General features: G+C 72.0%; 95 protein-coding genes, 1 tRNA gene, 3 rRNA genes, 1 pseudogene and 1 riboswitch (2 of these 101 cut by a window edge). Of the genes and pseudogenes, 42 read left to right on the top strand and 58 right to left on the bottom strand.

All coding sequences use genetic code 11. The features are described 5' to 3' along the window. On the bottom strand, window positions 1–434 hold the start of the coding sequence (locus tag HS048_RS02285) for a hypothetical protein (RefSeq protein ID WP_196465993.1). Its footprint begins 469 nt before the window's first position; 434 of the gene's 903 nt are visible here — the first part of the coding sequence; its start codon is at window positions 432–434; its stop codon lies off the left edge, out of view. Window positions 435–557: 123 nt separating this feature from the next. Between HS048_RS02285 and HS048_RS02280 the strand changes: the two genes are divergently transcribed. Continuing rightward, a tRNA-Phe gene (locus tag HS048_RS02280) sits at window positions 558–623 on the top strand. A gap of 274 nt (window positions 624–897) precedes the next feature. Here HS048_RS02280 and HS048_RS02275 read toward each other — a convergent pair. The 6 genes from HS048_RS02275 to HS048_RS02250 form a co-directional block, all read right to left on the bottom strand. Then, complete coding sequence (locus HS048_RS02275; RefSeq protein WP_196465992.1) at window positions 898–2,937, bottom strand: cellulose binding domain-containing protein; 2,040 nt, start codon at window positions 2,935–2,937, stop codon at window positions 898–900. Between the two features lie 217 nt (window positions 2,938–3,154). Beyond that, entirely contained in the window at window positions 3,155–4,843 is a 1,689-nt protein-coding gene (locus HS048_RS02270) for a cell wall metabolism sensor histidine kinase WalK (protein WP_196465991.1), read from the bottom strand. A 52-nt stretch (window positions 4,844–4,895) separates the two neighbouring features. Beyond that, entirely contained in the window at window positions 4,896–5,606 is a 711-nt protein-coding gene (locus HS048_RS02265) for a response regulator transcription factor (protein ID WP_068902776.1), read from the bottom strand. Window positions 5,607–5,726: 120 nt separating this feature from the next. Beyond that, window positions 5,727–6,575, bottom strand: coding sequence for a hypothetical protein (locus tag HS048_RS02260; RefSeq protein WP_196465990.1), 849 nt, complete (start codon window positions 6,573–6,575; stop codon window positions 5,727–5,729). Further along, complete coding sequence (locus HS048_RS02255) at window positions 6,572–7,507, bottom strand: ATP-binding cassette domain-containing protein (protein ID WP_196465989.1); 936 nt, start codon at window positions 7,505–7,507, stop codon at window positions 6,572–6,574. The genes HS048_RS02260 and HS048_RS02255 overlap by 4 nt, the downstream gene beginning before the upstream one ends. A 192-nt stretch (window positions 7,508–7,699) precedes the next feature. Continuing rightward, a complete protein-coding gene (locus HS048_RS02250) occupies window positions 7,700–8,347 on the bottom strand; it encodes an O-methyltransferase (protein WP_068902781.1) in 648 nt (215 codons plus the stop codon). Between the two features lie 352 nt (window positions 8,348–8,699). Between HS048_RS02250 and HS048_RS02245 the strand changes: the two genes are divergently transcribed. Next, complete coding sequence (locus tag HS048_RS02245) at window positions 8,700–10,355, top strand: methyl-accepting chemotaxis protein (RefSeq protein ID WP_196465988.1); 1,656 nt, start codon at window positions 8,700–8,702, stop codon at window positions 10,353–10,355. A 210-nt stretch (window positions 10,356–10,565) separates the two neighbouring features. Here the strand turns inward: HS048_RS02245 and HS048_RS02240 are convergent, their stop codons facing one another. Both HS048_RS02240 and HS048_RS39070 read right to left on the bottom strand, forming a co-directional pair. Beyond that, window positions 10,566–10,733 carry a hypothetical protein gene (locus tag HS048_RS02240; RefSeq protein ID WP_196468074.1) on the bottom strand — a complete coding sequence of 56 codons (168 nt, stop codon included), beginning with the start codon at window positions 10,731–10,733 and terminating at the stop codon, window positions 10,566–10,568. 140 nt (window positions 10,734–10,873) lie between these two features. Continuing rightward, window positions 10,874–11,269 (bottom strand): annotated as a pseudogene (locus HS048_RS39070) (hypothetical protein); the annotation flags it as partial. Between HS048_RS39070 and HS048_RS02230 the strand changes: the two are divergent. Further along, window positions 11,270–11,773 (top strand): isochorismatase family protein, encoded by a 504-nt coding sequence (locus HS048_RS02230; protein ID WP_153054588.1) that lies wholly within the window; start codon window positions 11,270–11,272, stop codon window positions 11,771–11,773. Here the strand turns inward: HS048_RS02230 and HS048_RS02225 are convergent. From HS048_RS02225 to HS048_RS02215, 3 genes are all read right to left on the bottom strand, one after another. Then, entirely contained in the window at window positions 11,751–12,467 is a 717-nt protein-coding gene (locus HS048_RS02225; RefSeq protein ID WP_068902785.1) for a phosphatase PAP2 family protein, read from the bottom strand. The genes HS048_RS02230 and HS048_RS02225 overlap by 23 nt on opposite strands. A gap of 51 nt (window positions 12,468–12,518) precedes the next feature. Next, on the bottom strand, window positions 12,519–13,283 hold the full coding sequence (locus tag HS048_RS02220; protein ID WP_230880695.1) for a phosphatase PAP2 family protein: 765 nt from the start codon (window positions 13,281–13,283) through the stop codon (window positions 12,519–12,521). 210 nt (window positions 13,284–13,493) lie between these two features. After that, window positions 13,494–13,880: a hypothetical protein gene (locus tag HS048_RS02215; protein WP_191897097.1), complete on the bottom strand. Its 387-nt coding sequence runs from the start codon at window positions 13,878–13,880 to the stop codon at window positions 13,494–13,496. A 187-nt stretch (window positions 13,881–14,067) separates the two neighbouring features. On the opposite strand from HS048_RS02215, the gene HS048_RS02210 reads away from it, so the two are divergent. From HS048_RS02210 to HS048_RS02200, 3 genes are read left to right on the top strand one after another with little or no spacing between them, the layout of a single operon-like run. After that, window positions 14,068–14,793: a GAF and ANTAR domain-containing protein gene (locus HS048_RS02210; RefSeq protein WP_196465987.1), complete on the top strand. Its 726-nt coding sequence runs from the start codon at window positions 14,068–14,070 to the stop codon at window positions 14,791–14,793. An 11-nt stretch (window positions 14,794–14,804) separates the two neighbouring features. After that, the gene (locus HS048_RS02205; protein WP_068902793.1) at window positions 14,805–15,872 is read left to right on the top strand and encodes a quinone-dependent dihydroorotate dehydrogenase; all 1,068 of its coding nucleotides are present in this window, start codon (window positions 14,805–14,807) and stop codon (window positions 15,870–15,872) included. 57 nt (window positions 15,873–15,929) lie between these two features. Next, window positions 15,930–16,133: a heavy-metal-associated domain-containing protein gene (locus HS048_RS02200; protein ID WP_191897100.1), complete on the top strand. Its 204-nt coding sequence runs from the start codon at window positions 15,930–15,932 to the stop codon at window positions 16,131–16,133. Between the two features lie 228 nt (window positions 16,134–16,361). Here HS048_RS02200 and HS048_RS02195 read toward each other — a convergent pair whose 3' ends face one another. From HS048_RS02195 to HS048_RS02180, 4 genes are all read right to left on the bottom strand, one after another. Then, on the bottom strand, window positions 16,362–18,080 hold the full coding sequence (locus HS048_RS02195; protein ID WP_196465986.1) for a beta-N-acetylhexosaminidase: 1,719 nt from the start codon (window positions 18,078–18,080) through the stop codon (window positions 16,362–16,364). Window positions 18,081–18,351: 271 nt separating this feature from the next. Then, window positions 18,352–19,290, bottom strand: a complete 939-nt coding sequence (locus tag HS048_RS02190; RefSeq protein WP_068902797.1) for an N-acetylmuramoyl-L-alanine amidase — start codon at window positions 19,288–19,290, stop codon at window positions 18,352–18,354. Window positions 19,291–19,515: 225 nt separating this feature from the next. Then, on the bottom strand, window positions 19,516–19,776 hold the full coding sequence (locus HS048_RS02185; RefSeq protein WP_068902799.1) for a hypothetical protein: 261 nt from the start codon (window positions 19,774–19,776) through the stop codon (window positions 19,516–19,518). 121 nt (window positions 19,777–19,897) lie between these two features. Further along, window positions 19,898–20,983, bottom strand: coding sequence for a LacI family DNA-binding transcriptional regulator (locus HS048_RS02180; RefSeq protein ID WP_068902801.1), 1,086 nt, complete (start codon window positions 20,981–20,983; stop codon window positions 19,898–19,900). A 157-nt stretch (window positions 20,984–21,140) separates the two neighbouring features. Between HS048_RS02180 and HS048_RS02175 the strand changes: the two genes are divergently transcribed. Then, entirely contained in the window at window positions 21,141–21,824 is a 684-nt protein-coding gene (locus HS048_RS02175) for a TetR/AcrR family transcriptional regulator (RefSeq protein WP_231647596.1), read from the top strand. Between the two features lie 296 nt (window positions 21,825–22,120). Here the strand turns inward: HS048_RS02175 and bldC are convergent, their stop codons facing one another. Then, the gene (bldC, locus tag HS048_RS02170; RefSeq protein WP_013133571.1) at window positions 22,121–22,324 is read right to left on the bottom strand and encodes a developmental transcriptional regulator BldC; all 204 of its coding nucleotides are present in this window, start codon (window positions 22,322–22,324) and stop codon (window positions 22,121–22,123) included. A gap of 320 nt (window positions 22,325–22,644) precedes the next feature. Continuing rightward, window positions 22,645–23,502 (bottom strand): hypothetical protein, encoded by an 858-nt coding sequence (locus tag HS048_RS02165; protein WP_068902803.1) that lies wholly within the window; start codon window positions 23,500–23,502, stop codon window positions 22,645–22,647. Between the two features lie 213 nt (window positions 23,503–23,715). Here HS048_RS02165 and HS048_RS02160 point away from each other — a divergent pair, with 213 nt between their 5' ends. Next, a complete protein-coding gene (locus HS048_RS02160) occupies window positions 23,716–24,831 on the top strand; it encodes a Glu/Leu/Phe/Val dehydrogenase (RefSeq protein WP_307832343.1) in 1,116 nt (371 codons plus the stop codon). A gap of 149 nt (window positions 24,832–24,980) precedes the next feature. After that, a complete protein-coding gene (locus HS048_RS02155) occupies window positions 24,981–25,214 on the top strand; it encodes a DUF3073 domain-containing protein (protein WP_068902805.1) in 234 nt (77 codons plus the stop codon). A gap of 260 nt (window positions 25,215–25,474) precedes the next feature. Here the strand turns inward: HS048_RS02155 and purM are convergent, their stop codons facing one another. Genes purM through purF form a run of 3 tightly spaced genes read right to left on the bottom strand, consistent with a single transcriptional unit; the run spans window position 25,475 to window position 28,067 of the window. Next, entirely contained in the window at window positions 25,475–26,500 is a 1,026-nt protein-coding gene (gene purM / locus HS048_RS02150) for a phosphoribosylformylglycinamidine cyclo-ligase (RefSeq protein ID WP_068902807.1), read from the bottom strand. Next, the gene (locus HS048_RS02145; protein WP_196465985.1) at window positions 26,497–26,634 is read right to left on the bottom strand and encodes a hypothetical protein; all 138 of its coding nucleotides are present in this window, start codon (window positions 26,632–26,634) and stop codon (window positions 26,497–26,499) included. Before HS048_RS02145 ends, purM begins: the two co-directional genes overlap by 4 nt. After that, window positions 26,631–28,067: an amidophosphoribosyltransferase gene (gene purF / locus HS048_RS02140; protein WP_068902809.1), complete on the bottom strand. Its 1,437-nt coding sequence runs from the start codon at window positions 28,065–28,067 to the stop codon at window positions 26,631–26,633. The genes HS048_RS02145 and purF overlap by 4 nt, the downstream gene beginning before the upstream one ends. A gap of 803 nt (window positions 28,068–28,870) precedes the next feature. On the opposite strand from purF, the gene HS048_RS02135 reads away from it, so the two are divergent. Continuing rightward, window positions 28,871–29,221: a hypothetical protein gene (locus HS048_RS02135; RefSeq protein WP_196465984.1), complete on the top strand. Its 351-nt coding sequence runs from the start codon at window positions 28,871–28,873 to the stop codon at window positions 29,219–29,221. A gap of 10 nt (window positions 29,222–29,231) precedes the next feature. Here the strand turns inward: HS048_RS02135 and HS048_RS02130 are convergent, their stop codons facing one another. Beyond that, window positions 29,232–29,678, bottom strand: a complete 447-nt coding sequence (locus tag HS048_RS02130; RefSeq protein WP_196465983.1) for a sterol carrier family protein — start codon at window positions 29,676–29,678, stop codon at window positions 29,232–29,234. 284 nt (window positions 29,679–29,962) lie between these two features. On the opposite strand from HS048_RS02130, the gene HS048_RS02125 reads away from it, so the two are divergent. After that, window positions 29,963–32,056, top strand: coding sequence for a PhoX family phosphatase (locus HS048_RS02125; protein ID WP_307832342.1), 2,094 nt, complete (start codon window positions 29,963–29,965; stop codon window positions 32,054–32,056). A 145-nt stretch (window positions 32,057–32,201) separates the two neighbouring features. Here the strand turns inward: HS048_RS02125 and HS048_RS02120 are convergent, their stop codons facing one another. From HS048_RS02120 to HS048_RS38660, 4 genes are all read right to left on the bottom strand, one after another. Then, window positions 32,202–33,068, bottom strand: coding sequence for an AraC family transcriptional regulator (locus HS048_RS02120; RefSeq protein ID WP_068902818.1), 867 nt, complete (start codon window positions 33,066–33,068; stop codon window positions 32,202–32,204). Window positions 33,069–33,214: 146 nt separating this feature from the next. Further along, complete coding sequence (locus tag HS048_RS02115) at window positions 33,215–34,699, bottom strand: MFS transporter (protein ID WP_196465981.1); 1,485 nt, start codon at window positions 34,697–34,699, stop codon at window positions 33,215–33,217. Window positions 34,700–34,754: 55 nt separating this feature from the next. Continuing rightward, window positions 34,755–35,444 (bottom strand): Crp/Fnr family transcriptional regulator, encoded by a 690-nt coding sequence (locus tag HS048_RS02110; protein ID WP_084008942.1) that lies wholly within the window; start codon window positions 35,442–35,444, stop codon window positions 34,755–34,757. Between the two features lie 151 nt (window positions 35,445–35,595). Continuing rightward, window positions 35,596–37,683, bottom strand: coding sequence for an adenylate/guanylate cyclase domain-containing protein (locus HS048_RS38660; RefSeq protein ID WP_307832341.1), 2,088 nt, complete (start codon window positions 37,681–37,683; stop codon window positions 35,596–35,598). A 385-nt stretch (window positions 37,684–38,068) separates the two neighbouring features. Between HS048_RS38660 and HS048_RS02100 the strand changes: the two genes are divergently transcribed. Beyond that, the gene (locus tag HS048_RS02100; RefSeq protein ID WP_196465980.1) at window positions 38,069–38,647 is read left to right on the top strand and encodes a Uma2 family endonuclease; all 579 of its coding nucleotides are present in this window, start codon (window positions 38,069–38,071) and stop codon (window positions 38,645–38,647) included. Between the two features lie 52 nt (window positions 38,648–38,699). On the opposite strand, the gene purL is transcribed toward HS048_RS02100, so the two are convergent. The 4 genes from purL to purS form a co-directional block, all read right to left on the bottom strand. Next, window positions 38,700–40,967, bottom strand: coding sequence for a phosphoribosylformylglycinamidine synthase subunit PurL (gene purL, locus HS048_RS02095; protein ID WP_196465979.1), 2,268 nt, complete (start codon window positions 40,965–40,967; stop codon window positions 38,700–38,702). Further along, on the bottom strand, window positions 40,964–41,647 hold the full coding sequence (gene purQ / locus HS048_RS02090; RefSeq protein ID WP_068902827.1) for a phosphoribosylformylglycinamidine synthase subunit PurQ: 684 nt from the start codon (window positions 41,645–41,647) through the stop codon (window positions 40,964–40,966). The genes purL and purQ overlap by 4 nt, the downstream gene beginning before the upstream one ends. A 214-nt stretch (window positions 41,648–41,861) precedes the next feature. After that, window positions 41,862–42,251 carry an ATP-binding protein gene (locus HS048_RS02085; RefSeq protein ID WP_230880694.1) on the bottom strand — a complete coding sequence of 130 codons (390 nt, stop codon included), beginning with the start codon at window positions 42,249–42,251 and terminating at the stop codon, window positions 41,862–41,864. Between the two features lie 218 nt (window positions 42,252–42,469). Further along, window positions 42,470–42,715 carry a phosphoribosylformylglycinamidine synthase subunit PurS gene (purS, locus tag HS048_RS02080; RefSeq protein ID WP_068902831.1) on the bottom strand — a complete coding sequence of 82 codons (246 nt, stop codon included), beginning with the start codon at window positions 42,713–42,715 and terminating at the stop codon, window positions 42,470–42,472. Window positions 42,716–43,054: 339 nt separating this feature from the next. Here purS and pdhA point away from each other — a divergent pair, with 339 nt between their 5' ends. The 4 genes from pdhA to HS048_RS02060 all read left to right on the top strand — a co-directional run bounded on the left by pdhA (window position 43,055) and on the right by HS048_RS02060 (window position 47,128). Beyond that, window positions 43,055–44,173, top strand: coding sequence for a pyruvate dehydrogenase (acetyl-transferring) E1 component subunit alpha (gene pdhA / locus HS048_RS02075; RefSeq protein WP_191897113.1), 1,119 nt, complete (start codon window positions 43,055–43,057; stop codon window positions 44,171–44,173). Further along, complete coding sequence (locus HS048_RS02070; RefSeq protein WP_068902835.1) at window positions 44,170–45,150, top strand: alpha-ketoacid dehydrogenase subunit beta; 981 nt, start codon at window positions 44,170–44,172, stop codon at window positions 45,148–45,150. The genes pdhA and HS048_RS02070 overlap by 4 nt, the downstream gene beginning before the upstream one ends. Before the next feature lie 11 nt (window positions 45,151–45,161). After that, window positions 45,162–46,628, top strand: a complete 1,467-nt coding sequence (locus tag HS048_RS38440) for a dihydrolipoamide acetyltransferase family protein (protein WP_196465978.1) — start codon at window positions 45,162–45,164, stop codon at window positions 46,626–46,628. 194 nt (window positions 46,629–46,822) lie between these two features. Continuing rightward, window positions 46,823–47,128 (top strand): Dabb family protein, encoded by a 306-nt coding sequence (locus tag HS048_RS02060; RefSeq protein WP_068902840.1) that lies wholly within the window; start codon window positions 46,823–46,825, stop codon window positions 47,126–47,128. Between the two features lie 98 nt (window positions 47,129–47,226). Here the strand turns inward: HS048_RS02060 and HS048_RS02055 are convergent, their stop codons facing one another. After that, the gene (locus HS048_RS02055; protein WP_230880693.1) at window positions 47,227–48,195 is read right to left on the bottom strand and encodes a YafY family protein; all 969 of its coding nucleotides are present in this window, start codon (window positions 48,193–48,195) and stop codon (window positions 47,227–47,229) included. A gap of 93 nt (window positions 48,196–48,288) precedes the next feature. Here HS048_RS02055 and HS048_RS02050 point away from each other — a divergent pair, with 93 nt between their 5' ends. Further along, complete coding sequence (locus HS048_RS02050; protein ID WP_196465977.1) at window positions 48,289–49,596, top strand: FAD-binding oxidoreductase; 1,308 nt, start codon at window positions 48,289–48,291, stop codon at window positions 49,594–49,596. On the opposite strand, the gene HS048_RS02045 is transcribed toward HS048_RS02050, so the two are convergent. The 5 genes from HS048_RS02045 to HS048_RS02025 form a co-directional block, all read right to left on the bottom strand. After that, on the bottom strand, window positions 49,568–50,818 hold the full coding sequence (locus tag HS048_RS02045) for an adenylosuccinate synthetase (protein WP_196465976.1): 1,251 nt from the start codon (window positions 50,816–50,818) through the stop codon (window positions 49,568–49,570). The two genes, HS048_RS02050 and HS048_RS02045, sit on opposite strands and share 29 nt — an antisense overlap. Beyond that, the gene (locus HS048_RS02040) at window positions 50,815–51,855 is read right to left on the bottom strand and encodes a hypothetical protein (RefSeq protein ID WP_196465975.1); all 1,041 of its coding nucleotides are present in this window, start codon (window positions 51,853–51,855) and stop codon (window positions 50,815–50,817) included. Before HS048_RS02040 ends, HS048_RS02045 begins: the two co-directional genes overlap by 4 nt. Before the next feature lie 45 nt (window positions 51,856–51,900). After that, entirely contained in the window at window positions 51,901–52,971 is a 1,071-nt protein-coding gene (locus HS048_RS02035) for a molecular chaperone DnaJ (RefSeq protein WP_196465974.1), read from the bottom strand. Continuing rightward, on the bottom strand, window positions 52,968–53,705 hold the full coding sequence (locus tag HS048_RS02030) for an NUDIX hydrolase (protein ID WP_068902850.1): 738 nt from the start codon (window positions 53,703–53,705) through the stop codon (window positions 52,968–52,970). Before HS048_RS02030 ends, HS048_RS02035 begins: the two co-directional genes overlap by 4 nt. 255 nt (window positions 53,706–53,960) lie before the next feature. After that, entirely contained in the window at window positions 53,961–55,784 is a 1,824-nt protein-coding gene (locus HS048_RS02025; protein WP_196465973.1) for an acyl-CoA dehydrogenase, read from the bottom strand. A 180-nt stretch (window positions 55,785–55,964) separates the two neighbouring features. On the opposite strand from HS048_RS02025, the gene HS048_RS02020 reads away from it, so the two are divergent. The 3 genes from HS048_RS02020 (at window position 55,965) to HS048_RS02010 (ending at window position 58,835) form a co-directional block, all read left to right on the top strand. Further along, window positions 55,965–57,347 (top strand): Nramp family divalent metal transporter, encoded by a 1,383-nt coding sequence (locus HS048_RS02020; RefSeq protein ID WP_196465972.1) that lies wholly within the window; start codon window positions 55,965–55,967, stop codon window positions 57,345–57,347. Between the two features lie 131 nt (window positions 57,348–57,478). Continuing rightward, window positions 57,479–58,396, top strand: coding sequence for a class I SAM-dependent methyltransferase (locus tag HS048_RS02015; RefSeq protein WP_230880692.1), 918 nt, complete (start codon window positions 57,479–57,481; stop codon window positions 58,394–58,396). A gap of 70 nt (window positions 58,397–58,466) precedes the next feature. Then, complete coding sequence (locus HS048_RS02010; RefSeq protein WP_068902857.1) at window positions 58,467–58,835, top strand: VOC family protein; 369 nt, start codon at window positions 58,467–58,469, stop codon at window positions 58,833–58,835. Window positions 58,836–58,877: 42 nt separating this feature from the next. Here HS048_RS02010 and HS048_RS02005 read toward each other — a convergent pair whose 3' ends face one another. Further along, window positions 58,878–59,345, bottom strand: coding sequence for a hypothetical protein (locus HS048_RS02005; protein ID WP_068902860.1), 468 nt, complete (start codon window positions 59,343–59,345; stop codon window positions 58,878–58,880). Between the two features lie 273 nt (window positions 59,346–59,618). On the opposite strand from HS048_RS02005, the gene HS048_RS02000 reads away from it, so the two are divergent. Continuing rightward, window positions 59,619–59,843, top strand: a complete 225-nt coding sequence (locus tag HS048_RS02000; RefSeq protein ID WP_068902862.1) for a hypothetical protein — start codon at window positions 59,619–59,621, stop codon at window positions 59,841–59,843. Window positions 59,844–59,929: 86 nt separating this feature from the next. On the opposite strand, the gene HS048_RS01995 is transcribed toward HS048_RS02000, so the two are convergent. Both HS048_RS01995 and HS048_RS01990 read right to left on the bottom strand, forming a co-directional pair. Then, entirely contained in the window at window positions 59,930–61,933 is a 2,004-nt protein-coding gene (locus HS048_RS01995) for a molybdopterin-dependent oxidoreductase (protein WP_196465971.1), read from the bottom strand. A gap of 82 nt (window positions 61,934–62,015) precedes the next feature. Further along, window positions 62,016–63,599, bottom strand: coding sequence for a M28 family metallopeptidase (locus HS048_RS01990; protein ID WP_196465970.1), 1,584 nt, complete (start codon window positions 63,597–63,599; stop codon window positions 62,016–62,018). 373 nt (window positions 63,600–63,972) lie between these two features. Here HS048_RS01990 and HS048_RS01985 point away from each other — a divergent pair, with 373 nt between their 5' ends. Then, entirely contained in the window at window positions 63,973–66,393 is a 2,421-nt protein-coding gene (locus HS048_RS01985) for a lysylphosphatidylglycerol synthase transmembrane domain-containing protein (protein WP_231647598.1), read from the top strand. A gap of 124 nt (window positions 66,394–66,517) precedes the next feature. Here the strand turns inward: HS048_RS01985 and mgrA are convergent, their stop codons facing one another. Together mgrA and HS048_RS01975 are read right to left on the bottom strand one after the other, a co-directional pair. Beyond that, window positions 66,518–67,543: an L-glyceraldehyde 3-phosphate reductase gene (mgrA, locus tag HS048_RS01980; RefSeq protein WP_068902869.1), complete on the bottom strand. Its 1,026-nt coding sequence runs from the start codon at window positions 67,541–67,543 to the stop codon at window positions 66,518–66,520. Beyond that, on the bottom strand, window positions 67,540–69,600 hold the full coding sequence (locus HS048_RS01975) for a S9 family peptidase (protein WP_307832340.1): 2,061 nt from the start codon (window positions 69,598–69,600) through the stop codon (window positions 67,540–67,542). The genes mgrA and HS048_RS01975 overlap by 4 nt, the downstream gene beginning before the upstream one ends. Window positions 69,601–70,222: 622 nt before the next feature. Between HS048_RS01975 and HS048_RS01970 the strand changes: the two genes are divergently transcribed. From HS048_RS01970 to rrf, 3 genes are all read left to right on the top strand, one after another. Continuing rightward, window positions 70,223–71,746 (top strand): 16S ribosomal RNA (locus HS048_RS01970). 441 nt (window positions 71,747–72,187) lie between these two features. Next, window positions 72,188–75,311, top strand: a 23S ribosomal RNA gene (locus HS048_RS01965). Between the two features lie 131 nt (window positions 75,312–75,442). Further along, window positions 75,443–75,559, top strand: a 5S ribosomal RNA gene (gene rrf / locus HS048_RS01960). Together the 16S, 23S and 5S rRNA genes form the textbook arrangement of a ribosomal RNA operon. A 149-nt stretch (window positions 75,560–75,708) precedes the next feature. Here rrf and HS048_RS01955 read toward each other — a convergent pair. Beyond that, window positions 75,709–76,497 (bottom strand): PhzF family phenazine biosynthesis protein, encoded by a 789-nt coding sequence (locus HS048_RS01955; protein WP_196465969.1) that lies wholly within the window; start codon window positions 76,495–76,497, stop codon window positions 75,709–75,711. A gap of 210 nt (window positions 76,498–76,707) precedes the next feature. Between HS048_RS01955 and HS048_RS01950 the strand changes: the two genes are divergently transcribed. After that, a complete protein-coding gene (locus tag HS048_RS01950; protein WP_231647566.1) occupies window positions 76,708–77,088 on the top strand; it encodes a cell division protein SepF in 381 nt (126 codons plus the stop codon). A gap of 105 nt (window positions 77,089–77,193) precedes the next feature. Here HS048_RS01950 and HS048_RS01945 read toward each other — a convergent pair whose 3' ends face one another. The 3 genes from HS048_RS01945 to plsX all read right to left on the bottom strand — a co-directional run bounded on the left by HS048_RS01945 (window position 77,194) and on the right by plsX (window position 81,523). After that, entirely contained in the window at window positions 77,194–78,522 is a 1,329-nt protein-coding gene (locus HS048_RS01945) for a hypothetical protein (protein WP_230880691.1), read from the bottom strand. 146 nt (window positions 78,523–78,668) lie between these two features. Then, window positions 78,669–80,405 carry an arginine--tRNA ligase gene (gene argS / locus HS048_RS01940; RefSeq protein WP_196465968.1) on the bottom strand — a complete coding sequence of 579 codons (1,737 nt, stop codon included), beginning with the start codon at window positions 80,403–80,405 and terminating at the stop codon, window positions 78,669–78,671. A 131-nt stretch (window positions 80,406–80,536) separates the two neighbouring features. Next, the gene (gene plsX / locus HS048_RS01935) at window positions 80,537–81,523 is read right to left on the bottom strand and encodes a phosphate acyltransferase PlsX (RefSeq protein ID WP_230880953.1); all 987 of its coding nucleotides are present in this window, start codon (window positions 81,521–81,523) and stop codon (window positions 80,537–80,539) included. A gap of 457 nt (window positions 81,524–81,980) precedes the next feature. On the opposite strand from plsX, the gene HS048_RS01930 reads away from it, so the two are divergent. Together HS048_RS01930 and HS048_RS01925 are read left to right on the top strand one after the other, a co-directional pair. Then, complete coding sequence (locus HS048_RS01930; RefSeq protein ID WP_068902005.1) at window positions 81,981–83,303, top strand: KamA family radical SAM protein; 1,323 nt, start codon at window positions 81,981–81,983, stop codon at window positions 83,301–83,303. A 441-nt stretch (window positions 83,304–83,744) separates the two neighbouring features. Continuing rightward, entirely contained in the window at window positions 83,745–84,524 is a 780-nt protein-coding gene (locus HS048_RS01925) for a hypothetical protein (RefSeq protein WP_068902007.1), read from the top strand. Window positions 84,525–84,629: 105 nt separating this feature from the next. Here the strand turns inward: HS048_RS01925 and HS048_RS01920 are convergent, their stop codons facing one another. The 4 genes from HS048_RS01920 to HS048_RS01905 all read right to left on the bottom strand — a co-directional run bounded on the left by HS048_RS01920 (window position 84,630) and on the right by HS048_RS01905 (window position 87,493). Then, window positions 84,630–84,791 (bottom strand): hypothetical protein, encoded by a 162-nt coding sequence (locus HS048_RS01920; RefSeq protein ID WP_229798724.1) that lies wholly within the window; start codon window positions 84,789–84,791, stop codon window positions 84,630–84,632. Window positions 84,792–85,141: 350 nt separating this feature from the next. Next, complete coding sequence (locus HS048_RS01915) at window positions 85,142–85,666, bottom strand: YbhB/YbcL family Raf kinase inhibitor-like protein (protein ID WP_196465966.1); 525 nt, start codon at window positions 85,664–85,666, stop codon at window positions 85,142–85,144. A gap of 53 nt (window positions 85,667–85,719) precedes the next feature. Next, window positions 85,720–86,568, bottom strand: coding sequence for an ABC transporter ATP-binding protein (locus HS048_RS01910; RefSeq protein WP_231647567.1), 849 nt, complete (start codon window positions 86,566–86,568; stop codon window positions 85,720–85,722). Further along, window positions 86,561–87,493, bottom strand: a complete 933-nt coding sequence (locus tag HS048_RS01905; RefSeq protein WP_068902011.1) for an ABC transporter permease — start codon at window positions 87,491–87,493, stop codon at window positions 86,561–86,563. Before HS048_RS01905 ends, HS048_RS01910 begins: the two co-directional genes overlap by 8 nt. 496 nt (window positions 87,494–87,989) lie before the next feature. On the opposite strand from HS048_RS01905, the gene HS048_RS01900 reads away from it, so the two are divergent. The 5 genes from HS048_RS01900 to HS048_RS01880 all read left to right on the top strand — a co-directional run bounded on the left by HS048_RS01900 (window position 87,990) and on the right by HS048_RS01880 (window position 93,872). Next, window positions 87,990–89,615, top strand: a complete 1,626-nt coding sequence (locus HS048_RS01900) for an ABC transporter substrate-binding protein (RefSeq protein WP_191895578.1) — start codon at window positions 87,990–87,992, stop codon at window positions 89,613–89,615. Between the two features lie 313 nt (window positions 89,616–89,928). Then, window positions 89,929–90,870, top strand: coding sequence for an ABC transporter permease (locus HS048_RS01895; RefSeq protein ID WP_196465965.1), 942 nt, complete (start codon window positions 89,929–89,931; stop codon window positions 90,868–90,870). Beyond that, window positions 90,863–91,807, top strand: a complete 945-nt coding sequence (locus tag HS048_RS01890; protein ID WP_196465964.1) for an ABC transporter permease — start codon at window positions 90,863–90,865, stop codon at window positions 91,805–91,807. The genes HS048_RS01895 and HS048_RS01890 overlap by 8 nt, the downstream gene beginning before the upstream one ends. A 39-nt stretch (window positions 91,808–91,846) precedes the next feature. Continuing rightward, entirely contained in the window at window positions 91,847–92,872 is a 1,026-nt protein-coding gene (locus HS048_RS01885; protein ID WP_068902018.1) for an ABC transporter ATP-binding protein, read from the top strand. Beyond that, window positions 92,856–93,872 (top strand): ABC transporter ATP-binding protein, encoded by a 1,017-nt coding sequence (locus HS048_RS01880; protein WP_068902020.1) that lies wholly within the window; start codon window positions 92,856–92,858, stop codon window positions 93,870–93,872. Before HS048_RS01885 ends, HS048_RS01880 begins: the two co-directional genes overlap by 17 nt. A 133-nt stretch (window positions 93,873–94,005) precedes the next feature. Here HS048_RS01880 and HS048_RS01875 read toward each other — a convergent pair whose 3' ends face one another. The 3 genes from HS048_RS01875 to HS048_RS01865 form a co-directional block, all read right to left on the bottom strand. Further along, window positions 94,006–94,302: a hypothetical protein gene (locus HS048_RS01875; protein ID WP_068902022.1), complete on the bottom strand. Its 297-nt coding sequence runs from the start codon at window positions 94,300–94,302 to the stop codon at window positions 94,006–94,008. Between the two features lie 231 nt (window positions 94,303–94,533). Continuing rightward, window positions 94,534–95,667 carry a S8 family serine peptidase gene (locus HS048_RS01870; protein ID WP_307832339.1) on the bottom strand — a complete coding sequence of 378 codons (1,134 nt, stop codon included), beginning with the start codon at window positions 95,665–95,667 and terminating at the stop codon, window positions 94,534–94,536. A gap of 310 nt (window positions 95,668–95,977) precedes the next feature. Then, complete coding sequence (locus tag HS048_RS01865) at window positions 95,978–96,784, bottom strand: S-adenosyl-l-methionine hydroxide adenosyltransferase family protein (protein ID WP_068902026.1); 807 nt, start codon at window positions 96,782–96,784, stop codon at window positions 95,978–95,980. A 117-nt stretch (window positions 96,785–96,901) separates the two neighbouring features. Between HS048_RS01865 and HS048_RS01860 the strand changes: the two genes are divergently transcribed. From HS048_RS01860 to HS048_RS01845, 4 genes are all read left to right on the top strand, one after another. Then, window positions 96,902–97,216 carry a DUF3263 domain-containing protein gene (locus tag HS048_RS01860; RefSeq protein ID WP_068902028.1) on the top strand — a complete coding sequence of 105 codons (315 nt, stop codon included), beginning with the start codon at window positions 96,902–96,904 and terminating at the stop codon, window positions 97,214–97,216. A gap of 171 nt (window positions 97,217–97,387) precedes the next feature. Beyond that, on the top strand, window positions 97,388–98,158 hold the full coding sequence (gene otsB / locus HS048_RS01855) for a trehalose-phosphatase (protein WP_068902030.1): 771 nt from the start codon (window positions 97,388–97,390) through the stop codon (window positions 98,156–98,158). Window positions 98,159–98,298: 140 nt separating this feature from the next. Further along, window positions 98,299–98,928 (top strand): hypothetical protein, encoded by a 630-nt coding sequence (locus HS048_RS01850; RefSeq protein ID WP_196465963.1) that lies wholly within the window; start codon window positions 98,299–98,301, stop codon window positions 98,926–98,928. Between the two features lie 115 nt (window positions 98,929–99,043). Beyond that, complete coding sequence (locus HS048_RS01845) at window positions 99,044–99,664, top strand: hypothetical protein (RefSeq protein WP_196465962.1); 621 nt, start codon at window positions 99,044–99,046, stop codon at window positions 99,662–99,664. 151 nt (window positions 99,665–99,815) lie between these two features. On the opposite strand, the gene HS048_RS01840 is transcribed toward HS048_RS01845, so the two are convergent. Continuing rightward, window positions 99,816–101,069, bottom strand: a complete 1,254-nt coding sequence (locus HS048_RS01840) for a sugar MFS transporter (protein ID WP_196465961.1) — start codon at window positions 101,067–101,069, stop codon at window positions 99,816–99,818. Between the two features lie 42 nt (window positions 101,070–101,111). Continuing rightward, window positions 101,112–102,557 (bottom strand): trehalose-6-phosphate synthase, encoded by a 1,446-nt coding sequence (locus HS048_RS01835; RefSeq protein ID WP_196465960.1) that lies wholly within the window; start codon window positions 102,555–102,557, stop codon window positions 101,112–101,114. Window positions 102,558–102,712: 155 nt separating this feature from the next. Here HS048_RS01835 and HS048_RS01830 point away from each other — a divergent pair, with 155 nt between their 5' ends. The 5 genes from HS048_RS01830 (at window position 102,713) to groL (ending at window position 107,654) form a co-directional block, all read left to right on the top strand. Continuing rightward, on the top strand, window positions 102,713–103,270 hold the full coding sequence (locus tag HS048_RS01830; protein ID WP_068902039.1) for an RNA polymerase sigma factor: 558 nt from the start codon (window positions 102,713–102,715) through the stop codon (window positions 103,268–103,270). Window positions 103,271–103,405: 135 nt separating this feature from the next. Beyond that, window positions 103,406–103,546, top strand: a riboswitch (SAM riboswitch). Window positions 103,547–103,560: 14 nt separating this feature from the next. Further along, window positions 103,561–104,826 carry a threonine synthase gene (gene thrC / locus HS048_RS01825; protein ID WP_068902041.1) on the top strand — a complete coding sequence of 422 codons (1,266 nt, stop codon included), beginning with the start codon at window positions 103,561–103,563 and terminating at the stop codon, window positions 104,824–104,826. 23 nt (window positions 104,827–104,849) lie between these two features. Further along, window positions 104,850–105,125, top strand: a complete 276-nt coding sequence (locus tag HS048_RS01820) for a MoaD/ThiS family protein (RefSeq protein WP_068902043.1) — start codon at window positions 104,850–104,852, stop codon at window positions 105,123–105,125. Window positions 105,126–105,463: 338 nt separating this feature from the next. Next, on the top strand, window positions 105,464–105,664 hold the full coding sequence (locus HS048_RS01815) for a cold-shock protein (protein ID WP_068902046.1): 201 nt from the start codon (window positions 105,464–105,466) through the stop codon (window positions 105,662–105,664). 361 nt (window positions 105,665–106,025) lie between these two features. After that, window positions 106,026–107,654, top strand: coding sequence for a chaperonin GroEL (groL, locus tag HS048_RS01810; protein WP_068902048.1), 1,629 nt, complete (start codon window positions 106,026–106,028; stop codon window positions 107,652–107,654). Between the two features lie 109 nt (window positions 107,655–107,763). Here the strand turns inward: groL and HS048_RS01805 are convergent, their stop codons facing one another. The 4 genes from HS048_RS01805 to HS048_RS01790 form a co-directional block, all read right to left on the bottom strand. Beyond that, window positions 107,764–109,902 (bottom strand): AAA family ATPase, encoded by a 2,139-nt coding sequence (locus HS048_RS01805; protein ID WP_196465959.1) that lies wholly within the window; start codon window positions 109,900–109,902, stop codon window positions 107,764–107,766. Between the two features lie 456 nt (window positions 109,903–110,358). Then, the gene (locus tag HS048_RS01800) at window positions 110,359–112,014 is read right to left on the bottom strand and encodes a DNA repair helicase XPB (RefSeq protein ID WP_196465958.1); all 1,656 of its coding nucleotides are present in this window, start codon (window positions 112,012–112,014) and stop codon (window positions 110,359–110,361) included. A gap of 75 nt (window positions 112,015–112,089) precedes the next feature. Then, a complete protein-coding gene (locus HS048_RS01795) occupies window positions 112,090–112,755 on the bottom strand; it encodes an MgtC/SapB family protein (RefSeq protein ID WP_196465957.1) in 666 nt (221 codons plus the stop codon). 159 nt (window positions 112,756–112,914) lie between these two features. Beyond that, window positions 112,915–114,950, bottom strand: the 3' portion of a protein-coding gene (locus HS048_RS01790; RefSeq protein WP_196465956.1) for a helicase-associated domain-containing protein. 406 nt of this gene lie beyond the right edge of the window; the window shows 2,036 of its 2,442 coding nt (coding positions 407–2,442); its start codon lies off the right edge, out of view; the stop codon is at window positions 112,915–112,917.

The raw sequence follows: 114,950 nt of genomic DNA, 5'->3' as shown, positions 1-114,950 counted from the left end.
GCGCGTGCCACCAGGAGTAGCGCGGCGACGGCCAGGCAGTAGCAGACGGCCGAGGGCCAGGGGCTTTGAACGGGAAGGGCACGGCCAGGGAGAGGGGAGGGGGTACCGAGGGGGAAGGCGGTGGCGACCAGCCGGAGGGCCAGGACGGCGCACACCGCCGTGATCCCCAGGCTCGTGGCCCGATGAGGAAGGCGCAGCAGGAGGCCGGCCAGGACCACCGGGAGCAGGAGCTGGGTCCAGAACACCAGCCACCACCATGTGCCGGCGGCCATGTGGAGGAGGTCGGGGTCAATCTTGTAGCAGACTCCCACGCCCAGCTCCGCCAGGCTGATCTCCGTGCTCCTCAGGATGACCGGCCCGGAGGCTACCAGGACCGCCCCGAACCGGAGCGCTCCGGCCGGGAGCGGCGTCTTGGTCCGCGGCGCCTGAGTCATGAAGTCCTTTATCCCGTCTTCCGCTCGAAGATCGATACGGGTGACAGTAGCGCTGACAGCAACGTCCCCGTACGCGGGCTCACCTCGGCCACCATCCATCACCCTCTGACCACGGCGTCCAGTGTCCGACGAGGGCGATCGCTCCGCCTGAAAAGCGGAAGGTCGGCGGTTCGACCCCGCCCCTGACCACATCAGCTGAGCAACACGGAAGCCCCGAACGATCACGTTCGGGGCTTTTTCGTGTCGGTGGCGACGTCTCCGCCCGCCTCCGTCCGTGCGGGGAGAGCCGGGTCCGTCGCGCAACGAACGCGGTGGCGCATTCACCGCCGGTGAGCGCGGCGGCGCATCCACGGAACGGCGGACACCGCCTGGTGCGGGATGCGGCTCCGGCGATCGCCGGTGACCGGACCGCCGCGATCGCGGCTCGGGGGCCGTCCGTACGGAGGACGGCCCCCGGCCGCCGCTACCGGGTCGTGCAGACGGTTCCGTTGAGGGTGAAGACGGTGGGCAGCACGTTCGGGCCGGAGTAGTCGCCGACGAAGCCGATCGTGGCCGACGCCCCGGTGGGCAGCGAGCCGTTGCCGGAGTCGTTGACGACCCTGACGTCCCGCCCGCTCTGCGTCCAGACGGCGCTCCAGCCGCTGCCCAGGCTCTGCCACGCCCTGGGCCAGCTGAAGTCCAGGGTCCAGCCGCTGATCGGCGCACCGTGGTTGGTGATCTCGATGGCGCCGACGTATCCGCTGGCCCAGTCGGACTGCTTGGTCAGCCGTACGGAGCACGAGGCGGAGGCGGGCGTGCCGGTCGTGAACGTCAGCGGGGCGGAGGGCGACGAGGCGCCCCCGCCGCCGTCGCGTGCGATCACGTTGACCGTGTGGCGGGTGCCCGGCTTCAGGTTGCCGACGGTGAGCGAGGTTCCGGTGGTCTCGCCGATCTGCTCGCTGACGGCTCCATTCTGGAGGTGGACCTCGTACTTCACGATCGGACGCGCACCGGCGGAGGCGGCCGGCCAGGAGATCGTGGCGGCCCTGTCCGTCACGCCCGAGGCCGCCGGCTGTCCCGGCGCGCCCGGCAGGCCGGTCTGGGCGGCGGCGGGCCGCAGGATGACCGTGGTCAGCGAGAGCGGGGGCAGCGTCCGGCCGGTCGCGCCACCCGTGGCCGACTCCGTGATGGCGGTGGCACCGTTGGTGTGGGTCAGCACGGTGGGGGCCCCGGACGCCGGGCTGAAGCCGGCGTAGTCGATCGTGACGGGGTAGGACGTGTCGGACGAGGTGTTGATCAGCAGGACGGCCAGACCGCCGTCGGCGCGCCGTACGGCGTGCGCGGCGACCTTCTCCTGGTCGGTCGCGGCCCGGATGAACCGGTCCCCGGGACGGGCGAACCTGCTCACCATCTGCAGCGCGTAGTACGGCGCGAAGGGCGTGTTGACCTCCGGTTCGCAGACGCCGCCGTCGGAGGTGCAGGTCCCGCTCGACAGCAGGCCGAAGTCGCCGTAGTCGGTGTGCCCCTCGACCTGCGTGACGTTGCCGATGCCGTTGCGGACGTTCCACCAGTCGACCGTGAACACCCCGTTGGCCAGCAGCGTCGCGTAGGCGTCGGCGGCGGCCAGCGCACCGGGCTGGGTGTTCGTGCCGTTGCTGCTCGACCCGGTGTTGAACTCGGTCATCGCGATGCCGATCCGCTCGGAGCCGGGTCCCGCGTGCTTCGCGATCTGCTGCCGGGTGAGGTGGATCATGTCGGGGACGTGCGCGGTCCTGTCGAGGGCGCCGGGATACCAGTGCAGGATCACGAAGTCGATCTTTGATCCGGCGGTCGCCAGGACGACCTCGTTCCAGGTCCCGGCGTCGCCCTCGGCGACCAGCCCGTCGGGCCAGTTGGCCGGGGTGGTCAGCACCGCGCCGATCTTGATCGTCGGGTCGACGGCCTTCATCGCGTCGGAGTAGGCGACGACGTGGCGGGCGTACTCGGCCGGGCTCTTGTCGGCGTGCTCGTCGGCCTCCCAGGCGGTGCCGTAGCGGCCGTTGCCGTAGTTCTCGTTGCCGATCTCCCAGTACTTGACGCCGTAGCCCTTGGTGACGTTGGCGTGCCGCACCCAGGCCGCGGCCTCCTCCGCAGTCCCGGTGCCGTAGTTGGCGGTCACCATCGGCTGCGCCCCGGTGCGCCGCACGCCGCGCATGAAGGTGTCGAAGTCGGTGTCGGGCGCCACGTAGCCGCCGGGAGCGGTGTGGTCGGCCCAGTGGTAGATGTCGGAGTACGAGCCGCCGGGATAGCGCAGCAGTTTCATGCCCGCGGCCTTGAGCAGGTCGGCGGTCTCGTCGGTGCCCAGTCGGCTGTCCCAGATCGCGTGGTTGGTGCCGATGCCGGTCTCGGGGACCGGGGCCAGCGCGGCGCGGGCGTTGACGGTCACCGCGACCGGGTCGCCCTCGTCGGCGTGGGCCGGGGGGACGGTCAGGGCGGCCAGCGTCAGCAGGACGGCGGACGCGGTCCGTAACAGGGTTCTCGGCATCGGCGCACCTCATAGTGGACGGTGGTGTTCACTCGACGCCCCCCCTGACCGGAGGCAACATGATCATGGATGGTCGCCTCATATCCGTCAACCGGTGCTGAAACTTTCACGAGGGCGGGCCGGCACGGTGCCGTCCGGCGCCCTCACCGCCGTCTCCGGCCAGGGCACGGCTCACCGGAGACCGGGTCGGGGAGCGGCCGGACCGGTTCGCGGCGTGTCAGCCGGTTTGCGGCGGTTCCGCCGGTCCCGGGCCCGCGAGGGGGAGGAGCACCCGGAAGGCGGCGCCCCGGCCGGGGGCCGTACGGACCTCCACCCGGCCGCCGTGGGCGGTGACGATGGAGCGGACGATGGCCAGGCCCAGGCCCGCTCCGCCGCCCGCGGCGCGGCTGCGCGAGCCGTCCGCGCGGTGGAAGCGGTCGAACACGCGGGTCACCTGCTCGGCGGTCATCCCGGGGCCGGTGTCCTCGATCACGAGCACGGCCTCGTCTCCGGCCGTGCCGACCCCGATCCGCACCGGGGTGCCCGGCGGAGTGTGGGCGACCGCGTTGCCGACGAGGTTGCTCGTCACCTGCCGCAGTCTGGCCTCGTCGCCGTGGACCGGGGCCTCCGCCGGAGGGCCGTCGTCCGGGCCGGTCAACGTGACCGGGCGGGCAGGGTCCAGCGCGTGCAGGTCGTGGCGGGCGTCGGCGGCGAGCGTGCGCAGGTCCATGGGCGCCAGGTCCATCGGCAGGGCGCTCTCGCCCTCGTCCAGGCGGGCCAGCAGCAGCAGGTCCTCGATCAGCCGGGCCAGCCGGGACGCCTCGCTCTCGATCCGGCTCATCGCCCGGTCGGTGTCGGACAGGCCGCCCATCCGGTGCAGCTCGGAGAAGCCCTTGATGCCGAAGAGCGGTGTGCGCAGCTCGTGGCTGGCGTCCGCGACGAAGCGCCGCATCCGCGCCTCCGACGCCTCCCGCTCGGCGAAGGCCGTCTCGAGCTGGCCGAGCATGCCGTTGAGCGCGGCCGACAGGCGGCCGATCTCGGTGCCCGGCGCGGCCGTGCCGGGCACCCGCCGGGACAGGTCGCCTCCGGCGATGGCCGCCGCGGTCTCCTCGATCTCGCGCAGCGGCCGCAGTCCTCCGCGCACGGCGAACCAGCCGGCGACGGTCAGCAGGGTCAGCAGGACGACCGCGGTGACCAGGCAGACCAGGCCCAACCGGGTGATCGTGGACCGTACGCCGTTCAGCGACGCGGCCACGACGACGGCGCCGCTCTCCGAGGGAGGCGGCCGTTCCGGGGACGGGCGTTCCGGGGACGGCCGTTCTGCGGACGGCCGTTCTGCGGACGGCTGTTCTGGGGACGGGCGTTCCGGGGACGGGCGTTCTAGGGACGGCTGTTCCAGAGACGGCCGCACCCCGGTCCACGGCACCGCGATCACCCGCCAGTCCGCGCCGCCCGCCTGTCCCGGTGCGTCGAAGGGCCGTCCGGCGCGCCGGGCGACGGCTCCGGCGTCGAGCGGCGGGAGCCGGGGACCCCCGTCCGGGCCCCGGGCCGACAGGTTCTCCCGGTGCAGGACGGTCCCGTCCGGCGCGAGGTAGGCGACGTGCACCCGCTCGATCAGGCCCACACCGGGAAGCGGCCGCAGGTCTCCGCCGCCCTCCCCGGGCAGGGGCCGCCGGACCAGGGCGGCCGGGAGGCGCGCCAACAGCGCCGAGAGCGGCCTGAGCTGCTCGTCCACGCGGCCGACCAGATGGGCGCGGAGGGTGGCGACCGCGACCGTGCCGCTGACCAGCAGGCCCGCCGCCAGCAGGACCGAGGTGATCAGCAGGAGGCGGCCGCGGAGCGAGAGGCACCCGAGGCGCCGCCCCGCCCTCCGGGGGTTCGCCGATGCGCTCGTCCCGGTCTGGTCCGGGGCTGTGGAGCCGCTCATGCCGGTTCCGCCCCGCCGGGGACCGCGCGGACGCCCGCGTCCGTGGAGGCGCTCACGTCCTGGGCCTGCGCAGGACGTATCCGACGCCGTGCACGGTGTGGATGAGCTTGGGCTCGGTGGTGTCGGCCTTGCGCCGCACGTAGCTCACGTAGGTGTCGACGATGCTGGAGTCCCCGGCGAAGTCGTACTGCCAGACGTGTTCCAGGATCTGGGCCTTGGTGACCACCCTCCCGGTGTTCAGGACCAGATAGTGCAGCAGCCGGAACTCCGTGGGCGACAGCCGTACCGGACGGCCGGCCTTGAGGACCTGGTGGCCGTCGGGGTCGACCTCCAGGTCGCCCGCTCTCAGCGTCCGGTCGTCGGGCGCGAGCCCGGTACGGCGGAGCACGGCCTGGATCCGGGCGAGCAGCTCCTCCAGGTCGAACGGCTTGGTCACGTAGTCGTCGCCGCCCAGCCGCAGCCCGTTGACCTTGTCCGCCGCGGCGTCGCGGGCGGTGAGGAACAGTACGGGGATCCGGCCCGGGTGACCGGCGCCCAGCGGTCTGGGGAGCTCCCGGAGGCGGCGGACGACCTCGAAGCCGTCCATGTCCGGCAGCATCACGTCCAGCAGCACCAGGTCGGGGGGTTCGTGCCGGGCGGCGTCCAGCGCCTCGGATCCGGTGGCGGCGGAGCCGACCGTGTATCCGGCGAAGCGCAGGGTGGCCGAGAGCAGCTCCCGCACCACGGGCTCGTCGTCGACCACCAGCAGCCGGTTCCGGTCCATCGATCTCCCTCCAACGGCGGTGTCCTCCTCCGGAGGCGTTCCGCCCGGGGCGGGCGCGTTCCCCTCCGAGGATAGGGAGCGGCGCGGTCCCGGGACCCGGCGTGGGCTCCGGCGCGGGCGTCAGACGTCCCGCGACCGGAAGAGGGCCAGCGCGGCCAGCAGCAGGGCGAGCACGGTGACGGCGAGCACGGCGAACCCGGCCTGGGGCGGGAGCCCGTCGGCGCTCGGGCCGGCCCCGAAGAGCCGGGCGCCCGCGGAGGTCGGCCAGTAGGTCAGGACCGCGCGGGCCAGCCACTCGGGGAACAGGGACGCCATCGCGGGCAGGATGAGCAGGAACGTGCCGAGGGTGACGGCTCCCGCCGTCCTGCGGAGCAGGAACCCCATGGCGACGCCGTACAGGCCGACCAGGGTCATGTACAGCCCGGCGCCGGCGATCGCGCCCGGCACGCCCGGGTCCGTCAGGGCGAGGCCGGGGGCGCCCTGGGCGGCGAGCGTCGCCTGGCTGGTCAGGAAGGACGCGAGCGCGAGCAGCGGTCCGCAGGGCAGCATGACCAGGGCGACGAGGGCCGCCTTGCCCGCCAGGAGGCGTCCCCGCCGGGGCACGGCGGTCACGCTGGTCCGCATCGTCCCCGAGGAGTACTCGGAGGTGACGGTGAGCACCCCCACGGCGCTGACCAGCAGCTGCACGAGCATGAGGGCGCGGAACGCGGTCTGGCGGGGGTCGAAGGAGGCCTGCTCGTCGAGCGGGGCGCCCAGATACTCCCTGCCGTTCGCGGTGCCGAACAGCAGGCCGTAGCAGACGACGGCCAGGAAGGCGCCGGCCAGCGTGCCCACGGTGGCGCGGACGGTGCGGAACTTGGTCCACTCCGAGCGCAGCACTGCGGCGGGGCCCGGCGTCGTCCCCCGAGGTGGCCCTGCGGGGCCGAGGGCCGTCCCCGGGTGCGGGGCGGCGGGACCGGGCGTCGTCATCGCTCCCCCTCCGGGCCGGGCCGTACGCCGCCGAACTCCACGCTGTCGCGGGTGAGCTCCATGTACGCCTCCTCCAGGGAGGTCCGGTGCGGGGTCAGCTCGTGCAGCACCACCCCGTGCGCCATCGCGACCTTCCCGATCACCGCGCTCTCCATCCCCGTCACCACCAGGGCGTCCGCCTGTCCCGCGCCGCCGGGCCGTACGGTCCCCCCGGCGTCGCGCAGCCGGTGGGCGAGCTCCTCCGCTTCCGGGGTGCGCACCAGGACGGTCTCCCGCGAGTTCGCGCGGACGAACGCGTCCAGCCCGGCGTCGGCGAGCAGCCGGCCCCGGCCGATGACGACGAGGTGGTCGGCGGTCAGCGCCGTCTCGCTCATCAGGTGGCTGGAGACCAGCACCGTCCGGCCCTCCGCGGCGAGGCCGCGCATGAGGGTGCGGATCCACACGACGCCCTCCGGGTCGAGCCCGTTGACCGGCTCGTCGAAGACCAGCACCGCCGGGTCGCCGAGCAGGGCCGCGGCGATGCCGAGCCGCTGGCTCATGCCCAGGGACAGCCCGCCCGCCCGTCGGCCGGCGATCCCGGAGAGGCCGACGATCCCGAGCACCTCGTCGACCCGGCTCCGCGCGATGCCGTTGCTCTGCGCCAGGGACAGCAGGTGGGCGAGCACGCTCCGGTTCGGGTGCGCGGCGCGGGCGTCCAGCAGCGCGCCGACCTCCCGCATCGGGAAGGGAAGGTCGGCGTACCGGCGTCCGCGGATCGTCGCCGTGCCGCTCGTCGGCGCGTCCAGGCCCAGGATCATCCGCATCGTGGTGGTCTTGCCTGCGCCGTTCGGGCCGAGGAAACCGGTGACCGCGCCCGGTCTGACGTCGAAGCTCAGGTCGTCCACCGCCGTGGTCCGGCCGTGGCGTTTGGTCAACCGCCGTAACTCGATCATGCGACGAATCCTGGGCCGGGCGGCCGGGCGGTTCCGGAGAGGTTCTGTGAGCCCTCTGTGAGATCCCGGGCCGCATCGGGCGCCGCGGCGGCGCGCGGGCCGCAGTGCAGGCCGGATCGCGGGCCCGGCGGCGCCGATCTCACAGGATGTTCACGGCGTCCGCGCCGGCCGGGACCGTCCGCGTCGGCCGGGTCAGCGCCTGCGGGCGAGGGTGACGCCGTCGCGCACGGGCAGCATCACCGAGTCGACGCGGTCGTCCGCGACGACGGTCTCGTTCATCCGGCGCATGGCCACGTCGGCCTCGTCCTCGCAGGCCGGGTCGAGCACGCGGCCCGCCCGCAGCACGTTGTCCAGGACGATCAGCCCGCCCGGACGGAGCCGGGGGACCAGCTCCTCGTAGTAGAGGGGATAGCCGACCTTGTCGGCGTCGACGAACGCGAAGTCGATGTACGGCTCGGCGGGCAGCGCGCGGAGCGTCTCGATCGCGGGGGCGATCCGCAGGTCGATCCGGTCGGTGAGGCCGGCCCGCTCCCAGTAGCGCCGGGCGATCGAGGTCCACTCGTCGCTGACGTCGCACGCGAGCAGGCGGCCGTCCGCGGGCAGGCCCCGGGCGATGCAGACCGACGAGTAGCCGGTGAACACCCCCACCTCGACGGCCTGCCGCGCGCCCGTGAGCCGGACCAGCATGGTGAGGAGCTCGCCCTCGTCGTGGGAGATCTGCATGTTCGCGCTGTCGGGGAACGCCTCCCGGGTCTCGGCCGCCAGCTCGCGGAGCAGGTCGTCGGCGGGGGTGCAGTGGGAGAGCAGGTAGTCGCTCACCCCGGGGTCGATGATGTCCATGTCCTGTCCGCTCCTCGGTGTCGTGCGCCGTACGGGGGGCACCGCCCGGTCGGCGGCGGCCGCCCGGATGATGATCGCCGGTCGATGGGCCCCGGCAAGCGTTCCCTTCCACCGAGGGCTTTGGCAAGTGGGTACGCGTCGCACGGAAACCGGTACGGGGTGAGGGACGGAACATCCCGGTACGGGGTGGGAGACGGAACATCCCGGTCCGTTGTGAGGCACGGCACTCCGGCCGGGTCTCATGCTCCCGGCTCCGGTGCCGATCTTTTGACCTGCGCGACCCCCCGAACCACCGGAGAAGCAGCCGACACCGCGGCCGGGGTCCTCCTCTGACCGATCGGGAGATCTCCCCATGCCATCCACGACGGAACAGCGGGCCGTACCCGCTGAGAGCCCGTCCTCCGGGCGCCGCTCCCTGAGGGGCCGGCTCGCCGACCTCAGCGTCCGGAAGAAGATCCTGACCAGCCTGCTCCTGGTGGCCGGGGTCAGCCTGGCCACCTCCACGGTCGCCCTGACGGGCATGGCCGCGATGAGCGACAGGGTGGACCACCTCTACAGCAACAACGTCGTGCCGCTCACGGGGCTGTCGCTGGTCCACCACTCGGAGGTCAAGTCGCGGCTGGACGTCCTGCGGATCGCCATGGCGCCGGACGACGCCGCGACGCGGGACTACCAGGAGTCCCTGCGCGAGAGCGACGAGCAGATCGCCCAGGGCCTGGAGAGGTTCAAGGAGTACGTCCCGGAGGGCGGCGAGGAGCCCCTCGCCGTCTTCGAGGACAACTGGGCGCGCTGGATCGAGGTCCGCGACGGGCAGGTCCTTCCGCTGGCCCTCAAGCATGACGTGCACGCCGTCGACCGGATGATGGAGTCCACCGGCCAGCCGCTCATCTCCGCGGCGGTCGAGGGGCTGGAGGAGCTGGAGCGGATCGAGGCGGAGGCCGCCAAGGCGGACCACGCCGCGACCCTCGACGCCTACGAGAGCAGCCGGACCCTGCTGATCGTCTTCCTGGTGGCCGGCTCGCTGGCCGCGTTCGGCCTGGCGCTGCTCGTGGCGGGGTCGATCGTGCGGCCGCTGGCCCGGGTGTCGGCCGTGCTGTCGGCGCTCGGCCGGGGCGACCTGACGGCGAAGGCCGAGGTCCACAGCCGTGACGAGGTCGGGCGGATGGCCGCCGCCCTGGGCGAGGCCATGAGCGGCGTCCGCGCCTCGGTCGAGGCGATGACGCGCAGCGCGGACGAGCTGGCCGCCACGGCGGACGAGCTGTCGGACGTCAGCGGCCGGATCGCGGCGAGCGCGGAGCAGACCAGCGCGCAGGCCAGCGCCGTCTCCGCCACCGCCGAGCGGGTCTCCCAGAATGTGCAGAGCGTCGCCGGGGGCACCGAGCAGATGGGCGCCGGGATCCGGGAGATCGCGAGCAGCGCCGCGGAGGCGGCCCGGGTCGCGACGACCGCGGCGCGGGAGGCGGACGAGGCCAACGCGACCATCGAGCGGCTCGGCGAGGCGAGCAACGAGATCGGCAACGTGGTCAAGATGATCACGACCATCGCCGAGCAGACCAACCTGCTGGCGCTCAACGCCACGATCGAGGCGGCGCGCGCGGGCGAGTCCGGCAAGGGCTTCGCGGTGGTCGCCGGGGAGGTCAAGGACCTGGCTCAGCAGACCGGTCAGGCCACCGACGACATCGGCACCCGGGTGCAGGCCATCCAGACGGGCACCTCGGTCGCGGTCGGCGCGATCAGCGCGGTGGGCTCGGTCATCGAGCAGGTGAACGACTACCAGGCCAGCATCGCCGACGCGGTCGAGGAGCAGTCGGCCACCACGACGGAGATCAGCCGCAACATCGCCGAGGCGGCCGGCGGCAGCACCGAGATCGCGCTGAGCATCGCCGACATCGCCGCGGCCGCCCAGGCCACCAGCGACGGCATCGGCCAGGCCCAGCGGGCCGCCACCGACCTGTCCCGGATGTCGGGCGAACTGCGCGAGCTGGTGGCCCGCTTCCGGCTGCGCTGACCCGCGCCCCCGGGGCACCGGCGTTCCGGGGATCGCCCCGATACCGGCACCCCGGGCCGCCCCGATACCGGCACCCCGGGCCGCCCCGATACCGGCACCCCGGGCCGCCCCGGTGCCGGCGTCCCGGGGCGTCCTGATGACGGCACCCCGGGGCGTGCGGGCATCCGGAGAGGGTTCCGGCATCCGCGGGCGGAGCCGGAGCCAGAACGGCTAGCGCGCGGCCCCCCGGAAGCACTCCGCGAGCCGGCGCAGTCCCGGCTCGATCCGCTCCGGCGGGATCGCCCCGTACCCGATGACGAGGCCCGGCCGGCCGGGAGGCTCCGCGTGGTAGCCGGACAGCGGCTCCACCGCGATCCCCGCCTCCCGGGCGCGCGACACGACGCGGTCCGGGTCGGCCGCCGCGCCGGGGAGGAACCGGGCGCACAGGTGCAGGCCCGCGGCGGAGTCGACCGGCCGGCGAGGAACCCCTCGGCGGAGAGGCGTTCGTAGGCGAGGGCGACCGTGTTGCGCGAGACGCCCAGCCGACCGGCCAGCTCGCGGGTGGACGGCAGGCGCCCGCCCGCCCGCAGGCGGCCGTCGAGGACGGCGTCGCGGATCTGCCGGTAGATCCGCGCGGTGAGGTCGCCGCGTCCGCCCAGGCTCACGTGGAAGTCCACCTTGGCCCGATCATCCGGTGACGAATCGGAACTTATGACCGGCTGATTCTCCTCCCAGAATGGCCCGCGCGGAGAACGCGGACCGAGGAGGAAGACGTGACGACCGTTGACATGTGGTTCGGCCCGAGATGCCCGTGGGCGTGGATCGCCTCGCGCCGGCTGCTGGAGGTGGAGCAGGTGCGCGACGGCCGGAGCCGGTCGGATGCGGGAGATGCGGAAACGCTTCCCTCCGCCGGTGTTTCGAACTAGAGTTCTCATGTGAATCAGGTGCTTCTCGTGATCGACGCCCAGCGCAACATGCTCCGGCCTCCCGCGCCGGTGCCCGACGCGGAGGCGGTCGCGGACGCGATCGCCGTGCTGCTGGAGCGCGCCCGCGCCGCCGGTGCCCCCGTGGTCTTCGTGCGCAACAACGGCTCCGAGGGCGATCCCGACCTCCCGGGGACGCCGGGCTGGGAGCTGGTCCACGAGGTGCTGCCCGGAGAGCAGGTGATCGACAAGCACGTCCCGGACGCGTTCGACGGGACCGACCTCGCCTGGGTGCTCCCGCCGGTGGCCTCGGTCGTGGTGGCCGGGATGCAGAGCGAGTGGTGCGTCCGGGAGACCTCCCTGGCGGCGCTGGCGCGCGGGCACGCCGTCACCCTCGTCCACGGGGCCCACGCGACCTACGACGGCGACGAGCCCGCCGCGGCCGTCTCCCGGAGGGTGGAGGAGGAGCTGACCGCGGCGGGAGCCAAGGTGGCTACGCCGTACGAGCTGTTCTGAGTCCTTCGGGGCCCTTCCCGTCCCGCTCCCGCCGCCGCGGACGCAGGAGCAGCGCGTTGGCGGCCACCGCGACGCAGACCAGGCCGAGCAGGAAGCCCCAGCTCACATCGCTCAGGTGGTGCATGCCGCGATACATCCGGGAGTAGGCGATCCCGAGCGGGACGCCCAGGCCGACCAGCCACCACAGCACGTTCAAGATCTTGTGGCGGTGGGTGTGCAGGGTGAGCACCAGTGCGACGCCGCAGTAGAAGGCGACCGCAGCGCTGGTGTGCCCCGAGGGGAAGCTCGAGGTGGGCGGCGCCGGGTCCAGATGCTGGACCGCGGGCCGCTTGCGCTCCGCCAGGACGGTGGAGAGCAGGAAGATCAGTGACTGCGACCAGACGGCCGTCACCAGGAAGAGCGACTCGTTCCAGCGCTTGAAGACCAACCGGAACACGATCAGGAGCACGGCGGTGGCGCCGACGATCACCGGGGTGTCCGACAGGCCGGAGAGCACGTCGGTGACGTCGCTCCAGAAGGTCGTCCGCTCCCGGGCCAGTTCCTCGTTGACCCCGCGGTCGTTCGCGCCGATGGTCGTCGGCTCCAGCACCTTGGTGATCAGCAGCCCGACGCCGATCGTCAGAACGGCCATGACGGACAACGGGAGCAGGATGAGCCGCAGGGCGTCCCGGAGATCGATCGGCAGTTTCGACATGAGGCGCGAGCTACCCCAAAAACGGCCACAGGAACACCCAAGCGGGGGTGTTCACGCCGTGCGGCCGGGGCTCCCCCCGCCGTCCTCCTCCATCTCCGGCTCCACGCCCTCCTCGTACGGCACGGCGGGCCTGCGGCCCTCGTCGCGCCGCCAGGCCTCGTACCCCGCGGCCGTCGCCGCCACGGTCGCGAGCCCCAGGGTGACGCCCGCCACCACGTCGCTGACCCAGTGCACGCCGAGCGCCACCCGGCTGTAGGCGACGAACGCGGTGACGACCGCGGCGCAGCCCCAGGCGGCCAGATGGGCGGCCCGGCTCCGCAGGAAGGGGAGCAGGAGGAGCACGGCCATGCTCGCCCCCGTGGCCGCGGCCATCGCGTGGCCGGAGGGGAAGGAGGCGCCGGGCGCCCAGGAGATCGGGTCGGGCATCACCGGCCGGGCCCGGTCCACGAGCTCCTTGACCGCCAGGTTCAGCAGGCCGCTGACGGTGATCGTGACGATCGTCCAGACGGCCAGGCGCCGCCGTCCCCGGTGCCAGAGCCAGATCGCGGCCAGCACCATCAGGACGCGCCACGTCACCGGGCCGAAGACCTCGGTCGCCACGTTGAGGAAGTCCCCGTAGCCGGGCTGGGAGAGCGTGTGTTCGTGTGCCCGCTCGGCCATCCGCTGGTCGAAGTCGTTCAGCGGTGAGAACGACGAGACCACCAGCGCCAGCAGCAGCACGAACGGCGCCGAGAACAGCGCCACGGCCGCCACCGCGAAGGTGAGCCGCATGCCCAGACGGCGATCCGAGTCCTGGCGTTCGAGGAAACCGACCATCGTCAATGGCTACCCGGTCAGACGCGTCCATGCGCGGAACGGGAACGCAATCCCGGTCGGGGCGGCGTGTCGCGCCTTCCGGCAGGTGGCTCAGGCGCGCCGTACCGGGCGGTGAACGGCCCCGGTGCGCCGTACCGGGTGGTGAACGGTCCCGGCGTGCCGTACCGGGTGGTGAACGGTCCCGGCGTGCCGTACCGCCCGGCGGGTGGCTCAGGCGGCGGCGTGCCGGGCCTCGCGGCGGGCGGTCCAGCGCAGCACGTCGCAGTGGCGTCGCTCGGCCTCGGCGAGGGCGGGTTCTCCGGCGTAGGCGTCGAGCACGCGCCGCAGGTACGGCAGCTGCTCCGCCACGTCGGCCCACGCCTGCCCGGGGTCGCCCGCGCCGAGTTCGATCAGCGCGTCCAGGTGCACGGCGTAGGCCGCCCACCACTGGCGGCTCAGTTCGGCCAGGAACCCGTCCAGCCCGCCGAACTCGCGCTCGATCTCGGCCTCCCACCACGGCGGGACGGTGGTGTGCCCGGTCTCCGCCAGGTCGCGCAGCACGACGTGTGCCAGGGTGCGGCGGCGGCGGACGGCGGTGGGACGTGAAGGAATGCTCATGCGCACAGCCTGCCGATCTTCGCTTGACGAATGCTTGACGTCGCGTTGACGCCGATCGCCGGACTTCCCGGGACCGTTCCCGCAGGCGGCCGCGGGGCCGCGGATCCTCGCTCATGAATCCTCCGTTTCTGGGCAGCCGGGGTCCCGAGTCAGGTGACGGGACGTCGTGGCGAAAGGCATTGCGCACATGTCATATCTGGACCCGGAAGCGTTGGTCGCGAGTCTGCGGCGGATCCGGACGGAGGCCCCCGAGACGGGGATCGTCCAGCAGCTCGAGCGGGCCGTCGAGGTCGTGGACGCGCTGCTCGGTTACTCGGGCGCGGGCCTGATGTTCGCCGAGGAGGGCAAGGAACTGCGCTACCTGGTCGCCACCGACGACCCCGGGCGCAGCCTGGAGGGAGCCCAGCTCCACCTCGGCCAGGGCCCGTGCGTGTCCGCCTACGAGCAGGACGCGGCGGTCACCTGCGCCGACGTGCGCGCGGACCCGCGCTGGCCGGAGCTGGCCGCACGGCTCCACCCCGGTGTGCGGGCGGTCGCCGGCGTGCCCGTACGGCTCGGCGGCCGGCCGGTGGGCACGCTGAACGTCTACCAGTCCACCCCCTACGCGTGGACCGAGGCCGACGTCCAGACCCTGCACGCCTACGCCGACGTGATCGAGCAGCTGCTCATCGCCGCGACGGCGGCCGAGGAGAAGACCGTCCTGGCCGGACAGCTCCAGCACGCCCTCGACTACCGGATCCTCATCGAGCGCGCGATCGGCTACCTGATGGGCAAGCACGACCTCACCGCCGCCCAGGCGTTCACCGGGCTGCGCAAGCGGGCCAGGGACAGCCGTCGGAAGGTCGCCGATCTGGCGGCCGAGGTGCTCGGCGAGGGGGCGGTCGGCGCGGGCGGCGCCCGGCCGGGGGACTAACCTGACCGGTGATGTATCGATTCCTTTTCACCCAGCTGCTCAGCCGTATCGACCCGGAGGATGCGCACCATCTGACGGTCGGCGCGCTCCGCCTCCTCTCCACGGCGCCGGTGGTGAAGAAGGCGGTCCACCGCCGCCTCGCCCCGCGCGACCCGGCGCTCCGGGTGCAGGCGTTCGGCGTGCACTTCCCCGGACCCTTCGGCCTGGCGGCCGGTTTCGACAAGGACGCCGGGTGCGTGGAGGCCATGTCCGCGCTCGGCTTCGGCCACGTCGAGGTGGGCACGATCACCGCGCACGCCCAGCCGGGCAACGCCAGGCCCCGGCTGTTCCGGTTGCCCCGGGAGCGGGCGGTCATCAACCGGATGGGCTTCAACAACGCGGGCGCGGGCGCCGCGGCCAGGGCGCTGGGCCGGACGCGCGGCGTCCCGGCGGTCGTCGGGGTCAACATCGGCAAGACCAAGGTCGTGCCCGAGGCGGAGGCCGCGGCCGACTACGTGGCGAGCGCGAAGGAGCTGGCCCCGCTCGCCGACTACCTGGTCGTCAACGTCAGCTCGCCCAACACCCCCGGCCTGCGGAACCTCCAGGCCGTCGAGCTGCTGCGCCCGCTGCTGTCGGCGGTCAAGGAGGTCGCGGACGGCACCCCGAAGCGCACCCCGCTGCTCGTCAAGATCGCTCCCGACCTGGCCGACGAGGACGTGGACGCGGTCGCCGACCTGGCCCTGGAGCTGGGACTCGACGGCATCATCGCGACCAACACCACGATCGGGCGCGAGGGCGTCTCCAGCACCGAGGCCGGCGGCCTGTCCGGCCGCCCGCTGAAGGCCCGGTCGCTGGCGGTGCTGCGCAGGCTGCGCGCGCGCGTCGGAGACCGGCTCACGCTCGTCTCGGTCGGCGGGGTCGAGGACGTCGACGACGTCTGGGAGCGCCTGCTCGCCGGGGCGACCCTGGTCCAGGGCTACACCGGCCTGATCTACCACGGGCCGCTGTGGGCGTACCGCATCCACCGGGGGCTCGCCCGCCGCATGCGCCGGCACGGCGTCTCCGATCTGCGTGAGATCGTCGGCCGCACCGCGGGCTGATTAGTACCCTGGGGGGGTACTATCGAGATCACTGAGATCATCGAGATCGGAGGCATCATGAGCGTCGCCACCTACACCGTCACCGGTATGACCTGCGGGCACTGCGTGAGCTCGGTCAAGGAGGAGGTCGGCGAGGTCCCCGGCGTCACCGCGGTCGAGGTCGACCTGGAGTCCGGCCGGGTGGACGTCACCGCCGACCCCCTCGACGACGGGGCCGTCCGCGCCGCGATCAAGGAGGCCGGCTACGAGGTGGCCGGCTGACGGCCGCCCGGCCCGCGTCCGGGCCCGGTGCCCGTACGGCCCGCGCCCCGGCATCGGCATCGGCTGTGCCCGGTGCCCGCTCGGCTCGCGCCCCGGCGTCGGTATCGCCCGCGTCCGGGCCCGGTGCCCGTACGGCCCGCTCCGGCCCGGCGTCCGCACCGCCGGCGCCGGGAGCGCGCCGCCCGCCCTCCCCGCCCGCCCGTGGCACCGGGCGGGCGGAGAAGGCGATCAGAAGCTCGTGCTGGGGCGGGTGGAGTCGGCGCTGCGGGTCAGCTCCTCCACGTGCTTCATGACGTCCTCGACCCTGACGACGCCCGGCCGGTGGCGGCGCCACCCGGTCCCGCCGCGCTGCCAGGGGCGCGGACCGGAGAGCGGCCTGTACTCCACGCCCAGCGCGTCCAGCCGCCCGAGGTGCCGCTCCAGCCGGGCGTCGAACGAGGGGTCGGCCGATCCCGACCAGGCGACCTCCGCCAGCGCGCACCCCCGGGGCCACGCCCGGTAGTCGACGGCCCGCCCGTCGGGCAGGCGCTCGCTCCACAGCTGGAACTGCGCCCCCAGCACCCGCCCGGCCTCCTCGGGCTCCCACGACTCCGGCGCCGGGGCGAACCCCGCCACGTCCGCCACCGTGATCGCGTCCCCGATGGCGACGGGCTCGTCCTCCGACGACGCCTCCGCGTAGTCGAAGTAGAGCGGGAAGATCGGCGCCTGCACCACGTCGTGCCCGGCTGCGGCGGCGCTGCGGGCCACCCCCGGACCGCGCCAGGGCATCACGACCGTGTCCGGCCGGAGCGCGCCGCTGACGAACGCCTCGTCCCAGACCACCGCCCGGCTGCCCCGCTCCGCCAGCACGTCCGCGAGCCGCCGCAGGAACCACGCGTGCAGCTCACCCGGGCCGGAGAGCCCCAGCTCCGCCTGGAACGCGGTGATCTCCGCCGACGCCGCCCAGTCGTCGAGCACGCACTCGTCCCCGCCGATGTGCACGTACGGCGTCTCGCCCAGCGCGCCGAGCAGCTCGTCGAGGACGACGGTCAGGAAGTCGATCGTCGGCGGCAGCGGGGAGAGGATGGCGGGGGAGATGCCCCACCGCTCCAGCACCCCGAACGGCTCCGGCGTCCGCCCGTCCGTGGCGCGCGCGTCGAGCTCGGGATGGGCGGCGAGGATCGCCGAGGCGTGTCCCGGCACGTCGATCTCCGGGACGACCGTCACGGCCCGGTCCCGCGCGTAGGCGGCGATCTCGGCCAGGTCCTCCAGCGTGTAGTACCCGCCGTGCGGGACGTCGTCGAAGGTCTCCTCCTCGCGGTAGTAGCTGGTCACCGTCCGGGGCCGGTGCGAGGCCACCTCGTGCAGCCGCGGGTACGCCCGGCTCTCGACCCGCCAGCCCTGGTCGTCCACCAGGTGCAGGTGGAGCCGGTTCAGCTTGTGCGCCGCCATGAGGTCGATCATCCGCAGCACCTCCCGCTTCGGCAGGAAGTGCCGGGCCACGTCCAGGTGCGCGCCGCGCCAGGAGAACCTCGGCGCGTCCGCGATCCGCACCGCCGGGACGCTCCCGCCGGCCCGGCCGGTGCGGAACGCCGTGTCGGGCAGGAGCTGACGCAGGGTCTGCGCGGCGTAGAACGCCCCCGCCTCCCCGGCCGCCGCGATCCGCACGCCCCGGGACGACACCTCCAGCCGGTAGGCCTCGGGCCCCAGCGCGGCGTCCCGCTCGACCGCGACCGCCGCGTCGGGCACCGCGCCCGTCTCCCCGGCCGCCGGGCCGTCCGCCTCCGGCGGCGCTCCCCGTCCCGCCGGCCCCGTGCCGTCCCCGGCGGGGCGCAGGTCCAGGGCCGGGAGGGCCCGCCGTACGGCGTCCACCAGGTCGGCGGGGCCGCAGATCGGGTCACCGGGGGACAGGTCGAAGGAGTCGGGGCCGTACTCGGCGGAAACGGGACGGGGAAGCAGGTCGGTCATGGCCCAGATCATGCCGAACCCGCGAGGAAATAGGAAGGAAACTTTCCGGATGTTCTGCAGGGCGGACCGGGCCCGGGGAACCCGAGGAGGGCGGACCGCGCAGGAAAGTCCCAAGAGCGGACCGCGCAGGAAAGTCCCGAGAGCGGACCGCGCCCGGGGAAACGACCCCGGCGTGGGCCGGAGCCCGGGCAAGACGGGCACGCAGGGGGACCGGCGCCCGCACGGGCGGGTCCCTCTGCCCGGGCCCGCCCGTGCGGGCGCCGGTCGGCGCCTACGTGAGGTAGTCCTGCAGCCCGTTGGCGAGGGAGAGCGCGATCCTCTCCCGGAACTGCGCGTTCCTGAACTTCCGCGCCTCACCGGCGTTGCGCATGTTCCCGCACTCGATGAAGATCTTCGGGACCTTGGAGAGGTTCAGCCCGCCGAGGTCGTTGCGGAAGCTCAGTGCGTCGCGTCCGATGTAGGTGGAGTAGGGCAGGCCGGTGCCGCTCCTGAAGGCGTTCCGCACGGCGAGGCCCAGCTTCCTGGAGTCGTCCACGACCGGGTCCACCGGACCGTTGATCCGTTTCGGCATGATCACGTGGAAGCCGCGGTCGGAGGCGCCGGCCCCGTCGGCGTGCACCGAGATGGCCGCGTCCGCCCGGGCCCGGTTGCCGATGGCCGCCCGCTCGGTGATGCACGGGCCGACGCCCGTGTTGTTCTGGCGGGTCAGCTTCACCGTCGCGCCCCTGGACTCCAGGAGCGCCTTCAGCTGACGGGACACGTCCCAGGTGAAGGCCGCCTCGGCGTAGCCGTCGTTGGTCGCGGTCCCGGTGGTGTCGCAGGCCTTCTTGTGGGTCAGGACGTCGACCTGCCGGTTGATCGCCGACGGGTTGCGGTAGTTGTGCCCGTTGTGGCCGGGGTCGATGACCACGACCTTGCCGCGCAGCGGCTTGACCGCGGCGCTCCCGCCCGGTGCGGGGACCGTCGAATCGGAGGTCGCGGTGGTCTCGCCGGAGGGAGAAGCGGTGCCCTCCTCGGCGGGGGGCGCGGTGGAGGGGGCCGGCGCGTCGGAGTCCGGTGAGCCGGCGGGTGCCGAGGCACCGGGCTCCGCCGGGCTCGTGGCGGGTCCGGGGGCCGCCGGGCCCGCCGTGCCGTCGTCCGGGGCGCCGCCGCAGGCGGCGACGCCCAGACCGCACAGGACGAGGGCCGCCGCGAGTGCTCTGCTGGTCACGTTCTTCCCTTCGCGCGGAACCGTCGGCACCCCAACCTACGCGGCCCGGCACCGTGATCGGTGCCCGTCGGTGCCCGTCGAGGCCGTCGGACGGTCACGGACCTGACGGCCGCGGCCGTCAGGCACGGTCATCGGCCGGCCGTCGGAGCGGTTCCGGGCGCGATCACCGGGCGGTCGCCGACCCGGTCGACGAGCGCGATCCCCGGCCGCGATCCCCGGCCGCGATCACCAGGCGTGCTCGCCGGTCTCCTGCCGTTGCAGGAGTGCGGCGAGTTCCTGCGCCTCCTCGGCGTCCACGCCCAGCACCACGCGCGGCCGCCCCCAGGGATGGTCGATCGAATGGGCGACGTAGCTGGCCACGGAACCCGCCGTGGCGGCGGCCTCGGCCTCGGCGCCGCGACCCCGGGCGCTCCGCCACTGTGCCCACGCCCGCTCCAGTTCGGAGGCGGCGCGCTGGGCGCATGACACCAGTTCTGGATCACGCATAGTTACCCCCTTGTCACGCCAGAGTCAACACCAGGGACTCGTGGCGGCTCCGAGGGTTTGCCCAGCCTTGGTGCCCGCCTGGAGACGGGGTGACCCTCCCGGAACCCCTCCAGGCGGGCGCCTACGCCCCGGCGGGGCCCGTGCTGCGCCGTACGACGAGTTCGGGGGTGACCTGCCGCAGGCGGGACGCCTTCCGCGGGTCGCCGATGCGGTCGCTGAGCAGCGCCGCGGCCGAGCGGCCCATGGCCCGGCGGGGCTGGTCGACGGTGGTGAGGGAGATCGCGGGCACGCCCGCCAGATGGGTGTTGTCGTATCCGACGACGGACAGGTCCTCGGGGACCCGCAGCCCGAGTTCGGCCGCGGCGGCGAGCACGCCCATGGCCACCATGTCGTTGGCGGCGAAGACCGCGGTGGGCCGGGGGTCGCGGGTCAGCAGGCTCCGCGCCGCCCGGGCGCCGCCCTCCTCGGTGGGGTCGCCCTGCTCGACCATGATGTACGGCGCCAGCGCGTGCCGGCGCATCGCCACCAGGTAGCCCTCGCACCGGAACCGGCCGGAGGAGGACCGGGTCCCCTCGATGTGGGCGATCCGGCGGTGGCCCAGCTCCACGAGGTGGTCGATGGCCAGGCGCGCGCCCAGCCGGTCGTCGTCCACGACGACGTCCACACCGCCGAGGTCGATGTCGCGCTCGCCCACCACGACCATGGGCGTGTAGCCGGTGGCCTCGATGAGCGTCTCGCTGGTCGGCGGGATGCCGAGCAGGACGAGCCCGTCCACCCGCAGTTCCAGGAAGGCCTCGACGGCCTCGTCCTCGAAGGCCGGGTCCCACTGGCTGTTGCCGATGAGCAGCCGCAGCCCGTCGCCGTGCAGGCTCTCCTGCAGGCCGTCCAGGAACTCGGCGTAGAAGGGGTTGTGCAGGTCGGCGACGAGGGCTCCGACCAGGTGGGTGCGGCCCTCGACCAGGCTCCGCGCGACCGCGTTGGGACGGTAGCCGAGGTCCCTTGCGGCCTGCAGCACGGCCTGCCTGCGGTGCTCGCTGACGTGCGGTGATCCGCGCAGCACGAGTGAGACCAGCGATTTGGAGACACCGGCTCGTTCGGCGACGTTGCGGATGGTGGGACGTGGTCGCGGCCCGCCGCCGTCCGGGGGGACGGCTGCGGCGAACTCGCGGGTTCGGGTGGCGGCGGTGTTGACCGGCGGTCCTGACATGGCTCTCCCCCGGAATGGTGGGTGGGCACCTGCGGAGGGTGTCCTGACGCCCTCTCACTCAAAACGATCGAGTTCCGGATGGGGTACGGCTTTCGCGGGACGGAACTCGGATCTTGACCCGGCCGCCGTCCGCTCCCACTCCGATAGTGTGCGCACTGTGGGTTCGAGATCCGGGGCCGCGAGGCAGGAGAAGTCCGGCGACGCGCGACCGGCGCGGCGCAGGCTCAGCGTGGACCGGCGCCGCGAGGAGCTCATGGCCGCGGCGCTGGAGCTGTTCAGCAGGCACGACGCCGAGGACGTCTCCATCGACGACGTGGCCTCCGCGGCCGGGGCGTCGCGCGCCCTGGTCTACCACTACTTCGGTGGCAAGCAGGAGCTCTACGTCGCCGCGCTGAAGAGCGCCGCAGCGCAGCTGGAGGCGCGGCTGCGCCCTCACGGGAACGGCCGTCCGATGGACGAGCTGGCCCTGGGGCTGGAGCGTTACTTCGACTTCGTCGAGGAGCATGCGGCGGGTTTCGCCGCCCTCCTCAAGGGCGGCCCGGCCAACCGCAGCGGCGAGATCGGCGAGATCGTCGACAGTGTCCGGCACCGCCTGCTCCGCCTGATCATGCGGCAGATGAGGGTCGAGGAGCCGGGCCCGGCCCTCCGCATCACGCTGCGTTCGTGGATCGCCTCGGTCGAGACGGCGGGCCTCGACTGGCTGGAGCACCGGGACGTCGAGCGGCCCACGCTGGAGCGCATGCTGGTCGACCACATGGTGGCGCTGCTCGGGGTCGCCGCCGACCACGACCCGCAGGTCGCGGAGCTCCTCGAGGAGCTGGTCCGGGACCAGCTGCTCTGACGGGAGCCGGAAGGCCGGAGAGAGCGGGGGCGGAGTGCCGCCGACCGCGGAAGGACGTCCGACGGAGCTTCACCGGGGAAGCGGGCCGCCGGTGGACGGATCGCGCGAGATCCCGGCACGTCCCCGCTGACGGAGCGTCACCGGTTACGGACGGTCACTGATTACGGACAGTCACCGGCCGGGGAGGCGGCGCCGGGCGGGCGGCGCCGCTCTCCACAGAGCCTGTGCGGTCCACGCGCCCACACTCCCGGTGAGCGCGCGATGTTGTCCCCCCGGATCCGAGTACGGCCCCCGCCCTACTCGGAGCGCTGCTGCGGAATCCCCGCGAGCAGCGCGCGAACCTCGGTCTCCCGGTAGCGGCGGTGCCCGCCCAGCGTGCGGATGGACGTCAACTTGCCCGCCTTCGCCCACCGTGTGACGGTCTTGGGGTCGACGCGGAACATGGTTGCGACCTCCGCCGGGGTGAGCAGCGGCTCGGCCTCAGGTGTACGAGCTGACATTTGTGCGGCCTCTCCTCCGTGTGGACCGACGACAGCGATCCTGCGACTTGACGCTTGTCACGGATGTCCCCCTATGGTCCCTTGCGTGCGGCAGTTCGGACCATATGCGGCATCACCCGATGTGACCATACAGCCACACAGAGCGATTGGCGAGTCTTTGGGGCGACTCATCTCTCTTGTGTATGCGGTGTTGTCACGCTCGGTGATTCTAGCGACACGTTTCGTGGTATCGCAGTGAAAACGGCAAATTACTCAGTTCGCAGATGCGTCCCCGGACGTTGACAGCCTCACTTATGCAGGTCAGAGGGGTGATATGCGACTCAGTTTGCTGATTCGAGAAGTTGTATTGACCTCCAGCGGGCGATCACCCTCTGGTACATGGCGAAGGCCAGCTCTTCCTGTCCGGTGTCCAGACCCGTCAGCGCGGCGGCGAGCTCGGCCACCGACTGGTCGGCCCGGAGCTTCTCGTCGTCCATCAGGTGGACGATGCCGCCGTAGTCCAGCTCCACCAGCGAGTGCGGGTGGAACTCCTCCAGCCAGCGGGCCACGTCCTCGACCTCCTCGGTGATGCCGACGTCGCCCACCTGGCGGCGGAGGATCTGCAGCGCGCGGGCGACGCGGCGGCGGGCGTGCGCCATGGAGGTGACGTAGATCAGGTTGCGGGTGGTGGTCGTCCCCCCGGTTCCCGCCTCGCCGTCGAGGGCCAGCCAGCGCTCGCCCCCGTCGAAGGGCAGGAACCAGGACGTCGGGATGTGCCAGGTCGAGGTGCGGATGTGGGTGCGCAGCGCGGCCGTCCCGCCGCGGCGCTTGAACCGGTCGAAGTCGTCGGCGGTCTGCTCGGCGATCGACAGCGGCACGAACCGCTCCGCCACCGCGACGGGGGTCGTCCCCCGGAAGCGCGAGAAGGCCAGCCACGAGCGCAGCCTGCTCTGCCACGGGCAGACGTACAGCACGTCGTCCACGCGCCTCAGATAGGCGTTGGGGCTCTCGTGGACCGGGGCCGGGGCCGGTGGGACCCCCAGGAGGCGGGCGACCGCCTCACCGTGTTCGGCGTGGAGCGCGCTCGCCCGGCGGGGCCGGTCGGGCGTCTCGGCGTAGGCCTGCCATGAGGCGCGCTCGGTGGGGCTGAACGCGGTCAGAGGTTCATAGACGCGGAGGTACGCGGCATAGGGCAGCACGCTCGCATCGTGCCATGAAGAGCCCGCCCTTGTCCGGTACCGGACCGTGCCGGACCCCCTGTCCGCCCGTTTCCGGCCCGGCGCGGGCGCGGCACGCCGTCCCGGCAGGTGAGAGGGGAGGGTTCCCGGTCGTCACGCTCGGCGGGTTGTGGTTACGCTGAGTCTGATCTCCGCCGCGACGGAGCGGCGGACCGGACGACGGGAGTCACCACCGTGACGGACGTCTTCGGGCTCTCCCACAAGGACAGCAGCCCGGTGAGCACCCCGATGAGCGGCCAGGCCGGACACGAGCAGGTGGTCTTCTGCTCCGACGAGCGCAGCGGCCTCCGCGCGATCATCGCGATCCACAACACCGCCCTGGGTCCGGCCCTCGGCGGGACCCGGTTCTACCCCTACGAGAGCGAGCAGGCCGCGCTGGCGGACGTGCTCAACCTCTCGCGGGCGATGGCCTACAAGAACGCCCTGGCGGGTCTCGACCTCGGCGGCGGCAAGGCCGTCATCATCGGCGACCCGGAGGCGGACAAGAACGAGGCGATGCTCCGGGCCTACGGCCGGTTCGTCCAGTCCCTGGGCGGGCGCTACCTCACCGCGTGCGACGTCGGCACCTACAGCGAGGACATGGACCTCATCGCGCGCGAGACCTCCTACGTCACCGGCCGCACCCTCGCCCAGGGCGGCGCCGGCGACTCGTCCATCCTCACCGCCTTCGGCGTCTTCCAGGGCATGCGGGCCGCCTCCGAGCACGTCTTCGGCACCTCGTCGCTGCGCGGCAGGCGGGTCGGGGTCGAGGGCGTCGGCAAGGTGGGCCACCGGCTGGTCGACCACCTCGTCGAGGACGGCGCGGAGGTGGTGGTCTGCGACGTGAGCGAGCGGGCGGTCGAGCTCGTCCGGCGCAGGCACCCCCAGGTGGAGGTCGTCGCCGACCAGTCCGCCCTGACCGCGGCCGACATCGACGTCTACGCACCGTGCGCCCTCGGCGGGGCGCTGGACGACGGTACGGTCGCCCGGCTGCGGGCCTCGATCGTCTGCGGCGGCGCGAACAACCAGCTCGCCCACCCAGGGGTGGAGAAGCAGCTCGCCGACCGCGGCATCCTCTACGCGCCCGACTACGTCGTCAACTCCGGCGGGGTCATCCAGGTCGCCGACGAGATCCAGGGGTTCGACATGGACCGGGCGAGGGCAAAGGCCGAGAAGATCTACGCTACGACTCTCAAGATTTTCACCACGGCGGCGGAGGACGGCGTCCCGCCGGCTGTCGCAGCAGATAGGCTAGCCGAGCGCAGAATGTCGGAAGTCGGGCGGATTAGGGGCATTTGGCTAGGTCGCTAGCCCCTCATGCCCCCGCGGCGTACCGAGGCGGGCGCAAAACAGGTACGGTTGTAGTCGAACGAGAACTGACGCCTCAGTCAGGTGGCGTCAGTGCGTGGTGCGTTAGCGACGAGGGGTCGGGCACGACCCCACACGAGGGGGTCGAGCCAATGGGGCGCGGCCGAGCAAAGGCCAAGCAGGTCAAGGTTGCTCGCCAGCTGAAGTACAACAGCGGTGGCACTGATCTTGAGCGTCTTCGCAACGAGCTCGGAGTCAGAGACGACTCCGTCCACAAGGACGACGCTGACGACTCCTACGATGATCTCGCGGATCGGTATGCCGATTACGCCGATGACTTCGACCCCGGAGACGACCGGGACAACGGGACGTCCGGCCGCCGCTAGGCGGTCCGCACACTGAGCGGGTGGGAACGCCCGGCGGTCACCGCCGGGCGTTCTTTCCGCATCCGCCCTCGTTCCCACGTCCTCGCCAGGCGCTCCGGCACCCGGAGCGCCTCCGGGCATGCCCGGGAACGGCCGGCGTCCGCAGCGCCTCCGGCGCGGCCCGCAGGCGCAGCCGGAACCGCTTCCGAGGAGGCCCTGCTTCCGGTCCGGCCCGGCCGGTGCGTCCCGGTCCCACCGGAGTGGGACGCACCGGGAACGGCCTAGCGGTAGCGGGCCCGGCCGGTGCCGGGGACGATCTCGCCGAGGACCCACGCGGGGAGGTCCCGCTCCTTCAGCAGCGCCAGGGCCGGGTCGACCGCCTCGGCGGGGACGACCGCGGCCATGCCCACGCCCAGGTTGAAGGTGCGGTCCATGTCGGCCTGCGCGACCTTGCCGTGTCCCGCGAGCACGTCGAAGACCGCGGGCGGGGTCCACGACGACCGGTCCAGCAGGGCGTCCAGCTCCGGCGGGAGCGAACGGGACAGGTTGCCCTCCAGGCCGCCGCCGGTGATGTGGGCGTAGGCGTGCACCTCGACCGAGCGGGCGAGCGCCAGGCAGTCCAGGGAGTAGATCCGGGTCGGCTCCAGCAGCTCCTCGCCCAGCGTCCGGCCGAACTCCGGGACCTCCTGCTCCAGCGAGAGCCCGGCGAGCCTGATGATGTGCCGGACCAGCGAGTAGCCGTTGGAGTGCACGCCGGACGAGGCCAGCGCCAGCACCACGTCGCCCTCGCGGACCCGGTCCCGGCCCAGCATCTCGTCGGCCTCCACCACACCGGTGGCCGCGCCCGCCAGGTCGTACTCGTCGGCGCCCATGGCCCCCGGATGCTCGGCGGTCTCGCCGCCGACGAGCGCGGCGCCCGCCAGGCGGCAGCCCTCGGCGACCCCGCCCACGATCTCGGCGATCCGCTCCGGGACCACCTTGCCGCAGGCGATGTAGTCGGTCATGAAGAGCGGCTCGGCGCCGCAGACCACCAGGTCGTCGACGACCATGCCGACCAGGTCGATGCCGATCGTGTCGTGCCTGCCCAGCTGCTGGGCCAGCATGACCTTGGTCCCGACCCCGTCGGTCGAGGTCGTCAGCAGCGGGCGGCGGTAGCCCAGCAGGGCCGAGGCGTCGAAGAGGCCGGCGAACCCGCTGGCGTCGTCGACGACCTCGGGCCGGCGCGACCGCGCGACCTTCGCCTTCATCAGCTCGACCGCGCGCTCGCCCGCGTCGATGTCCACCCCGGCCGCGGCGTAACTGGTCACGCGTTCTCCTCCGTCGGTCGTACGGCCTCGGCGCCGCGGGCGGTGCCCCGGGCGCACGCGATCCCCCAGGCCGGCCGCGTGCGCGACGCGGCGGTGCCCCGGGTGTCCCCGGTGTTCCGGGTGCGCGCGCTCACGCCTTGGCCTCCAGGACGTACTTGCCCACGTTGTCGCGGTCGACGGCGATGGGGTACTCCCCGGTGAAGCAGGCCCGGCAGAGCCGCTCGGAAGGGATCGTGGTGGCCTCGGTCAGGCCCTCCAGCGAGATGTAGCCGAGGGAGTCGGCGCCGAGGGAGTCGCGGATCTCCTCCACGCTGAGCGAGCCGGCGATCAGCTCGGCCCTCGTGGCGAAGTCGATGCCGTAGAAGCACGGCCAGGCGACCGGGGGGGAGGAGATCCGGACGTGGACCTCGCGCGCGCCCGCCTCACGCAGCATCTTGACGATCGCCCGCTGGGTGTTGCCCCGCACGATCGAGTCGTCCACGACGACCAGGCGCTTGCCGGCGACGACCTCCTTCAGCGGGTTCAGCTTGAGCCGGATGCCCAGCTGGCGGATCGTCTGGGACGGCTGGATGAAGGTCCGGCCGACGTAGGAGTTCTTCACCAGGCCCTGGCCGTACGGGATCCCGCTCTCCTCGGCGTAACCGACGGCGGCCGGGGTCCCGGACTCGGGGGTGGGGATGACCAGGTCGGCCTCGACCGGGTGCTCGCGGGCGAGCACGCGGCCGACCTCGACGCGGGTCGTCTGCACGCCGCGCCCGGCGATGGTGGTGTCGGGACGGGCCAGGTAGACGTACTCGAACAGGCAGCCCTTGGGCTCGGCCAGCGCGAACCTGCGGGACCGCACGCCGCGCTCGTCGATGGTCAGGAGCTCGCCCGGCTCGATCTCCCGGACGAAGGTGGCGCCCACGATGTCGAGGGCGGCGGTCTCGGAGGCGACCGCCCAGCCGCGCTCCAGGCGGCCGAGGACCAGCGGGCGGATGCCCTGCGGGTCGCGGGCGGCGTAGAGCGTCTTCTCGTCCATGAAGACGAGGGAGTAGGCGCCCTTCACCTGGGGGAGCAGCTCGGCCGCCGCGTCCTCGACGGGCTGGCTGCGGTCCTGGGCCAGCAGCGCGGCCAGCACCTCGGTGTCGGTGGTCGCCCTGGTGGTGCCCGGAGCCAGGCGCTCGGCCAGCTCCCGGGTGTTGATCAGGTTGCCGTTGTGCGCGAGCGCGAGCCCGCCGCCGTCGGTGGAGCTCAGCGTCGGCTGGGCGTTCTCCCAGACGCTCGACCCGGTGGTCGAGTAGCGGCAGTGGCCGATGGCCAGGTGGCCGCGGAGGGTGCCCAGCACCGACTCGTCGAAGACCTGGGCCACCAGGCCCATGTCCTTGTAGACGAGGATGCGGCTGCCTTCGCTGACCGCGATGCCGGCGGATTCCTGTCCGCGGTGTTGCAACGCGTACAGCCCGTAGTAGGTGAGTTTGGAGACTTCCTCCCCGGGGGCCCATACGCCGAAGACACCGCAGGCGTCTTTCGGGGGTCGGTCATGGGGGTCAAGGTCATGGCTCAGATGGCCGTCGCCCTTCAGCACGTGCTTCAGTCTAGGTCGGCCTTCCGTCTGCTCGTACCCCGGGGCCGCCTCTCCGGCTTGCGACACCCTGACCGAACGATCGTCCGCGGTTTGCCGCGCCGGTCCGCGCCGTTGGCGGAGGCCGGGGGAAAGTGGGGTCTCCGGCATCTCTACGCGTCGGGAGAGCGGACGTGACGACACCTGTGGACCCAGACCAGCCCGAACCGCGGCGTGAGCCGGGGGAGCCGAGGCCGGCGCATCCGGACGTGCCGGAGGCGCCGAGGCCGGGAGAGCCGAGGCCGCCGGAGGAGCCGAGGCCGGCGCATCCGGACGTGCCGGAGGCGCCGGAGGTGCCGGAGCCGCTCAGGGCCGAGCCGGGACCTCCCGGAAGCCCCTCGCCCTCCATCGGGGCGGGCGCCTCGGGACCGTCGCGCTACGAGCCGCCGACTCCTCCTCCGGGCCTGTCACCCGTCCCGTCCCAGGCCACCGAGCCGGTGGGCGAGGACTTCCCGCCGGACCGGCCGTCCGCGCCGGCGCCCGGCGACCCGTACGGCGGCCCGCGCGCTGAAAGGCCCGATCCGCACGGGGACCCGCACGCCGAAGGGCCCGGGGGTCCGTACGGCGGGCCACCGGCCGGGGGGCCCGGCGGTCCGTACGGCGGCCCGCCGGGGGCGCCCACCGGAGCGCACCCGTACGCCCCCTCCGCTCCGCCGTCAGGCGGATCTCCATATCAGGCGCCGCCCGCGGGCGGGCCGTACTCCTCCGCCCCGCCGGGCTCGCCGCAGGCACCCTGGCCGGGCGGTCCCACATATCCGGGAGGCCCGGTGCAGTACCCGGCGCCTCCCCCCGGCGGCCGTCCCGCGGCCGGGCGCGGCGGGGGCATCGGCACCGCCGCGCTCGTGCTCGGAATCGTCAGCCTCTTCCTGCTGTTCGCCTGCGGACTGGGAACGCTGACGGCGGTCGCCGGCCTGATCGTCGGTTTCGTCGCGGTCTCCAAGGACTCCAACCGGGGACGGGCCTGGGTGGGCATCGGCTTGAGCGTCCTCACGCTGATCGTCGCCGCGGCGCTCGTCGCCTGGTTCTTCAGCCGGGCGGGCGTCTGCATGGACCTGCCCCCGGATCTCCAGGAACGTTGCCTGGAGGAGCGGTTCGGCGTGCGGATCGACGTCCCCTGAGCGGGCGCGCTCAGGGGACCGGCAGGTGGTCCGAGAGGTCGGCGCGGGCCCCGCTCGCCGAGACACGGCCCGCCGCCATCGCGTCGGCCCACGTCAACCGGCCGGTGGCCAGCTCCAGCCAGGTCCGGGCGTCCGTCTCCACCACGTTCGGCGGGGTGCCCCGCGTGTGCCGGGGGCCCTCCACGCATTGCACGGCCGCGTGCGGCGGGACCCGCACCTCGACGGTCCGCCCCGGCGCCGCCGCGGCCAGCCGGTCCAGCAGGTGCCGTACGGCCAGCCGCGCGGCCTCCCGCTCCGGCCGGATCTCCCGTTCGTAGGCGCGCATGACCGCGGCCGCGCACGCGCCCAGCAGGGCGCCGAGACCCTCCGGCCCGTCGTAGGGGGGCTCGTCCAGGGCGGTCAGCTGGGCGTCCAGGGCGGTGCGGACCCTCTCGGGGTCGGGCTTGTGAGGCGGCACGCCTCCATCATGCCCGCCCGCCCCGGCGGCCGGTCCGTCCGGACGGCGGGATCACCCGCTCCGGGGGCCGGCTCCTCCGGACGGCGGGACCGCCCGCTCCGGAGGGCCGGTCCGTCCGGACGGCTGGGTCACCTGCCCCGGGGGCCGGTTCCTTCGGACGGCGAGCCGATCGGACATCGATGACGAACGGTTCATCACCCGGGCAAACCTCGTTCACCTCGGGTTCGGCCGGCGCCCGTAGCGTGCCCGCTCGGAAACGCCTGTGCACAACCTTGGAGGCCCCTGTGGCGAACCCGTCGCCGCGCCGAACGCTCCCGCTGCTCAACAGCCCGCACAAGAGCGGGCGATCCGCACTGACCTGCGAATTCCGCTGCGGCAACGCCTGCGCGCACGATGTCCCGAACACCGGCGACAACACGTACTTCGGCGACGTGGTCACCTCGGTCCTGTCCCGCCGCGGAATGCTCCGGGCGGGAGCGCTCGGCGCCGTCGCGGTCGGGGCGGGCGCGATCGGCGTGGCGGGATCCGCACCCGCCGCCGCCGACCCCGGGGCGGAGGCCCAGGGCCTCGGCCGCGGGCACGGCCACGGGAACGGCGGCCGGGGAGGCCTCCGCTTCGCGGCCGTCGCGCCGAACCGGGAGGACCGCCTCACGGTGCCCGAGGGCTACGAGTCGGCCCCCGTCGTGCGCTGGGGCGACCCGGTCCTGCCCGGCGCCCCGGAGTTCGACTACGAGAACCAGACCGCCGAGGCGCAGGCCCAGCAGTTCGGCTACAACTGCGACTTCGTGACGTTCTTCCCGATGGGCGGCCACCGCGGCCTGCTCTGGGTGAACCACGAGTACTCCGACGAGGCGCTCATGTTCCGCGGCTACACCGGCGGGGCGTCCGCGACCGAGGAGCAGATCAGGATCGGCCTGGCCGCGCACGGCGGCTCGGTGGTCGAGATCGAGCGGGTCGGGAACAGCGGTCAGTGGAGGCTGGTCACCCGGGGCCGCCGCCGCTACAACCGCCGCATCACCGCGCAGACCCCCATGCGCTTCACCGGTCCGGCGGCGGGCAGCGACCTGCTGAAGACCGCCGCCGACCCGAAGGGCACCACCGTCCTCGGCATGCTGAACAACTGCGCGGGCGGCACCACCCCGTGGGGCACCGTGCTGACCGCCGAGGAGAACTTCAACCAGTACTTCGCGATGGGCGGCGGCGCCCCCGAGGAGCAGAAGGCCGGGCTCAAGCGGTACGGCATCGACACCGCCTCGACCAAGCCGAGCGGCCGCGGCTGGGAGCGCGTGGAGGAGCGCTTCGACCTGTCCAGGCACCCGCACGAGGCCAACCGCTTCGGCTGGATCGTGGAGATCGACCCGTTCGACCCCGACTCCACCCCGGTCAAGCGCACCGCCCTGGGCCGCTTCGCCCACGAGGGCGCCACCACCACCCTCGCCGGGGACGGCAGGGTCGTGGCCTACATGGGCGACGACTCCCGCTTCGAGTACGTCTACAAGTTCGTCTCGAAGAAGCGCTACATCCCCGGCTTCGACCGGCACAACCGCACCCTGCTCGACGAGGGCACGCTGTACGTCGCCAGGTTCACCGGCGACAGCCCCGCCGCCGAGATCGACGGCTCCGGGAAGCTCCCCGCCGACGGGCGGTTCGACGGCTCGGGCGAGTGGATCCCGCTGGTCACCGGGAACGTCTCGCACGTGCCGGGCATGACCGCCGCGGAGGTCCTGGTCTTCACCCGCCTGGCCGCCGACAAGGCCGGCGCGACCAAGATGGACCGCCCCGAGGACATCGAGCGCAACCCCGTCACCGGCGGCGTCTACCTGGCGCTGACCAACAACTCCAACCGGACCCCGGCCCAGGTGGACGAGGCCAACCCGCGCCCCGCCAACAAGCACGGCCACGTCCTGGAGATCACCGAGCGCCGCGACGACGCCGCGGCCACGGCCTTCGCCTGGTCGCTCCCGCTGGTCTGCGGCGACCCGGCCGACCCCTCGACGTACTTCGCCGGGTTCGACAAGGGCAGGGTCTCGCCGATCTCCTGCCCGGACAACGTCGCCTTCGACCGCGACGGCAACCTGTGGATCTCCACGGACGGCAACGCCCTCGGCTCCAACGACGGCCTGTTCGTCATGCCGGTCACCGGCTCCGAGCGCGGCCACCTGCGCCAGTTCCTCACCGTGCCGATCGGCGCGGAGACCTGCGGCCCGTTCATCACCGCGGACCAGCGCAGCGTCTTCGTCGCGGTGCAGCACCCGGGCGAGGTCGACGGCGCCTCGCCCGAGACCCCCGCCAGCCACTGGCCCGACGGCGGGGAGAGCCAGCCCCGCCCGTCGGTCGCGGTGGCCTGGCACACCCGGGGCCGGAAGATCGGTTCCTGACTCCGCACGCGCCCGCCGTACCCGGCCCGGGGACCGGGTACGGCGGGCGCGCATGCGGTCGCCGCACGGGGAGGCGACGGGTCGCGCGCCGGGTCCGGGGCGTCCGGCGGCCGCGCTCCGCGACGGGCGGCGCAGGGCCGCCCGGTCAGCCGGTGGTCCGCTCCACGGGGATCCAGAGCGCGGCCTCCGCCTCCCGGCCGTCCGGCGAGAACACCGTGCGGGTGATCTGCGGGCCCGGCCGGCTCACGTACGGGTTGGAGGGGAACCACTGGGTGTAGACGTCCCGCCACAGGTACTGCACGGTCTGCGGGGACGGGCCCGAGGCCTCGAAGACCGCCCAGGTGCCCGCCGGGACCTCCAGGACGTCCATGCCCTCGGGCGCCTCGCCGCCCGTCGCCGCGGCGCAGTAGTAGTCGAGCTCGCTGCCCTCCTCCCGCGGCTCGGCGATGTCGTGGGCCACGTTGACGAGGCCCTCCGGCTCCTGGTCCGACAGGGCCGCGATGCGGGCCAGGGCCTCCTTCCCGAGGCCCCGGGTGAACTCGACGATCGCCGGATTCATCCCCTCGTGGACGAGGGGGACGCGGGTCCTCCTGCCCACGAGCCGGAACCCGTCCTTCTCCACGATCCGGTACCGCATGCCGCTGCTCCCTTCGACGACGAGGCGGAAGGACATCCGGGGCTGGGAGTACAGGACGGCGCCGGTCCGCCTGGCCTCGCCGGGGCCGACGCCGTGCAGGGCGCGGAACGCGCGGGCGAACGCCTCACCCGAGCCGTAGCCGTAGCGCACCGCGACGTCGAGCAGCGTCTCCTTCCCGGCGAGCACCTCGGCGCCCGCGACGGTGAGCCGCCTGCGGCGGACGTACTCCGAGAGCGGCAGGCCCGCCAGCGCGGAGAACAGCCGCCGGAAGTGGTATTCCGACGTGGCGGCGATCCGCGCCAGCTCGGCCGCCTCGATCTCGGAGTCGAGGTGCCGCTCGATGTACTCCATGGCCTGGTTGAGCCGCTCCAGCACTCCCGGCCCTCCTTCCCTCACGAGGTTCACGCTAGGTGTGGGCGGCCGGGCCGGACCCGACATCCGCGGGCCCGATCCGGTCGGGTACGGCGCCCGCACGGACGGCGCGGCGGGCCGCCCCCGCGGCGGGCGCCCCGCCGGGGCGCTCACCGGGCGGGGGACGCCTTCCGGGGGTTCCCGGCCAGGGCGGCCAGCAGGGCGCCGGTCAGGGCGACGGCGAACAGCACGCCGTACGTCCTCTGGAAGCCGTCCATGAGCTGCTCCACGGCGACCGGGGAGACGCGGGAGAGCGTGCCCGCGTAGACCTGGTCGCGCAGCCGCGGGCTGACCGAGCCGGTGAGCACGCTCAGCGTGACGGCGACGCTGAGCACGATCCCCACGTTCATGATCATGAGACGGAAGCCGTTCACCACGCCGAGGCTCCCGGGCGGCAGGGCCTTCATGACCTGGGTGGTGTTCCCGGTGAGGAACGTCCCGCTGCCGCAGCCGCACAGGAACAACCCCGCGCCGACGACCCAGTACGGCGTGGCGGGCGCGGTGTTGAGCAGCAGGATCCCGAGCCCGGAGGCGCTGAACAGGGAGCCGCCGACCGAGAGCGCGTAGGGGGAGACCCGGCGGCCGAGGGCGCCCGCGAGCGGGGAGGCGAGGGCCATGCCGATCGGGACCGGGAGCACGCCCAGGGCGGCGGTGACGGCGTCGACGCCCCTGGCCGCCTGGAAGTAGAGGGCGACCAGCAGGATCAGCGCCGAGCGGGCCAGCGCGTTGCAGAACGAGGCGAGGTTGGCGAAGGCCAGCACGCGCTCGCCGAACAGGCGCACGTCGAGCACGGGGTGGGAGGCGCGGCGCTCCACGGCGACGAGGACCGGGACCAGGAGTGCCGCGACCACCGCGCCGGTGATCACGACCGGGCTGCCGGGGCCGCGCGAGCCCGCCTCGGAGAGCGCGACGAGCGCGGCGGACAGCAGTGCGAAGACCACCAGGTTGCCCGCCGCGTCCACCGGCTCGCGGGGACCCTGCGGATCGCGGTCGGCCTTGCGCAGGGTGAACGCGCCCCAGCCGAAGGCGATCAGCCCGGCCGGCACGTTCACCCAGAAGATCCACTGCCAGCCGGCCGTCTCGGCGATCAGCCCTCCCAGGGTGGGGCCGGCGAGCTGGGCCACCGAGAGCGTGCCGATGTAGACGCCCATGCCCTGGCTGAGCCGGTCGGGCGGGAAGGCGTCGGTGATGATCACGGTCCCGTTGGCCAGGATCATCGCCGCGCCGACCGCCTGGAGCACCCGCATCGCGATCAGGAACCAGACGCCGGGGGAGAGTCCCGCGAGCAGCGAGGCGGCGGTGAAGAGGGCGAATCCGGCGAGGTAGACCTCCCGGCGGCCGAGGAGGTCGGCGACCCTGCCGAAGAACACCAGGGTCGCCGTGTTGACGAGCATGAACGAGAGCAGGATCCAGCCGGAGGCGAAGGCGTCGGCCCGGAAGTGCCGGACCACCGCCGGGAGGGCGACGTTCAGGGTGCTTCCGGAGACGCCGATCAGCACCAGCCCGAGACTCGTGACCGAGCAGACGCGCCAGGCGTAGCGGAGCCTGGCGGAGTATTCGGGCGAGCCGGGGAGGTCCTGGGGGATCGCGACCATGCCGACCAGTCTGACGCACACTGTACGTCCGTTTTGTCCTGGGTCGGGTGGCCGGTCACCTCGCGCGCCTGCGCAGCCCCTCCATGTCGTGGATGATCACGCGGCGGCGGCCGGTCTCGATCAGCCCCCGGTCCCGGAGCGAGCGCAGGGCCTTGCTGACCGCCTCGCGGGAGGAACCCGTCCAGCCGGCCAGCTCGTCCTGGGAGAGCGGCAGCGCCACCCGGACCGCGCCGCCCGCCTGCTCGCCGTACCGCTCGGCCAGTTCCAGGAGCCGGGTGGCGACCCGGCCGGCGGTGTCGAACGCGCCGTACTCGATCCGCTTGCGGTCGGCGTCGCGGACCCGGCCGGTCACCGTCTGCAGGAGCAGTACGGCGACCCGGCCGTGCTCGCGCAGGAACGCCGGGAAGTCGCGGACCGCGATGCCCTCGACCGGCTCCAGCGCGGTGACCGTGGCCGACCTCGGCAGGCCGTCGATGGCCGAGAACTCGCCGAGCAGCGCGCCGGGCCCGCGCACGGCGAGGACGACCTCGGTGCCGGAGGACGTGTGCGAGGAGATCTTCACCCGGCCGGACGTCAGCACGAGCACCCAGTCGGACGCGTCGCCCTCGGCCATCAGCGTCGCGCCCCGGTCCCACCTCCGGGGCCGCCCGGCCGTGCGCAGCCCGGCGGCCTCCTCGGGGGTGAGCAGGGAGAGGAACTCGCCCGGTTCGGACACGGACACGGACGGCGAGGGGGACGGGCTCACGGGTGCCTCCTGGAGGGGATGCTGGTCGACACGGGGTGGCGGGCCGGTACGGCGGCGTGCGGCGCCGGTCGTTCCGGCGGGGTGTGGTCCGGCGGGGTGCGGTCCGGTGCGGCGGCCCCGCGGTGAGGCCCGGGCTCCCGCTCCGGCCGGATCAGGTCAGCCCGGACAGGACGTAGGCGTGCACGGGGTGCTCCTTGCCCTTGAGGCTCAGCCCGCCCAGCGGCTGGACCTTCGCCCCGGGGCCGATCCGGTCGAGGGTGCTCTGGCCGATCACGACGGTACCGGGTTCGGCCACGCCCTCCAGCCGGGCGGCCACGTTCACGCAGTCGCCCATCGCGTTGAACCCGCGCAGCTGGGGGCTGCCGATGTTGCCGACCAGCGCGGGCCCGGTGTTGATCCCGATCCTGAACCTGGGGTAGCCGGGCGTGCCGGCGGCGATCTCCTCGGCGGCCTCCTGCATGGCCAGCGCCGCCCGGGCCGCGGCCTCGGCGTGGTCGGGCTGCCGGGCCGGGGCGTTGAACAGCGCCAGCATCGCGTCGCCGACGAACTGCACGATCGTGCCGCCGTTGGCGAGCACGATCGGCACGGCCGCGCCGTGGTAGCGGTTCAGCATGTCGACGATCTCCCCGGGCGCGACCCGCTCGGAGAAGCTCGTGAAGCCCTTCAGGTCGGCGAAGAGCGCGGTCAGCTCGACCAGCTCGCCGCCCAGCTCGGCCCGGCGCGGATCGGCCAGCAGCGCCTGCGCCACGTCCGGGGACATGTAGTTGCGGAAGAGCCCCTCCAGCTCCTGGTAGAGCCGGGCGTTCTCCAGGGAGATCGAGAGCTGCGCGGCCAGGGTCGCCGCGAGCGCCTCGTCCTGCGAGGTCAGGCCCACCGGGACCTCCAGCGCCCCGGCGAGGCGGCCCTTGACGGTCAGCGGGTGCAGGACCGCGCCGCCGCGCCGGATCGGCCCGCCGCCGGGGAAGTCCCGCGCGGTGTACGCGGCGGAGCCGACCACGACCCGACCGTCCGCGACCAGGCTGATGCGCACGTCGCCGTAGGCCTGCCGTACCCGCTCCATCGCGTGGGAGAGCAGCTCCCCCTCGGGCAGGCCCACCCGGGCCCGGTTGCCCAGGTCCACCAGGGCGGCCAGCCGCTCGGACAGCTCGCGCTCGGTGGCCAGCGCCTCGCCCGCCCGGTCGAGCACGGCGGCCTGCGCCTCGGTGAGCCCGAACTTGCCCGCGAGCCTGGTCGCGACCGGGACCCCGGCGCCGGTCCCGTCGCCCGCCCCGCCGCCCGGCCTGCCGTCCTCCCGGCGGCGCAGATGGGTGACGAGCTCCTCCAGCGCCTGGGCGTACTCGCCGCGCATCCTGCGGACGGTCGCGCTCAGCGCCACCGAGTCGAACACCCCGGCGCCGGAGCCCTCCCGGCGGAACTGCAGGTGGGCGCTGTAGGCGACGAAGGCGAAGGCCAGGGTGAGCAGCACGTGCCAGAGCCACCAGGACAGGTGCCAGTTGTGGTGGGACATCCCCGCGACCACCGCCTCGGCGAGCAGGGCGTAGGCGGTGACCAGGCTGATCAGCATCGCCGCCGGGCGCCTGCGGTGCAGCCGGAACACCATCACCGCGGCGGCGCCGTACAGGGCGACGGCGAGCAGCTCGGCTCCGCCGAGGTCGGCGCCGTGCGCGGACGGCCTGGCGCTCAGCGGGGTGAGGCCCGGCACCAGGCAGGCCGCCCCCCAGCCGGTGACCAGCGCGGCGAGCGCGCCGCGCAGCAGGTTGCGCGACCGGAGCACGGCCCCGGCCGCCCGCTCGCCCAGCGGCAGCGCCGAGGCGAACGCGAAGGCCGCGGCGACCAGGAGGCCGACCGGGTGGGACAGGTCGAACCCGCGGCTCGGCCCGCCGAGGACGATCTTGGGGGTGGTCAGGCCGTGCACGAAGAAGAAGCCGGCGCTGCCCAGGAAGACCAGCGAGACCAGGAGCAGCCGGGCGTCCGCGCGCCGGGAGGCGGACCGGCTGACCAGCGCGCCCAGGACCAGGCTGATCACGGCCACGACGTTGATCAGCCAGAAGTGGGCGGGGTTGTCCTGCCACCGGGCGTTGAGATGGGGCTGGGCGAGCAGCAGCCAGAGCCCGAGCATCGGCAGGGCCAGGTGCATCACCCAGACCACCGTGCGGACCGGCTGGGTCGCCGGAGGGAGGTACGGCTCGGGCCCGGCGCTGCCGGCCTCCGGCGCGGCCGTCGAGTCGTTCGTCGGCACAGTGGCCTCCGTATTCGTCGGGGGTCCCGTGACCCCCTGTGGCGTCCGCCCCGCCCCGTGGGCGGGTTCCCCCGAACGCCCCGATTATCCAGGCACACCGCCGGTGCCGCCAACGCCTTTCCGCGCCGGGGACCACCGCGCGGAAACCCTGCGCGGGGACTCTGCGGGACCCCTGCGGAAACCTCACGGGGATCCTTGCGGAAACCCCGCCGGACCCCCGCCGGTAAGCGTCCGTACCGGATGCGACCGGCGGCCCGCGACCCGGCGGCGGATGAATGTAATCGTTCGCCGGGAATGAGAAGGTGGGCGGGAGAGGAATCCGTGGAAAGACCTGAGACGGACGGAGGTGAACCCTAAAGTGACAACGGATTCGGAGGGGGATGAGATGACCGCTGAAGTGCTGCCTTCCTGGTTCTACCCGCCGGCCGACGGCTGGGTCGCGGAAGATCTCGACCGGCTCCCCCCCGAAGCGCCGCGCCGCCTCGAACTCGTCGATGGAGCCCTCATCGTGATGTCCCCGCAGACCAAGTTCCACATGAGGGTCATCGACAGGTTGGGCAGGCACCTGGAGGAACTGCTTCCCCCGGGATGCGACGTCGTCCGGGAGATGACGGTGACGCTGGGCAGGCGACAGCGTCCCGAGCCGGATCTCATGGTGGTGCGGGAGCAGCCCGACGCCGGGATGCGCCGGACGACCTACCGGCCGGACGAGGTGGTGCTCGCGGTCGAGGTGGTGTCGCCCGACTCCGAGGAACGGGACCGCCGGGTGAAGCCCGAGCGCTATGCCGAAGCGGGGATCCGTCACTACTGGCGGGTGGAGAACGAGGACGGTCGTCCCGTGTTCCACATCTACGAGCTCGATGACACGACCAGGACCTATGTGCCGGTGTCGATCGAGCGGGAACACCTCCGGCTGACCGCGCCGTTCTCGATCGACATCCCGCTCAAGAAGATCATTTCCTGATGTGCGGAAGGGGTACGGCCCGCGTGAGCCGTACCCCTCCGTCGTGCGTGGATCAGCCGAAGATGGCGGGGAGCGTGCCCGTGTGGGTCTCCCTGAGCTCGGCGACCGGGATGTCCAGGACGCCCTCGACGACCAGCGAGGCGCCGCCGGTGGTGCCCAGGCCGTAGCAGGGCACCTCGTGGGCGGCGCACAGCTCGGCGAAGGCCTCGAAGGACTCCGGCCGGACGGTCACCAGCGCGCGGGAGGCCGACTCGCTGAACAGGTCGACGAACGCGTCGTCGCCCGTGAGCGAGACCGTGCAGCCGATGCCCTGGGCGAGGCACGCCTCGGCCAGGGCGATGGCCAGGCCGCCGTCGGACAGGTCGTGGGAGCCGGTGGGCAGGCCCTGCGCGGCGGCCTCGGTGAGCACCCGGCCGAGGGCGCGCTCGGCCTCCAGGTCCACCTCGGGCGGGAGGCCGCCCAGGTGGCCGTGGACGACGTGCGCCCACTCCGAACCGCCGAACTCCGCGCTGGTCTCGCCGAGCAGGACGACCTTCTCGCCGGTGCCGGTGAAGCCGCTGCGCACCCGCTTGGCCACGTCCTCGATCACGCCCAGCACGCCCACGACCGGGGTCGGGTGGATCGGGGTGGAGCCCGTCTGGTTGTAGAACGAGACGTTGCCGCCGGTCACCGGGACGCCCAGGGTCTTGCAGGCGTCGGCCAGGCCGCGCACGGCCTCGGAGAACTGCCACATGACCTCGGGGTCCTCGGGGGAGCCGAAGTTGAGGCAGTTGGTGACCGCGAGCGGGACGGCGCCGGTCACCGCGACGTTCCGGTAGGCCTCCGCCAGGGCGAGCTGCGCCCCGGCGTAGGGGTCCAGCCGGGCGTAGCGGCCGTTGCCGTCGGTGGCCAGCGCGATGCCGCGGGTGGTCTCCTCGGCGCCGGGCATGGCCTCGCTGATCCGCAGCACCCCGGCGTCGGCGGGCTGGGCCAGCACGGTGTTGCCCCGGACGTACCGGTCGTACTGGGAGGTCACCCACTCCTTGGAGGCCAGGTTCGGTGAGCCGAGCAGCTGCAGCAGCGCGGCGCGCAGGTCCTCGGGGCGCGGCAGGTCCGCGGGCGAGGAGGCGTTGAGCCCGGCCTGCCCGGCCGGCTCGTGGAAGGGCCGCTCGTAGACGGGGCCCTCGTCGGCCGCGGTGCCCGGCGGGATGTCCACGATGGTCTCGCCGTGCCAGGTCATGACCAGGCGGCCGGAGTCGGTGACCTCGCCGATCACGGTCGCGGGGATGTCCCACTTGGCGCAGATCGCCATGAAGGCGTCGATGTCGTCGGGGGCGACGACCGCCATCATGCGCTCCTGAGACTCGCTCATCAGGATCTCCTCGGGCCGCAGCGACGGGTCGCGCAGCGGGACGAGGTCCAGCCTGACGTCCATGCCGCCGGTGCCCTTGGCCGCGAGCTCGGTGGTGGCGCAGGAGACGCCGGCCGCGCCGAGGTCCTGGATGCCGACGACCACGTCGGCCTGGTAGAGCTCCAGGCAGCACTCGATCAGCAGCTTCTCCATGAACGGGTCGCCGACCTGCACGCTGGGGCGCTTGGCCTGGGACTCGTCCTCGAAGGTGGCGCTCGCCAGCACCGACGCGCCGCCGATGCCGTCGGGGCCGGTCAGCGCGCCGAAGAGCACGACCTTGTTGCCCGCGCCCGGCGCGATGGCCAGCTTGATCTGGTCCTTGCGGAGCAGGCCCACGCACAGGGCGTTGACCAGCGGGTTGCCGATGTAGCAGGGGTCGAAGACGACCTCGCCGCCGATGTTGGGCAGGCCCAGGCAGTTGCCGTAGTGGCTGATGCCCTCCACCACGCCGGGCAGCACCCGGCGGGTGTCGGCCTGGTCGGCGCCGCCGAAGCGCAGGGCGTCCATGACCGCGATCGGCCGCGCGCCCATCGACATGATGTCGCGGACGATGCCGCCGACGCCGGTGGCCGCGCCCTGGTGCGGCTCGACGTAGGACGGGTGGTTGTGCGACTCGATCTTGAAAGTGGCCGCCCAGCCGTCGCCGATGTCCACGACGCCGGCGTTCTCGCCCATGCCGACCAGGAGCGCGTCGGAGTGCGGGGCCTTGGTGCCGAACTGCCGCAGGTGCACCTTGGAGGACTTGTAGGAGCAGTGCTCGCTCCACATGACGCTGTAGATGGCCAGCTCGGAGCTGGTCGGCCGGCGGCCGAGGATCTCCTTGACCCGGTCGTACTCGTCGAGCTTCATGCCCAGCTCGGCGTACGGCTGGCGCTCGTCGGGGGTGTCCGCGGCGCGCTTGACGGTGTCGAGGTTCACGTCCGGATTCACGCGTTCACCAGCTTCTTGAGGATCGAGGTGAAGAAGGCGCGGCCGTCCGTGCTCGGGGCGCCGGTCAGGTCCTCGACGGCGTGCTCGGGGTGCGGCATCAGGCCGACGATGTTGCCGGCCTCGTTGCGGATGCCGGCGATGTCGTTCAGGGAGCCGTTGGGGTTGCCCCCGGTGTAGCGGAAGACGACCTGGCCGCCCGCCTCGATCGCCGCGAGGGTCGCCGGGTCGGCGACGTAGCGGCCCTCGCCGTGCTTGACCGGCAGCACGATCTCCTGGCCCTCGGTGAAGTCCGAGGTCCAGGGGGTGGCGGTGTTCTCCACCCGGATGCCCTGGTCGCGGCAGACATAGTGAAGCCCGGCGTTGCGCATCAGCGCGCCGGGCAGCAGGTGGGCCTCGCAGAGGATCTGGAAGCCGTTGCAGGTCCCCAGGACGGGGAGCCCGGCCCTGGCGGCGGGGATCAGCTCCTCCATCAGCGGCGCGAACCTGGAGATCGCCCCGCACCGGAGGTAGTCCCCGTAGGAGAACCCGCCGGGCAGGAAGACCGCGTCCACCCCCTTGAGATCGGGGTCGGCGTGCCACAGCGGGACGGCTTCGCCCCCCGCATGGCGCACGGCACGGGCCGCGTCCTGATCGTCAAGAGTCCCGGGAAAAGTGACGACGCCCACGCGGGCAGCACTCATGACAGCGTTCCCCTCCACAAACGAGCACCGCGCCGACGTCTCACACATCGGACGGCGGTCTGCGGCGGTGCGCCCAGGCTATCCGCTCTCCGGGGAGAGCTCACAACGAGGTGTACGGCCCGCGCCCCGGATCCGGCGGTGACCTGCCCGCGGCCGGGAATCCCGATCACGGGGCCCGCGGCGCCGCGGGGCGGGCCGGGCGCGGCCGGAGGGGTCAGACGGCGGCCAGCTCGCGGGGGCGCGCGGGGGCGGGGCCGTCGTGGCGGCGGAGCCGCTTGCGCAGGTGCACGGTGGTGCCGCGGCCGGGGGCGATGTCGAAGGAGATCTCGTCCACCACGGACTGCATGATCAGGATGCCGCGGCCGTTCTCGATGTCGTTCGGCGGGTAGTGGTCCGGCACCCGGACGAGACCGCGGCCCCGGTCGGTGATGCGCACGTCGCAGCGGTCGGGGCCGATGGCGGCCTCGACCTCGTAGCGGTTGTCCGGGCCGCCGTGGCGCACGGCGTTGGTGCACGCCTCGGTGACCGCGAGCAGGATGTCGGAGACGCAGCTCCTCGTCACACCGCGGAAGGCCAGGGAGTCGCCGAGAATCCTGCGGACCATCGGAATGCCGACGGCCTCTCTTGGCAGAGCCAATGAGAACTCGAAATCCACCGGATCCCTCCCGGGCCAGACGTCACCCAGTGAAGGTTTCCCTGGGGAATCCGGGCTAACCGCAAAATAACTGTGATGTTATCCACTGTTAGTCAGGACGTGGTGTGGGATGCCCCCAGGGATGGATTTAACCGGCACAGAGGGATTTTGCTGATATATCCGGCCGACTACTCTTCGACGGTGACCCTGTAGTCCTCGATCACGGTGTTGGCCAGCAGGGTCTCGGCCATCTTGCGGACGTCCGAAAGGGCGGCCTCGTCGGCCGGGCCGTCGAGCTCCACCTCGAACCGCTTGCCCTGCCGTACCGCGGAGACGCCGGAGAAGCCGAGCCGCGGGAGCGCCCGGGCGATGGCCTGCCCCTGGGCGTCGAGAATCTCGGGCTTCAGCATGACGTCGACGATGACGCGCGCCACGGTGTTCCTCCAGGGTGCAGCGGGGTCGGTTGGGCGCCTCAAGCGTAACGGTCCCCGCGGGCGGCCCGTCGCCGGGTCCGCCCCGGTCCGGGGAGGGCCGGGCGGGCGCGCGTCCCGTACCGGCGCGAAGGGCATCCGCTCCGCACGGGTGTAAAGGAGGCCGGAGGGGAACGGGGACCGTATGGAGGCCGGAGCAGGGCTTGCGCGCAGGTATGTGACGTCTGCCACGATGTCCACAAGCGCAGACGAACCACCATCGACCGGATCCGATGCGTCGCTAACCGGCCGGACACGAGCGGCGACCCCGCTCGGACGGCCCCGAGCACACAGGAGCGGCACGTGACAGCCGACGCCTCTCGCGGTGCCCAGGCACCCCCCGAGCTCGTCCAGTTGCTGACCCCGGAGGGGGAGCGGGTCGAGCACCCCGACTACGACATCGACCTGACACCCGAGGAGATCCGCGGCCTCTACCGCGACCTGGTCATGGTGCGCCGGATCGACCTGGAGGCCGTCGCCCTGCAACGCCAGGGCGAACTGGGCCTGTGGGCCTCGCTGCTCGGCCAGGAGGCCGCGCAGATCGGCTCCGGCCGGGCCCTGACCGACGCGGACATGGCGTTCCCGACCTACCGGGAGCACGGCGTGGCCTGGTGCCGCGGGGTGGACCCGGTCAACCTCCTCGGCCTGTTCCGGGGGGTCAACCACGGCGGCTGGGACCCCGCCGAGCACAACTTCCACCTCTACACGATCGTGATCGGCAGCCAGACCCTGCACGCGGTCGGCTACGCCATGGGCATCCAGCGCGACGGGGCCGTGGGCGAGGACGGCGCGGCCTCGATCGTCTACTTCGGCGACGGCGCCACCTCCCAGGGCGACGTGAACGAGTCGTTCATCTGGGCGTCGGTGTTCAACGCCCCGGTGGTGTTCTTCTGCCAGAACAACCAGTGGGCCATCTCCGAGCCGCTGGAGAAGCAGTCGCGCATCCCGCTCTACCGCCGGGCCAGCGGGTTCGGCTTCCCCGGCGTCCGGGTGGACGGCAACGACGTGTTCGCCTGCCTGGCGGTCACCCGCAAGGCGCTGGCCGACGCCCGCTCCGGGCAGGGCCCGGTGCTGATCGAGGCCTACACCTACCGGATGGGCGCGCACACCACCTCCGACGACCCGACCCGCTACCGGCTGGCCGACGAGCTGGAGGCCTGGAAGCTCAAGGACCCGATCGAGCGGGTCAAGGCCTACCTGGTCCGCAACCGGCTCGCCGACCAGGCGTTCTTCGACGGGGTCGACGCCGAGGCCGACGAGCTCGGCAAGGACGTGCGCAGGCGCTGCCTGCAGCTGCCGGATCCGGGGCCGATGGAGATGTTCGAGCACGTCTACGCCGAGCCGCACCGGCTGATCGAGGCCGAGCGGGCCGAGTTCGCCGCCTACCTCGCCGGATTCGAGAACGAGGGGGTCGAGGGATGACGACGCTCACCATGGCCAAGGCCCTGAACGAGGGCATGCGCAAGGCGATGGAGGACGACCCCAAGGTCCTCGTCATGGGCGAGGACGTGGGCAAGCTCGGCGGCGTGTTCCGCGTCACCGACGGCCTGCAGAAGGACTTCGGCGAGCAGCGGGTCATCGACACCCCGCTGGCCGAGTCCGGCATCATCGGCACGGCCATCGGCCTCGCGCTCCGCGGCTACCGGCCGGTCTGCGAGATCCAGTTCGACGGGTTCGTCTTCCCCGCCGCCGACCAGATCATCACCCAGCTCGCCAAGATGCCGATGCGCTCCCTGGGCAAGCTCAGGCTCCCCGTCGTGGTCCGCATCCCCTGCGGCGGCGGCATCGGCGCGGTGGAGCACCACAGCGAGTCCCCCGAGACGTACTTCACGCACACCGCCGGCCTGCGCGTGGTGACCTGCTCCAACCCGGCGGACGCCTACGCGATGATCCAGCAGGCGATCCGGTGCGACGACCCGGTCGTCTTCTTCGAGCCCAAGCGCCGCTACTGGGACAAGGCCGAGGTCGACACCTCCGGCGCGGCGGACTGGCTCCCGCTCGACCGGGCCCGCGTCGTACGGCCCGGCGCGGACGTCACGCTGCTGGCCTACGGGCCGATGGTGAAGACCTGCCTGGAGGTGGCCGCGGCCGCCCAGGAGGACGGCCGCTCGCTGGAGGTCGTGGACCTGCGCTCGCTCAACCCGCTGGACCTGCCCGCGGTCGTGGAGTCGGTACGGCGCACCGGGCGGTGCGTCGTGGTGCACGAGGCGCCCGTCTTCAACGGCTACGGCGCCGAGCTGGCCGCCCGGATCACCGAGGAGTGCTTCTACCACCTGGAGGCGCCGGTGCTGCGGGTGGGCGGGCCGTCCACGCCGTACCCGCCCTCCCGGCTGGAGGACCACTACCTGCCGGACCTGGACCGGGTGCTGGACGCCGTCGACCGCGCGTTCGCGTTCTGAGGAGGGGGACGGTGAAGGAGTTCAAGCTCCCCGACGTGGGCGAGGGCCTGACCGAGGCGGAGATCGTCCGCTGGCACGTGAAGGCCGGCGACCCGGTCAAGGTGAACCAGACCATCGTGGAGATCGAGACCGCCAAGGCGGTCGTCGAGCTGCCCTGCCCGTTCGAGGGCGTGGTCGCCGCCCTGCTGGCGGAGGAGGGCGAGACCGTCGACGTGGGCAGGCCCATCATCGCGGTCGACGACGGCTCCCCGGCCCCGGTCCCGCCGCCTCCGGCGGACGCCCCCGCGGGCCGGGCGGCGCTGGCCGACGACATGGTCCCGGCCGTCCCGGCCGTCCCGGCCGCTCCGGCGGTCCCCGCGGAGGCGGGCCGGAACGGGACCGCCGCGGGGGGAGGGGAGAAGCGCCAGCCCGTCCTGGTCGGCTACGGCGTCAAGCCGGGAGCGGCCAAGCGCCGCCCCCGCAAGCAGCCGCCCGCCGCGCCGGGCGCGGAGCGGAGCGCCGTGCCGGACCGGCCGGCCGCCGGACCGGCTCCGCAGGCCGCCGCGCCGGGCGCGGAGTCGGGCGGCGTGCCGGGCCCGGCGTCCGCCGCGACCGGTCCGGGGGCCGCGGCGGGACGCGTGGCGGTGCTGGCCAAGCCCCCGGTGCGCAAGCTCGCCAAGGACCTCGGGATCGACCTGGCCGCGCTCACCGGGACCGGGCCGCAGGGCTCGATCACCCGGGAGGACGTGCACGCGGCGGCGGCCGCGCCCGTACGGCCTGCGGCGCGGGCCGGGGCGGCGGACGAGGAGCGGATCCCGGTCAAGGGCGTGCGGAAGGCGACCGCCCAGGCCATGGTGGCCTCGGCGTTCACCGCCCCGCACGTCACCGAGTTCCTCCAGGTGGACATGACCGGGACCATGGAGGCGGTCGGGCGGCTGCGCGCCCTCGACGACTTCGCCGGGGTCAGGGTCTCGCCGCTGCTCCTGGTCGCCAAGGCGCTGCTCGTCGCGGTCCGCCGCCACCCGATGATCAACTCGGCGTGGGACGAGGCGGCGCAGGAGATCGTGGTCAAGCACCGCGTGAACCTGGGCATCGCCGCCGCGACCCCCCGCGGCCTGCTCGTGCCCAACGTCAAGGACGCCCAGTCCCTGTCGCTGCCGGAACTGGCGGCGGCCCTGGCGGAGCTGGCCGAGACCGCGCGGGCCGGCCGCACCCGACCGGAGGACATGGCGGGCGGCACGATCACGATCACCAACGTGGGCGTGTTCGGGGTGGACGCCGGGACGCCGATCCTCAACCCGGGTGAGTCCGCGATCCTGGCCCTCGGCCAGGTCAGGGACATGCCGTGGGTGGTGGACGGGCAGATCGCGGTGCGCAAGGTGTGCACGCTCGCGCTCTCCTTCGACCACCGGGTGGTGGACGGCGAGCTCGGCTCGCTGTTCCTGCGCGACATCGGGGCCATGCTGGAGGACCCGCTGCGCATGCTCGCCTGGGGCTGAGGCCGCACGGCCGGGGCCGGAGCCGGACGGTGAAGGACCGGGACCAGAAGGACCGGGACCCGGAGGAGCGGGACCGGACGCCGGAGGTCCCGGTCCGGAGCCGGACGGCCGGAGATCGGCGGGCCCCGCCGTGCATCGGCGGGGCCCGCCGTACGCTGGCGGGCATCCGAACCGCGAGGGAGACAGGACCGACCATGTTCCGCCACATCGTGCTGCTCGCCTGGACCGAGGACGCCACCGACGAGCAGAAGGCCGCCGTCGCGGCCGGACTGGGCAGGCTGCCGGAGCTGATCCCGCAGCTGCGCTCCTACGTGATCGGTCCCGACGCGGGGGTGAGCGCCGGCAACCACGACTTCGCGGTGGTCGCGGACTTCGACGGCGTCGAGGACTACGTCGTCTACCGGGACCACCCGGAGCACCAGGCCGTGATCGCCGAGTGCATCAAGCCGATCCTGGCCTCCCGCGCCGCCGTGCAGTATCACGTCCCGGCCGCGTCGTAACCCGCCCGGCCGGGAGGGCCGCCCGGCGCCCACCCGTCCGGCGGCCCGCCGTGGCCGGTGTGCCTTCGCCCCGGCCCCGCGTGGCCGCCGTCCGGCGCTCACCCGTCCCCGGCCGCCCGCAGCAACCGTCCCGCCACCGCGCGGAGCCGGTCGAGCAGCTCGGGTGGCCCGTCGAGGGTGAAGTCGGCACCGAGCGCGGCCAGCTCCGCCGCGATCGCGTCCAGCGAGTCGGAGCCGAGGCGGACCGTGCACGTGTGCTCGTCCACGGGCTCGATCCGGCCCGGCATGGTGTTGGGCAGCCGCGCGCGGACCGCCTCGGCGGGCTCCCGCACGGTGGCCACCGCGTTGTGCCGGTACGGCGCCGCCGCCACCGAGCGGGAGACGTGGGCGGCGGCGTCGGAGGCGGGGAGCTCGCGCGGGGTGAACCGCCAGCCGGTGGGCCGGGGATCGGTGATCCGGTCCACCCGGAAGATCCGCCAGTCCTCCCGGCCGGGGTCGTAGGCCAGCAGGTACCACAGGCCGTGTGTGCTGACCAGGTCGTACGGTTCGACCCTGCGCGAGGTCACGGTCCCGGAGCGGCTGCAGTGCCCGAACGCGAGCATCTCCCGGTCGCGGCAGGCGGTGGCGAGGACGGCCAGGACCTCAGGATCGACCCGCGGCAGGCCGCCCCGCGCCACGGGGGTGACCGCCCCGGCCACCGCGTCGAAGCGCCGCCGCAGCCGGGCCGGCAGGACCCGCTCCAGCTTGGCCAGGGCCCGGACCGACGACTCCGCGATCCCGGCCACGGTGCCGTCCGCCGCGGTGAGCAGCCCGACCGCGATCGCCACCGCCTCGTCGTCGTCCAGCAGCAGCGGGGGCAGGTCCCGGCCCGAGACCAGCCGGTAGCCGCCCGCGGTGCCCGTGGTCCCCTCCACCGGGTAACCCAGCCCCCGCAGCCGGTCGACGTCGCGCCGGACGGTCCGGGCGCTGACACCGAGCCGGTCCGCCAGCTCCGGGCCCGGCCACTCGCGGCGGCTCTGCAGCAGTGAGAGCAGCCGGAGCAGCCGGCCGGGCATGTCCTTGCTCATATCCGGATTCTCGCCCGCTTGAGGACATCCTGTGTCCGCAAGCCTTCCTATGGTCGGGTCCGCACTCCGGCGCAGGACGGAAGGAAGAGGATCATGATCGACGTGGACGGCGCGGTGTTCCGCCCAGGCGAGCCCGGCTACGACACCGGGCGGGACGGGTTCCAACTGGCCGGCCGGCACCGGCCCGAGGTGGTCGTGGCGGCCGCGGGGGCGGCCGACGTGCGGGCCGCCGTGGAGTACGCCGCCACCCGGGACATGCCGGTGGCGGTCCAGGCCACCGGGCACGGCCTCGCGGTGACGGCCGAGCACGGCGTGCTGGTGAGCACGCGCGCGATGACCGGAGTGCGGGTGGACGTCGCGGCCCGCACCGCGTGGGTGGAGGCGGGCACGCGCTGGCGGCAGGTGATCGAGGAGGCCGCCCGCCACGGGCTCGCGCCGCTGTCCGGCAGCTCGCCGCACGTGGGCGTGGTCGGCTACACCCTGGGCGGCGGCCTGGGCCTGCTGGCCCGCAGGTACGGCTACGCCGCCGACCACGTGCGGGCCGTCGAGATCGTCACGGCCGACGCCCGTCCGCGCCGCCTCGTCCCCGGCGACGAGCTCTTCGGCGCGCTGCTCGGCGGCGGCGGCAACTTCGGCGTGGTGACGGGCATGGAGATCGGGCTCGTGCCCGTCACCCGCCTCTACGGCGGCGGCCTGTACTTCCCCGCCTCCGCCGAGATCGTGGCGGCCTGGCGGGACTGGACCGCGACCGTGCCCGACGGGCTGACCTCGGCCGTCGGCCTGATCCCGGTCCCGGACGTCCCCGAGGCCCCCGGGCCGCTGCGCGGGCGGCACGTCGCCCACGTCAGGATCGCCCACCTCGGGGAGGCGGCGGAGGGGGACCGGATCGTCGCGCCGCTGCGCGCGGCCGGGCCGGTCCTCGCCGACACCCTGCGCGAGCTGCCGTTCACCGAGTCGGCCTCGATCAGCAACGACCCGGAGGCCGCGCACGCCTACGCCGGCACCGGGGTGCTGCTCGACGGCCTGGACCCGGCCGCCGCGTTCGGCCTGGCCGACCCGGGGGCCGAGGTGCCGTGCATCGTGCAGGTCCGCCACCTCGGCGGCGCGCTGGCCGGTCCCTCACCGGCGCTGGTCGGCCACCGGGACGCGCGGTACGTCCTGCACGTCGTCACCCCTCTCGACGGCCGCGATCCCGGCGCCGTCCGGGCCGCCCACCGGAGCCTGGCCGGGACGCTGAAGGGCGCGGGCACCTTCCTGAACTTCCAGTACGGCCCGGCCACCGCCGAGCAGGTGCGCGCCGCCTACGACCCCGGCGCCTACCGTGAGCTCGTCCGGCTCAAGACGGCCTACGATCCGGCCAACCTGTTCCGGTTCAACCACAACGTCCCGCCGGCCGGCTGAGGCCCGCAGGGCGCGGGGCCCGGCCCCCGGCGGACGCGATCAGCGCCTTGTCCGCGGAGGTCGGGCCGGAGGAGCCGAGCCACACGGGCACGCCCAGCGCTCCGGCGACCGCCTCCGGCCAGTCGTCGACCCCGTCGGCGTAGTGCGGCCGGACCCGCCCCAGCCGGGCGGTGAGCCGGGCCTGGCCCTCCAGGTCGCCCCTGCGGCCCACCGGCAGCTCGCCGATGTCGTAGGAGTCGCACATCCGCGAGACCGGCGCGTCCAGGTGGGTGAGGGCCAGGGCGTCCGCCCCGCCCGCCGCCGACAGCGCGTAGCGGTGCGCGACGGCGTCGAAGTGCCCGGTCCGGAACGGGCCCTGCCACCGGCCGTCCCGGTTGTGCGGCTCGGGCAGGCGCAACCGGGGGTCCTCGGTGACCAGCGGCCCCGGACCGTGCCGGGTCGTGTAGGTGCGCAGCACGCCGAGCCGTACGGCGGCGGCCCCGTCGAGCAGCGCCAGCGCGTTGCCGAAGGTCGTCGTGCTCCAGGTCGTGTGGGGGTGGAAGCCGTGCCACTCGTCGAGCAGCACCCCCTGGGCGCCCTCGAAGACGACGGGCCGCCTGCGCAGCAGGGCGGTGACGTAGGAGGGGTCGACCAGGGCCACCTGCTCGGCGAACGCCCGGTAGGCCGCCACGCAGTCGGCGACCGGCGGCCCGTCCGCGCCGAGCCGCTCGCGCAGCGCCTCCAGTTTGCGGGTCAGCGCCCACGGCCGCTCGCAGTCGCCGACCCTGGGGGCCATGAAGGGGTGCTCCAGCGCGTAGGCCATCGCCTCCCCGACGCCCATCCCGCAGGATCCGTGCCGCTTCCCGCCGCGGGCGAGCTCCCGGGCCCGCCCGGCCGCCACGTGGTACGGCGTGGCGAGCAGGGCCTCCCGGTCGACGGTGAGCATGCCGTACGGGTCCGGGACGCCGATCCGGCGCAGGTGGTCGGCCTCGGCGGTGAGCGCGAAGGGGTCCACCACGGTGTACCGCGACAGGTGGGTCGGCACGCCGCGCAGGGTCCCCGACCCGAACTGGGAGAACGTGTGGTGCCGTCCGTCGGGCAGCACGACGTTGTGCCCGGCCTGGGCGCCCCCGTTGAACCTGACCACCGCCGAGACCCCGCCGCGGGAGCAGAGCCAGTCGACCACGGTGCCCTTGCCGGCGTCGCCGTACCCGAGGTCGACGACGATCACGTGGTCCCTCACAGCCGGGTCACCCCGCTGTCGCCGGGGGCGGAGGGGCCGCCCGAGCCGAGCGCGCCGCGCGGGCCGGAGGGATCACCGGGGCCGAGCGCGCCGTGCGGGTCGAGGGACGCGCCGAGGGCGGGGGAGTCCACCACCGTCGCGCCCCGCTCCAGACCGGCCAGCGCCCGGGAGACCGAGGCCCCCGCGGTGGAACCGAACTCGGCCAGGTCCGCCAGGCCCTCGTCGAGGCCGACGGCGTCTTCGCCCAGCCCGACGGTGAGCGCGATGGTCTCGCAGACCGCGTCCAGGTCGTCCAGTTCCAGCACGTTCTGCCCGAGCAGCCCGCGCCAGGCGGCCAGCACGTGGCCGTTGCGGGAGTGGCTCGCCCCGGCGGGGAGGATGAAGTAGACGTCGTACATCCGGGTCAGCTCGGCGACGACGTCCTCGGTGGGGATGTCCCGCTCCAGCCGGTCGCCGATCACCCCGGCGACCTCGCGCCGCTTCACCGCCGGGTACGGCAGCTCGTCGCCGATGATGAACAGATAGCCCCGGCGGCCCCGCTTCTCGTAGCAGTCGATCGAGGTGTGCCGGGCCATGAAGTACATCGCGAGCTCGTAGGACTCGGTCATCTGGCCGCCGCCCCCGCCTTCCAGCAGGACCTTGCCGAGGTGCTCGTCCATCCGGTTGTCGGACTCGAACTGGGCGACCTGCAGCGGCGCCCGGTCGCAGGTGGCGTCGCCGATCGCGCCGAACAGGATCTGCGGGTCGGTGGCGTAGCCCTTGCGCAGCAGCAGGCCGAGCAGGTCGGGCAGCCTGGTCTGCAGGGTGCGCGGCACGCCGCCCATCGAGCCGGTCACGTCGAAGAGCACGGCCACGGCCACGGAGGCGGGGTGCTCGGCGGAGTCGCGGCTCTCCCGGGCCGCCACGCCGTGCGGGTTCAGGTCGTCGTGCACGGTGCGCGCGCCGGAGTCGCTGTAGGCGAAGGCGCTGGCGCCCCTGGCCGCCCGGAGGCGGGAGGCGGCGGAGTAGACGTCGGTGGACCAGATTCCGCTTCCCATGGGGTTTCTCTTCCTTGAGGGGTCGCTGCGGGTCTTGAGGGGTCGCTACAGGTGGAGGGGCCGGTACCGCCGCGGCCCGTACAGGTCGTCGAGGAGCTCGTCGAGCTCGGCGAGGAGCCGCCAGGCGTCGCGCGGCGGGGCGAGCAGGCTGCCCCGGAGGAAGGCGCGCATCGGCCCGGGGACGCGCCCGGCCGGCCGGCGGGAGCCGTCGGGACCGGGACGCCCGAGGCGGTCGGGTCCGGCCGGATCGGGATCGGGGCCGTCGGAGCGGTCGGGGCGCACGCCCATCAGGGCGGCGACGCAGCGGGTGGCCAGGCGGATGTCCAGGGCCTCGGTGGCCGGCCCCCGGGCGAGGACGTCCGTCGGGTAGTCCGCGCGGTGCCGGGTGACCAGGGCGGTCAGCCGGCCGCCGACCGGCACCGACTGGCTCCAGTCGACGAGGACCAGGCCGTGCTCGACGGGGTGGACCAGGACGTGCTGCCCGAAGACGGCCCCGTGCACGATCCCGGCCCGGTGCGCGGTGCCGATCGCGACCAGCAGCCGCCGCCAGATCCAGGCCGCGTCCCGGGGGTCCAGCACCGGCCGCCGCCGCCGGACCTCCTCCAGGGTCAGGAACCCGTCCGGCACCCGGCTGATCACGTTGACGTGCCGCTCGACCCCGTCCGCGCGGTGCCGGAAGGAGTCCACCAGGCGCGGCACGTACGGCAGGAGCAGCGGGTCGGCCTCGCGCTCGAGCGTCCGGAGCGCCTCGGCCTCGCGCCGCATGAGGTCGTTGTCGGCCGGGCCGAGGGGGAGCTTGAGCAGCATGTCGCGCTCGCACGCGCGGAGCACCGCCGTGGCGCCCCGGTGGAGCGTCCCGCCGACCCGGTAGGTCCCGCCCGCGGTGGTGATCACCGTCTCCGGCCCGGCGTGGTCGCCGGGAGGTCCCCCGCGCAGCGCGGCCCAGAACGCGGACAGCCGGGCGAAGGCCTCCGGGGCGCCGGGAGCGGTGGTCAGGTCGGGGTGGAGGCACCGGGCGAGCCGCCGGTAGGTCCGCCGCGGCGCGTCCCCGCCGAACAGGTCCTGCGGTGTCGCGGCGGCGTTGACCAGGGCGATCGCCTCGGCGGTGGTGGTCACCGGACCTCCTCCTCCCGCTCGGGCCGGAGCAGGGCCGGGTGGAGGAGCCGGGCGTCGCCCGCGCGGTAGAGCCGGGCCCTGGGACCGCCCCGGGGGCCGCCGCTCTCGGTGGTCTCGCCGGTGCTCTCCACGAACCCGGGGACCGACAGGACCTTGCGGTGGAAGTTGCCGGCGTGCAGCGGCACCCCCCAGACCGCCTCGTAGACCCCGCGCAGCTCGGAGATGGTGAACGTCTCGCCGACGAAGGCGGTGGCCAGCGGGGTGTACTCCAGCTTGGCCCGTGCCCGGTCGAGGGCGTGATCCAGGATGCGCGCGTGGTCGAAGGCCAGCTCGGGCAGGTGGTCGACGCCGTACCAGGCGGCGTCGGCGGCGTCCGACCCGGCCTGGGGATCGGGCAGGTCGGGCGCGAAGGCCAGGTAGGAGACCGAGACGATCCGCATCCGGGGGTCGCGGTCCGGCGCCCCGTAGCTGGCGAGCTGCTCGATGTGGACGCGGTCGGCCATCCCGGTCTCCTCGGCCAGCTCTCTGGCGGCGGCCCGGTCCAGGTCCTCGCCCGGCCGGATGAAGCCGCCGGGCAGCGCCCAGCGCCCCGCGAACGGCGGCTCGCCCCGCTCGACCAGGAGCACGTGCAGCACCCCGCCGAGGATGGTGAGCGCCACCACGTCGACGGTCACGGCGACCGGCGGGAACTCCCGCGGGTCGTAGGCCGCCAGGTACTCGCTTTCACCACTCATCACACGTCCTTCTCACTATGAGATGGTCTCAGTATGAGAAGAACGATGGGCCGTGTCAATCCCTCCCCCGTACGGCGGGGCCCGGCGGCGGCCGACCGATCCCGGGCTCTCCTGCGGGCCTGTACGGCGCCCGGGGAACGGAGAAGGGGCGGTCCCGTGTCACGGGACCGCCCCTCATCGCCGACCTGCCGCGGGAGCAGGGGGTTCTCGTCCTCCGGGAGCGGCCGTCTCAGGGCCGTCCCGCGGAGTGGGCGCTCAGAACGCGTCCTCCGGGAGCTCCATCAGGTCCTGGCCGGTGGCGGCGAGGATGCGGCGCTCGGCGGAGATGCGGGGCAGCACGGTCTGGGCGAAGAAGGTGGCCGCGGCCACCTTGCCGGTGTAGAAGGACCGGTCCTCCTCGGAGGAGCCCAGCGCGGCCAGCGCGACCTCGGCCTGGCGCAGGAGCAGCCAGCCGATCACCAGGTCGCCCAGGGCGAGCAGGAACCGGGTGGTGTTGAGGCCGACCTTGTAGACCTCCTTCGGGTCCTCCATCGAGCCGATCGCCCAGCCGGCCATCGTGTCGGCCATGGCCTTGACCTCGTCGGCGGCCTCGTCGAGCAGGGCGCGCTCCACCTTCAGCCGGCCGTTGCCCGCCTCGGAGGCGGCGAAGGCCTTGACGTCGGCGTGGAGCGAGCCGAGCGCGGCGCCCTGGTTGCGCAGGACCTTGCGGAAGAACAGGTCCAGGCCCTGGATCGCGGTGGTGCCCTCGTAGAGGGAGTCGATCTTGGCGTCCCGGATGTACTGCTCGATCGGGTACTCCTGCAGGTAGCCGGAGCCGCCCAGGGTCTGCAGCGAGCGGGAGAGCATCTCGTAGGAGCGCTCGGAGCCGACGCCCTTGACCAGCGGGAGCAGCAGGTCGTTCATCGCCTCGGCGTGCTCGTCCCGGCGCCCCTCGAACTCGGCGATCTGCACCGCGTCCTGGTAGGTGGCGGTCAGCAGGACCAGCGCCCGCATGCCCTCGGCGTACGACTTCTGGAGCATGAGCTCGCGGCGCACGTCCGGGTGGTGCGTGACGGTCACGCGCGGGGCCGTCTTGTCGGCCATCTGGGTCAGGTCGGCGCCCTGCACGCGGGCCTTGGCGTACTCCAGCGCGTTGAGGTAGCCGGTGGACAGGGTGGCGATCGCCTTGGTGCCCACCATCATGCGGGCCTGCTCGATCACCATGAACATCTGCTTGATGCCCTCGTGCACGTCGCCGACGAGCGTGCCGACGGCCGGGTGCTTGTCGCCGAAGGTGAGCTCGCAGGTCGTGGAGACCTTCAGGCCCATCTTCTTCTCGACGTTGGTGACGTAGACGCCGTTGCGCTCGCCGAGCTCGCCGGTCTCCAGGTCCACGTGGTACTTCGGTACCAGGAACATCGACAGGCCCTTGGTGCCGGGGCCGTGGCCCTCGGGGCGGGCCAGCACGAGGTGGAAGATGTTGTCGGCCATGTCGTGCTCGGCGCTGGTGATGAAGCGCTTGACGCCCTCGATGTGCCAGGTGCCGTCGGGCTGCTGCACCGCCTTGGCCCGGCCGGCGCCCACGTCGGAGCCCGCGTCGGGCTCGGTGAGCACCATGGTGGCGCCCCACTGGCGCTCGATGGCCAGCTCGGCGAAGCGCTTCTGCTCGTCGTTGCCGATGGTGTGCAGGATGTGGGCGAAGCCGGGGCCGCTGGAGTACATCCACAGCGCCGGGTTGGAGCCGAGGATGAGCTCGGCCAGGGCCCACGCCACGCTGCGCGGCACACCGGGGCCGCCCATCTCGGCGGGCAGGTCGAGGTTGGTCCAGCCGGCGTCGCGCAGCGCGAAGAAGGACTTCTTGATGCCCTCGGGCATCTTCACCGTGCCGGTCGCCGCGTCGAACACCGGAGGCGTGCGGTCGCCCTCCTCGAAGGAGTCGGCGAGCACGCCGGTGGCCATCCGGTTGAGCTCCTCCAGCATGCTGCGGACGACGTCCTCGTCCAGGTCGGCGAAGCGACCTGTGCCCAGGATCTCCCGGCGTCCGAACATCTCGAAGAGATTGAACTCCAGGTCACGGATGTTGCTCTTGTAGTGGCCCATGGGGTCTGCTCCTTGAAGCCGGGGGTCCGGGATCGCATGTGCTCGGGACAGGTGTGTACTCGCTCGGGACAGGCATGTACTCGCCAGTAACCTTACCGACAATGCTACCCGCCGGTAACCGCTAAAAAACAGGCCCGACAGGGACGTTTGTCACATGGTCATGGGGAACAGGTGACCTTCATGGCGCTACCCCCGCTCCGCACGGCCGTCCTCCCGGATCCCCAGCCGCTGCGGAAGGTGCTCGGACCGGGAGTCATCGCGGCCGGCGTCGGCCTCGCCTCCGGCGAGTTCGTCATCTGGCCCTACATCTCCGCCAACGTCGGCCTGGTCTTCCTGTGGGCCGCCGTGGTCGGCGTGATCGCCCAGTACTTCCTGAACATGGAGATCGAGCGCTACACGCTCGCCACCGGCGAGACCGCGCTGACCGGGTTCAGCCGCCTGTGGCGGCACTGGGGCCTGGTCTTCGCGCTCATGGCGGTCCTGGCCAACATCTGGCCCGGCTGGGCCACGAGTTCGGCCACGGTGCTCACCTACGCCGCCGGCGGGGGAGACGTCACCGTCATCGCCGTGGTCGAGCTGCTGGTCATCGGCGTGGCGCTCACCTTCTCGCCGGTCATCTACCGGACCGTGGAGGCCACCCAGTTCGTCAAGGTCGGCGCGGTGGTCGTCTTCCTGGTCGTCGCGCTCTTCCTGGCCGTCACCGGCGACGCCTACCGCGGGCTGGGCGAGGCGGTCACCCACATCGGCCAGGTGCCGGCGGGACTCGGCGCGGCGCTCGTCCTGGGCGCGATGGCCTTCGCCGGGGCGGGCGGCGGGCAGAACCTGGTGCAGAGCAACTGGATCAGGGACAAGAACATGGGCATGGGCGCCCGGATCCCCCGCCTGGTCTCCCCGGTGACCGGCGAGGACCAGGCCGCCCCCGCCACCGGCTACACCTTCGAGCCCGACGAGGCGAACCTGGCCCGCTGGCGCGCCTGGTGGCGGGTGGCCAACATCGAGCAGCTGGTCTCGTTCGTGGCGATCACGGTCTTCACGATCTTCCTGATGTCGATGCTGGCCTACTCCACGGTCTTCGGCGCGGAGACCGCCAGCGACGTGACCTTCCTGCGCACCGAGGGGGAGGCGCTCAACCGGCGGCTGTCGTGGTTCGGCACCTTCTTCTGGGCGATCGGCGCGTTCTCGCTGTTCGCGGCGAGCATGGGCATCTGCGACTACGTCGCCCGGATGGTCGCCGACAACCTCAAGACGGTCTACCTGCCGGGCAGCGCCCGGTGGACCGAGAGCCGCGTCTACAGCCTCGTCGTCTGGTTCATCGTCCTGTTCGGCATCGCGATGCTCACGATCGGCTTCGACCAGCCGATCACGCTGCTGGTGATCTCCGCCAGCGTCGGCGGGATCATGATGTTCCTCTACTCCGCGCTGCTCGCCCGGCTGAACCGCAAGATGCTCCCCGAGGCCGTCCGGATCCGCGGCTACCGGTTGGTCGTCGTGCTGGTGGCCTTCGCGTTCTTCGGCTACTTCTCCGTGCTCACGCTGATCGACCAGTTCGGCAGGCTCTTCTAGAGCCGGGCGGGGCCGCCCGGCCGACGTGCCGGAGACCTCCATCCGGCCGGGCATCCGGCCAGGCACCCGCTCCGGCACCCGCTCCGGCAGGGCCTTCTGGAGCCGGGCGGGCCCGGCGTAGGCTCGGCGGCATGGAGCAGCGGGAGACGCCGGACGAGCTGGACGAACGCTGGCGGGCGGACCTGTCGGAGTGGGGCATCCCCCATGCCATCGCGGCCGGGGCCCGCAGCGACCCGTGGGGGCACTCGCCCGCCCGGTTCGGCGAGCGCACCGACCGCGCGCTGGCCGACCCGGAGGGCCCGACCCTGGCCCGCGTCGCAGAGGCGCTTCCACCGGGCGGGAGCGTGCTGGACGTGGGCGCGGGCACCGGGGCGGCCTCCCTGCCGCTGGCCCGCCTGGACGACGCCGGTCCGGGGACGGGCCCGCCGCTGACGCGGCCGTCCCCTGCCGGTACGGCGGGCGGCGCGGTGCGGCGCGACCGCGCGCAGGAGTCGGGGACCCGCCTCGGGGAGCTCATCGCGGTCGACACCTCCGCGGCGATGCTCGCCGAGCTGGCGGCGCGGGCGGGGAGCCTGGGCGTGCCCGTGCGGCCCGTCACGGGACGCTGGCCGGACGTCGCCGGGGAGACCCCGGCGGCCGACGTCGCGGTGGCCGCCCACGTCGTCTACAACGTACCCGATCTGGCCGTCTTCCTGACCGCGCTGACCGGTCACGCCCGCCGCCGGGTCGTCCTGGAGCTCACCCACCGGCACCCGATGAGCTGGCTGAGCCCCCTCTGGGCGCGCTTCCACGGTCTCATCCGGCCCGAGCGGCCCGTCGCGGACGACGTGGCCGCCCTCGCCCGGCGACTGGGGTACGACGTGCGGCAGGAGGAGCGCCCGGCCCCGCTGCCCCGGTTCGCGAGCCTGGAGGCGATGGCCGAGAGCGCCTGCCGCCGGCTCTGCCTCGATCCCGGGCGGGCGGAGGAGGTCGTCGCGGCGGCGGTCGAGCTGGACATGTGGCCGATGCTCAGGGACCGGTGGGTCACGCTCTGGTGGGACGTGGCGTAACCGCTGTAAAGCATTGGATGGTTACGTAACCGCCTTGACGGTTTAGCCGGTGTCACGGTTGGCTGGACGCATGATTGACATCGACTACGTCACCTTCGACTGCGCCCGGCCGTACGAACTGGCGGCCTTCTGGCGCGACGCCACGGGCTTCGAGATCTCCCCGGAGACCGGGGCGGACGACGACGAGGTCCTCCTGCTCGGCAAGGTCAACCTGCTGTTCATCCGGGTCCCCGAGGGCAAGGCCGTCAAGAACCGCGTCCACCTGGACGTCTCCGGTTCCGAGGGCTCCACCCGCGACCAGGAGGTCGAGCGGCTGCTCGCCCTCGGAGCCACGGTCCAGGCCGACCGGCGCGCCCCCGACGGCTCCGGTTGGGTGACCATGCTCGACCCCGAGGGCAACGAGTTCTGCGTCTGCAGGAGCGAGGCCGAGCGGGAGTAACCGCGGCAGCGGGCCCGCTCGCCGCCGCCCGGCCGGGCCCGCTCAGTGGCCGCGGGGCAGGGAGGCCTGCTTCCGCCCCCCGAGGACCAGCGCCAGCACGGCGGTGACCAGGTAGACCGCGACGCCGCCCTGGAGCGCGTCCAGAGCCGCGCTGAACGGCCCCTCGCGGTCGATGATGAGCTGGACCGGGTACATCAGCGCGGCGGAGCCGAGCGCGGGATAGAGCGAGAAGCGCCAGGGGTGGTTGCGCGCCCACTGGCGGGCCGACCGGGTCACCCGGTCGGCGACGTCCGGCCTGGTGACCGAGCCGACCGCCGCGATCATCGAGAACAGGCTGATGCCGAGGCACAGGGCCCAGGTCAGGCTGGCGTCGCCCGGCAGGATGACCCCCAGGCCGAAGCTGGTGGCCGCCGCCGCGCCGCCGGTCACCGCCGCGGCCTTCCAGGGGGCGCCGCGCAGGGCCGCGCCGGACAGGGACATCTCGTCACGTCGAGTCAGTTCCTCTTTCATGCCTCCAGGCTGCCCTTTCCGTCCCCTTGTCCACATCGGGGGACGACCCTGATTCCTCCCTTACCCGCGGGCGCGTCCCGGCTCGGGATTCCCACCGATCCGGCCCGTGCCGGGGGTGATGTCTGCTTTTTCGAAAGAATGTGCGAGTCGCCCGTGCGGAGGGCCCACCGCCGAGGTAGCGTCGGGACCGTCGCACGTCGGGCTCCCCCTTCGGCATTCGCCTGCCTTCACCAGGCTTCACCGGGCTTCACCAGGCTTCACAAAGGGGGATCGATGCTCGCCCTCGCTCGCTGGCAGCGTGTCGCGGTGATCGCGCTGCTCATCCTGCCGATCCTCGTGATCGTCCTGCTCTCCGTGCCGGTCTGGATGTCCTGGCCCTGGCTCCGCGCCGAGCGCCGGGCGGACGTGCTCGCCCTGGTGGAGAAGCTGACCGCCTGCCTCAGGGCGTTCGTACGGGCCGACCGAACCTCTCCCGGCGAGCCCGGGCGCCGCCGGTAGGCCGTCATCGTGCCGACGGCCCACCGCACAGGCGACCGCACTCCCGGCGTGGGCCCGCCGGCCTGGGCGCGGGCAGGCCGGCGGGCTCACGCCGGGGCGACCTCCACCAGGTTGTCGTGGTAGGTCGCGCCCCGGCCCAGGTCGGCGTCGTGCTCGCCCACCACGGCGTTGACCGTCGAGCCGCCCGGGCTGAGCTTGCGCCAGTGCCCCTTGGTGGACGCCACCACGCCGGGCCGTACCGTCTCGGTGACCTCCACCTCGGCCTCGAACGCGCCGTCGTCGTTGAAGACGCGGGCCCGCTGACCGGAGGCCAGGCCCCGCGCCGCCGCGTCGGCCGGGTTCACCAGGACCCGGGGGCCCTTCGAACGCCGCCGCAGCTCGGGGTTGTTGCCGAAGGTCGTGTTCAGGAAGGTGTGGGACGCCGGGGTGACCAGGACCAGCGGATGCCTCTCCCGCGGGGCCGTGGCCGTGCGCGGGGGCACGTAGGCGGGCCCGGAGGGGAAGCGCAGCCGCCCCGAGGGCGTCGGGAACCCGTCGGCGAAGGGCAGGAACGGCCGCGGCACGCTCAGCCGGACCCAGCCCTCCTTCCGGAGCCGGTCCACCGTGATCCCGTCCAGGGACGGATGACCGGAGGAGAGCAGCTGCTCGGCCAGCTCCAGGTCGGAGTCGAACAGCGACGGCTCGGTCAGGCCCATGTGCCGGGCCAGGCGGCGGAACGTCTCGGTGGTGGACAGGCACTCGCCCGGCGGGGGGACGGCCGGTTCGTTCCACAGCAGGTACATGTGGCCGTAGCCGGCGTGCAGGTCCAGGTGCTCGGTCTGCATCGTCGCCGGGAGCACGAGGTCGGCGTAGTCGACGGTGTCGGTCGCGAACTGCTCCATCACGACCGTGAACAGGTCCTCGCGCAGCAGCCGCTCGCGGATGCGGTTCTGGTCGGGGGAGGAGCCCACCGGGTTGGCGCCGTAGACCCACAGGCACTTCACCGACTCGTCCAGCTCGCTCGCGAGCCGGGTCATGGTGAGCGTGCGGACCGGCCGGGCCAGCAGGTCGTCGCGGTGGTCGATGTCCAGGTGGATGTGGCCGCTGGTGGAGTAGGCGATCCCGCCGCCGGGCCGGCGCCAGTCGCCGGTCACCGCGGGGATCGCGGCGAGCGCCCGCAGCGCCGCCCCGCCGCCCGCGTGCCGCTGGATCCCCATCGTGGCGCGGATGCCGGTGGGGCGGGTGCGGGCCAGGCGCAGGCCCAGGGCGCGGACGTCCTCCTCGGGCAGTCCGGTGATCTCCGCCACCCGCTCCGGGGGATGGCGGAGGATCTCCTCGCGGAACGCCTCCCAGCCCTCGGTGTGCCGCTCCAGGTAGTCGCGGTCCTCCGCGCCCTCGGCCAGCACGACGTGGAGCAGGCCGAGCGCCAGGGCCGCGTCGGTGCCCGGCCGGATGGGCAGGTGCTCGTCGGCCTGCTCGGCGGTGCGGGTCCGGATCGGGTCGACCGCCACCACGTGGGCCCCGGCCGCCCGGGCGTCCTGGACGAACTTCCACAGATGGTGCCCGCTGGTGAGCGTGTTCGTGCCCCAGAGCAGGATCAGCCTCGACGACGCGAAGTCCTCGGGGTCCATGCCGCCGGGAGTGCCGTTGATCTCCGTCAGGCCCGCGTTGCCCGCCGCCGAGCAGATGTTCAGATGGTGCCTGGACGCGCCCAGCACGTTCCAGAACCGGCGGCCCGCCACGCCCTCGCAGCCCTGGAGATAGCCGAGGCTCCCGGTGCCGTTGTAGGGCCAGATCGCCTCGCCGCCGTGCTCGTCGACGATCGCGCGCAGCCGTACGGAGATCTCCTCCAGGGCCTCGTCCCAGGTGATCCGCTCGAACTCGCCCGAACCCTTGGGCCCGACGCGCCGCATCGGGTGCAGGAGGCGGTCGGCCGCCCGGGTCTGCTCCAGATAGCGGTTGACCTTCACGCACAGCGCGCCGCGCGTGTAGGGGTGGTCGGGGTTGCCGCGCATCTTGACGGCCTCGCCGCCGGAGACGGTCACCACCCACGAGCACGTGTCCGGGCAGTCCAGCGGACACGCCCCCAGGATCTGCAGTTCACCCGACATGAGCCCGACTGTAGCCGCGCGGCCGCGGAGAAGGGAAAGGGGTACGGCCGCCCCGGCCGTACCCCCGTCCTCCGGCCGCCCGCTACGAGGGCACGCCGGCGTGGTCGTGGTCGTGGGCGTGGCCGAGACCGCCCCCGCCGGAGGCCGCCCGGCCGGAGCCGCCGGCGGCCGCCCGCCCGGACCGGGTGGAACCGCCGGGCAGGACCGGGCTGTAGGCGTAGGTGAACGCCGCGGTGGCGATCGCGCCGCTGTTCACCCGCAGGGCCTTGTCGCTGATGTTGGCGATGGTGTCGCAGGCCTCGTGGTAGCACTTGTCGTAGGCCACCCCGGCCCGGCCGCCGAACTTCGCGGCCTCCGCCGCGGTCTTGACGCCCTCCGCGCCGGTGAACAGCCCGCCCGCCGGGATGCCCGCCGCGATGAAGGGGCCGTAGTCCGAGCGGCCGGTGAAGTCGGTCCCGGTGTACGGCTGGCGGGCGGTCCTGAAGTACGACTCGAAGAGCTTCTCGATCTTGTCCGAGCCCGCGGGGCCGGCCGGGGACCCGGTGCGGTCCGAATCGTCGCCGTCGTAGATGCCGAAGACGTGGTTCGGGGACGCGATCATGTCGAAGTTCAGGTAGAGCCTGATCCCGGCCTTCTCCGCGGCGGACAGTCCCGCCACGTAGTGCTTGGAGCCGAGCAGGCCCAGCTCCTCGGCGCCCCAGAAGGCGAAGCGCAGCCTGTTCCTCGTCTGCAGGCCCCCGGCCTGGATCGCGGTCTCCAGCACGCCCGCGCTGCCCGAGCCGTTGTCGTTGATGCCGGGGCCCTCCGGGACGCTGTCCAGGTGCGCGCCGAGCATGGCGACCCTGTCCGGGTCGCCCCAGCGGCTCTCGGCCAGCACGTTGTGCGTCCTGCGCTTCGGGTCGCCCTCGGTGTGCGTGGTGAGGGTCACCACCGTCCCGGGGGCGGACAGCTCCTTGCCCACCGCGAACGTGGTCCCGACGACCGGGAGGTTCACGGTCGTCCCGCCCAGGGTGCCGCCGACCACTCCCCGGCGGTCGGCCCTGCCCTCGCCGGCCTGCCCCTCGTTGAAGATGATCACAGCGCGGGCCCCGGCGGCCTGCGCGTTCTCCGCCTTGACCTGGAAGGTGCAGGTGCCGCGCTGCAGGAGCGCGATGTTGCCCGGGGTGAAACCGGTGAAGTCGGCCGCCTCACAGCCGGAGGTGGAGCGGTCGGGGGTCGCGGGCGGCGGCAGTTTCACGTCCACGGCCTGGACCGCGGCGGTGGCGCTGCCCGACCCGGAGTACGTCATGACCCGGAAGTGGGTCGTGCGGGTGTAGGCCTTGGCCGAGGGGGCGACCCGGCGCATCGTGGTCTCGGTGATCTCGCGGAAGAAGGGGAACTCGAACTCCTGCAGGGTGACGCGGTAACCGGCCTCGCGCAGCCGGTCGGCCACGTAGCCGGCCGACGCGTCGTAGCCGGGGGTGCCCGCCGCGCGGGTGCCGCCGTGCACGGCGGCGATCTCCTGGAACGCCTGCAGGTGCCGTTTGACGGCGGGGGCCTTGACCGCCTGGCTGAGCGTCCGGGGATCCGGGGCGGCGCCGGCCGGGGCGGCGGAGACGACGGGCAGGACCACGGCCGAAACCGCGGTGGCGGCGGCCAGCAGGCCCCTGTGCGCGCGCGTGCGCATGCGGAACTCCTCCTCTGAACCAGTGGAGCGGGAAATCCCCGCAATCGCGATCAGGCAGAACATGTCCGGACAAATGGAACCTGATAAGCATTTCTCGACATTTGTTACCGAGTAGAGTCAGATGGAGGGCGACCCCGCAGGTGGCGGGGTGGATGACAGGGCATGACCCGAGCTTTTCAGGTCGCTCCCGCCCCGGACCGGCGATCGCGCGAACCGGAGGGTCAATTCTCCGTCTCGGACGGGCGGCCGATCCCCGCGGGAACCGTTCTGGACGGAAGTGTGGGGCGGTGAGGTGGGCACGGCCGCGCCTGTGGAGACTGGAAGGAAAGATCGGTGACGCAGATCCAGTACGAAACAGGCAGAATCGCAGGCGGTGAGAAATATCAAGGAACGCGGGGAGAGGACTTCCGCCGCCGGCGCGCCGCCGGGCGGTGACTCCGCCGTGCTCGTCGTCGAGCCGCTGCTGCCCCAGCGCATCCGCCGCCCCTCCGACGCGCTGCGCTTCCTGGCCACCCTGCTGGCGCTGGCGGCCGTGATCCTCCTCGCGCTGGTCGCCAAGAAGACGCTCAACGGCCTGGAGGCCGACGTCACCGAGGGCACCAGGCGCGTGCCGTTCCTGCTGAGCGGCCTGGTCGGCGTGCTGGGCGGCGGCGCCATGCTCGCCATCCCGGCCGCCTACGCGATCGAGCGGGTGATCCACCGCGACGGCCTGCGCGTCGCCGAGGGCCTGTTCGCGGCGATCGCCGGCATGGTCCTCTCGTTCGTCCTCGGCGAGTGGATCATCGCCGCCGGCGCCGAGGACCTGCGCCTGCTGCTCACCGGCGGCCGCGCCGGGGTCGAGCCGCTCAACACCCTGCTGACCTCGGTCATCGCCTACACCACCGCGGTGCGCATCTCCAACCGCCCCACCTGGCGCGCCGCGCTGTGGACGGCGGTCGTGGTGAACGCGATCGCGCTGTTCGCCGGACTGGCCGCCACCGTGCTCGGCATCGTCGTCTCCATCCTGGTCGGCCTCGCCGTCGGCTACGCCACGCTGTACGGCGTGGGCAGCCCCAACACCCGCCCGCCCGGCAGCGCGATCGTCGCCGCCGTCCGCAAGCTCGGCTTCCACCCGGTCAAGGCCCGCAGGCTCGACGACGACCACCAGAGCAGCCGCCGGTACGCCGTCGGGCTGCGGGACGGCAGCCGCCTCGACGTCACTGTCCTCGACCGCGACCGCCAGGTCGCCGGTCTGCTCTACCGCCTCTGGCGGCGCATCCGCCTCAGCTCCGAGACCCGCCGCAAGGCCATCCGCTCGCTCCGCGCCGAACTGGAGCGCGAGGCCCTGATGGCGTACGCCGCGCACGCCGCCGGGGCCAGCACCCCCCGGCTCGTCGGCACCAGCGAGATCGGCTCGGAGGCCGCGCTGCTCGTCTACGAGCACACCCCGACCCGCGCGCTGGAGGACATCCCCGACGAGGAGATCGACGACGACCTGCTCGCCCAGATCTGGGAGCAGGTCCTCCTCCTGCAGGTCCAGCGGCTCGCCCACCGGCGGCTGACCGGTGACAGCATCCACGTCGACGACGAGGGCCGGGTCGTCCTGATGGACGCCCGCAGCGGCGAGATCGCCGCCGGAGACCTGCTGCTCAGCCTGGACATCGCCCAGCTGCTCACCTACCTCAGCCTCCGGGTCGGAGCCGAGCGCGCGGTCCGCGCCGCCGCGACCGTGGCGGGGCCGCACACGCTGGCCGCGGCGCTCCCGCTGCTCCAGCGGATCGCACTCACCCGCGAGACCAGGGTGGCGCTGAGCAAGGACAAGGAGCTGCTGCCCGCGATCCGGGAACGGATCGTCGAGCTGGAGCCCAGGGCCGAGGCCGAGACGATCCGCCTGGAGCGGTTCCGCCCGAAGACCCTCTTCACGATCGTCGCCAGCGCCCTCGCCGCGTACCTCGTCGTCTCCTATCTGGCCGAGACCAACCTGAACATGCTCACCTCCGCCAAGTGGGGGTGGACCGGGGTGGCCTTCGCCGCCGCGATGCTGAGTTACGTCGCCGCCGCCCTGATGCTGAGGGGCTTCGTGCCCGAGAGGCTCCCGCTCGGCCGGACCGTGCTGGTGCAGTTCGCCGGGTCGTTCGTGAAGCTGGTCGCCCCGGCCGCGGTGAGCGGCGTCGCCGTCAACACCCGCTACCTGCAGCGGCGGGGCATCCCGCCGGGCCAGGCGGTGGCCAGCGTCGGCGCGTCCCAGCTCGTCGGCCTCGCCTTCCACATCGCGCTGCTGCTGCTGTTCGCCTACATCACCGGCTCGGCCACGGCCGCGTCCTTCACCCCGTCGCGGACCCTGGTCTTCGTGCTGCTGGCCGTGGCCGTGCTGGTGCTCTTCCTGATGGGCGTGCCGCGCCTGCGCCGCATGGTGACCTCGCGGGTCCGCTCGCTGTTCTCCGGGGTCATCCCGCGCCTGCTGGACGTGCTCCAGTCCCCCCGGAAGATCGCCGAGGGCTTCGCCGGCACCCTGCTGCTGACGGTCTTCTTCGTCGTCTGCCTGGACGCCTGCGTGCGCGCCTTCGGCGAACCCCTGAACTTCGCCGCGGTCGCGGTGGTCTTCCTGGCCGGCAACGCCATCGGCTCGGCCGCCCCCACCCCCGGCGGCCTCGGCGCGGTGGAGGCCGCCCTCGCGACCGGCCTCACCATCGCCGGTCTCGAGCGAGAGGTCGCCATCTCCGCCGTGCTGCTGTTCCGGCTGCTCACCTTCTGGTTCCCGGTCCTGCCCGGCTGGGCCTCGTTCGCCTACCTGCAGCGGAACGAGGCCCTGTAGCCGGGCCGGCTCCGGTGTCCCGCACGTCCGGCCCCGGCCACGGCCGGTCCTGCCTGCATCCGTCCTGGCTAGGACCGGTCCTGTCCACGACCGGTCCCGGCCACGGCCGGACGTCCCCGTACGGCTATCCGGCCCCGAGGTCGACGCCGGCCGCGGCCGCGTCCTCGTCGATGGCCGCCAGCTCCTCCGGGGTGAAGGAGAGGTTCCGCACCGCCCCGAGGCTGTCCTCCAGCTGCCGCACGCTGCTCGCACCGATCAGCACCGAGGTCACCCGCCGGTCCCGCAGTGCCCAGGCCAGCGCCATCTGCGCGAGCGACTGGCCGCGCGCCGAGGCGATCTCGTTGAGCCTGCGCACGTGCCGCATGGTCTGCTCGGTGAGCATCTCCGGTTTGAGGAAGTGCCCCAGCGAGGCCCGCGACCCCTCCGGGATGCCGCCGAGGTAGCGGTCGGTCAGCATGCCCTGCGCCAGCGGCGAGAACGCGATGCAGCCCGCCCCCTCCGCCTCCAGCACGTCCAGCAGGCCGCCCTCGATCCACCGGTTGAGCATCGAGTACGACGGCTGGTGGATCAGCAGCGGCGTGCCCATCTCGCGCAGGATCCGCGCCGCCTCGGCGGTCTGCTCCGGCGAGTACGACGAGATCCCGGCGTACAGCGCCCGCCCGGACCGGACCGCGTGGTCCAGCGCGCCCATCGTCTCCTCCAGCGGCGTGTCCGGGTCGGGCCGGTGGCTGTAGAAGATGTCGACGTACTCCAGGCCCATCCGCTTGAGCGACTGGTCCAGGCTGGCCAGCAGGTACTTGCGCGACCCCCACTCGCCGTACGGCCCCGGCCACATGTCGTAGCCCGCCTTGGTGGAGACGACCAGCTCGTCGCGGTAGCGGGCGAAGTCCTCCCGCAGGTGCCGCCCGAAGTTCGCCTCCGCCGAGCCGTACGGCGGGCCGTAGTTGTTGGCCAGGTCGAAGTGGGTCACCCCGAGGTCGAAGGCCCGGCGCAGGATGGCCCGCTGCACCTCGAACGGCTTGTCGTCGCCGAAGTTGTGCCAGAGCCCCAGCGAGACCGCGGGCAGTCTGAGCCCGCTCCTGCCGACCCGGTTGTACGGCTGCCGCCCGTCGTAGCGGTCGTCGGCAGCCCGGTAGTCATCGGAGGTCACTGCGCCGCCTTCGCGGTGTCGAGGATCCAGGAGAGGGTGAAGGCCTCCTCGCGCCAGGAGTCGTACCTGCCGCTCCGGCCGCCGTGCCCGGCGCCCATCTCCGTCTTGAGCAGGAACGGCCCGCCGCGCGCGGTGTCGCGGAGCCTCGCGATCCACTTGGCGGGCTCGTGGTAGAGCACCCGGGTGTCGTTGAGGCTGGTGATCGCCAGGATCGGCGGGTAGACCCGCCCGTCCACGTTCTCGTACGGCGTGTACGACTTCATGTAGGCGTACACGTCCGGGTCGTGCAGCGGGTCGCCCCACTCGTCCCACTCGATGACGGTGAGCGGGAGCGACGGGTCGAGGATCGTGTTCAGCGCGTCCACGAACGGCACCTCGGCGACCACGCCGGCGAAGGCCTCGGGCGCGAGGTTGGCGACCGCGCCCATCAGCAGCCCGCCCGCCGACCCGCCGCGCGCGACGACGCCGGAGGACCAGTCGGCGGCCTTGAGGTGCTCGGCGCAGGCGACGAAGTCGGTGAAGGTGTTCTTCTTCTGCTGGAACTTCCCGTCCTCGTACCACCGGCGGCCCATCTCGCCGCCGCCCCTGATGTGCGCGATGGCGAAGACGAAGCCCCGGTCCAGCAGGCTGAGCCTGGCCACCGAGAACGACGGGTCGACCGAGATCTCGTAGCTGCCGTAGCCGTACAGGACCGTGGGCGCCGGCCGCTCGGTGCCCTTCCGCACCGCGATGGAGATCGGCACGCGGGTGCCGTCCGGGGCGGTCGCCCACTCGCGGAACTGCTCGTAGTCGGCCGGGTCGTAACCGCCGAGCACGGGCTTGCGCTTCAGCAGGATCAGCTCCCGCGACGCCAGGTCGTAGTCGTAGACCGACGGGGGCGTGATCATGCTGGTGTAGCCGATGCGGAGCCGCCCGGTGACGAACTCGGGGTTCCCGGAGGGCGCCACGTCGTAGATCGGCTCCGGCAGGCCGATCTCGTACGGCTCGCCGTCCGCGGGCAGGATGCGGATGCCGGTGAGGCCGTCGCGGCGGAAGTGCACGACGGTGTGACCGGAGAAGGCGTCGACGTCCAGCAGTCGGGTGTCCTCGCGGTGCGCGATCAGCGGCGTCCAGGTGCCGGGGTCGTCGAGCGGGGCCGTGGCCAGCTCGAAGTTCTCGGCGTTCTTGTTGTGCAGGACCAGGAAGCGGTCGCCGGCGTGGTCGAGGCCGTACTCGACGCCGGTCTCGCGGGGCCGCACGACGCGGAACTCACCGGTCGGGCGGTCCGCCTCCAGGATCCGGATCTCGCTGGTGATCTTGCTTCCGGCGGAGAGGATCAGGTAGCGCTCACTGCGGGTGAGGCCGACGCCGATCCAGAACCGCTCGTCCTCCTCCTCGTGGACGAGCACGTCGTCGGCGGCCGGGGTGCCGACGGTGTGCCGGTAGACCCGGTAGGGGCGCCAGGCCTCGTCGACCGTCGTGTAGAAGAACGTGGTCCCGTCGGCGGACCAGGCGCCGCCGTAGAAGATGCCGGGGATCTCGTCGGTGAGGGTCTGGCCGGTGACGAGGTTCTTCATCTTGAGGGTGAAGCGCTCGTCGCCGGTGAAGTTCACCGAGTAGGCCAGCAGGGTGCCGTCCGGGCTCACCGCGCTGGTGCCGAGGGCGAAGAAGTCGCTCTCGCCGGCCAGCTCGTTGCCGTCGAGCATGACCTGCTCGCCGGGGAGCGGCTCACCGGCCTTGAGCTCCGGAGGGGTCTCCCCCGCGGCGGCGACCCGGCACTGGATGCCGTACTGCTTGCCCTCCTCGGTTCGGGAGTAGTACCACCAGTCGCCCTTGCGGGTGGGGACGGACAGGTCCGTCTCCAGGGTCCGGCCCTTGATCTCCTGGAAGATCGTCTCCTGGAGGGGTTTCAGGTGGGCGGTCATCTGCTGGGTGTAGGCGTTCTCGGCTTCGAGATAGGCGATCGTCTCGGGATCGTCCTTGACCGTCAGCCATGCGTAGTGGTCGATCACGGTGTCCCCGTGGTGCACGCGCTCGCTGGGGACCTTCTTCGCCGTAGGCGGCATCTCGCTGCTCACCCCGTCGAGTCTATGGTTCCGGCGGCTTCGGACCCGATCAGGGAATCAGCGCGTCCTCCGGTGCGTTGTCATGCTCCGGCCGGGCTCGAATGCGTTCATCCGGCGCGTCCCGGACCCGGCCCGCCCGGTTCGCGGTTCCGTCTCGAGCGGTCCCCGGGGACTGCTAATCTTTTGACGTCGCCGAGATCCGGCGCAAACCACTCCACTCACTCCGGTGACTTCGACGTGGTTTGCCGTGTTCTGTCGACAATCCCCTGAAACCAACGGCTTCAGAGATCGGTTCGCAGAACCGCTCAAGGGCTGGTAAGTTCGAGGGGTTGCCTCGGAAACGGGGCGGTCTGAATTCCAGAAAGATCGGCCAGACCGGGTCAAATTGACACGGAAAAGCGGATCTGAAAGAATAAAGACACAACGGAACGAACGAAACGCCCCGCGAGAGTGGCCTCACGGTCCGCTCGGACGGAGAACGCGTCCGTTTCTTGAGAACTCAACAGTGTGCTAAAAGCCAGTGCATGATGCACAACCCCGTCCCACCCGAACCCTGAGGGTCGGGAGGACGGATTCCTTTGGTTGGATCATCCATCATGGATGCTTTCAGCCGGGATGGGAACTGTTCAGACATTGTTTGGAGAGTTTGATCCTGGCTCAGGACGAACGCTGGCGGCGTGCTTAACACATGCAAGTCGAGCGGAAAGGCCCTTCGGGGTACTCGAGCGGCGAACGGGTGAGTAACACGTGAGTAACCTGCCCCTGACTCTGGGATAAGCCCGGGAAACTGGGTCTAATACCGGATACGACCCGCGGCCGCATGGCCTGCGGGTGGAAAGTTTTTTCGGTCGGGGATGGACTCGCGGCCTATCAGCTTGTTGGTGAGGTAGTGGCTCACCAAGGCGACGACGGGTAGCCGGCCTGAGAGGGCGACCGGCCACACTGGGACTGAGACACGGCCCAGACTCCTACGGGAGGCAGCAGTGGGGAATATTGCGCAATGGGCGAAAGCCTGACGCAGCGACGCCGCGTGGGGGATGACGGCCTTCGGGTTGTAAACCTCTTTCAGCAGGGACGAAGTTGACGTGTACCTGCAGAAGAAGCGCCGGCTAACTACGTGCCAGCAGCCGCGGTAATACGTAGGGCGCAAGCGTTGTCCGGAATTATTGGGCGTAAAGAGCTCGTAGGTGGCTTGTCGCGTCGGATGTGAAAGCTTGGGGCTTAACTCCAGGTCTGCATTCGATACGGGCTGGCTAGAGGTAGGTAGGGGCAAGCGGAATTCCTGGTGTAGCGGTGAAATGCGCAGATATCAGGAGGAACACCGGTGGCGAAGGCGGCTTGCTGGGCCTTACCTGACGCTGAGGAGCGAAAGCGTGGGGAGCGAACAGGATTAGATACCCTGGTAGTCCACGCTGTAAACGTTGGGCGCTAGGTGTGGGGGCCTTCCACGGTTTCCGCGCCGTAGCTAACGCATTAAGCGCCCCGCCTGGGGAGTACGGCCGCAAGGCTAAAACTCAAAGGAATTGACGGGGGCCCGCACAAGCGGCGGAGCATGTTGCTTAATTCGACGCAACGCGAAGAACCTTACCAAGGCTTGACATCGCCCGGAAAGCTCTAGAGATAGGGCCCTCTTCGGACCGGGTGACAGGTGGTGCATGGCTGTCGTCAGCTCGTGTCGTGAGATGTTGGGTTAAGTCCCGCAACGAGCGCAACCCTTGTTCCATGTTGCCAGCACGCTCCTTCGGGGGTGGTGGGGACTCATGGGAGACTGCCGGGGTCAACTCGGAGGAAGGTGGGGATGACGTCAAGTCATCATGCCCCTTATGTCTTGGGCTGCAAACATGCTACAATGGCCGGTACAGAGGGTTGCGATACCGTGAGGTGGAGCGAATCCCTAAAAGCCGGTCTCAGTTCGGATTGGGGTCTGCAACTCGACCCCATGAAGTCGGAGTCGCTAGTAATCGCAGATCAGCAACGCTGCGGTGAATACGTTCCCGGGCCTTGTACACACCGCCCGTCACGTCACGAAAGTCGGCAACACCCGAAGCCCGTGGCCCAACCCACTTGTGGGGGGGAGCGGTCGAAGGTGGGGCTGGCGATTGGGACGAAGTCGTAACAAGGTAGCCGTACCGGAAGGTGCGGCTGGATCACCTCCTTTCTAAGGAGCACCGGTCCGCAGGCCACCTGGTGGCCGGCGGGTCCATGCCGGGTCCGCGGGCGAGTGTCCCGCGCTCGGCGCGCTCATTAGTGGAGCACTGGTTATTCGGTTCGGCGTGGTCGCCGGCCGGCTAGTACCGCCTGATCGCCTCTTCTTCGGGAGAGGAGTCGGGAGTGGGAACGGCGGTCTGGGGGGTCATGCGGTTCCGGGCACACTGTTGGGTCCTGAGGAAACGGACCTTGCGGAGCGCGGCTCCCGCCGGGTGGCGGGCAGGTCGCGTTCCGGCTCGCCCCGAGTCGTCGGGGCGGGGGTTCGTGATGATCCTCGGACGGGGCCGATCTTCTGTCATACCGCTTGCCTGTGAGGGCGGGGTCTGGTGGCGGGTGGGGTCGGTGGCTGTTTGTTGTTTGAGATTTGCATAGTGGACGCGAGCATCTTTGTGGCCAAGTTTTTTAGGGCACACGGTGGATGCCTTGGCATCAGGAGCCGATGAAGGACGTGGGAGGCTGCGTTAAGCCTCGGGGAGTCGCCAACCAGACGTTGATCCGGGGATGTCCGAATGGGGAAACCTAGCACCCGTCATGGGGTGTTGCCTCCGCCTGAATGTATAGGGCGGTTGGTGGTAACGCGGGGAAGTGAAACATCTCAGTACCCGTAGGAAGAGAAAACAACATGTGATTCCGTGAGTAGTGGTGAGCGAAAGCGGATGAGGCTAAACCGTATGCGTGTGATAGCCGGCAGGCGTTGCGTGTGCGGGGTCGTGGGACCTTCTGACGGTTTCTGCCGAGACCGTAAGCAGTGAGAAATCCAGTGGGTAGTCGAAGTCTCTGGGAAGGGACGCCGTAGACCGTGAGAGCCGGGTAGGCGAAACCTGTTGGACTGCTGGAGGGGATCCCAAGTAGCACGGGGCCCGAGAAATCCTGTGTGAATCTGCCAGGACCACCTGGTAAGCCTAAATACTCCCTGATGACCGATAGTGCACTAGTACCGTGAGGGAAAGGTGAAAAGCACCCCGGTGAGGGGTCGTGAAATAGTACCTGAAACCGTGTGCCTACAAGCCGTAGGAGCGTGCACAGCTTGCTGTGCGTGATGTGACTGCGTGCCTTTTGAAGAATGAGCCTGCGAGTTATGGTGTGTGGCGAGGTTAACCCGTGTGGGGGAGCCGTAGGCAAACCGAGTCGGAATAGGTCGATGGAGTCTCATGCGGTCGACCCGACGCGGAGTGATCTAGGCATGGGCAGGTTGAAGCGTGGGTAAGACTGCGTGGAGGACCGAACCCACCAGGGTTGAAAACCTGGGGGATGACCTGTGTTTAGGGGTGAAAGGCCAATCAAACTCCGTGATAGCTGGTTCTCCCCGAAATGCATTTAGGTGCAGCGTCGCGTGTTTCTTGCCGGAGGTAGAGCACTGGATGGCCGATGGGCCCGACAAGGTTACTGACGTCAGCCAAACTCCGAATGCCGGTAAGTGAGAGCGTGGCAGTGAGACTGCGGGGGATAAGCTCCGTAGTCGAGAGGGAAACAGCCCAGACCACCGACTAAGGCCCCTAAGCGTGTGCTAAGTGGGAAAGGATGTGGAGTCGCAGTGACAACCAGGAGGTTGGCTTAGAAGCAGCCACCCTTGAAAGAGTGCGTAATAGCTCACTGGTCAAGTGATTCCGCGCCGACAATGTAGCGGGGCTCAAGTGCACCGCCGAAGTCGTGGCATTCACACATTGAGCCTGGCAGCGTGAGCTGTCTGGGTGTGTGGATGGGTAGGGGAGCGTCGTGCGGCCGGCGAAGCAGCCGAGTGATCGAGTTGTGGAGGCCGTGCGAGTGAGAATGCAGGCATGAGTAGCGAATCAGAAGTGAGAAACTTCTGCGCCGGATGACCAAGGGTTCCTGGGCCAGGCTAATCCGCCCAGGGTAAGTCGGGACCTAAGGCGAGGCCGACAGGCGTAGTCGATGGACAACGGGTTGATATTCCCGTACCCGTGGTGATGCGCCCATATCGAATCCAGTGATACTAAGGGTCCTTAACTCGATCGTCCCTTCGGGGATGGTGTCAGAGTGAACGCCTGGCCTGATCTGGTAGTAGGTAAGCGATGGGGTGACGCAGGAAGGTAGCCCATCCCAGGCGATGGTAGTCCTGGGGTAAGCAGGTAGGGAGAGAGGTAGGCAAATCCGCCTCTCATGTATCCTGAGATGTGATGCCGAGCCGATTGTGGCGAAGTGGGTGATCCTATGCTGCCGAGAAAAGCCTCTAGCGAGCATCAGTGCGGCCCGTACCCGAAACCGACTCAGGTGGTCAGGTAGAGAATACCAAGGCGATCGGGTGAACTGTGGTTAAGGAACTCGGCAAATTGCCCCCGTAACTTCGGGAGAAGGGGGGCCTTCGCTGGTGACGGGACTTGCTCCCCGAGCTGGTGGGGGCCGCAGTGGCCAGGGGGAAGCGACTGTTTACTAAAAACACAGGTCCGTGCGAAGTCGTAAGACGATGTATACGGACTGACGCCTGCCCGGTGCTGGAACGTTAAGGGGACCGGTTAGCGGGCGCAAGCCTGCGACGCTGAGAACTTAAGCGCCAGTAAACGGCGGTGGTAACTATAACCATCCTAAGGTAGCGAAATTCCTTGTCGGGTAAGTTCCGACCTGCACGAATGGCGTAACGACTTCCCCGCTGTCTCAACCGCAGACCCGGCGAAATTGCACTACGAGTAAAGATGCTCGTTACGCGCAGCAGGACGGAAAGACCCCGGGACCTTCACTACAGCTTGACATTGGCGTTTGGAGCGTCTTGTGTAGGATAGGTGGGAGACTATGAGGCTCGGACGCTAGTTCGGGTGGAGTCATTGGTGAAATACCACTCTGGTCGTTTTGAACGTCTAACTTCGGTCCGTGATCCGGATCAGGGACAGTGTCTGGTGGGTAGTTTAACTGGGGCGGTTGCCTCCTAAAGGGTAACGGAGGCGCCCAAAGGTTCCCTCAGCCTGGTTGGCAATCAGGTGTCGAGTGTAAGTGCACAAGGGAGCTTGACTGTGAGACCGACGGGTCGAGCAGGAGCGAAAGCTGGGACTAGTGATCCGGCGGTGGCATGTGGAAGCGCCGTCGCTCAACGGCTAAAAGGTACCCCGGGGATAACAGGCTGATCTTCCCCAAGAGTCCATATCGACGGGATGGTTTGGCACCTCGATGTCGGCTCGTCGCATCCTGGGGCTGGAGTAGGTCCCAAGGGTTGGGCTGTTCGCCCATTAAAGCGGTACGCGAGCTGGGTTTAGAACGTCGCGAGACAGTTCGGTCCCTATCCGCTGCGCGCGCAGGAGACTTGAAAGGGGCTGTCCCTAGTACGAGAGGACCGGGACGGACGAACCTCTGGTGTGCCAGTTGTTCCGCCAGGAGCACGGCTGGTTGGCTACGTTCGGAAGGGATAACCGCTGAAAGCATCTAAGCGGGAAGCTCGCCTTGAGATGAGGTCTCCCACCCGTGAGGGGTAAGGCTCCCGGTAGACGACCGGGTTGATAGGCCGGAGGTGGAAGCGCAGTAATGTGTGGAGCTGACCGGTACTAATAGGCCGAGGACTTGACCTCAAAGTTTATGCTTGGTTTCTGCAGCGCTCTGTATCCTCGCCGGGTCCGGAGCAGCGCGAAACCGGGGTTCTTGCTCGCGTCCACTAGGCAATTCTGAGACAACAGGCATCTGCTTGTGTGTTTCATGGGGTTACGGCGGTTATGGCGAAGGGGAAACACCCGGTTACATTCCGAACCCGGAAGTTAAGCTCTTCAGCGCCGATGGTACTGCACTCGGGAGGGTGTGGGAGAGTAGGTCGCCGCCGGACATTTGTTGAGTGAGGGCCGCCCTTCGGGGCGGCCCTTTCTTGTTTTCGCGGGGGTGTTTCCGGGGTGTGGTCCCGGGAGCCGGGGGTGGTCCCGGGACGGGGTGGGCCGTCCTTCGAGGGCGGCCCCCTTCTTCCGGTCCCGGGTGTCCTCAGGCGTGGAGTTCGCCGGAGAGCACGGTCACCGCTCGTCCTGTCAGCTCGACCCGATCGCCGCGCACGACCGTACGGATCTCGCCGCCCCGTTCGGAGAGCTGCCGGCCGACGAGAGCCTCCCTGCCGATTCTGGCCGACCAGTAGGGGGCGAGGGCACAGTGCGCCGATCCGGTGACCGGATCCTCGGGGACGCCGACCCTGGGGGCGAAGAAGCGGGACACGTAGTCCGCGCCCTCCTCCGCGGATTCGGCGGTGATGATGACGCCACGGGCGTCCACGGACGCGAGGGCGGCGAAGTCCGGCGAGGCGGAGCGAACGGCCGCCTCGCCCTCGACCTCGACGAGGTAGTCCCACTCGTTCCTGCCGATCCGGACCGGCGTGACGCCGAGCGCCTCGACGAGGCCCTCCGGAGGAGCGGCCTCCACGATGGCCTTCGCAGGGAAGTCCATCGTGAGCAGACCGTCCTCGTCGCGGGTCACGGAGAGGATGCCGCTCTTCGTGGAGAACTCGAGGGTCTCCGAGGCGGCTCCGGTGGAGTAGAGCACGTGCGCGGCGGCGAGCGTGGCATGCCCGCAGAGGGCGACCTCGGCCGCCGGGGTGAACCAGCGCAGGGAGTAGGGGCCGCCGTTCGCCCCGGCCAGCACGAAGGCCGTCTCGGAGTGCCTCATCTCGGCGGCGACGGACTGCATCCACGCATCGGGCGCCGGGTCGTCGAGCAGGCAGACGCCTGCCGGGTTGCCACGGAAAATCCGGTCGCTAAAAGAGTCGACAGTGTAGATGCGCATGACGAGATACTAGGGGGGTCATCGACGGGGGATTGAAGGCAGGCCTGGGGGGCAGGCAGGCCTTGACGTTGACCGTACGAATTGGAATTACACGCTGGGCGTGTCGCGTGGCGAACTTCTGGGCGTCGGCTAGCGTCAAAGGTGTAGGGACACACGCCGGACGAGGCGGAGTCCTGCGGAAAGGACGTGCCAATGGGGGCAGTGCGCAAGGTGGCGACATACCTTGGCCTGGGCGGGGCAGAGCATTATGACGACTCCTACGACTACGAGTACGAGGAAGAGATCGAGGCCGAGGACGAGAACTGGCGGCCGGCTTCCGAGCGTGCGGCCAAGCGCTGGCGTGCGGTGAGCGAGCCTTCGAGGATCGTGATGCTGACGCCGCGCAAGTACAACGATGCCCCCATCATCGGACGGCACTTCCGTGAGCGGCAGGCCGTGATCATGGATGTCAACGAGATGACCGCTGCGGAGGCGACGCGGATGGTCGACTTCGCGGCGGGACTGGCCTACGGCTGCGAGGGCCGCATCGAGCGGATCGCGGAGAAGGTCTTCCTGCTGGCCCCGGCCGACATGGAGATCACCAGCGGCTGATCGCCGACGTGAGACCGTCGCCGTCCCCTCGGGACGGCGGACCCCCCGTTCCGCCCCCGCCGCGGTCTCACGTCACCGCGGTCTCCTGCCCGGACGGGTCCCGGGTCAGCCTGCCCGGGGACCGCGCCGCAGCAGGCGGGTCAACTCGGTCAGATCCGAGGAGGCGGTCTGCGCGCGCTTCTCCGCCTCGCGGGCATACTCGTGCAGGGCCCACACGGCTCCGTCGGCGAGTTCGCGTAACTCGGCGAGTTGGGCCGCGACGTAGTCGGCGTCCTCCTGCTCGCGTGCACGCCGCTGCCAGAGCAGGTAGGCGCCTCCCGCCGACAGCAGGAGCGCGAGCGCCGCGGCCGGGAGAGGCGCCGGGACGAGGAAGGCCGCGGCCACGAGCACCGCGCCGAGGGCGAACAGGGCGTAGGCGGGCCAGGGGAGTCCTCGGGCCGGGACGCTCTCGGCCACCAGGTGTTCTTCGGCGGCGGCGAGCGAGGCGGGGTCGGGGCCCTCCGGACGGAGGGCCACGTCGTGCCCGAGCAGGGAGACGGTGACCGCGGAGGGAGGGGCGGCCTGGGTGGCCTGGACGAGTTCTTCGGCGGCGCTCCGCACGGCCGGTGCGGCCACGTGCAGGGCGATGGCCGCGAGCCGGGGGTCGGATCCGGGGCGCAGGTCCGCCAGGAGATAGTCGGTCAGGGACAGCGCCCGGCCGCCGGTCTCGTCGGAGACGATCAGTCGGCGCAGCACCGCCGCCGGTTCGTCCTCGGCGCCCGCCGCTCCGGGTCGGTGGGGCGTACCACCGGTGCCTTCACCCCGCTCCTCGCGGACCGAGGTGATCTCGACGCAGCGGCTGCGGAGCCGGGCCAGCTGGATGGAGGCGTGCACGGGCCGGGCCAGTTCGGGAAGCTGTGCGATCTCCGGGAAGTCGGCCAGCGACGGGGGGACCACGATCGAGGGTTCGTCGGGGGCCAGGGCGCGGAGCCAGCGGGCGGGATCGGAGTCGGCGGAGAGGGAGAACGCGTCGAGCTTTCGCAGCACGAAGATCTTTCCCGCCGGGCCGTACGCGCCGCGGGCGGCGGTGAGCCAGAGGGCCCGCTGGCCCGAGGTGACGGGCCGGTCCATGGAGAGGTCGCCGAAGGCGGTGCCGAACCAGGAGGCGTGGATGCGGTCTCCCTGGCCGGCGGCGGCGAGGGCGAGGCAGAGGAAGAGCGCGGTCCTGCGCTCGTCGCACTGGGCGGCGCGGCCGAGGGGGCCCAGCGCGTCTTCGCCCCGGGAGAGGGCCGCCAGGGCTTCGACGGCCGGGGGCAGCCAGTGGCCGGGCGCGTCCGTCAGCTCCCGCGGCGGTGGTGCCGGGAGTGCGTCGGTGGAGAGACTCGCCAGGAGTGCGTCGGCATAGCGGTGCAACTCCGCCCCGGCGTGGGGGGTCGCGGTCAGGTCCGTGCTCAAGGGCGGGGAACTCTTTCGAAGTCGTGACCGTTGACCGCGCCAGCGTAGTCCGCTGCGGAGATCACCGTTGGGAGGCGCGCCGTACCGGTCTTTGCCGGACGATCACCTGGATTTGACGAATCCGGGTGATCGTCCGGCGGACGGGGTCACATGCGCTCGGGCACCGGCACACCGAGGAGGTCCAGACCGGTCTCCAGCACGCGGAGGGTGAGGGCGCACAGCGCGAGGCGCGAGGCGCGGGTGGCCTCGTCGACGCCCTCCTTCAGGACCGGGCAGTTCTCGTAGAACGCGGTGAACGCGCTGGCGGTCTCGAAGAGGAAGGTGGCGACCTTGTGCGGGGCGGAGCCCTCCGCCATCTCCTCGACGGCCGCGCCGAACCCCAGCAGTCGCAGGGCCAGGGCGCGCTCGGCCGGGTGGCCGAGGACGATCGGACCGGTGGCCTCCGCCGGGGCGACGCCGCCCCTGCGGAAGATGGAGCGGATGCGGGCCGTGGCGTACTGCAGGTAGGGGCCGGTGTTACCGGTGAGGGCGAGCATGCGGTCGAAGTCGAAGACGTACTCGCTGTCGTGGCTGACCGACAGGTCGGCGTACTTGACCGCGCCCATGCCGACCGCGTGGGCGATCTCGGCGCGGGCGGCGTCGTCGTATTCGCGGTCCGCGATGACGGCGGCGGCGCGGACGTCGGCCTCGTCGAGCAGCTCCAGCAGCTTGATCGACTTTCCGCTCCGGGTCTTGAACATCTTGCCGTCGCTGCCGAGCACGCTGCCGATCTGGACGTGCTCGGCGCGGACGTGGTCGGGCAGCCAGCCCGCGATCCGGGCCGAGTCGAACAGCATCGACATGTGCAGGGCCTGCGTCGCGCCGATCACGTAGAGGATGCGGTCGGCCTTGAGGTCCTGGACGCGGTAGCGGATCGTGGCCATGTCGGTGGTGGCGTAGCCGTACCCGCCGTCGCTCTTGCGGATCATGAACGGCAGCGGCTGACCCTCCCGGCCGGTGTAGCCCGGCGGGAAGACGCAGAGCGCGCCGTCGCTGACCACGGCGATGCCGCGGTCCTGCAGCTCGTCGCAGACCTGGGAGAGCATGGCGTTGTACATGCTCTCTCCGGCGATGTCCTCGTCGGTCAGGGTGACGCCGAGCCGGTGGTAGACCTTGTTGAAGTAGCGGACCGTGGCGTCCATGAACAGGTGCCACAGGCGCATGGTCTCCGGCTCCTCGGCCTGGAGGGTCACCACCCGGGCGCGGGCGCGCTTGTTGAACTCCGGATCGGAGTCGAACTTCACGCGGGCGGCCTGGTAGTACTCGTTGCCCTCGCCGGCTTCGAGCTGGGCGACGGCGGCCTCCTCGCCGATGTCCAGGAGGTGCTCGATGAGCATGCCGAACGGGGTGCCCCAGTCGCCCAGGTGGTTCTGCCGGACGACCTTGTTGCCGAGGTGCTCGTGCACGCGGACCAGGGCGTCGCCGACGATGGTCGTGCGCAGGTGGCCGACGTGCATCTCCTTGGCCGCGTTGGGCGCGGAGTAGTCGATCACGACGGTCTGCGGCGCGGACGCCGCGGCGACGCCGGTGCGCGGGTCGGCGAGGATCTCGGCGGCCTGGCCGGCGATCCAGGAGTCGTCGAGCGTGATGTTGAGGAAGCCGGGGCCGCTGACCTCGACGGTGCCGGGGAACGCGCTCTCCGCGGTGAGCCGATCGGCGATCTCCTGGGCGACCTCCCGCGGGGCACGTCGCAGGCGCTTGCTCAGGCTCATCGCGACGTTCGCCTGGTAGTCGGCGAACTGCGAGGGGCGGATCAGCGGGTCTGCGTCGGAGTACTCGGCACCGAAGGCGGCGGCCAGCGCCTGCTGGACGCGCTCGGTGAGGACGAGCTGCGGGTCGGTCATGTGCCAAGGATATCGGTAGTGCCGCCGTGACTCCGGGACATTACGCGCATACTTGATCATGGACCGTCATGGCCGCCCGTCTTCCCGCGGTTCCGGAGCCGGAGGGGAGTCGTCCGGTGCGGCCCGCGCGGTCACCAGAGGCGGTGCGGCCGGTGTGCGTGGCCGATGCGTTCGCCGATGCGGGCCACCACGCCGCGGTGGGCCAGCGCGGCGGCCAGCTCGCAGGCGGCGCTCACGCCCGGCGCCTGCGAGGCCCCGTGCGCGATGACCACGGTGCCGTTCAGCCCGAGCAGTACGGCGCCGCCGTACGCCTCGGGGTCCAGCCGGCGGCGGAGCTCCATGATGCGCCTGCGCTGCAGCAGCCCGCCCAGCCGGGCGGTGCGGCTCTCCTGGATCGTCTCGCGCAGCTCGGCGAAGGCGTAGCGCACGCTGCCCTCCATGGTCTTGAGCGCCACGTTGCCGGTGAAGCCGTCGGCGACGATGACGTCCACGGCCCCGGTGAGCAGGTCGTGCCCCTCGACGTTGCCGGTGAAGTCCAGGCCGGGGGCGGCCGAGAGCAGTTCGTGCGCCCGTTTGACGAGCTTGTTGCCCTTGCCGGGTTCGCTGCCGATGGTCAGCAGGCCGATGCGGGGCCCGGTGATGCCGAGCGCGGTCTCGGCGTAGGCGGCGCCGAGGTGCGCGAACTGGACCAGCATCTCGGGCTTGACCTCGGCGTTCGCTCCGGCGTCCAGGAGGATGGAGGGGCGCGGGCGGGTGGGCAGGGCCACCGCGATCGCGGGGCGGAGCACACCGGGCTGTCCCTTGAGCCGGAGCTTGCCGGTGGCCACCACCCCGGCGGTGGAGCCCGCCGAGACGACGGCGCACGCGTCGCCGCGCCGTACGAGGTGGCAGGCGACGGCGATGCTGGAGCGGGGGCGGCGCAGGCTGGCGAGGGCCCCCTCGTCCATCGCCAGTGCCTCCTCGGCGCGGACGATCGGGATCTCGGCGGTCGCGCCGTGCCGGGCCAGCGCCTCGTGGATCGGGCGGGGTGCGCCGACGAGGACGACGGGGACCCCGTGTTCCCGGACGGCCTGCACGGCTCCGGCGACGATCTCGCCGGGGGCGTGGTCGCCGCCCATCGCGTCCAGCGCGACGGGAGCGCCGGAGACGTCGGCGGTGTCAGGCAAGCGGTCACCTCGTACGGGATGGGCCCCGCGTCGTAGGCGCCGTGATGCCGGGCGGCGGTCACCTCGTGCGGGGCGGGATCCCCGCATCGTAGGCGTCGCCGCCGGGTGTCACACAGGCGGGGGCGATCAGGGAGCGCTCGGGATGTTCCAGTCGGTTCTCTCCCGGGAGCCGACGACCTTGCCGGAGGTCACCCGGCCGGTGACCCGGATGACCGGGCCGCGGAAGCGGGAGCGGTCATGGCCCGAGTCTAGACGAGATCAAGATATATCGCGATGGATGTGCCTGTGAGTTCGGTATCGGATGGAACCGATTCCGGGTGTGGAGGCGTCCGGTGTGTAAGCGTTCTCGACGCGCGAGTGTCCGAAGAGGTTTACGTGAGGAAGATTAAAAAACGAGAGGAAACACTTAGTGATCTTGAAAGAGACGTCCACCCGGGGGTTCCGCGCCTACACGGCGAAACACCTCGACGACCTGCTGCGGCGGGCCGGCCTCGACGAGGATGAGCGGCTCCGGATCCGGGCGGTGGCGACCGTGCTGCCCTTCCGCACCAACGCCTACGTGGTGGAGGAGCTGATCGACTGGTCGGCCGTGCCCGAGGACCCGATCTACCGGCTGGTCTTCCCCCAGCCCGACATGCTGCCCGCCGCGGACGTCGCCCGGCTGGCGGGCCTGCTGCGCGACGGCGCCCCGAACGCGCGGCTCCAGGCGGCCGCGAACGAGGTGCGGGCGCGGCTCAACCCGCATCCGGCCGGGCAGCTCGACCTCAACGTCCCGCGTGTCGGGGCCGAGCCGGTCCCCGGGATGCAGCACAAGTATCCGGAGACGGTGCTGTTCTTCCCCAAGCAGGGCCAGACCTGCCACGCCTACTGCACCTACTGCTTCCGGTGGGCGCAGTTCATCGGGGAGCCCGACCTGAAGTTCGCCTCCGACGACGTGACCGCGCTGGTGGCCTATCTGCGGGCCCACCCCGAGGTGACCAGCGTGCTGCTGACCGGCGGCGACCCCATGATCATGGGAGAGGCGGTGCTCCGCCGCTACGTGGAGCCGCTGCTGGAGGTCGAGCAGCTGGAGTCCGTCCGGATCGGCACCAAGTCCCTGGCCTACTGGCCGCAGCGGTTCGTCTCGGACCCGGACGCCGACGACACGCTCAAGCTGCTCGCCTCCGTGGTGGACGCGGGCAAGAACCTCGCCTTCATGGCCCACTTCTCCCATCCCCGGGAGATGGACTCCCCGCTGGTGGAGGCGGCGGTGGCGGGGATCCTCGGCACGGGGGCGGTGATCCGCACCCAGGCGCCGCTGATCCGCACCGTCAACGACGACCCTGCCGTCTGGTCGTCGATGTGGCGTCGGCAGCACGTGATGGGCATGGTGCCGTACTACATGTTCGTCGAGCGGGACACCGGGCCGCAGGACTACTTCGCGGTGCCGCTCGCGCGGGCCCACGAGATCTTCCGGGACGCGTACGCGGAGGTCTCGGGGCTGTGCCGTACCGTGCGGGGGCCGTCGATGTCGGCCACGCCCGGCAAGGTCTGCGTCGACGGCGTCGCGGAGGTCGCCGGGCGGAAGGTCTTCGTGCTCCACCTCATCCAGGCGCGCGACCCCGGGCTGGTGGGCAGGCCGTTCTTCGCCGAGTACGACCCCGAGGCGGTGTGGCTCACCGACCTCCGGCCGGCCTTCGCCGACCGCTTCCCCTTCGAACCGGCCGAGGCCGGGACGCGGCTGTCCGCCTGATCGCGTCCGGTCAAGCCGTTCCCCGGTGACGGGAAAGCCCGGGCCCGCGGTTCGCCGGAGCCCTTTTCCCGTCTCTTTCCCCGCGGTTCGCCCGGCGATCGGGAAGACGCTTCCCGGCTTCCGGGATTTTTCCGGCGTACGGGAACCAAGGCGTTCTCATTCATGGGGACATTTCCGTTTTCGTGGCCTCGCGGGACGGGCTCCCGGACCCTCACGTGCAGGTGGGGAGCCCTCCCGGTCCTTGCTTCAACAGGTGCTCTGGTCATCGTAAACAGGCCGGAACACCCGACGCGGCGGTGATAGAAATTCGCAGGACAGCTTCCGGTCGGTGCACCCCCTGTAATCCTCTCAAACCGCGCCACCGGCGAAAACGGAGTCTTGGGGCCCGCGTTCTCTGAAATGTCAGGGAAAACGGGCTGATCACGAGCTGGGAAGGCAATCATGAAGCGAGTCATCAAGACGGCCGTGGCCGTTGCGGCACTGGGGCTGGCGGCGGCGATCTGCACGCCCGCCCAGGCGCAGTCGATCCCCTCCCTCGGCGGTCAGGACGCGACCGAGACCGTCTCCATGGCGATCCGGGGGCTCGCCGGCGGGCTCACCGGCGGTCGGCTGGACGGCCTGGCGGGGGGTCAGGGACTGGACGGCCTGGCGGGCGGGCAGGGACTGGAGGGCCTGACGGGTGGGCAGGGCGCCCCGCCGGTCACCGACGGAGTGTTCGGGAAGGCCTCGGCCGCCGTCGAGCGGCTGCTGGGCGTCCCCGCCGAGCAGCTGACCCAGGGGGGCGCCCCGCTGCGGGGCATCACCGGTGAGGCGGGACCGCTGGCCGGGACCACCGACAGCGCCGGGCACCTCGTCGGCGCCACGAACGGGCTGACCCATTCCGGGGCGCGCTCGGTGGAGAACGTCCAGGGGACCGTGGAGGGCGCCGAGGGCCTCACCCACCAGCGGCCCCGGGTCGAGGGCCTGGTGGACGGCCTGAACCAGGCGGTCCCGCAGGGAGCCGAGCGGGCGGGCACCGTCGCCCCGCTCGTCGGCGGCCTGGCCCCGGCCGAGGCCGGCCCGCTCGTGGGCGCGGTCGAGCCGGTCACCCGCTCGGCCTCCATCGACGAGCTCTCGCCGCTGCTGGGCAACCGCAGCGCGCAGAGCGGCGAGGCGGCCGCCGGAACGCTCGACTCGGTGACCGGCGTGGTCCGGGGCGTCACGGAGGACCTCACCCGGTAGCCGCTTTTCCGGGTGCTCCGTACGGAGGTCCGGGCACACGCGCGAGGAGACCGGCCGGTGCGCACCGGCCGGTCTCCTCGCGTGCGGGGCCGGGGCGGGAACCGCTCAGTCGCCGGGGGTCCGGACGGACGTGCGGCGGGCGATCTGGGCCTGGAGCCTGGCCATCTGCCAGTGCAGCTCGATGAGCTGCTGGGTGAGCTGGAGATGGGGGATCTCGGACGGATCTTCTGCGGCCAGGTGGTCGATCGCGGTCGACAGCTCTCGCATCGCGTGCCCCCACTCCATCATCTTCCAGCGGCTTCTCGATTTTTCGCCCGGCAGGAGAACCGCTCACCTGTCACGGCTCTGCTCTCCGAAGCGGTCAGGGCTCGGCCGTCGCCCACCTCGGTGGAGGGAAGCGGGAAGCCGCTCCCTTGGGGGAATGGAGGAGTCACGACGGCTTCCTAGGTAGAATCCGTTGCTCGAACCGGCGTTCGAATCATAACCGAACATCGGTCCCGGTGTCAGTCGATCGCCTCACGACTCGCCGTGCGGCGGCGCCGGACGGGTCCGTCTGCGGCCTCGTCGTACCGGCGCCGCCGGGGTCGGCGGTCGCGCTCGGCCCACCTCGTGGACGCTCAGCCCACCTCGTAGACGGGCGCGAGGTGGCCGCGGGCCAGGGTGGCGGCGGTGATGTTGAAACCGATCACGGCCGGCGGGGCGTCGGCGTCCACGCCGAGCTTCTCCACGCCCAGGGCGTGGACGGCGAACAGGTAGCGGTGCGGGTGGCCGGGCGGCGGGGCGGCGCCGCCGTACTCCTTGGTGCTGTAGTCGTTGCGGCCGTGCAGGCCGAAGCGGGTGTCGGCGTTGCCCGCGCCCCGGGGCAGCTCGGTGACGTCGGCGGGGATGTCGTACAGGAGCCAGTGCCAGAACCCGCTGCCGGTGGGGGCGTCGGGGTCGAAGCAGGTGACCGCGTAGCTCCGGGTGCCCTCCGGGGCGCCCGACCAGCGCAGGTGCGGTGAGACGTTGCCGCCGGACATGCCCCAGCCGTCGAAGACGTGGGCCTCCGGAAGGGGCTCGCCGTCGCGGACGTCGTCGCTTTCGACGGTCAGGGCGGGGACGGGCGGCAGGAAGTCGTACGGGATGGGTGGCCGTGAGGACACCGTTCACCTCCGGTGGGAGCGTCGTTTCGGACGCTCCTCATCCTGCCCGGTCGTCAGCCCTTGTTGTAGGCGGCGAGCACCGTCTTCGGGTCTCCGTCCATCTTGATCTTGCCCTTGTGCAGCCAGATGACCCGGTTGCAGGTCTCCTCGATCACGTCGAGGTTGTGTGCGACCAGGAAGACCGTGCCGGCCTCCTCGCGCATCTTCTTGATGCGCTCCTGGCTCTTGCGCTTGAAGTCGCGGTCGCCGGTGGCCAGGGCCTCGTCGATGAGCAGCACGTCGTGGGCCTTGGCGGAGGCGATGGCGAAGCGGAGCCGGGCGCCCATGCCGGAGGAGTAGGTCGACATGGGGAACTGTACGAACTCCCCGATGCCGGAGAAGTCGACGATGTCGTCGTACTTCTCCTTGACCTGCTGGGGGTTGAGCCCCATCGCGTAGCAGCCGAGCACGATGTTGCGCTCGCCGGTGAGCTCGCGCATCAGGGCGGCGTTGACGCCGAGCAGGGAGGGCTGGCCGTCGGTGTAGACCGCGCCGGAGTGCGGGGGGAGCAGGCCGGCGATGGCGCGCAGCAGGGTGGACTTGCCGGAGCCGTTGCGGCCGACGATGCCGATGGCGTCGCCGTGGTAGGCGACGAAGGAGACGCCGCGGACGGCGTGCACCTCCTTCGTCTGGGGGCGGCCCTGGCGCTTGAGGAGGCGCATCAGGGCGTTGGCCGCGTTGCCCTTCTCCGCGTCGGTGGCGGCGCCGTACACCCGGTAGATGATGTGCAGGTCGTCGACGACGACCGTGGGGGTGCGGGCCGGCTGCGGGGGCTCGGGGTCGGGATGCACCCGGACGTCCGTGCTGGGGGCGCCGGGTTCCTCGGCCTTCACTCGGGACAGCTCCTCGGTCGACTCAGCCACGGCCGTACTTCTCCTCGGCTCGCCAGAAGTACCAGAAGCCACCGATCAGGGCGAACAGTGCCCAGAATACGCAGACGATCCAGATGTGCGACGGCCCCTGGTAGGAGCGCATGAGCAGGTCGCGCATGAGTTCGATGTAGGCGGCGGCGGGATTGAGGTACATGGCGTCGGCGATCCACTGCGGCAGCCCGGCGCTGAGCACGCGCTGCTCGATGGCGAAGAACACCCCGGAGGTGTAGAGCCAGGTGCGCATGATGAAGGGCAGGAGCTGGTTCAGGTCGCGGGCCGTGGCGCCCACCCGGGCCAGGACCAGGCTGGCGCCGACGTTGAACATCGTCTGCAGCAGCAGGGCGACCGGGACGAGCAGCCAGAGCCACGTGGGGGCCTCACCGGTGAGGGGCACCAGCACGACCAGCACGCCCATGGAGATCAGCAGCTGCTGGAACTCCTGGATCGTGTAGGCGAACGGGAGCGCCGCGCGGGGGAAGTGCAGGGCGCGGATCAGCGAGAGGTTGCCGGAGATCGACTTGGCGCCGCCGCTCACCGCGCGCTGGGTGTAGGTGAAGACGAACATCCCGGTGATCAGGAACGCCGTGTAGTTCTCGATGTCGCCCTTCGCGCCGAGGATCAGGCCGAACATCAGCCAGTAGATCGCGGCGTTCAGCAGCGGGGTGAGGACCTGCCAGAGCTGGCCCAGGGCGGAGTTGCTGTACTTCGAGACGTTGCGCGAGGTCGCGTACGTCATGACGAAGTGCCGCCGCTCCCACAGCTGTCGCAGGTAGGCGGGCAGGCTCGGGCGTGCGATGGCACGCCGAAGACCGTGGCGCGCGGCGAGCTCGGCCAGCGGCTCCTGCCCCTTGGCGGGGGTGCCGTCACTAGGGCCGCCCGCCTGGGCGTCCGCGATGGCGGATTCCGGCTGGCTCATGGCAAGGACTCTATTGGATGGTGGTAGGTGACATGCCTGCGGCGGTGGGCCCGCCGCACATTGGACGGGGGCTCAGGCCGGGAGGTTCCCTGCGGATTGGGGGGATTCTTCCGGGGGTGAGGCCCCTGCCTCCAGGCCAACGGTAGCCCAGGTGCCGCCGGGCGCGGACCCCAGCGTGAGCACCCCGGTCGCGAAGGTATCTTGGCGGGGCCATTCCTGTGCCACATATGCATTAATGTCTCTTTTGTATGCATGTGGGAGTCTACGTCACGCGGAGCGGTCGCTGTGTGACGCCTGGCGACGCGCGCGTGACCGAACTGCAACACCACGGAGACGACCCGGTGTGGAGCGGTGCGGAATAGTCGCGTCCGACTGGTGTGGCGTCAGTGCGTTGGCCGGGTCAGCGGGGGCCGAGGTGCGCGCATCCTCCGCCTGGCTGCCCCGGGCATCGGAGCTCAGTATCGACGCCCACCTGTAAAGGGAGGATTTACCACAAATGCGTGTCACCAAGGGCGCGAAGATCATCGCCGGTACCGTGCTGCTCGCGCTGGGGCTCGCCGCATGTGGCAGCGGGACCTCCGCGGACGGGGTCGCCGGGGCCGACCAGCCCGTGCGCATGAAGATCGGCGAGCCGCAGAAGCTGTTCTACCCCGCCGACAGCACCGAGGCCGAGGGCGCCGAGGTCATGGGGGCGATCTTCGCCCCGCTCGTGAAGTACGACGAGAACAAGCAGGTCATCGACTTCGTCGCGGACTCGATCTCGTCGACCGACAACAAGGTCTGGACGATCAAGATCGAGCCGGGGTTCACCTGGCACAACGGCGAGAAGCTGATCGCGCAGAACTACGTGGACGCGTGGAACTACGCGGCCAACCAGGAGAACGCGCAGGGCGGCAACTACTTCTTCGCCCGCATCCTGGGCTACGACGACCTGAACCCGGGTGAGGGCAAGACCCCCGTGACCACGGAGATGAAGGGTCTGCGGGTCATCGACAACGAGACCTTCCGGGTCACCCTCAGCCAGCCGTTCTCCCAGTTCAGGACGATGCTCGGCTACACCGTGTTCTACCCGCTGCCCAAGGCCGCCTTCGGCGACGACGGGAAGATCACCGAGGCGTACGCCAGGCAGCCGATCGGCCAGGGCTACTTCAAGATGGACAAGCCCTACAACAAGGGCACCGACCAGACGATCGAGCTGACGCGCTACGAGTACTTCCCCGAGGTCAAGCCGAAGTTCAAGAAGCTGCGGTTCATGATCTACACCAGCGCCGAGACGGCCTGGAACGACCTGCAGGGCGGCACGCTCGACATCCTCGAGCAACTCCCGCCGTCGGCGATCTCGACCGCCAAGGAGCTCGGCGACCGCTACATCGACCAGGCCGACGCCGGCGTGGGCTACGTGGGCTTCCCGCTCATGGCCAACAAGGCGTACGAGAACCCGCAGATCCGCCAGGCCATCTCGATGGCCATCGACCGCAAGACCATCACCCAGACGGTCTTCTCCGGCACGCGCGCCCCGGCCGACGACTTCATCAACCCGCTGCTGGACGGCTACCGCCCCGGCGCCTGCACGGCCTGCGCCTACGACCCGGCCCAGGCCAAGCGGCTGTACGACGAGGCCGGCGGGCCGAAGCAGCTGGAGCTGGCCTCCAACATGGACGGCGGGCACAAGGAGTGGATCGAGGCGGTCGCCAACAACCTCCGCTCCAACCTGGGCATCGAGGTCACGGTCCGGCCGTTCGAGAAGCTCCAGCAGATCCTCGACGAGCTGGACACCAAGAAGTACGGCGGCATGTACCGGATGGGCTGGAGCATCGACTACCCGTCCGCGGAGAACTACCTGACCCCGATGTTCGCCACCGGCTCCATCAAGACCGGTTCGAACTTCTCCGGCTACTCCAACACCCAGTTCGACGAGCTCGTGGCCAAGGGCGACACCGCCACCAGCCAGGAGGAGAGCCTGAAGTACTACCAGAAGGCCGACGACCTGCTCCTGCGCGACCTGCCGATGATCCCGATCTTCTTCTACCGGTTGAACGCCGCGTTCTCCGAGCACGTCCGGGGAGTCAAGATCAACCTGATCAACCAGGTCGAGTGGACCACGGTCGAGAGAGCGGCCTAGGACCCGCGGAAGCGGACCGCACCCGGCCCGGCGGCCCTGCCGGACCCCGACGGAGCCCACCCGGCCCCGGCGGGCTCCACCCGGCCCCGACCCGGGCCACCGGGTCCTGACGGACTCCGTCCGGTCCCGACCTGACGGACTCAACCCGGCCCCGACCCGGGCCACCGGGCCCTGACGGGCCCCGGGCGACGCGGCGGCCCGGTGTCCTCCCACGAGGAGGCGCCGGGCGGCCCCGCCCGTTCCCATTGACGAAAGGCCACCCGTGAAGCGCCTCCCCCGCCGGTCGATCCCGGCACGCTCCTAGCCGGATCCGATGGGCCGCTACGTCATCCGGCGCCTGCTCCAGGTGATCCCCGTACTGCTGGGCGCCACGTTCCTCATCTTCTCCGTCGTCTTCGCGCTGCCGGGCGACCCGATCGCGTCGATGGCCGGCGACAAGCGGATGCCGCCCCACATCGTCGCCGAGCTCACCGAGCGGTACCACCTGGACGATCCCTTCCTCGTCCAGTACTGGCACTACCTCTCGGGACTCCTGCAGGGGGACTTCGGCGAGACGTTCGCGGGGGGCGGCGTCTCGGAGATCATCGCCGGCAAGTTCCAGGTCTCGCTGAACCTCGCGCTCACCGCGCTGGTCATGGAGACCGTCGTCGGCGTCGGCCTCGGCTTCTACGCGGCGCTGCGCCGGGGCCGGGCCCAGGACACGCTGGTGCTGGCCGCCACCCTGCTGCTGATCTCCGTCCCGACGCTGGTCACCGGCTTCGTGCTGCAGCTCCTGCTCGGCGTCGAGCTCAAGCGGAGCACCGGGATCGACTTCTTCCCCATCTCGGGCGCCTTCGACGGGTGGCGCAGCTACCTGCTGCCCGGCTTCGTGCTGGCCGGGACGTCGATCGCGTACCTGACCCGGCTCACCCGGACCACGCTGGCGGAGGCCCTGCGCGCCGACTACGTCCGCACGGCGGTGGCCAAGGGGCTGCCCCGGCGCCGGATCGTCGGGCGGCACGCGCTGCGCAACGCGCTCATCCCCGTGGTCACCTATCTCGGTGCCGATCTCGGCACCCTGATGGGGAGCGCGGTGATCACCGAGACCATCTTCAACCTGCCTGGTCTGGGACAGGAGCTGTTCCGCTCGATCTACGAGCGCCAGCAGCCCGTCGTCGTGGGCATCGTGACGCTCCTGGTCCTGGTCTACGTGCTGGCCAACCTGGTCGTCGACCTGCTCTACGCCGTGCTCGACCCGAGGATCCGCTATGAGTAGCGCCGCACCCCCGAAGGGCGCGTCCCCGAAGACCCGGCGCGCCCGGCACGCCAAGGCTTCCGGCCGGGGCGCCCGGACGGCCAGGCCCGCCGGCCTCTGGCGCGACGCCTGGCACGACCTGCGCCGCCGCCCGCTCTTCACCGTCTCGGTCGTCCTGATCGCGGTGGTCCTGGTGATGGCGGCGGTGCCCTCGCTGTTCACCTCCGTGGACCCGTACGACGCGGCGGGCTGCGTGCTCGGCGACGCCCGGCAGGGGCCGAGCGCCGCGCACTGGTTCGGCACCGACAACCAGGGCTGCGACACCTACGCCCGGACCGTGTACGGCGCCCGCAACTCGGTGCTGGTGGGACTGGGCACCACCGTGCTCACCGCGCTCGCCGGCGGCCTGCTCGGCCTGGTGGCCGGGTTCCGGGGCGGGTGGCTCGACGCGGTGCTGTCCCGGGTGACCGAGGTGTTCTTCGCCATCCCGTCGGTCCTCGGCGCGCTGCTGATCCTGTCGATCTTCCGGACCGGCACGGTGTGGACGGTCACGCTGGCGCTGGCCGTACTGGCGTGGCCGATGACGTTCCGCATCATGCGGGCGTCGGTGATCACGGCCAGGGGGCAGGACTACGTGGTCGCGGCCCGGGGGCTCGGCGCGTCCGCGGGGCGGCTCATGTTCCGGCACATCCTGCCGAACGCGATCGCCCCGCTGATCGTGGTCTCGACCATCAACCTCGGCGTGTTCATCGCCGCCGAGGCGGGCCTGTCGTTCCTCGGGCTCGGCGTCCAGTCGCCGGACATCACCTGGGGACTGATGATCGCCGACGCCCGGGCGCGCTTCCACGAGGCCGCCGGGCCGCTGCTGTTCCCGGCGGCGCTGCTGAGCGTCACGGTGCTGGCCTTCATCATGCTGGGCGACGCGGTGCGCGACGCCCTCGATCCGAAGCTGCGGTAGGGGGAGAGCATGACCGGCATCACGGGCGGTACGCCATCGATGCTGCCCGCCTGGGGAGGCGGCGCCGTGCCGCGCAGCGAGCCGCTGCTGGCGGTCGAGGACCTGCACGTGGAGTTCGCCACCCGGCAGGGCGCCGTGAAGGCGGTCAACGGGGTGGACTACACGCTGGAGGCGGGTGAGACGCTGGCCGTGCTCGGCGAGTCGGGCTCGGGCAAGTCCGTGACCGCCCAGGCGATCATGGGCATCCTCGACACCCCCCCGGCGCGCGTCACCCGGGGCCGGATCCTCTTCCGGGGCACGGACCTGCTCGGGCTGAGCGAGGAGAACCGGGCGCGGGTCAGGGGGCGCCGGATCGCGATGATCTTCCAGGACGCGCTCTCCGCGCTGAACCCGGTCTTCACCGTGGGGTGGCAGATCGGCGAGATGTTCCGGGTGCACCAGGGCGCCTCCCGGCGCGACGCCGAGCGCCGGGCCGTCGAGCTGATGGACCGGGTCCGCATCCCCGGGGCCGCCCGCCGGCTGCACGACTACCCGCACCAGTTCTCCGGCGGCATGCGCCAGCGCATCATGATCGCGATGGCGGTCGCGCTGGAGCCGGAGCTGCTGATCGCCGACGAGCCGACCACCGCGCTCGACGTGACGGTCCAGGCGCAGATCATGGAGCTGCTCGCGGAGATCCAGCGCGAGAGCGGCATGGGGATGATCCTGATCACCCACGACCTCGGCGTGGTCGCCGACGCGGCCGACAAGATCGCTGTCATGTACGGCGGGCGGATCGTCGAGCACGCCCTCGTGCATGACGCCTACCGGGCTCCCGCCCACCCCTACACCCGGGGCCTGCTGGACTCGATCCCGCGCATCGACCGCAAGGGACGGGAGCTGCACGCCATCACGGGCCTGCCGCCGAACCTGCTGGACATGCCGCCGGGCTGCTCCTTCGCCCCGCGCTGCCCCTACCGGCAGGGGGACTGCGCCGTCGAGGCGCCGCCGCTGCACCGCATCGGCCCGACCCGCGGCAGCGCCTGCCACTACTGGAGGGAGGTCCTCGATGGCAGCCACGGGTGACCCGGTTCTCGAGGTCCGCGACCTGGTCAAGCACTTCCCGGTGACCCAGGGCGCCCTGGTCAGGAGGCAGGTCGGCGCGATCAGGGCCGTGGACGGCGTCTCCTTCGACCTGCGCCGGGGCGAGACGCTCGGCATCGTGGGCGAGTCCGGCTGCGGGAAGTCCACGCTGGCCAGGCTGCTGATGGCGCTGGAGCGGCCGACCTCGGGCTCGGTGCGGGTCGGCGGCCGGGAGATCACCCGGGCGAAGGGCGCCGAGCTCAAGCAGGTCCGCCGCAACATCCAGATGGTGATGCAGGACCCGTACACGTCGCTGAACCCGCGGATGACCGTCGGGGACATCGTCGGCGAGCCGTACGAGATCCACCAGGACGTGCTGCCCAGGGGGAGGCGCCGGCGCAGGGTGCAGGAGCTCCTGGAGATCGTGGGCCTCGACCCGGACCACGCCGACCGCTACCCGCACCAGTTCTCCGGCGGTCAGCGCCAGCGCATCGGCATCGCGCGGGGACTGGCGCTCCGGCCCGAGATCATGGTCTGCGACGAGCCGGTCTCGGCGCTCGACGTGTCGATCCAGGCGCAGGTCGTCAACCTGCTGGGGCGGCTGCAGCGCGAGTTCGGCCTGTCCTACATCTTCATCGCGCACGACCTGTCGGTGGTCCGGCACATCTCCGACCGCGTCGGCGTGATGTACCTCGGCAAGATGGTCGAGCTCGGCCGGGACGCCGACATCTACAGCCGCCCGGAGCACCCCTACACCAGGGCGCTCCTGTCGGCGGTCCCCGTCCCCGATCCGGACGGGCGCGAGCGGCGCGAGCGGATCATCCTGCAGGGGGACCCGCCCTCCCCGGCCGACCCGCCGTCGGGCTGCCGGTTCCGCACCCGGTGCTGGAAGGCGCGGGACGTCTGCGCCCAGCAGGAGCCGCCGCTCCAGGTACGGCCCGGCGCCTCGCACGAGAGCGCCTGCCACTTCCCCGAGCTGTACCCGGTGCCCCGGCCCTACTGACCCGCAGGGCCGACCGGCAGGGTCAGGGGAGCGCGGCAGGCGGGCCGCCCCCGGCGGCGGGCGCGGGAGCGCCGCCGGGGGCGGCCCGCCTGATGCCGCCGGCGGACCGGCCGTGCGGGCGGTCACCCGGGTCCTAGCCCTGCGGGCCGTCGCCGCGGTACTCGCCGTACGGGCCGTCACCGGGGTAGCCGCCGTCCGGGCCGCCGCCCGGGTACTGCTCGTGCGGAGCCCCGTGCGGGGCCCCTTCGCCGCGGCCCAGGAGGTCGCTGAGGCCGTCGGGGCCGCCCAGGAGCGAGCTGAGCGGACCGTTCTCGCCCAGGATGCGCTCGAGCGGGTTGGGACTGTCGAAGACGTTCGCGGAGGCCAGGGTGGCCGTGCCGGCGACGGCGACGGCGGCGATGGCGGTGGCCGCGAGAATGCGACGGATCATGGTTGTTCTTCCCCCGAAGATGTTCCGGGCCGGGCACGCGGGATGCGATCGTGCTGGGCCGATGTGACGCCGAACTGGCGCTTAGCAGTATGGGGACCGGGTCGCCGCCGCAGGGAGGGAACTCCGAAGGGCGGTGGCGATGATGGCCGAGCCGTTACCGAACCGGTCATGGTCGAGGGTGGAAACGGTTCGGATCTTGACCGTCGGGGGAGTGTCCGCTGTACGGCGGGCTCACCAGGGGCCGGGGAAGCCGGAGGCGCCGCTGCGGCGCCGGGTCAGCCGGTGGACCGTCAGGGCGAGGACGAGCAGGACCAGCAGGACGCAGACCGCCCGGCGGGAGAGCACCGCGTCGACGAGCGGGCCGGGCGGGGTCCACCGCGGGGCGGAGGCCCGGAGCGGCCGGCGACGGATCCCGGCCGCCTCCTCCAACGCCCGGGCCGCGTTGACCACACCGTGGCCGTAGGCCGGGTCGTGCCCGTCCGCCGGGGCGTGGACGGTGCCGCGCTCGACGGCCCGGCGGACCTCGGCCGGACCCAGTTCGGGGAAGGCCGCCCTGACCAGCGCCGCCACCCCGGCGACCAGCGCGGCGGCCGAGCTCGTGCCGTCCCCGACCACGTAGGAGTCCGGCCCGTCGGCGGTGAGGATCCCGCTGCCCGGCGCGACCACGGACAGGTAGTCCTGCCGGTTGGAGAAGGACGTCACGCGCATCCTCTCGTCCACCGCGCCCACCGCGATCACCCCCGGGTAGGCCGCGGGGAAGTTCCGCCGGTTCGGGCCCGCGCCGTCGTTGCCGGAGGAGGCCACCAGCACCGCGCCCCTGCCGAGGGCGTACCGCACCGCCCTCTCCTCGGCCGCGGAGCCCTTCCACGATCCTCCGCCGCCGCCCAGGGACATGCTGATCACCCGGGCGCCGTGGTCGGCGGCGTAGCGGATGCCCCGGGCCAGCGCGTCCCGGCCCCGCTCGCGGCCCCGGCCGCGCCGGGGGTCGTCGTTCTCCAGCGCGACCCGGACGGACAGGACCGTCGCGGCGGGGGCGATCCCCGTGACGCCGGGGGAGCGGCCGCCACCGTGCCCGCGGCCGGCGATGACGCTGGCCATGGCGGTGCCGTGGCGTCCCCACAGCGACCTCCTGCGCGCCGTGCCCGTCAGGTCGGGGCCCTCGACGACCGCGCCCGCGAGGTCGGGGTGGGAGGCGTCGACCCCCGTGTCCAGCACCGCGACGGTCACCCCCGCGCCGCGGGTGGTCCGCCAGGCCTCCCGCGCGTCCAGCGCGGTCAGCGCCCACTGCGGCTCCTGTCGCCCCGGGTGGCCCGGAGCGCCGTCGGCGGAGTCGGCGGGCCAGGTGAACGCGGTGAGGACGGTCACGGCCAGAGCGGTACTGAGCGCGCGTGCAGAGGACACGGCGACCTCGACAAGGGGGAGGGGAGAAGACGTCAGAGGGGATTCTGACACGTGATCACCGGGTCGGTCCGGTGCTTTCAGTAAACGAGACAATACGGATGGTTATTGCCTTTAGTCACTTCAGTACCGTCTGTAGCACGCCGTGCCCTGTATGTGGGGTATGGCCGGGCGCGGCCGGTGCCGGGCCCAGCAGGCGGGCACCGGTCTCATCCGGGCTCAGTAGGCCGACGCGGGTCACCAGGGCTCAGCAGGCGGGCACCGGTCTCGCCTGGGTTCAGGAGGCCGGCGCGAGCCTCACGTGGGCTCCGGGCGGCAGACCGAGGCGCTGCGAGGCGTCGCCGGAGTGTACGGCCAGTGCGACCAGCCCGGCCGAGTCGGTGAAGGCGACCAGGTCGCCCGGGGGGACCGCGGCGAACGTCTCGCGGAACGGCACCGCGATCTGCCGCCTGCCGAGCCGGACCGCCAGGACGCTCCCCGCCCGGACGCCCAGGGAGCCCAGATCGCCCGCGCTGATGGAGAGCTGGACGTTCCCGTAGCGGTCCACCGACAGCACCTCGCCCTCCACGGCGTCCTCCCGGAGCAGGGAGGTCGGGGCGGGCAGGGAGACCAGCCTGTCCGGCGGGACCTCCGGCCCGAGCTCGGCCGGGGTGCGGCCGGTCGCCAGGTGGGCGGCCACGGGGGCGAAGACGTCGCGTCCCTGGAACGTCGGCGAGACCCGTTCCAGGAAGAACTCCGCCCGGGTGACCTGGTGGGCCGTCCGCGCGCCGCCGGCGGCGTGGACCGCCCAGGAGAGCACCCCGTTGTCCGGGCCGAGGAAGACGTGGTCGCCGGCCTCCACCGCCACGGCCCGGCGGGAGCCGCCGACGCCGGGGTCGATGACGGCGACATGTATGCCCGGGGGGAGATAGGGAACCGTCTGTGCCAGGATCGCCGCGCCGCGCCGTACGTCGCCGGAGGGCACGAGGTGGCACACGTCGATGATGCGGATGCCCGGCGCGATCCCGGCGATGACGCCGTGGCACATGGCGGCGTAGCCGTCTTCCAGCCCGTAGTCGGTGAGGAGGGTGATGACAGAGGTCACATCAGGTGACTGTACGTCTGACCATCTGCCATGAACAGCCGGAAATTCCCGACTATCCTGGCATCGGGCCGCGTGCGCGCGGTGCGGTCACCGCGCGCCCGACCGAGGAGGACACCAATGGACACTGCGCCGATCCCCGGTGACAGTGCTGCCCAGGACGCCGCTCAGGGCGCTGCCGCGCGGGCCCTCACCGAGAGGGAGCGGGAGCTGCTCGCCTTCGAACGCCAGTGGTGGCGTTACGCGGGCGCCAAGGAGCAGGCCATCCGCGAGGCCTTCGACCTGTCCGCCACCCGTTACTACCAGCTGCTCAGCGAGCTCATCGAGCGACCCGAGGCCCTCGCCCACGACCCGATGCTGGTCAAACGCCTGCGCCGGCTCCGCGAGAGCCGCAGACGCGACCGCGCCGCCCGGAGGCTGGGCTTGCGCCCCTGATCCGCGGGTACGGCACCGGTGATCCGCGGGTGCGGCACCGGCGGGCCCGACGCGGCGGGCGTCTTCCGGGGCTCCCCGGCGGGCACGGGATCCGACAGGACGGGCACCGAAGCATGACCTTCGACGGGACGGATGGCGAAGCATGACCTTCGACAGGACGGGCACCGAAGCATGATCGAAGCATTGGAGGCGATCGTGGCCGACCCCGCCGGAGCGGTGGTCGGCCTCGACTTCGACGGCACGCTCGCGCCGATCGTGCCGGATCCGGAGTCGGCCAGGATCCACCCGGCCGGTCCGGAGGCGCTGGCCAGACTCGGTGGGCTGGTCGGCTCCCTGGTGGTCATCACGGGCCGCCCGGCGGCCACGGCCGTCGAGTACGGCTCCCTGGCCGGAGTGCCCGGCCTGGTCGTGCTCGGCCACTACGGCCTCGAACGCTGGGAGGGCGGCGAGCTGTCCAGTCCGCCGCCCCACCCCGGCCTGATCACGGTCAGAGCCGAGCTGCCCACGCTGGTCGCCGGGATCGCCGGGGTCGGGATCGAGGACAAGGGGCGGGCGGTGGCCGTGCACACCCGGCGGACCGCGTCGCCGCAGGCCGCGTTCGACGCGCTGGCCGGTCCGGTCGCGGAGCTGGCCGCGGAGACGGGCCTGGCGGTCGAGCCGGGCAAATTCGTGCTGGAGCTCCGGCCGCCGGGGACGGACAAGGGGGTGGCGCTGGGCGACTTCCTGCGGGAGCGCTCGGCGCGCTCGGTGCTGTTCGCCGGGGACGACCTCGGCGACCTGGCGGCCTTCGAGGCCGTACGGACCTGCGGGCTGCCCGGCGTGACGGTGTTCAGCGGGTCGGCCGAGCTCAGCGTGGAGGCCGACATCGTGGTGGACGGGCCCGCCGGGGTCGTCGAACTGCTCGGCTCGATCAGCGACGCGATCGCCGCACGCCGTCCGTGACCCGGCGCGGCCACGACCGGTCGTGACCCGGGGCGGACGTGATCGGCCGTGACCCGGAGCGGGCATGATCCGTCATGGCCCGGGGCGGGCACAACCGGTCGTCAAGTCGGCGGCAAGTGGCGGCCGATAGCTTGCCCGGCATGAGAAAGCGATCTTTCGTCCTCGCCGTGCTGGCCGGCGTCACCGTGCTCGCCGCCCCGGTCACCGCCTCGGCCGCCGCGGGGACTTCGGGGACCTCGGGGACCCCGGGTGCGGCGACCGCAGCGGTGACCTCGGGGGCGGCGGGCACCCGGACCGTCTCCTTCCGGGGGATGAGGCTGCGGGTCCCCTCCGGCTGGCAGGTGCACCGCCAGGGTGACTGGATGCTGGTGCAGACGGGCCGGTGCGACCGGCCCGCCTACTTCGCCCCCGGCTGCAAGGGCTTCTGGGTGCTCGGCCCGGAGGCGATCAAGTACGGTCGCGAGGGCTTCGGCGCCTACACCGGCGAGCAGCCCTTCTATCCGGCGAGCGACGTGCAGTCCTGCCCCTTCAGCGCCAAGACCGGCCAGGTGATCGGCAAGCCCACCGCGGTCGGCCTGCGCCGGGTCGGGCGCGGGCACAAGGCGAAGTACGTCTCCTGGTTCGGCCGGTGCGTGACGCACCGGGGCGGGCGGCAGACGGCGACCTTCGCCCAGCGGGAGTGGTTCCTGCCGACCTCGAAGATCCTGGTGGTGGACGTGTGGAACACCCCGGGCCTGTCGAACGTGCTGAAGAACGCCACCTGGAGCTGACATCGGGCGGCGCGGCGGGGTGACGCGCGCCGACCGGCCGGCGGGGCGGGGTGGGGCGATGCGCGCCAACCGGGCGGCAAGTGATCCGCAAGTGGCGGGGCCTAGCGTCCCGGTCATGAGAAAGAGATCTTCCATCCTCGCCGGCCTGGCGGCCGCCGCCGTGCTCGCCGCTCCGGCGGCCGCCTCGGCCGGCTCGGCCGCTCCGGGGGCGCCGGCGGCCGCGGCGGCTCCGTCGGCCTCCGGGACCAAGACCTTCTCGTTCCGGGGGATGAACCTGAAGATCCCCTCGGGATGGAAGGTGCACCGTGAGGGGGACATCGTCACGGTGGTGACCGGGAAGTGCAGGTTCCCGGAGCCCTTCCTCTCCGGCTGCCGGTCGTTCTGGGTCTTCGGCCCGAAGGCGATCACCCGGGTCCCGGTCGGCGGCGGCTACATCACCTACACGGGGAAGAACCAGTTCCATCCCTTCAGCGGCGTGGTCCCCTGCCCCTTCACCGACAAGACCGCCTGGCACGCCGACGGGAAGAGGGCCACCACCGGCCTGCGCCAGGTCGGACGCGGGCACAAGGCGAAGTACGCCGCGTGGCCCAACACGTGCGTGACGCACGGCAGCGGGCGGAAGACCGCGAGCTTCACCCAGCGGGAGTGGTTCCTGCCGACCTCGAAGATCCTGGTGGTGGACGTGTGGAACACCCCCGGTCTTGCGAACGTGCTGAAGAACGCCACCTGGAGCTGACCGGACGGGGACCGGGACCGGACGGGGCCGGAGGGCACGGCCTCGGCCGCCCCGCGGCCGTCCGCCGGTTCCGCGCCCTCTGCCGGTCCGGTGTCGTCCGCCGACCTCGCGCGGTCTGCCCGCCCTGCGTCGTCCGTCGGTTCCGCGTCGTCTACCGGCCGCCGGCCAGGATCCCGCCGACGGCCAGGCCGATCAGCACGGGGACCATGAGGAAGGCGCGCTGGGCGCCGAACCCGTCGGCCAGCGCGCCCAGCACGAACGGTCCCGCGCCGATGGCCAGGCCGGAGAAGACCGCGGCCACGGCCGAGGCCCGGTCCAGGAGGCCGCCGGAGGCGGCGAGCACGCGCGAGAGCGCCAGCGGGAAGTGCAACGAGACGCCGATCCCGGACAGGACCAGGCCCAGGTAGGACACGACGGGGTTTCCGCTCACCCAGAAGATCGCCCAGCCCGCGCCGGTGAGCGCGAGCGCGCCGATGAACAGGGAGGTGGGCGCGATCCGCAGGGCCAGCCAGGCGCCGCCCCAGCGACCGGCGGCCATGCCGGCGGTGAACGCGGTCAGCGCGGTCGCCGCCACCGCCGCCGACAGCCCCGTCTGGTCGGAGACCAGTTTCGCCGCCCACAGGTTGAAGCAGAACTCCATCGCGACGCAGCAGAACAGCACCGCGCCGGCCAGGTAGAACCGCCCGCCGAACCGCTCCCCGGCCGCCGGGGCCGCGCCGTCCCCGGCGGGCTCGGCGCGGTCGTGCCCGCCGGGCCGCCCCCCGGACCGCCCGTCGAACCGCCCTCCGGGCGTGGGGACCGCGCCGTCCCCGGCGGTCCCGGCGCGGTCGGCCCCGGGGATCCGGACGCGGCCCATGGCCAGCGCGAGCAGGGCGCTCGCGACCGGGGTGGCCAGCAGCGCGGCCCGCCAGCCGAGCGCGCTCTGCGCGGCGATGCTGACCAGGAACGGCACCGCGATGCCGACGGTCACGCACACCGCGTTGGCCTCGCTGATCGCCGCGGGGCCCGCCGGGCCGTGGTGGTCGCTGAGCACGGCCATGCCCGAGTAGAGCATGATCGAGGCCATTCCGCCGGCGACGGCGTACCCGAGGAGGGTGACCGGCAGGACGCCGCCGAGCAGCACCAGCAGCACGCCGGCGTTCATCCCGGCCAGGCCGGTCCAGGCGACGGCCGGGCGGCCGATCGCGCGGGTCAGCCGGGGCAGCGCGAGCCCGGTCAGGACGGCGCCCGCGGCCATCGCGGTGCCGTGCAGCCCGGCGACGGCCTGGGTGATCTCCAGGTCGAGGCGGAGCAGCGGCAGGACCGCGCTGAGGCCGTACAGGTAGGTGGCGAAGACGCCGAGCTGGAGGTAGATGAGCCAGGTGGCGCGGTCACGGACCAATCGGACGGACGTGATCGCGGTCACCGATGTTCCCCCAGCGGACGGAAGGCGATTTGCCCACCGAAACTACCTCACCTGGTCGGGTGACCAGCCGAGGGCCGCCAGTTGCTCGGCGAACCACAGGTGCGGGGGGAGCGCGGCGGCCGCGGCGGCCAGCCGGGCGCCCCGCCGCCTGCGCTCCTCCTCGGGCATCACCAGGCCCCGGTGCAGGGCCTCGGCCGTGGCCGAGACGTCGTAGGGGTTGATCACCAGGGCGTCGGGGCTCAGCTCGACCGCCGCGCCCGCCTCCCGGGACAGGACCAGCGCGCCGGCGGGTGAGAGGATGGGACCCTCCTTGGCCACCAGGTTCATGCCGTCGCGGATGGGGTTGACCAGGAGCACGTCGGCCAGCCGGTAGGCGGCCAGGGAGCGCGGGTAGTCGTCGTTCACGTTGAGGATGAGCGGGTCCCAGTCCTCGGTGGCGTACTCGTCCTCGATCTCCTTGGCGCAGCGCTGCACCGCCGCGGTGTACTCCCGGTACTCGGGCAGGTCGTGCCGGGACGGGTAGGCGAAGGCCAGGTGCACGACGCGGCCGTGCCACTCCGGATGGGCGGCCAGGAACTCGCGGTAGGCGGCCAGCCCCCGGACGATGTTCTTGGACAGCTCGGTCCGGTCGATCCTGACGATCAGCTTCCGGTCGCCGACCTGGTCGCGCAGGGCCGCCATGTGCGACTCGACGTCGGGCTCGCCCGCCCTGGCCCACAGCGCCTCGCCGTCCACGCCCAGCGGGTGCACGCCGATCCGGGTGGTACGGCCGGCGTGGGAGACGGTGTGGCCGGCGCGGTCGATCTCGGCGCCGAGGACCGCCTCGCAGCAGTCCATGAACGCACCCGCCCAGCGCGTGGTCAGGAAGCCGGCGTGGTCGGCGCCCAGGACGCCCTCCAGCAGCTCGACGGCGACGTCGTCGGGGAGCAGGGCGAAGTACTCGGGAGGGGCCCACGGGGTGTGCGAGAAGTGCGCGATGCGCAGGTCGGGCCGGTCGACCCGGAGCATCGCCGGGGTCAGGCTGAGGTGGTAGTCCTGGACCAGCACCTGCGCGCCGTGCGCGGCCTCCTCGGCCAGCGCCACGGCGAACGCGGCGTTGTAGGACTGGTAGGACTCCCATTCCCGGCGGAAGCGCGCGTCGAAGTGCGGGGTGTTGGCGGTGTCGTAGAGCAGGTGGTGGACGAACCAGAGCGTGGAGTTGGCCACCGCGTTGTAGGCCCGGTGGAACGTCGCCGGCGGGATGTCCAGCATGCGCAGCGCGCCGGTGTCGTAGCCGGCCTGGTCGATGCGGCCGCCGGGCGCCAGCCGTACGGCGCCGCGGTCGCCGTCGGAGAGCGCGGCGCAGACCCAGAGCATGTCCAGCTCCTTGGCCACCTCGGACAGGCCGGACACCAGCCCGCCGCCGCCCCTGCGCATGCACAGGGAGCCGTCCTCCGAAACGGTGAACGAGACGGGACCACGATTGGACGCCACCAGGATCGTGTTCATCTGTTCTTCCTCGTCTAGGACATGCCCCTCGTCTCCTGCCTACTGCGGACGGCGGCCGGTCGGTCCGCCCCGGGGCACGCTTGCCCCAGAGGTTAACCAAACATTGCCCCCGCCCATAGGATGTCCAGCGACCGTGATCGCTGATGGGGGCTCGGATGGCGCTGGACGAGACGACCGAGGCACTGGCCCGCGCGGCCGCCCAGGGCGACCACCGCGCGCTGGGCGAACTGCTCAAGCGGATCGAGCCCGACGTGCTGCGGCACTGCGGGCGGATCCTGCCCTACCGGCAGGACGCCGAGGAGGCGTGCCAGGACACCCTGCTGGCGGTGGCGCGCAACATCGGCCGCTTCGAGGGCCGGGCCCGGTTCACCACCTGGCTGCACATCGTGACGGCCAACTGCGCCCGGACGACCTACCGCTCGCTGAAGCGCCGGGCGGCCGAGCAGAGCTCCGACGAGCTGCCGCTGCAGAAGCCCGACGTGGCCCGGGTGAGCGTGATCGCCGGGTCCCGGCTGGACCTGCTCGACGTGATGGAGGCGCTGGAGGCCGACAAGCCCGAGCTGGCCCAGGCGCTGGTGCTGCGCGACATCTGCCAGCTCGACTACAACGAGGTGGCCGAGCAGCTCGGCATCCCGCTGGGCACCGCCAAATCCCGCATCCACCAGGCGCGCAAGTACGTCCAGAACGCGCTGGGCGACGCCTACGGCTTCTGACCCGGCCGGGTGCGCCCGCCCCGGGTGTCCGCCGGTCGACACACGCCGTCTCGGAAAGTGAGATGGATGGTCAGAGCGGTGACCGGCCGGGGTAGAGTGCTTGCAACCTGCTCATCAGGTTCGACAACTGAATATTGCTCATCCAGAGGGGTGGAGGGACCGGCCCTGCGAAGCCCCGGCAACCCTCCCGGTTCAAGACTCGTGATCTGACGAGGTCGGCCGGGACAGGTGCCAATTCCGGTCTGTGACCAAGGTGGTCGCAGACGAAGATGAGGGAAAGGCCTCGCTTCATGGCGCTTGCAAGCACTGAAACCACCACCACCTCCCTTGACTTCGGTCCGGCCGTCGCGCTCTCCTGCCGCGAGTGCGGGGCGCGCTCCCCCCTCGGCCCGGACTTCGCCTGTACCGAGTGTTTCGGCCCCCTCGAGATCGCCTACGAGTTCCCCCGGGTCACCCGCGAGCAGATCGCCGCGGGGCCGGCGAACATCTGGCGCTACCGCGCGCTGCTCCCCGTCCCGGCGGACGTGGCCTCCAAGCGCAACATGGCCCCCGGCTGGACCAAGCTGGTCAAGGCCGACAACCTCGCCCGCGAGCTGGGCCTGCGCTCCCTGCACGTGAAGGACGACTCGGGCAACCCCACGCACTCCTTCAAGGACCGCGTGGTGGCCATCGCGGTCGAGGCGGCCCGCAACTTCGGTTTCCACACCCTGTCCTGCTCCTCCACCGGCAACCTCGCGGGCGCGGTCACCGCGGCCGCCGCGCGCGCCGGACTGGACGCCTGCGTGTTCATCCCCTCCGACCTGGAGCAGGCCAAGATCGTCATGGCTTCGGTGTACGGCGGGCGCCTGGTGGCCATCGACGGCAGCTACGACGACGTGAACCGCTTCTGCTCGGAGCTCATCGGCGACGAGCTGGGCGACCGGTGGGGCTTCGTCAACGTCAACCTCCGCCCGTACTACGCGGAGGGCTCCAAGACGCTGGCCTACGAGATCGCCGAGCAGCTCGGCTGGCGGCTCCCCGAGCAGATCATCGTCCCGGTGGCCTCCGGCTCCCAGCTGACGAAGATCGACAAGGGGTTCAAGGAGCTGGTGTCCCTCGGTCTCGTCGAGGACCGGCCGTACAAGATCTTCGCCGCGCAGGCCGAGGGGTGCTCGCCCGTCTCGGCGGCCTACAAGGCCGGCCACGACGTGATCCGCCCGGTCAAGCCGGACACCATCGCCAAGTCGCTGGCGATCGGCAACCCGGCCGACGGCCCGTACGTCCTGGACATCGCCCGGCGCACCGGCGGCGCGGTGGAGGACGTCACGGACGCCGAGATCGTCGACGCGATCAGGCTGCTGGCCCGGACCGAGGGCGTCTTCGCCGAGACCGCGGGCGGCGTCACCGTCGGCGTGCTCCGCAAGCTGGTCGCCGAGGGCAGACTCGACCCCGACGCCGAGACGGTCGTCCTCAACACCGGGGAGGGGCTCAAGACCCTCGACGCGGTGGCCGACCACGCCCGGCCCACCGCGGTCATCCGGCCGTCTCTTGACGCATTCCGTGCCGCCCTCGCCTGAGAACTCCTGAAAGGTACTGGACTATGAGCGTTTCTGTGCGGATTCCGACGATTCTTCGCACGTACACCAATGGCGCCGCCGAGGTGAGCGGAGAAGGGGCAACCCTGCGGGAGGTCCTGGAGAAGCTCGACGCGGACTTCCCCGGCATCGGTGCCCGGATTCTCGATGAAACGGGCAAGATCCGACGTTTTGTCAACGTTTATGTGGGCGAAGAGGACGTCCGTTTCGCGGACAACCTCGAGACCGCCACGCCGTCCGGGGTCCAGATCTCCATCATCCCGGCGGTCGCCGGGGGCTGATCCCCTCGGGCCGTCCAGGCCGCTCCGGGCGCCCCTGGCGCCTCCACGACACCCGTACGCCGCTCCGGCCGCGTGCGGGTGTCGTGCTTTGTGGCGCCCGTTCATATCTGGGACGTGAGGAAATAATGCAATATTGAACTAAACGGCGCGAGGGCAAAAGCTTGTTCTCCTGCCAAAGGCGCCGGTAAACGGATGATTAGCGGATTGACTCTGTTGCCCTACGGTGTCCCACAGGTATGGTCGAGAACGATCGATGCGGGCGAGGTCTTCGCCGCGGAGATCGAAGGCTTCGCGAGTGGAATGGGCGTGGTCTTCAGGGCCGGTAAGAGGAGTCGGAAGTGGCGCAGGGCACCGTCAAATGGTTCAACGCGGACAAGGGCTACGGCTTCATCGCGGTAGACGGTGGTAAGGATGTTTTCGTCCATTACTCCGCGATCCTGATGGACGGCTATCGTGCGCTCGAGCAAGGCCAGCGGGTCGAGTTCGAGATCACCCAGGGGCAGAAGGGCCCGCAGGCGGAGGCCGTCCGGACCGTCTGAGGCGGTCGGCCGGCGGATGCGCCGGAGACGGCCGGGACTCCCGCGGCAGTGCGGTCCGCGCGGATCCCCCACATGTCGGCCCGGCCCGCCGGAGGCTCCGGAGGGCCGGGCCTTCGCGTTCCCGCATCCGGGGCTTCGCCCCGATGTGGTGCCTTCGCTCTGGGCGGAGCCCAGCTCAGCGGGGCGTAGCTTGCACTCGGCAGGGTAGAGTGCTAAACAGTTCGTTGGCACTCTCTGTTTGAGAGTGCCAACCCTGGATCGAGACGATGGGACCCGCCGAACGGAGTCGCGGGTCCACATGCCGTCGCGGGCGTCGGCTCGATCCGGTGCACGCCACCCTGTGTTTGGGAGGTCTAGCCGTATGGCAGCCAAGATGATCGCGTTTGACGAGGACGCCCGGCGCGGTCTCGAGCGTGGTATGAACCAGCTCGCGGACGCCGTGAAGGTGACCCTCGGCCCCAAGGGCCGTAACGTCGTTCTGGAGAAGAAGTGGGGCGCCCCCACGATCACCAACGACGGTGTCTCCATCGCCAAGGAGATCGAGCTCGAGGACCCGTGGGAGAAGATCGGGGCCGAGCTCGTCAAGGAAGTCGCCAAGAAGACCGACGACGTCGCGGGTGACGGCACCACCACCGCCACCGTGCTCGCCCAGGCGCTGGTCCGCGAGGGCCTGCGCAACGTCGCCGCCGGCGCCAACCCGATGGCCCTGAAGAAGGGCATCGAGGCCGCCGTCGAGCGCGTCAGCGAGGAGCTCTCCAAGCTGGCCAAGGACGTGGAGACGAAGGCGCAGATCGCCTCCACGGCCTCCATCTCCGCGGGCGACCCGCAGATCGGCGAGATGATCGCCGAGGCGATGGACAAGGTCGGCAAGGAAGGCGTCATCACCGTCGAGGAGAGCAACACCTTCGGCCTGGAGCTCGAGCTCACCGAGGGCATGCGCTTCGACAAGGGTTACATCTCGCCCTACTTCGTGACCGACCCGGAGCGTATGGAGGCCGTCCTCGACGACCCCTACATCCTCGTCGTCAACTCCAAGGTGTCCGCCAACAAGGACCTGCTCCCGGTCCTCGACAAGGTCGTGCAGGCCGGCAAGCCGCTGCTGATCATCGCCGAGGACGTCGAGGGCGAGGCCCTGGCCACCCTGGTCGTCAACAAGATCCGCGGCCTGTTCCGCTCGGTCGCCGTCAAGGCCCCGGGCTTCGGCGACCGCCGCAAGGCGATGCTGGGCGACATCGGCGTCCTGACCGGCGCCCAGGTCATCAGCGAGGACCTCGGCCTCAAGCTCGAGTCCACCGCGCTGGAGCAGCTCGGCCGCGCCCGCCAGGTCATCATCACCAAGGACGAGACCACCATCGTCGACGGTGCCGGTGACGCCGAGCAGATCGCCGGCCGGGTCAACCAGATCCGCGCCGAGATCGAGAACACCGACTCCGACTACGACCGCGAGAAGCTCCAGGAGCGTCTCGCCAAGCTGGCCGGCGGCGTCGCCGTCATCAAGGCCGGCGCGGCGACCGAGGTCGAGCTCAAGGAGCGCAAGCACCGCATCGAGGACGCCGTGCGCAACGCCAAGGCGGCCGTCGAGGAGGGCATCGTCCCCGGCGGTGGCGTGGCCCTGCTGCAGGCCGGCGCCAAGGCGTTCGACAAGCTCGAGCTGCTCGGTGACGAGGCCACCGGCGCCGCGATCGTCCGCAAGGCGCTCGAGGAGCCGCTGAAGCAGATCGCCGTCAACGCCGGCCTCGAGGGCGGCGTCGTGGTGGAGAAGGTGCGCAACCTCACCCCGGGTGAGGGCCTGAACGCCGCCACCGGCGACTACGTCAACATGTTCGAGTCGGGCATCATCGACCCGGCCAAGGTGACCCGTTCCGCGCTGCAGAACGCGGCGTCCATCGCGGCGCTGTTCCTCACCACCGAGGCCGTCATCGCCGAGAAGCCCGAGAAGAACCCCGCTCCGGCCGGCGGCATGCCGGGCGGCGGCGACATGGACTTCTAGTCCGGCGCCTGCTCGAAGAAGAGGCCGGTCCCTCACGGGACCGGCCCTTTCCTTTTCCCGGCTCCCTTTGCTTTTCCCGGCTCCCGCGCGGTCCCCTCCGCGCGGCCGGTCAGCCGGTCAGCTGGGGCGGGAGGTCCCTGGCGTGCAGCACCGTCAGGGAGGTGACCGCGCGGGTCAGCACCACGTACAGCCTGGCCAGCCCGCGGGGCTCGGCCTCCACGATGTCGGCCGGCTCGACCACGATGACGTGGTCGTACTCCAGGCCCTTGGCCAGGCTCGCAGGGACGACCAGGAGGCGGTGCTCCTCGACGGAGTCGGGCGCCAGCACGCGGTGGTCGAACCCGGACAGCGCCTCGGAGGCGGCGGAGACCCCGGCGTCGGCGACGATGACGCCGATCGAGCCCTCCCGGGAGAGCGCCTGCACGGCCGCCTCCGCCAGGGACGCGGCCGGGTCGGGCGCGTGCCGTACGGACAGCGAGCCCGCGCCGGGACGGAGCGACCGGGGCGCGGCCAGGCCGGGGGCGACCGAGGGCAGCAGGCGGGCGGCGTAGTCCAGGACCTCGCGGGGCACACGGAAGCCCAGCGTCAGCTCGGTCACCGCGCCCCCGCCGCCGTCCTGCCCGTCGCCCGGCGGGAAGCCGAGGTGGTGCAGGACCTCGGTCCAGGAGCGCGCCGACCACGGAGTGGTGCCCTGGGCGAGGTCGCCCAGGACGGTGGCCGACCCCGTACGGCACCGCCGCCCCAGGGCGCGCAGCTGCATCGCCGACAGGTCCTGGGCCTCGTCCACGACCAGGTGGCCGAGGGACGGGGTGCGCTCCATCATGTCGCCGAGCTCGTCCAGCAGCGCGCTGTCGGCCGCCGACCACTTCGCCGAGCGGAACGACTTGGGCGGCCTGGCCCACAGCAGCGCGGCCTGCTCGTCCGGGGTGAGGCCGTCCCTGGCCGAGGCGGCCAGGAACGCGGGGTCGCTCAGCAGCCGGTGCAGGACCTGCTGGGGGGTGAGCTTGGGCCAGACCTGCTCCACCAGCTGCTTGACCGGCTTGGAGCGGGCGACGGCGTCCTGCACCCGGTCGTCGGGGGACTCGCCGCGCTGCTCCATCCGGACCAGCACCAGGTGGGCCAGGCGCTGGGCGAGGGTCGCGCGGCCGGGGTTGTAGCGGGTGGTGCCGCGCAGGGCGGCGACGATCTCGCGGACCTCGTGGTCGGCCACCCGGTAGCGGTTGATCCCCCGGGTGTACAGCAGGCCCTCGGCAGGCTTGACGATGTGCGCCCAGAGCGCCCGCCGCAGCACCGGCACCATCCGGGCGTCGCCCTTGACCGCGGCCACCGCGGGGTCCTCCGGGGCGGCGTGGTCGCCGAGCATCCCGGCGACCGTGGTCTGGTCGACCTTGACCTCGCCCAGGGCGGGGAGCACCGAGGAGATGTAGGACAGGAAGGCCCGGTTGGGCCCGACGATCATCACCCCGGACCGGGCGAGCTTCTCCCGGTGGGTGAAGAGCAGGTAGGCGGCGCGGTGCAGGCCGACGGCGGTCTTCCCGGTGCCGGGGGCGCCCTGGACGCACACCGTCCGGGTCAGCTCGGAGCGGACGATCTCGTCCTGGTCGGGCTGGATGGTCGCGACGATGTCGCGCATCGGACCGGAGCGGGGCCGTTCGATCTCCTCGGTGAGGATCTTCGACTGGCGGAGCACCTCCCCCTGGTCGAGCCGCTCGTCCTCGAAGGCGGTGAGCTCGCCGCCGTGGTAGCCGAACCGGCGGCGGCGCGAGACGCCCATCGGGTCGGACGGGCTGGCCTGGTAGAACGCCCGGGAGATCGGGGCCCGCCAGTCGACGACCAGGGGGCGGCTGCGGTCGTCGTGGACGTGCCGGCGCCCGACGTGGACGGTGCCCGGCAGGTCGTCGGCGACGGAGCGGTCGAGCCGGCCGAAGAAGAGGGGGGTGCCGGAGTGGTCGGCGAGCGCGGCCACCCGCTGGTCCAGCAGCGCCTGCAGGATCTGCTGGGAGACCCAGTCTCCGGCGGCGTCCGAGGACAGGGACTGCGCGTGCTCGCGCATCGCGCGCAGGGCGGCCCGGGAGACGGCCAGGTGCTCGCGCTCGGCGGCGAGGATCCGGGCCGCGGCCGTCTCGTCGGCCGCCTCGCCGGAGGGCCCGGGAGAGGGGGGACGGTCCGGGGAGGGGCCTGGGGCGGAGGGCGGGTCGTCCGGGGACGGACCGTCGTCCGTACCGGAGAGCAGGCGTTCGGTGGGCATGCGGAAATCGCCTCGCATTCGTAAACGGAGGTGGTGGTCATCAGGCAGCGAATCGACTAGCTTACCGAGGGGCCGGACGGCGCTCAAAAGGATTGTTTCCGTGCCCGGGAGACCGGACGGCACGCCGCCACGTGCGGCGACACGGCCTCTCCGCGCACCGGAGAGGCCCGGTGCGGTGCGGGGACCCGGCCGCTCAGCCGGGTGCCGCCGCAGCCGAACGGGATTCGCGAAAAGGCGCGTGCTCCACCGGGGAAATGAGCGGTAGGTGACTATTCAGTGACCGTCCGTCATTTCTTTGCCGGGCGCCAAAAAGGTAGGCAAATCTGGTGGAGCGTGCAGAATACGGGGTATGCCGCCACTGTTTGTCGCGGTCCGAGGAGGGGGTGGTTCCTTTGTCGAAGACCCGCGGTCTCTCGTGGATCTGACAGAGGCCATGCGGTGCTCGCCGGCGCGGTCTCAGTCGCCGGCGAGCACGTCGTCCGCGTCGATGATCTGGTAGGCGTACCCCTGCTCGGCCAGGAACCTCTGCCGGTGCGCGGCGAACTCCTGGTCGACGGTGTCCCGGCTGACCACCGAGTAGAACCTGGCCCCGCCCCCGCCCGACTTGGGCCGCAGCACCCGGCCGAGCCGCTGGGCCTCCTCCTGGCGTGAGCCGAACGTCCCCGACACCTGGACGGCCACCGACGCCTCCGGCAGGTCGATGGAGAAGTTGGCGACCTTGGACACCACCAGGACCCGGATCTCCCGGTCGCGGAAGGCCTGGAAGAGCCGCTCCCGCTCCTTGACCTTGGTGTCCCCCTTGATCACCGGAGCGCCCAGGTGCTCGCCGAGCTCGTCGAGCTGGTCGATGTACTGCCCGATGACCAGCACCTGCTCGTCCGGGTGCCGGTTCACCAGCGCCTCGGTCACGCGGGTCTTGGACGGCGTGGTGGCGCAGAACCGGTAGCGCTCCTCGGCGTCGGCCATCGCGTAGGCGAGCCGCTCGTCGTCGGTGAGCGTCACCCGGACCTCGACGCAGTCCGCCGGGGCGATCCAGCCCTGGTTCTCCATGTCCTTCCACGGCGCGTCGTAGCGCTTGGGGCCGATCAGCGAGAACACGTCGCCCTCCCGGCCGTCCTCGCGCACCAGCGTCGCGGTCAGCCCGACCCGCCGCCTGGCCTGCAGGTCGGCGGTCATCCGGAAGATCGGCGCGGGCAGCAGGTGCACCTCGTCGTAGATGACCAGGCCCCAGTCGCGGGCGTCGAACAGCTCCAGGTGGCGGTAGGCGCCCTGCCGCCGCGTCGTCATCACCTGGTAGGTGGCGATGGTGACCGGGCGGATCTCCTTCTTGGTCCCGGTGTACTCGCCGATCTCGTCCTCGGTCAGCGACGTCCGCTTGATGAGCTCCTGCTTCCACTGGTGCGCCGAGACCGTGTTCGTCACCAGGATCAGCGTGGTGGCCTCGGCGTGCGCCATCGCCGCCGCGCCCACGATCGTCTTCCCCGCGCCGCAGGGCAGCACGACCACGCCCGAGCCGCCGTGCCAGAACGCCTCGGCCGCCTCCCGCTGGTACGGGCGCAGCTCCCAGCCGTCCTCGGCCAGCGTGATCGGGTGGTGCTCGCCGTCGACGTAGCCGGCGAGGTCCTCGGCCGGCCAGCCCAGCTTGAGCAGGAGCTGCTTGATGTTGCCGCGCTCGCTCGGGTGGACCGCCACCGAGCCGCCGTCGGCGCCGTCCAACCGCTCGCCCAGCAACGGCTGGATCTTCTTGGAGCGCAGCACCTCCTCCAGCACCGCGCGGTCGGTGCTGGTCAGGACGAGCCCGTGCGCGGGGTGCTTCTCCAGCCGGAGCCGGCCGTAGCGCGCCATGGTCTCGGCGATGTCCACCAGCAGCGCGTGCGGCACCGGGTAGCGGCTGTGGGTGATCAGCGCGTCGATCACCTGCTCGGCGTCGTGGCCCGCGGCCCGCGCGTTCCACAGCGCCAGCGGGGTCACCCGGTAGGTGTGCACGTGCTCGGGCGCGCGCTCCAGCTCGGCGAACGGCGCGATCGCCTTCCGGCACGCGTCGGCCTGCTCATGGTCGACTTCCAGTAGAAGCGTCTTGTCGGACTGGACGATCAGCGGGCCGTCGGCCACAGACTTCTCCCTCGTGTACGGCTACCGCCTATCCAACGCCGGATGACGACCCGGCAGTCCCGGATCGGGCAGATTTCAGAGGGAGCCGCTGGCGGCCGCCACGAACAGGGCGACCAGGCCCAGCAGGAGCAGCCCGAAGTTGGTGCCGATGCTGATCCAGGTCCACTTGAGCAGCTTCCTGGCGTAGGCGGTGTCGGCCTCGACCTTGCTGAGCGCGATCCCCGACAGGATGGCTCCGATGAGGCCGCCGAGGCTGACGTAGCAGCTCATCGCCAGCACGATGCTGATGACGAGTGCGACGATCGCGTGCGTCCTGACGCCGTCGACGTTCTGCTGCGGCCGGGGGCCGTACGGGCCGCCGTAACCCGGGGAGGCGTAGCCCGGGGAGGCGTAGCCCGGGGAGGCGTAGCCCGGGGCCCCGTAGCCGGGGTCGTACGCGGTGGCCCCGTAACCCTGGGTCCCGTAGTCCTGGGCGCCGTAGTCCTGGGCCCCGTAACCCGGGTCGTACGGCTGGGAGCCGTGGCCCGGGTCGTAACCGGGGGAGCCGTACGCCTGGGAGCCGTGGCCCTGCCCGTGGGCGGTCCGGCCGTAGGGGTCGTGGGGCGTGCCGTGGCCCTGCCGGTGCGGGTCGTGACCGGAGGGCTGCCCGCCGTACCCCGAGGTCCGGCCGGGGCCCGTGCTGTAGGGGCTCTTCCAGTCGTCCGGGTTCGGACTGGGGCCTTCGGGGGTGCCACTGCTCACGGGGGAACTCGCCTCACCTCTAAGAACGGTCTACGTCAACAGATATCACGACCCGGACGGAACGGTCACAAAGATGCCGGGACGGACACCTGCCCCCGCCGGGGGCGGGGTCCGGATCGGGGCCGGGCGGCGGGTCGCGGTCCGCCGCCCGGACCCCGCCTACGGCTGGATGTCGGCCACCCCGGTGATGCGGTGCAGGGCGAAGCGGTGGACCGCGGCCCGGGTCTCGTCGTAGGCGGTGAGGTAGCCGCCCTCCATGCGGGCGGGCTCGAGGATGCGGCTGGTGGCGTTGCCCTGCGAGTCGAGGTAGCCGATCCAGACCTGCGACCCCTGCCGGATGGCCTCGCGCAGGGCGCCGATCGTGGCGGTCGCGGGGGAGCGGGGCACCTGTCCGTCGGGGGCGGCCGCGGGCTTGCGGCGGGCCCGGTGGGCGGCGTCCCCGGCCCGCACCGCGCGGACGGCGGCCGTGATCACCTCGGCGTCCGGGCCGACGGCCGCGACCGGGGCACGGAGCTGCGGCGGGCCCTCGGTCCTGCGCACGTCCAGCCGGGTGATGATCACGTCGCCCTCCAGGGACTCGGCCACCGGGGCGTAACCCATCGCGCGCAGCGAGTCGACCAGGGTCGCCCGGGCGGTCTTGGACGCGATCACGGTGGGTGCCAGGCGGCGCAACCGCAGCGGGGCGGCGCGCCGGTCGGCCATCACCTCGTCGAGCGCGGAGGGGTCGTCGCAGCGGATGTAGGAGCTGGCCGTGCCGACCCGCATGCGGCCGTGGCGGCGGGCCACGTCGGTGACCAGGTAGCTGAGCGGCTGCGGGACCGGCGTGGTCGAGTGCCGCTCCAGCATGGCCAGCATCTCGTCGGCGCCCTGCCCGGCGTCCAGCGCCCGCCGGATCGAGTGCTCGCCGAACCGGTAGACCGTCGCGCCGCCGGTGGACTCCACGTCGGCGGCGAGCGCCAGCCAGCGGCCCAGCTCGCCGGTGAGCGGGCCGGGCGCCACCGCGGTCAGGTCGGCCTGGAGCAGCACGTGGTCGAGCGGCACGGGCAGCAGCGGGGCCAGCAGCCCGGCGGCCGCTCCCGCACCGGTCCCCGTCCCGGCGGTCGCCCCCGGGCCGCCCTCGGCCCGCCCCGGGGCGTCGCCGCCGGCCTGGGCGGGCAGCAGGGCGCGGCCGTGGCGGGCGAGGGCGCCGAGACCGGTGACCCCGATCTGCTCGGCCTCGCGCAGGGTGAACTCCACCAGCCGGTCGCGGTGGGGGCCGCGGCGGCGCGGCTGCTCCCAGGCCAGGCGCTCCCGGACCGAGTCGAGGGTCGGCGCCAGCGGCGCGGTCGCGGCGTCCCCGGCCGCGGCCAGGACGCCGAGCACGGCCGCGCGGACCTCCGGCGCGGCGGCGCGGCGCAGATCGGGGTGGAGCGCGTTGAGCAGCCGGTCACGCTCGTCGCGATCACCGATCACCCCCGGCACGCGGTCCGTGGCGAGCCAGGTCGACGCCAGCGTGACCCAGCGCTCCTCGGTGGCGCGCACCCGCCAGCCGTCGTAGACGGGGGTGGGCATCCAGTCACCGTCGACCGCGCCGCTCGCCGCCACCAGGCCGGCGGCGTGCGCCACCTCGATGACCAGGCCGGCCGCCCAGTCGGGCAGGTCGAGCAGGGCCGCGGCGCGCTTCAGGTCGCGCACGGCCAGACCCCCGCCGCGGAGCACGCCGGGGGGCTCGGCGCTCCACCGCTCGCAGAGCTCCTCCACCGCGCGGGTGAACGCGAACGCCTGCCCGGCGGCCGTCCGGTCGGTGAGATCGCGCTTGCGCTCGGCGCCCTCCAGCGGCGGCGGGACGGGGCGGAGATCGCGGTGGACCCGGTCGCCGCGCAGGAACAGCCCGACCTCGCGCGGCAGTACGACGGACTCCTCCCCGGTCGCGCAGAGCAGCGCCCGGGCGAGCAGCTGCTCGATCGGCGACCGGGCGGTGGCGGCCCGCACCTCGCGGCGGGCGTTGGCCACCCGGCCGCTGGCCGGGCCCCAGGCCAGCTCGTCGAGGGCGGACCGGGCCTGCGGGGAGACCTCTCCGACCAGCCGGGCGACGATCTCCGGATCGGCCAGCAGCGTGCCGAGGGCCTCCGCGGTGTCGCCGCTCCCGCCGAGGTCCTCGACCAGCTCGGCCAGGCGCTCCCGGTGGTAGTGCCGGAACGCCTCTCTGGCCGGCG

Origin of the sequence: Planomonospora sp. ID91781 (assembly GCF_015711595.1) — a bacterium.
GTDB classification, from domain to species: domain Bacteria; phylum Actinomycetota; class Actinomycetes; order Streptosporangiales; family Streptosporangiaceae; genus Planomonospora; species Planomonospora parontospora.
This window is presented reverse-complemented; position numbering and strand designations above follow the sequence as displayed.

Excerpts from the sequence above, each read along its gene's own strand:
- HS048_RS02275 (WP_196465992.1), bottom strand. The coding sequence starts at position 2,937 with ATGCCGAGAACCCTGTTACGGACCGCGTCCGCCGTCCTGCTGACGCTG.
- HS048_RS02270 (WP_196465991.1), bottom strand. The coding sequence starts at position 4,843 with ATGAGCGGCTCCACAGCCCCGGACCAGACCGGGACGAGCGCATCGGCG.
- HS048_RS02265 (WP_068902776.1), bottom strand. The coding sequence starts at position 5,606 with ATGGACCGGAACCGGCTGCTGGTGGTCGACGACGAGCCCGTGGTGCGG.
- HS048_RS02260 (WP_196465990.1), bottom strand. The coding sequence starts at position 6,575 with ATGACGACGCCCGGTCCCGCCGCCCCGCACCCGGGGACGGCCCTCGGC.
- HS048_RS02255 (WP_196465989.1), bottom strand. The coding sequence starts at position 7,507 with ATGATCGAGTTACGGCGGTTGACCAAACGCCACGGCCGGACCACGGCG.
- HS048_RS02250 (WP_068902781.1), bottom strand. The coding sequence starts at position 8,347 with ATGGACATCATCGACCCCGGGGTGAGCGACTACCTGCTCTCCCACTGC.
- HS048_RS02245 (WP_196465988.1), top strand. The coding sequence starts at position 8,700 with ATGCCATCCACGACGGAACAGCGGGCCGTACCCGCTGAGAGCCCGTCC.
- HS048_RS02225 (WP_068902785.1), bottom strand. The coding sequence starts at position 12,467 with ATGTCGAAACTGCCGATCGATCTCCGGGACGCCCTGCGGCTCATCCTG.
- HS048_RS02220 (WP_230880695.1), bottom strand. The coding sequence starts at position 13,283 with ATGGTCGGTTTCCTCGAACGCCAGGACTCGGATCGCCGTCTGGGCATG.
- HS048_RS02215 (WP_191897097.1), bottom strand. The coding sequence starts at position 13,880 with ATGAGCATTCCTTCACGTCCCACCGCCGTCCGCCGCCGCCGCACCCTG.
- HS048_RS02210 (WP_196465987.1), top strand. The coding sequence starts at position 14,068 with ATGTCATATCTGGACCCGGAAGCGTTGGTCGCGAGTCTGCGGCGGATC.
- HS048_RS02205 (WP_068902793.1), top strand. The coding sequence starts at position 14,805 with ATGTATCGATTCCTTTTCACCCAGCTGCTCAGCCGTATCGACCCGGAG.
- HS048_RS02200 (WP_191897100.1), top strand. The coding sequence starts at position 15,930 with ATGAGCGTCGCCACCTACACCGTCACCGGTATGACCTGCGGGCACTGC.
- HS048_RS02195 (WP_196465986.1), bottom strand. The coding sequence starts at position 18,080 with ATGACCGACCTGCTTCCCCGTCCCGTTTCCGCCGAGTACGGCCCCGAC.
- HS048_RS02185 (WP_068902799.1), bottom strand. The coding sequence starts at position 19,776 with ATGCGTGATCCAGAACTGGTGTCATGCGCCCAGCGCGCCGCCTCCGAA.
- HS048_RS02180 (WP_068902801.1), bottom strand. The coding sequence starts at position 20,983 with ATGTCAGGACCGCCGGTCAACACCGCCGCCACCCGAACCCGCGAGTTC.
- bldC (WP_013133571.1), bottom strand. The coding sequence starts at position 22,324 with ATGTCAGCTCGTACACCTGAGGCCGAGCCGCTGCTCACCCCGGCGGAG.
- HS048_RS02155 (WP_068902805.1), top strand. The coding sequence starts at position 24,981 with ATGGGGCGCGGCCGAGCAAAGGCCAAGCAGGTCAAGGTTGCTCGCCAG.
- HS048_RS02115 (WP_196465981.1), bottom strand. The coding sequence starts at position 34,699 with ATGGTCGCGATCCCCCAGGACCTCCCCGGCTCGCCCGAATACTCCGCC.
- HS048_RS02100 (WP_196465980.1), top strand. The coding sequence starts at position 38,069 with ATGACCGCTGAAGTGCTGCCTTCCTGGTTCTACCCGCCGGCCGACGGC.
- purQ (WP_068902827.1), bottom strand. The coding sequence starts at position 41,647 with ATGAGTGCTGCCCGCGTGGGCGTCGTCACTTTTCCCGGGACTCTTGAC.
- HS048_RS02085 (WP_230880694.1), bottom strand. The coding sequence starts at position 42,251 with ATGGTCCGCAGGATTCTCGGCGACTCCCTGGCCTTCCGCGGTGTGACG.
- HS048_RS02070 (WP_068902835.1), top strand. The coding sequence starts at position 44,170 with ATGACGACGCTCACCATGGCCAAGGCCCTGAACGAGGGCATGCGCAAG.
- HS048_RS02060 (WP_068902840.1), top strand. The coding sequence starts at position 46,823 with ATGTTCCGCCACATCGTGCTGCTCGCCTGGACCGAGGACGCCACCGAC.
- HS048_RS02055 (WP_230880693.1), bottom strand. The coding sequence starts at position 48,195 with ATGAGCAAGGACATGCCCGGCCGGCTGCTCCGGCTGCTCTCACTGCTG.
- HS048_RS02050 (WP_196465977.1), top strand. The coding sequence starts at position 48,289 with ATGATCGACGTGGACGGCGCGGTGTTCCGCCCAGGCGAGCCCGGCTAC.
- HS048_RS02040 (WP_196465975.1), bottom strand. The coding sequence starts at position 51,855 with ATGGGAAGCGGAATCTGGTCCACCGACGTCTACTCCGCCGCCTCCCGC.
- HS048_RS02030 (WP_068902850.1), bottom strand. The coding sequence starts at position 53,705 with ATGAGTGGTGAAAGCGAGTACCTGGCGGCCTACGACCCGCGGGAGTTC.
- HS048_RS02025 (WP_196465973.1), bottom strand. The coding sequence starts at position 55,784 with ATGGGCCACTACAAGAGCAACATCCGTGACCTGGAGTTCAATCTCTTC.
- HS048_RS02020 (WP_196465972.1), top strand. The coding sequence starts at position 55,965 with ATGGCGCTACCCCCGCTCCGCACGGCCGTCCTCCCGGATCCCCAGCCG.
- HS048_RS02015 (WP_230880692.1), top strand. The coding sequence starts at position 57,479 with ATGGAGCAGCGGGAGACGCCGGACGAGCTGGACGAACGCTGGCGGGCG.
- HS048_RS02010 (WP_068902857.1), top strand. The coding sequence starts at position 58,467 with ATGATTGACATCGACTACGTCACCTTCGACTGCGCCCGGCCGTACGAA.
- HS048_RS02005 (WP_068902860.1), bottom strand. The coding sequence starts at position 59,345 with ATGAAAGAGGAACTGACTCGACGTGACGAGATGTCCCTGTCCGGCGCG.
- HS048_RS02000 (WP_068902862.1), top strand. The coding sequence starts at position 59,619 with ATGCTCGCCCTCGCTCGCTGGCAGCGTGTCGCGGTGATCGCGCTGCTC.
- HS048_RS01995 (WP_196465971.1), bottom strand. The coding sequence starts at position 61,933 with ATGTCGGGTGAACTGCAGATCCTGGGGGCGTGTCCGCTGGACTGCCCG.
- HS048_RS01990 (WP_196465970.1), bottom strand. The coding sequence starts at position 63,599 with ATGCGCACGCGCGCGCACAGGGGCCTGCTGGCCGCCGCCACCGCGGTT.
- HS048_RS01955 (WP_196465969.1), bottom strand. The coding sequence starts at position 76,497 with ATGCGCATCTACACTGTCGACTCTTTTAGCGACCGGATTTTCCGTGGC.
- argS (WP_196465968.1), bottom strand. The coding sequence starts at position 80,405 with ATGACCGACCCGCAGCTCGTCCTCACCGAGCGCGTCCAGCAGGCGCTG.
- plsX (WP_230880953.1), bottom strand. The coding sequence starts at position 81,523 with ATGGGCGGCGACCACGCCCCCGGCGAGATCGTCGCCGGAGCCGTGCAG.
- HS048_RS01925 (WP_068902007.1), top strand. The coding sequence starts at position 83,745 with ATGAAGCGAGTCATCAAGACGGCCGTGGCCGTTGCGGCACTGGGGCTG.
- HS048_RS01920 (WP_229798724.1), bottom strand. The coding sequence starts at position 84,791 with ATGCGAGAGCTGTCGACCGCGATCGACCACCTGGCCGCAGAAGATCCG.
- HS048_RS01905 (WP_068902011.1), bottom strand. The coding sequence starts at position 87,493 with ATGAGCCAGCCGGAATCCGCCATCGCGGACGCCCAGGCGGGCGGCCCT.
- HS048_RS01900 (WP_191895578.1), top strand. The coding sequence starts at position 87,990 with ATGCGTGTCACCAAGGGCGCGAAGATCATCGCCGGTACCGTGCTGCTC.
- HS048_RS01895 (WP_196465965.1), top strand. The coding sequence starts at position 89,929 with ATGGGCCGCTACGTCATCCGGCGCCTGCTCCAGGTGATCCCCGTACTG.
- HS048_RS01890 (WP_196465964.1), top strand. The coding sequence starts at position 90,863 with ATGAGTAGCGCCGCACCCCCGAAGGGCGCGTCCCCGAAGACCCGGCGC.
- HS048_RS01885 (WP_068902018.1), top strand. The coding sequence starts at position 91,847 with ATGCTGCCCGCCTGGGGAGGCGGCGCCGTGCCGCGCAGCGAGCCGCTG.
- HS048_RS01880 (WP_068902020.1), top strand. The coding sequence starts at position 92,856 with ATGGCAGCCACGGGTGACCCGGTTCTCGAGGTCCGCGACCTGGTCAAG.
- HS048_RS01875 (WP_068902022.1), bottom strand. The coding sequence starts at position 94,302 with ATGATCCGTCGCATTCTCGCGGCCACCGCCATCGCCGCCGTCGCCGTC.
- HS048_RS01860 (WP_068902028.1), top strand. The coding sequence starts at position 96,902 with ATGGACACTGCGCCGATCCCCGGTGACAGTGCTGCCCAGGACGCCGCT.
- otsB (WP_068902030.1), top strand. The coding sequence starts at position 97,388 with ATGATCGAAGCATTGGAGGCGATCGTGGCCGACCCCGCCGGAGCGGTG.
- HS048_RS01850 (WP_196465963.1), top strand. The coding sequence starts at position 98,299 with ATGAGAAAGCGATCTTTCGTCCTCGCCGTGCTGGCCGGCGTCACCGTG.
- HS048_RS01845 (WP_196465962.1), top strand. The coding sequence starts at position 99,044 with ATGAGAAAGAGATCTTCCATCCTCGCCGGCCTGGCGGCCGCCGCCGTG.
- HS048_RS01835 (WP_196465960.1), bottom strand. The coding sequence starts at position 102,557 with ATGAACACGATCCTGGTGGCGTCCAATCGTGGTCCCGTCTCGTTCACC.
- HS048_RS01830 (WP_068902039.1), top strand. The coding sequence starts at position 102,713 with ATGGCGCTGGACGAGACGACCGAGGCACTGGCCCGCGCGGCCGCCCAG.
- thrC (WP_068902041.1), top strand. The coding sequence starts at position 103,561 with ATGGCGCTTGCAAGCACTGAAACCACCACCACCTCCCTTGACTTCGGT.
- HS048_RS01820 (WP_068902043.1), top strand. The coding sequence starts at position 104,850 with ATGAGCGTTTCTGTGCGGATTCCGACGATTCTTCGCACGTACACCAAT.
- groL (WP_068902048.1), top strand. The coding sequence starts at position 106,026 with ATGGCAGCCAAGATGATCGCGTTTGACGAGGACGCCCGGCGCGGTCTC.
- HS048_RS01805 (WP_196465959.1), bottom strand. The coding sequence starts at position 109,902 with ATGCCCACCGAACGCCTGCTCTCCGGTACGGACGACGGTCCGTCCCCG.